The 112435-nt window shown below is 60.5% G+C and carries 101 protein-coding genes and 7 pseudogenes; 73 read left to right on the top strand and 35 right to left on the bottom strand.

Annotated features, from left to right (window positions below; all coding sequences use genetic code 11):
- Positions 1-232 (top strand): type IV secretory system conjugative DNA transfer family protein (locus AC0L2H_RS17120; protein WP_473591283.1); only part of this gene is annotated, 232 nt, incomplete at its 5' end.
- Between the two features lie 60 nt (positions 233-292).
- Entirely contained in the window at positions 293-3487 is a 3195-nt protein-coding gene (locus AC0L2H_RS17115; protein ID WP_394811860.1) for a Ulp1 family isopeptidase, read from the top strand.
- A gap of 37 nt (positions 3488-3524) precedes the next feature.
- Here the strand turns inward: AC0L2H_RS17115 and AC0L2H_RS17110 are convergent.
- Both AC0L2H_RS17110 and virG read right to left on the bottom strand, forming a co-directional pair.
- Positions 3525-4093, bottom strand: a pseudogene (locus tag AC0L2H_RS17110) (ISKra4 family transposase); the annotation flags it as partial.
- Positions 4094-4120: 27 nt separating this feature from the next.
- Entirely contained in the window at positions 4121-4840 is a 720-nt protein-coding gene (gene virG, locus AC0L2H_RS17105) for a two-component system response regulator VirG (protein WP_019856516.1), read from the bottom strand.
- Positions 4841-5618: 778 nt separating this feature from the next.
- On the opposite strand from virG, the gene AC0L2H_RS17100 reads away from it, so the two are divergent.
- The 12 genes from AC0L2H_RS17100 (at position 5619) to virB11 (ending at position 15326) form a co-directional block, all read left to right on the top strand.
- Positions 5619-5816 carry a hypothetical protein gene (locus AC0L2H_RS17100; protein WP_019856517.1) on the top strand — a complete coding sequence of 66 codons (198 nt, stop codon included), beginning with the start codon at positions 5619-5621 and terminating at the stop codon, positions 5814-5816.
- An 87-nt stretch (positions 5817-5903) separates the two neighbouring features.
- On the top strand, positions 5904-6680 hold the full coding sequence (locus tag AC0L2H_RS17095) for a type IV secretion system lytic transglycosylase VirB1 (protein WP_019856518.1): 777 nt from the start codon (positions 5904-5906) through the stop codon (positions 6678-6680).
- Positions 6681-6755: 75 nt separating this feature from the next.
- Positions 6756-7061, top strand: coding sequence for a pilin major subunit VirB2 (gene virB2, locus AC0L2H_RS17090; RefSeq protein ID WP_019856519.1), 306 nt, complete (start codon positions 6756-6758; stop codon positions 7059-7061).
- Entirely contained in the window at positions 7061-7387 is a 327-nt protein-coding gene (locus AC0L2H_RS17085; protein WP_019856520.1) for a type IV secretion system protein VirB3, read from the top strand. Before virB2 ends, AC0L2H_RS17085 begins: the two co-directional genes overlap by 1 nt.
- A complete protein-coding gene (gene virB4 / locus AC0L2H_RS17080) occupies positions 7387-9756 on the top strand; it encodes a type IV secretion/conjugal transfer ATPase VirB4 (RefSeq protein WP_019856521.1) in 2370 nt (789 codons plus the stop codon). Before AC0L2H_RS17085 ends, virB4 begins: the two co-directional genes overlap by 1 nt.
- A gap of 13 nt (positions 9757-9769) precedes the next feature.
- Positions 9770-10450 carry a TrbJ/VirB5 family protein gene (locus AC0L2H_RS17075; protein ID WP_019856522.1) on the top strand — a complete coding sequence of 227 codons (681 nt, stop codon included), beginning with the start codon at positions 9770-9772 and terminating at the stop codon, positions 10448-10450.
- A 58-nt stretch (positions 10451-10508) separates the two neighbouring features.
- Positions 10509-11393: a type IV secretion system protein gene (locus AC0L2H_RS17070; RefSeq protein ID WP_019856523.1), complete on the top strand. Its 885-nt coding sequence runs from the start codon at positions 10509-10511 to the stop codon at positions 11391-11393.
- 26 nt (positions 11394-11419) lie between these two features.
- Complete coding sequence (locus AC0L2H_RS17065) at positions 11420-11578, top strand: type IV secretion system lipoprotein VirB7 (RefSeq protein WP_019856524.1); 159 nt, start codon at positions 11420-11422, stop codon at positions 11576-11578.
- Positions 11575-12288 carry a type IV secretion system protein VirB8 gene (locus tag AC0L2H_RS17060; RefSeq protein WP_019856525.1) on the top strand — a complete coding sequence of 238 codons (714 nt, stop codon included), beginning with the start codon at positions 11575-11577 and terminating at the stop codon, positions 12286-12288. Before AC0L2H_RS17065 ends, AC0L2H_RS17060 begins: the two co-directional genes overlap by 4 nt.
- Entirely contained in the window at positions 12285-13166 is an 882-nt protein-coding gene (locus AC0L2H_RS17055; protein WP_027046530.1) for a P-type conjugative transfer protein VirB9, read from the top strand. The genes AC0L2H_RS17060 and AC0L2H_RS17055 overlap by 4 nt, the downstream gene beginning before the upstream one ends.
- Positions 13163-14302 carry a type IV secretion system protein VirB10 gene (virB10, locus tag AC0L2H_RS17050; RefSeq protein ID WP_027046531.1) on the top strand — a complete coding sequence of 380 codons (1140 nt, stop codon included), beginning with the start codon at positions 13163-13165 and terminating at the stop codon, positions 14300-14302. Before AC0L2H_RS17055 ends, virB10 begins: the two co-directional genes overlap by 4 nt.
- Positions 14286-15326, top strand: coding sequence for a P-type DNA transfer ATPase VirB11 (gene virB11 / locus AC0L2H_RS17045; RefSeq protein ID WP_019856528.1), 1041 nt, complete (start codon positions 14286-14288; stop codon positions 15324-15326). Before virB10 ends, virB11 begins: the two co-directional genes overlap by 17 nt.
- Before the next feature lie 113 nt (positions 15327-15439).
- On the opposite strand, the gene AC0L2H_RS17040 is transcribed toward virB11, so the two are convergent.
- From AC0L2H_RS17040 to AC0L2H_RS17010, 7 genes and pseudogenes are all read right to left on the bottom strand, one after another.
- Complete coding sequence (locus tag AC0L2H_RS17040; RefSeq protein ID WP_019856529.1) at positions 15440-17980, bottom strand: two-component system VirA-like sensor kinase; 2541 nt, start codon at positions 17978-17980, stop codon at positions 15440-15442.
- Positions 17981-18952: 972 nt separating this feature from the next.
- Positions 18953-19550 (bottom strand): annotated as a pseudogene (locus tag AC0L2H_RS17035) (ISKra4 family transposase); the annotation flags it as partial.
- Positions 19551-19564: 14 nt separating this feature from the next.
- Positions 19565-19692: pseudogene (locus AC0L2H_RS17030) on the bottom strand (IS630 family transposase); the annotation flags it as partial.
- Between the two features lie 112 nt (positions 19693-19804).
- A complete protein-coding gene (locus tag AC0L2H_RS17025; RefSeq protein WP_027046532.1) occupies positions 19805-20692 on the bottom strand; it encodes a dihydrodipicolinate synthase family protein in 888 nt (295 codons plus the stop codon).
- A gap of 18 nt (positions 20693-20710) precedes the next feature.
- Entirely contained in the window at positions 20711-21349 is a 639-nt protein-coding gene (locus tag AC0L2H_RS17020; protein WP_019856533.1) for a LysE family translocator, read from the bottom strand.
- Between the two features lie 84 nt (positions 21350-21433).
- Positions 21434-22123: a B3/B4 domain-containing protein gene (locus tag AC0L2H_RS17015; RefSeq protein WP_019856534.1), complete on the bottom strand. Its 690-nt coding sequence runs from the start codon at positions 22121-22123 to the stop codon at positions 21434-21436.
- Positions 22124-22487: 364 nt separating this feature from the next.
- A complete protein-coding gene (locus tag AC0L2H_RS17010) occupies positions 22488-23252 on the bottom strand; it encodes a carbonic anhydrase (RefSeq protein WP_019856535.1) in 765 nt (254 codons plus the stop codon).
- Between the two features lie 666 nt (positions 23253-23918).
- Between AC0L2H_RS17010 and AC0L2H_RS17005 the strand changes: the two genes are divergently transcribed.
- Both AC0L2H_RS17005 and glmS read left to right on the top strand, forming a co-directional pair.
- Positions 23919-24563: an acyl-homoserine-lactone synthase gene (locus AC0L2H_RS17005; RefSeq protein WP_019856536.1), complete on the top strand. Its 645-nt coding sequence runs from the start codon at positions 23919-23921 to the stop codon at positions 24561-24563.
- Between the two features lie 454 nt (positions 24564-25017).
- Entirely contained in the window at positions 25018-26841 is a 1824-nt protein-coding gene (gene glmS / locus AC0L2H_RS17000; RefSeq protein ID WP_019856537.1) for a glutamine--fructose-6-phosphate transaminase (isomerizing), read from the top strand.
- Between the two features lie 212 nt (positions 26842-27053).
- Here the strand turns inward: glmS and AC0L2H_RS16995 are convergent.
- Positions 27054-27335, bottom strand: a pseudogene (locus tag AC0L2H_RS16995) (coproporphyrinogen III oxidase); the annotation flags it as partial.
- 240 nt (positions 27336-27575) lie between these two features.
- Positions 27576-28739, bottom strand: a complete 1164-nt coding sequence (locus AC0L2H_RS16990; protein ID WP_027046533.1) for a porin — start codon at positions 28737-28739, stop codon at positions 27576-27578.
- Positions 28740-30089: 1350 nt separating this feature from the next.
- Here AC0L2H_RS16990 and hemN point away from each other — a divergent pair.
- Positions 30090-31415, top strand: a complete 1326-nt coding sequence (gene hemN / locus AC0L2H_RS16985; RefSeq protein WP_019856540.1) for an oxygen-independent coproporphyrinogen III oxidase — start codon at positions 30090-30092, stop codon at positions 31413-31415.
- A gap of 1 nt (position 31416) precedes the next feature.
- On the opposite strand, the gene AC0L2H_RS16980 is transcribed toward hemN, so the two are convergent.
- Complete coding sequence (locus tag AC0L2H_RS16980) at positions 31417-31728, bottom strand: ZinT/AdcA family metal-binding protein (protein ID WP_223217945.1); 312 nt, start codon at positions 31726-31728, stop codon at positions 31417-31419.
- Positions 31729-32010: 282 nt separating this feature from the next.
- Here AC0L2H_RS16980 and AC0L2H_RS16975 point away from each other — a divergent pair, with 282 nt between their 5' ends.
- The 14 genes from AC0L2H_RS16975 (at position 32011) to AC0L2H_RS16910 (ending at position 45328) form a co-directional block, all read left to right on the top strand.
- Positions 32011-32409 (top strand): hypothetical protein, encoded by a 399-nt coding sequence (locus tag AC0L2H_RS16975; protein ID WP_155249078.1) that lies wholly within the window; start codon positions 32011-32013, stop codon positions 32407-32409.
- Positions 32400-32789 carry a hypothetical protein gene (locus AC0L2H_RS16970; RefSeq protein ID WP_027046536.1) on the top strand — a complete coding sequence of 130 codons (390 nt, stop codon included), beginning with the start codon at positions 32400-32402 and terminating at the stop codon, positions 32787-32789. The genes AC0L2H_RS16975 and AC0L2H_RS16970 overlap by 10 nt, the downstream gene beginning before the upstream one ends.
- A gap of 664 nt (positions 32790-33453) precedes the next feature.
- Positions 33454-35484 carry a conjugal transfer protein TraG gene (locus AC0L2H_RS16965; RefSeq protein ID WP_027046537.1) on the top strand — a complete coding sequence of 677 codons (2031 nt, stop codon included), beginning with the start codon at positions 33454-33456 and terminating at the stop codon, positions 35482-35484.
- Positions 35485-35602: 118 nt separating this feature from the next.
- Complete coding sequence (locus AC0L2H_RS16960; RefSeq protein ID WP_019856544.1) at positions 35603-36016, top strand: CopG family transcriptional regulator; 414 nt, start codon at positions 35603-35605, stop codon at positions 36014-36016.
- A complete protein-coding gene (trbB, locus tag AC0L2H_RS16955; RefSeq protein ID WP_019856545.1) occupies positions 36013-36981 on the top strand; it encodes a P-type conjugative transfer ATPase TrbB in 969 nt (322 codons plus the stop codon). The genes AC0L2H_RS16960 and trbB overlap by 4 nt, the downstream gene beginning before the upstream one ends.
- Before the next feature lie 11 nt (positions 36982-36992).
- Entirely contained in the window at positions 36993-37301 is a 309-nt protein-coding gene (locus AC0L2H_RS16950) for a TrbC/VirB2 family type IV secretion system protein (protein ID WP_010914020.1), read from the top strand.
- Positions 37301-37573: a VirB3 family type IV secretion system protein gene (locus tag AC0L2H_RS16945; protein WP_019856546.1), complete on the top strand. Its 273-nt coding sequence runs from the start codon at positions 37301-37303 to the stop codon at positions 37571-37573. The genes AC0L2H_RS16950 and AC0L2H_RS16945 overlap by 1 nt, the downstream gene beginning before the upstream one ends.
- Positions 37567-40017, top strand: a complete 2451-nt coding sequence (gene trbE / locus AC0L2H_RS16940; protein WP_019856547.1) for a conjugal transfer protein TrbE — start codon at positions 37567-37569, stop codon at positions 40015-40017. Before AC0L2H_RS16945 ends, trbE begins: the two co-directional genes overlap by 7 nt.
- Positions 40014-40739, top strand: a complete 726-nt coding sequence (trbJ, locus tag AC0L2H_RS16935) for a P-type conjugative transfer protein TrbJ (protein ID WP_019856548.1) — start codon at positions 40014-40016, stop codon at positions 40737-40739. The genes trbE and trbJ overlap by 4 nt, the downstream gene beginning before the upstream one ends.
- 31 nt (positions 40740-40770) lie before the next feature.
- Positions 40771-42093: a P-type conjugative transfer protein TrbL gene (gene trbL, locus AC0L2H_RS16930; protein ID WP_019856549.1), complete on the top strand. Its 1323-nt coding sequence runs from the start codon at positions 40771-40773 to the stop codon at positions 42091-42093.
- A complete protein-coding gene (gene trbF / locus AC0L2H_RS16925; protein WP_006329228.1) occupies positions 42094-42819 on the top strand; it encodes a conjugal transfer protein TrbF in 726 nt (241 codons plus the stop codon).
- Entirely contained in the window at positions 42816-43844 is a 1029-nt protein-coding gene (gene trbG / locus AC0L2H_RS16920) for a P-type conjugative transfer protein TrbG (protein ID WP_027046538.1), read from the top strand. Before trbF ends, trbG begins: the two co-directional genes overlap by 4 nt.
- An 11-nt stretch (positions 43845-43855) precedes the next feature.
- Positions 43856-45070, top strand: coding sequence for a TraB/TrbI/VirB10 family type IV secretion system protein (locus tag AC0L2H_RS16915; RefSeq protein WP_027046539.1), 1215 nt, complete (start codon positions 43856-43858; stop codon positions 45068-45070).
- A 12-nt stretch (positions 45071-45082) separates the two neighbouring features.
- Positions 45083-45328, top strand: a complete 246-nt coding sequence (locus AC0L2H_RS16910) for a DUF2274 domain-containing protein (RefSeq protein WP_027046540.1) — start codon at positions 45083-45085, stop codon at positions 45326-45328.
- On the opposite strand, the pseudogene AC0L2H_RS16905 reads toward AC0L2H_RS16910, so the two are convergent.
- Positions 45276-45928: pseudogene (locus AC0L2H_RS16905) on the bottom strand (radical SAM protein); the annotation flags it as partial. The gene AC0L2H_RS16910 and the pseudogene AC0L2H_RS16905 overlap by 53 nt on opposite strands.
- A 144-nt stretch (positions 45929-46072) precedes the next feature.
- Here AC0L2H_RS16905 and AC0L2H_RS16900 point away from each other — a divergent pair.
- A complete protein-coding gene (locus tag AC0L2H_RS16900) occupies positions 46073-46828 on the top strand; it encodes a Crp/Fnr family transcriptional regulator (protein ID WP_019856552.1) in 756 nt (251 codons plus the stop codon).
- A 3-nt stretch (positions 46829-46831) separates the two neighbouring features.
- On the opposite strand, the gene AC0L2H_RS16895 is transcribed toward AC0L2H_RS16900, so the two are convergent.
- On the bottom strand, positions 46832-47371 hold the full coding sequence (locus AC0L2H_RS16895; protein WP_019856553.1) for a hemerythrin domain-containing protein: 540 nt from the start codon (positions 47369-47371) through the stop codon (positions 46832-46834).
- Positions 47372-47500: 129 nt separating this feature from the next.
- Here AC0L2H_RS16895 and ccoN point away from each other — a divergent pair, with 129 nt between their 5' ends.
- The 9 genes from ccoN to AC0L2H_RS16850 all read left to right on the top strand — a co-directional run bounded on the left by ccoN (position 47501) and on the right by AC0L2H_RS16850 (position 57109).
- Positions 47501-49111, top strand: coding sequence for a cytochrome-c oxidase, cbb3-type subunit I (gene ccoN, locus AC0L2H_RS16890; RefSeq protein WP_019856554.1), 1611 nt, complete (start codon positions 47501-47503; stop codon positions 49109-49111).
- 11 nt (positions 49112-49122) lie between these two features.
- Entirely contained in the window at positions 49123-49854 is a 732-nt protein-coding gene (gene ccoO, locus AC0L2H_RS16885; protein ID WP_019856555.1) for a cytochrome-c oxidase, cbb3-type subunit II, read from the top strand.
- Between the two features lie 10 nt (positions 49855-49864).
- A complete protein-coding gene (locus AC0L2H_RS16880; RefSeq protein WP_019856556.1) occupies positions 49865-50014 on the top strand; it encodes a CcoQ/FixQ family Cbb3-type cytochrome c oxidase assembly chaperone in 150 nt (49 codons plus the stop codon).
- A gap of 2 nt (positions 50015-50016) precedes the next feature.
- Complete coding sequence (ccoP, locus tag AC0L2H_RS16875; protein WP_019856557.1) at positions 50017-50880, top strand: cytochrome-c oxidase, cbb3-type subunit III; 864 nt, start codon at positions 50017-50019, stop codon at positions 50878-50880.
- Between the two features lie 199 nt (positions 50881-51079).
- Entirely contained in the window at positions 51080-52645 is a 1566-nt protein-coding gene (ccoG, locus tag AC0L2H_RS16870; protein ID WP_019856558.1) for a cytochrome c oxidase accessory protein CcoG, read from the top strand.
- On the top strand, positions 52642-53139 hold the full coding sequence (locus AC0L2H_RS16865) for a FixH family protein (RefSeq protein ID WP_019856559.1): 498 nt from the start codon (positions 52642-52644) through the stop codon (positions 53137-53139). Before ccoG ends, AC0L2H_RS16865 begins: the two co-directional genes overlap by 4 nt.
- Entirely contained in the window at positions 53136-55418 is a 2283-nt protein-coding gene (locus AC0L2H_RS16860; protein WP_019856560.1) for a cation-translocating P-type ATPase, read from the top strand. The genes AC0L2H_RS16865 and AC0L2H_RS16860 overlap by 4 nt, the downstream gene beginning before the upstream one ends.
- Entirely contained in the window at positions 55415-55570 is a 156-nt protein-coding gene (gene ccoS, locus AC0L2H_RS16855) for a cbb3-type cytochrome oxidase assembly protein CcoS (protein WP_019856561.1), read from the top strand. The genes AC0L2H_RS16860 and ccoS overlap by 4 nt, the downstream gene beginning before the upstream one ends.
- A 585-nt stretch (positions 55571-56155) precedes the next feature.
- Positions 56156-57109, top strand: a complete 954-nt coding sequence (locus tag AC0L2H_RS16850) for an NADP-dependent oxidoreductase (RefSeq protein ID WP_473591299.1) — start codon at positions 56156-56158, stop codon at positions 57107-57109.
- Positions 57110-57312: 203 nt separating this feature from the next.
- Here AC0L2H_RS16850 and AC0L2H_RS16845 read toward each other — a convergent pair whose 3' ends face one another.
- Both AC0L2H_RS16845 and AC0L2H_RS16840 read right to left on the bottom strand, forming a co-directional pair.
- Positions 57313-58398, bottom strand: a complete 1086-nt coding sequence (locus AC0L2H_RS16845) for a DMT family transporter (RefSeq protein ID WP_473591282.1) — start codon at positions 58396-58398, stop codon at positions 57313-57315.
- Between the two features lie 16 nt (positions 58399-58414).
- Positions 58415-58942: a MarR family winged helix-turn-helix transcriptional regulator gene (locus AC0L2H_RS16840; RefSeq protein ID WP_473591281.1), complete on the bottom strand. Its 528-nt coding sequence runs from the start codon at positions 58940-58942 to the stop codon at positions 58415-58417.
- 67 nt (positions 58943-59009) lie between these two features.
- Between AC0L2H_RS16840 and AC0L2H_RS16835 the strand changes: the two genes are divergently transcribed.
- Positions 59010-59903 (top strand): arginase family protein, encoded by an 894-nt coding sequence (locus AC0L2H_RS16835; RefSeq protein ID WP_473591280.1) that lies wholly within the window; start codon positions 59010-59012, stop codon positions 59901-59903.
- A gap of 127 nt (positions 59904-60030) precedes the next feature.
- Here the strand turns inward: AC0L2H_RS16835 and AC0L2H_RS16830 are convergent, their stop codons facing one another.
- The 3 genes from AC0L2H_RS16830 to AC0L2H_RS16820 form a co-directional block, all read right to left on the bottom strand.
- Positions 60031-60501: an SRPBCC family protein gene (locus AC0L2H_RS16830; RefSeq protein ID WP_473591279.1), complete on the bottom strand. Its 471-nt coding sequence runs from the start codon at positions 60499-60501 to the stop codon at positions 60031-60033.
- A 194-nt stretch (positions 60502-60695) separates the two neighbouring features.
- Complete coding sequence (locus AC0L2H_RS16825) at positions 60696-60971, bottom strand: hypothetical protein (RefSeq protein ID WP_473591278.1); 276 nt, start codon at positions 60969-60971, stop codon at positions 60696-60698.
- A 78-nt stretch (positions 60972-61049) separates the two neighbouring features.
- On the bottom strand, positions 61050-61796 hold the full coding sequence (locus AC0L2H_RS16820) for a DUF899 domain-containing protein (protein ID WP_473591277.1): 747 nt from the start codon (positions 61794-61796) through the stop codon (positions 61050-61052).
- Here AC0L2H_RS16820 and AC0L2H_RS16815 point away from each other — a divergent pair.
- From AC0L2H_RS16815 to AC0L2H_RS16790, 6 genes are all read left to right on the top strand, one after another.
- Positions 61789-62199, top strand: coding sequence for an ArsR/SmtB family transcription factor (locus tag AC0L2H_RS16815; RefSeq protein ID WP_473591276.1), 411 nt, complete (start codon positions 61789-61791; stop codon positions 62197-62199). The genes AC0L2H_RS16820 and AC0L2H_RS16815 overlap by 8 nt on opposite strands.
- Positions 62196-62645: an SRPBCC family protein gene (locus AC0L2H_RS16810; RefSeq protein ID WP_473591275.1), complete on the top strand. Its 450-nt coding sequence runs from the start codon at positions 62196-62198 to the stop codon at positions 62643-62645. The genes AC0L2H_RS16815 and AC0L2H_RS16810 overlap by 4 nt, the downstream gene beginning before the upstream one ends.
- A 2-nt stretch (positions 62646-62647) precedes the next feature.
- The gene (locus AC0L2H_RS16805) at positions 62648-63880 is read left to right on the top strand and encodes an epoxide hydrolase family protein (protein WP_473591298.1); all 1233 of its coding nucleotides are present in this window, start codon (positions 62648-62650) and stop codon (positions 63878-63880) included.
- Positions 63881-63909: 29 nt separating this feature from the next.
- Positions 63910-64137, top strand: a complete 228-nt coding sequence (locus AC0L2H_RS16800) for a hypothetical protein (protein WP_473591274.1) — start codon at positions 63910-63912, stop codon at positions 64135-64137.
- 124 nt (positions 64138-64261) lie between these two features.
- Positions 64262-64675 carry a hypothetical protein gene (locus AC0L2H_RS16795; RefSeq protein WP_473591273.1) on the top strand — a complete coding sequence of 138 codons (414 nt, stop codon included), beginning with the start codon at positions 64262-64264 and terminating at the stop codon, positions 64673-64675.
- Positions 64676-64681: 6 nt separating this feature from the next.
- The gene (locus tag AC0L2H_RS16790; protein ID WP_473591272.1) at positions 64682-65071 is read left to right on the top strand and encodes a hypothetical protein; all 390 of its coding nucleotides are present in this window, start codon (positions 64682-64684) and stop codon (positions 65069-65071) included.
- Between the two features lie 47 nt (positions 65072-65118).
- On the opposite strand, the gene AC0L2H_RS16785 is transcribed toward AC0L2H_RS16790, so the two are convergent.
- Complete coding sequence (locus AC0L2H_RS16785) at positions 65119-66012, bottom strand: LysR family transcriptional regulator (RefSeq protein WP_473591271.1); 894 nt, start codon at positions 66010-66012, stop codon at positions 65119-65121.
- A gap of 102 nt (positions 66013-66114) precedes the next feature.
- On the opposite strand from AC0L2H_RS16785, the gene AC0L2H_RS16780 reads away from it, so the two are divergent.
- Positions 66115-66930 (top strand): SDR family NAD(P)-dependent oxidoreductase, encoded by an 816-nt coding sequence (locus tag AC0L2H_RS16780; protein ID WP_473591270.1) that lies wholly within the window; start codon positions 66115-66117, stop codon positions 66928-66930.
- A 709-nt stretch (positions 66931-67639) separates the two neighbouring features.
- On the opposite strand, the gene AC0L2H_RS16775 is transcribed toward AC0L2H_RS16780, so the two are convergent.
- Together AC0L2H_RS16775 and AC0L2H_RS16770 are read right to left on the bottom strand one after the other, a co-directional pair.
- Positions 67640-69469: a hypothetical protein gene (locus AC0L2H_RS16775; protein ID WP_473591269.1), complete on the bottom strand. Its 1830-nt coding sequence runs from the start codon at positions 69467-69469 to the stop codon at positions 67640-67642.
- Positions 69470-70155: 686 nt separating this feature from the next.
- Complete coding sequence (locus tag AC0L2H_RS16770; RefSeq protein WP_473591268.1) at positions 70156-71034, bottom strand: GNAT family N-acetyltransferase; 879 nt, start codon at positions 71032-71034, stop codon at positions 70156-70158.
- Between the two features lie 234 nt (positions 71035-71268).
- Here AC0L2H_RS16770 and argE point away from each other — a divergent pair, with 234 nt between their 5' ends.
- The 5 genes from argE (at position 71269) to AC0L2H_RS16745 (ending at position 76470) form a co-directional block, all read left to right on the top strand.
- Positions 71269-72393, top strand: a complete 1125-nt coding sequence (gene argE, locus AC0L2H_RS16765; protein ID WP_473591297.1) for an acetylornithine deacetylase — start codon at positions 71269-71271, stop codon at positions 72391-72393.
- 17 nt (positions 72394-72410) lie between these two features.
- Complete coding sequence (locus AC0L2H_RS16760; protein WP_473591267.1) at positions 72411-73334, top strand: 2-hydroxyacid dehydrogenase; 924 nt, start codon at positions 72411-72413, stop codon at positions 73332-73334.
- Positions 73335-73349: 15 nt separating this feature from the next.
- Complete coding sequence (locus tag AC0L2H_RS16755; RefSeq protein ID WP_473591266.1) at positions 73350-73706, top strand: cupin domain-containing protein; 357 nt, start codon at positions 73350-73352, stop codon at positions 73704-73706.
- Between the two features lie 225 nt (positions 73707-73931).
- On the top strand, positions 73932-74975 hold the full coding sequence (locus AC0L2H_RS16750) for a tartrate dehydrogenase (protein WP_473591265.1): 1044 nt from the start codon (positions 73932-73934) through the stop codon (positions 74973-74975).
- Positions 74976-74994: 19 nt separating this feature from the next.
- Positions 74995-76470: an NAD-dependent succinate-semialdehyde dehydrogenase gene (locus AC0L2H_RS16745; RefSeq protein WP_473591264.1), complete on the top strand. Its 1476-nt coding sequence runs from the start codon at positions 74995-74997 to the stop codon at positions 76468-76470.
- Positions 76471-76627: 157 nt separating this feature from the next.
- Here AC0L2H_RS16745 and AC0L2H_RS16740 read toward each other — a convergent pair whose 3' ends face one another.
- The gene (locus AC0L2H_RS16740; protein ID WP_473591263.1) at positions 76628-77317 is read right to left on the bottom strand and encodes a haloacid dehalogenase type II; all 690 of its coding nucleotides are present in this window, start codon (positions 77315-77317) and stop codon (positions 76628-76630) included.
- Positions 77318-77638: 321 nt separating this feature from the next.
- Between AC0L2H_RS16740 and AC0L2H_RS16735 the strand changes: the two genes are divergently transcribed.
- Together AC0L2H_RS16735 and AC0L2H_RS16730 are read left to right on the top strand one after the other, a co-directional pair.
- A complete protein-coding gene (locus AC0L2H_RS16735; protein ID WP_473591262.1) occupies positions 77639-78478 on the top strand; it encodes a GNAT family N-acetyltransferase in 840 nt (279 codons plus the stop codon).
- 14 nt (positions 78479-78492) lie between these two features.
- The gene (locus AC0L2H_RS16730) at positions 78493-79869 is read left to right on the top strand and encodes an aminotransferase class III-fold pyridoxal phosphate-dependent enzyme (protein WP_473591261.1); all 1377 of its coding nucleotides are present in this window, start codon (positions 78493-78495) and stop codon (positions 79867-79869) included.
- A gap of 48 nt (positions 79870-79917) precedes the next feature.
- Here the strand turns inward: AC0L2H_RS16730 and AC0L2H_RS16725 are convergent, their stop codons facing one another.
- From AC0L2H_RS16725 to AC0L2H_RS16715, 3 genes are all read right to left on the bottom strand, one after another.
- Entirely contained in the window at positions 79918-80394 is a 477-nt protein-coding gene (locus AC0L2H_RS16725; RefSeq protein WP_473591260.1) for an Lrp/AsnC family transcriptional regulator, read from the bottom strand.
- Between the two features lie 10 nt (positions 80395-80404).
- Positions 80405-81478 carry a tartrate dehydrogenase gene (locus AC0L2H_RS16720; RefSeq protein WP_473591259.1) on the bottom strand — a complete coding sequence of 358 codons (1074 nt, stop codon included), beginning with the start codon at positions 81476-81478 and terminating at the stop codon, positions 80405-80407.
- 75 nt (positions 81479-81553) lie between these two features.
- Positions 81554-82879: an NAD(P)/FAD-dependent oxidoreductase gene (locus AC0L2H_RS16715; RefSeq protein ID WP_473591258.1), complete on the bottom strand. Its 1326-nt coding sequence runs from the start codon at positions 82877-82879 to the stop codon at positions 81554-81556.
- A gap of 675 nt (positions 82880-83554) precedes the next feature.
- Between AC0L2H_RS16715 and AC0L2H_RS16710 the strand changes: the two genes are divergently transcribed.
- The 8 genes and pseudogenes from AC0L2H_RS16710 (at position 83555) to AC0L2H_RS16675 (ending at position 92152) form a co-directional block, all read left to right on the top strand.
- Positions 83555-85219 (top strand): ABC transporter ATP-binding protein, encoded by a 1665-nt coding sequence (locus AC0L2H_RS16710; protein ID WP_473591257.1) that lies wholly within the window; start codon positions 83555-83557, stop codon positions 85217-85219.
- Between the two features lie 25 nt (positions 85220-85244).
- On the top strand, positions 85245-86915 hold the full coding sequence (locus tag AC0L2H_RS16705) for a peptide ABC transporter substrate-binding protein (protein ID WP_473591256.1): 1671 nt from the start codon (positions 85245-85247) through the stop codon (positions 86913-86915).
- A gap of 80 nt (positions 86916-86995) precedes the next feature.
- The gene (locus AC0L2H_RS16700; protein WP_473591255.1) at positions 86996-87946 is read left to right on the top strand and encodes an ABC transporter permease; all 951 of its coding nucleotides are present in this window, start codon (positions 86996-86998) and stop codon (positions 87944-87946) included.
- A gap of 32 nt (positions 87947-87978) precedes the next feature.
- Positions 87979-88857 carry an ABC transporter permease gene (locus tag AC0L2H_RS16695; protein WP_473591254.1) on the top strand — a complete coding sequence of 293 codons (879 nt, stop codon included), beginning with the start codon at positions 87979-87981 and terminating at the stop codon, positions 88855-88857.
- Positions 88858-88972: 115 nt separating this feature from the next.
- Complete coding sequence (locus tag AC0L2H_RS16690; protein ID WP_473591296.1) at positions 88973-90223, top strand: NAD(P)/FAD-dependent oxidoreductase; 1251 nt, start codon at positions 88973-88975, stop codon at positions 90221-90223.
- A 20-nt stretch (positions 90224-90243) separates the two neighbouring features.
- Positions 90244-90448 (top strand): annotated as a pseudogene (locus AC0L2H_RS16685) (IS481 family transposase); the annotation flags it as partial.
- Between the two features lie 218 nt (positions 90449-90666).
- Positions 90667-91989 (top strand): NAD(P)/FAD-dependent oxidoreductase, encoded by a 1323-nt coding sequence (locus AC0L2H_RS16680; RefSeq protein WP_473591253.1) that lies wholly within the window; start codon positions 90667-90669, stop codon positions 91987-91989.
- Positions 91925-92152, top strand: a complete 228-nt coding sequence (locus AC0L2H_RS16675; protein ID WP_473591295.1) for a hypothetical protein — start codon at positions 91925-91927, stop codon at positions 92150-92152. The genes AC0L2H_RS16680 and AC0L2H_RS16675 overlap by 65 nt, the downstream gene beginning before the upstream one ends.
- Before the next feature lie 308 nt (positions 92153-92460).
- On the opposite strand, the gene AC0L2H_RS16670 is transcribed toward AC0L2H_RS16675, so the two are convergent.
- A complete protein-coding gene (locus AC0L2H_RS16670) occupies positions 92461-93399 on the bottom strand; it encodes an ornithine cyclodeaminase family protein (protein WP_473591252.1) in 939 nt (312 codons plus the stop codon).
- Between the two features lie 299 nt (positions 93400-93698).
- Between AC0L2H_RS16670 and AC0L2H_RS16665 the strand changes: the two genes are divergently transcribed.
- The 3 genes from AC0L2H_RS16665 to AC0L2H_RS16655 all read left to right on the top strand — a co-directional run bounded on the left by AC0L2H_RS16665 (position 93699) and on the right by AC0L2H_RS16655 (position 97374).
- Positions 93699-94562 carry a GNAT family N-acetyltransferase gene (locus AC0L2H_RS16665; RefSeq protein WP_473591251.1) on the top strand — a complete coding sequence of 288 codons (864 nt, stop codon included), beginning with the start codon at positions 93699-93701 and terminating at the stop codon, positions 94560-94562.
- A gap of 11 nt (positions 94563-94573) precedes the next feature.
- Complete coding sequence (locus tag AC0L2H_RS16660) at positions 94574-95752, top strand: alanine racemase (RefSeq protein ID WP_473591250.1); 1179 nt, start codon at positions 94574-94576, stop codon at positions 95750-95752.
- A gap of 167 nt (positions 95753-95919) precedes the next feature.
- A complete protein-coding gene (locus AC0L2H_RS16655; protein WP_473591249.1) occupies positions 95920-97374 on the top strand; it encodes an aldehyde dehydrogenase family protein in 1455 nt (484 codons plus the stop codon).
- A gap of 384 nt (positions 97375-97758) precedes the next feature.
- On the opposite strand, the pseudogene AC0L2H_RS16650 reads toward AC0L2H_RS16655, so the two are convergent.
- Positions 97759-97953 (bottom strand): annotated as a pseudogene (locus AC0L2H_RS16650) (hypothetical protein); the annotation flags it as partial.
- 234 nt (positions 97954-98187) lie between these two features.
- Here AC0L2H_RS16650 and AC0L2H_RS16645 point away from each other — a divergent pair.
- On the top strand, positions 98188-98931 hold the full coding sequence (locus tag AC0L2H_RS16645) for a FadR/GntR family transcriptional regulator (RefSeq protein WP_473591248.1): 744 nt from the start codon (positions 98188-98190) through the stop codon (positions 98929-98931).
- Between the two features lie 130 nt (positions 98932-99061).
- On the opposite strand, the gene AC0L2H_RS16640 is transcribed toward AC0L2H_RS16645, so the two are convergent.
- Genes AC0L2H_RS16640 through AC0L2H_RS16630 form a run of 3 tightly spaced genes read right to left on the bottom strand, consistent with a single transcriptional unit; the run spans position 99062 to position 102995 of the window.
- Entirely contained in the window at positions 99062-99805 is a 744-nt protein-coding gene (locus tag AC0L2H_RS16640) for an SDR family NAD(P)-dependent oxidoreductase (protein WP_473591247.1), read from the bottom strand.
- Positions 99802-101073, bottom strand: a complete 1272-nt coding sequence (locus AC0L2H_RS16635; protein ID WP_473591246.1) for a D-amino acid dehydrogenase — start codon at positions 101071-101073, stop codon at positions 99802-99804. The genes AC0L2H_RS16640 and AC0L2H_RS16635 overlap by 4 nt, the downstream gene beginning before the upstream one ends.
- A 2-nt stretch (positions 101074-101075) precedes the next feature.
- The gene (locus AC0L2H_RS16630; protein WP_473591245.1) at positions 101076-102995 is read right to left on the bottom strand and encodes a D-apionate lactonase family protein; all 1920 of its coding nucleotides are present in this window, start codon (positions 102993-102995) and stop codon (positions 101076-101078) included.
- Positions 102996-103271: 276 nt separating this feature from the next.
- Between AC0L2H_RS16630 and AC0L2H_RS16625 the strand changes: the two genes are divergently transcribed.
- From AC0L2H_RS16625 to AC0L2H_RS16605, 5 genes are all read left to right on the top strand, one after another.
- On the top strand, positions 103272-104369 hold the full coding sequence (locus tag AC0L2H_RS16625; protein ID WP_473591244.1) for an alanine racemase: 1098 nt from the start codon (positions 103272-103274) through the stop codon (positions 104367-104369).
- Positions 104366-104788, top strand: coding sequence for a RidA family protein (locus AC0L2H_RS16620; protein WP_473591243.1), 423 nt, complete (start codon positions 104366-104368; stop codon positions 104786-104788). The genes AC0L2H_RS16625 and AC0L2H_RS16620 overlap by 4 nt, the downstream gene beginning before the upstream one ends.
- A complete protein-coding gene (locus AC0L2H_RS16615; RefSeq protein ID WP_473591242.1) occupies positions 104785-105570 on the top strand; it encodes a PhzF family phenazine biosynthesis protein in 786 nt (261 codons plus the stop codon). Before AC0L2H_RS16620 ends, AC0L2H_RS16615 begins: the two co-directional genes overlap by 4 nt.
- Positions 105570-106502: an aldose 1-epimerase gene (locus tag AC0L2H_RS16610; RefSeq protein WP_473591241.1), complete on the top strand. Its 933-nt coding sequence runs from the start codon at positions 105570-105572 to the stop codon at positions 106500-106502. The genes AC0L2H_RS16615 and AC0L2H_RS16610 overlap by 1 nt, the downstream gene beginning before the upstream one ends.
- A gap of 88 nt (positions 106503-106590) precedes the next feature.
- Entirely contained in the window at positions 106591-107403 is an 813-nt protein-coding gene (locus AC0L2H_RS16605; protein ID WP_473591240.1) for an FCD domain-containing protein, read from the top strand.
- On the opposite strand, the gene AC0L2H_RS16600 is transcribed toward AC0L2H_RS16605, so the two are convergent.
- From AC0L2H_RS16600 to AC0L2H_RS16585, 4 genes are all read right to left on the bottom strand, one after another.
- Complete coding sequence (locus tag AC0L2H_RS16600; RefSeq protein ID WP_473591239.1) at positions 107404-108171, bottom strand: SDR family NAD(P)-dependent oxidoreductase; 768 nt, start codon at positions 108169-108171, stop codon at positions 107404-107406.
- A gap of 78 nt (positions 108172-108249) precedes the next feature.
- Positions 108250-109266: a substrate-binding domain-containing protein gene (locus AC0L2H_RS16595; protein WP_473591238.1), complete on the bottom strand. Its 1017-nt coding sequence runs from the start codon at positions 109264-109266 to the stop codon at positions 108250-108252.
- A 66-nt stretch (positions 109267-109332) separates the two neighbouring features.
- Positions 109333-110352, bottom strand: coding sequence for an ABC transporter permease (locus tag AC0L2H_RS16590; RefSeq protein WP_473591237.1), 1020 nt, complete (start codon positions 110350-110352; stop codon positions 109333-109335).
- Positions 110349-111851, bottom strand: coding sequence for a sugar ABC transporter ATP-binding protein (locus AC0L2H_RS16585; protein ID WP_473591236.1), 1503 nt, complete (start codon positions 111849-111851; stop codon positions 110349-110351). Before AC0L2H_RS16585 ends, AC0L2H_RS16590 begins: the two co-directional genes overlap by 4 nt.
- Between the last annotated feature and the right edge of the window lie 584 nt (positions 111852-112435).

Here is a 112435-nt window from a genome sequence, read left to right as displayed (position 1 = left end):
TCGGCTGCTCGATGAAGACTACGAGATTGTTCTCATCAAAGGCCTGCCACCATTGCAATTGAGGAAGGTGCGATATTTTTCGGACCGCATCCTTAAATGCATCTTCGAAAGCCAGACAGGCGCCCTCCCGGAGCCGGCACCCTTGATGATAGCGGACGAGGGGCTCTCGGCAGAATCTCAACTCGATGACCCGCTGCGTGAATTGGCGCAGAATTTTGACGATACAGTTTGATGTGAGGCTAGTGTGGACCCGCGAAATAGTAATCCATCCCGCGTAACAGCTTTGTCGCAGGTGCAGGACTTGGAAGAGGAGCAAGCGGGCCAGGCCCGGCAAGTGGGCTTTGAGCAGCACGTGGCCGAGGCGCTCCGGCCGCTGTTCGATGATCGAGCTGACGAGCCGCCAACCAATCCAGAGGCGCTTCTGCGACTGGAACAGGGGTTCCGCGAAATGCTTCAGCGAGGGCAGGATGATCAAGCCGCCTCGTCTTTTTTCAGCGACCCCGGGATGCCCGCTGGACCGGGTGACCTCAACAGCGGCGTGGCGGACGCTTTCGCAGCGGCCGGCTCTGGGCATGCCGGAGTTGATGCCGCCGCCCCGCCAGTGTTAGCTGCCAGCCAACAGCAGATCCGGCCCTCGCCGGATGCGCTTGAACAGGGCAACCACCTGCCACCCGAGCGGGTCATCATCAACAATGAACATTCCACGGCGCTGTTGCGGACAGCGGAGAGGCAGAGGACCCTGAATACGCCGCAACCCGCCGCCATTCAGCAGCCGCTGAGCGAAATCGGCAATTCAGGCGGCCGCGTGCCGATGCAGCCCCCCATGCAGCAGTTGGGTGAATTGCCATTGGAAGGGGTACCGGTTCAAGGCACAGGGTCCGAACACATCGGAAGGCTGCATGCGGAGGCCGCGCCCTCCGCAAGGTCTGAGGCACCCCCCGCTGCGATCGAGGACTCCATCAACGTCTCATTCGCCGTCCCCAAAGGCTTCTCCCATCGGACTCAACGCGTCCCAGACGCGATGCTCTCTTTCTTGGACCCCCATGCCCCCTTGCCGGATGCGGGCCAGGCCCGGCAAGTGAGCTTTGAGCAGCACGTGGCCGAACCGCGCCGAGCCGATCCGGCTCCTGGCGCGAGTGGCGCCCGTGAAGCCCGCTATCGCCACCTGTCCGGCGAACACCGGGACGTTATTGATAAGGCGATCGCCCACGCTGCGGCCCAGCAACACCATAGCGCGGCGACGGTCCGAATATACTCGCATGCGCTTCGCCGATTGGCGAATGATCTCGGCGCTCGCGGCCAAGCGATTGATCTAAAAAATCACCAATCCCTGGTCGATCACGTCGATACTTTCTTTCCGGAAAACCACGGCATGAAGACGGCGTTGAACGTCCTGCGTGCGTATCATGAGCCGGGCTATTCAGCTGCTGCCGCGCGGCCAGCGGTGCCCTCAAAGGCAGACGCGCGTATCTTAGAACAATTGGCCAGTGACAGCAGCTTGGGCTTCGGCAGCCGTAATAACTATGGTCGGAATCTTCGCAGATTTTCTGAAGCGCTTGGGAGCTGGGGCCAGACGATCTCTGGGCTGGATCACAATTCGCGGATCAAATCCGCCGCGACGTTGTTTCCAGGCAATCGCAATCTCTTCTTCGCGTTGCAACGGGTTCGCGATGCGGAGTCCGCGTCAGACAGAAGCGTGGCCGACGCTTTCGCAGCGGCCGGCTCTGGGCACGCCGGAGTTGAGGCCGCCGCCCCGCCAGTCTTAGCTGCCAGCCAACGGCAGATCCGGCCCTGGCCGGATGCGCTTGACCAGGGCAACCACCTGGCACCCGAGCGGGTCATCATCAACAATGAACATTCCACAGCGCTGTTGTGGCCAGCGGAGCGGCAGAGGGCCCTGAATACGCCGCAAGCCGTCGCCATTCAGCAGCCGCTGAGCGAAATCGGCAATTCAGGCGGCCGCATGCCGATGCAGGCCCCCATGCAGCAGTTGGATGAATTGCTATTGGAAGGGGTACCGGTTCAATGGACAGGGTCTGAACACATCGGAAGGCTGCATGCGGAGGCCGCGCCCTCCGCATGGTCTGAGAACCCGCCCGCTGCGATCGAGAACTCCATAAACGTCTCATTCGCCGTCCCCCAAGGCTTCTCCCATGGGATTCAAGGCGTCCCAGGCGCGATGCTCTCTTCCTTGGACCATTATGGTTATGGCTTCTTGCCGGATGCGGAAAAGAAGGAGTGGAACCACGAGATTGAAGGTCGCGGCTACGCCGCCGAGAGGCCAGAAGGGCGCAACGACTTTTCGCTCGTCCATCGCGGTCCGATGAGCGAAGCTGCAGCGGCAGCAGTACCGGCAAGAGCTCCAGGACCCGTCTCGCCAGCGACCGCCAGGCTTTCAGACACCTATCGCGGTGTTCCGTTGGTCGATCTGACCACCACCTCCGATGCTCGGATCGGAGCTTTTCCGTCAGGCTCATCCAACCTCCCCGCGGGGGCGGTGCTCGGGGCCACCGAACTGCTGAGCGACGCCCATATCCAGAGGGATTACGAATTCCTCGAGCAGCAGCTGCAGCAGGCGGATCCAGCGCTCGCCGCTCGAACGCGGCTGGTGGATCCGTCGGTATCCCATCTGCTGCGCCACATGGAGCAGCCAGACGCGCTAGGCACATTGCAGTCGATTTATAATCGAAACGCCGACCCACCCGACTTCCTGTTCGTGCCAGTGAACGATGGCACTCCTAGCAACCGAGGCACCCATTGGTCGCTGCTGCTCGTAGATCGCCGCGACCCGCAAAGAACGGTCGCCTATCACTACGACTCCGTCCAGCAAAACGACTCCGTCCAGCAAAATCGACGGGGATACAATGACGCGCCTGCCCGAGAGCTCGCAACAAGACTGGACGCGACCACCCTGGTGACACCCGAGACGGCGCAGCAGAACAACCTTGTTGATTGCGGCGTGTTCGTGGTGGACGGCACGCGCGAGCTGGTTCTTCGATTGGCGAACCAAGAGCGGCCAGAACGGCAGCTGCCACTGGACCTCAACTACCTCGTCGCCGATCGGCAGGCGCTGCAAAACCGACTGAGGCAGGGCCGCTTGCCGCACGAGCTTGCCGCAATCCCCGCGGATGCTTTTGCAGCAGCCGGGTCGCAGGTGCAACATGCCGTCTTGCAAGAGCAGCAAGCCCGACAAGTGGCGCCAGCACCGTTTGAACCGCACTTGGGCAGGACTCGCGAGAGCCAGGACGAGCTGACGGGTACACTTGACAACCGCGTGAACAGAGAGGGCGTCATCATAAACACTGAACGTTACACAGTGCTGTTGAGACCGGCGAAGATGCAGAGGACTGACAATCCGCAATCCTTCGCCACGGGGCGGCAAGCGAGCGAAGCAAATACGTCGTCCATCAGGCAAGACTCCGATCAAACCCGAGCAGACCTCATGGCTTCCTCCAGAAGCAGAGAGCGCTTCGACGCCGGACGTTGAGCTCCACGGCTGGGGCGAAGCAGAACAGCTCTTTTGAGACAGAGGCGCTGATGCGATATCCGGACCGGTAGCTCTTGTCGAAGTTTACCAGGCTGGCACCGTTGAAGGCGATGTAGGCTTGGAACCCGCCGACGGCGGTCAGGAACTTGCGCATATTCGGCTAGCCTGTTTCGAGACCTTCCGGGTCGAACTGCAGGTCGGCGATTTCGTCACGGGCACAATAGAGGTTACGATGCCAGAGATGCCATTTGATCCTGCGCAAGCTTTCAAGCAGGTCCTGTCCGATCTGCTCGTCGGTGGTTTTCGAGCCCTTGCACGAACTGGCGAAGGAGCGTGATGCGCGTGGTGTATGAAGCCAGTCGAGGACATGCTCGCTCGCCGTGCGATCATTTCCGCGACCGGGCGGACTTCTTCCCACCATCGTTGATGAAGGTAACATCCTGATTGGCCTGGACGCCCTGCTGCTTGAGATGGTCGAGAACGTGCCATTGCAGCTCGCGATCATAGCCGTGGACGAAACCGATGTAGCGCGGAGCGCCGTCTTCAGGCCGCGAGTGGCCTGCGATCAGCTCGATTTTTCTTCCAGTCGTCGCGGTGGCGGATGTACTCGGGAAACTCCAGAATACCTCCCGGTCAAGCTGCCGAGATCCCTCCGTAGCTGACATCTACGTCAGCGTTGAAGAAGTACCCTGCACCACGGGACGTTTTGACCAGGCAAGGATTGGCCGCATCAACCTCCAGCTTTCGGCGCAGGCGCATAATCAGGACATCGACACTTCGATCACAGACCTCTTCTCCACGCACACGGCTCGCGAGCAGAAGCCGTTCTCTGGATAACACGTTGCGTGGGTTCTCCAAGAACGCGATCAAGAGATTGAACTCACCTGCGGTAAGCTTGACCTCACCACGCTCCTCAAAGATCAGTCGCCGCTGCTTGACGCTGAGCTTCCAGGCCCCAAAGCGAAATGAGCGCTGATCTCTGGTTCGAGGAATGCGCTCTCGTAACGCTACTCGAATGCGGGCCAAGAATTCGCGCATCCCGAAAGGCTTGGCAATGAAATCGGTTGCGCCGAGCTCCAGTGCAACCACTTTTTCCGCCTCATCAAGCCGGTCGCCGCTGATCACTATGATCGGAACATGCGATTTTGTCGCCAGATTGCGGACGATCGCAAGTCCATCCTCCCGGCCTAGGTTAAGGTCAACAACCACGAGATCGACTGGCTCATGTGAAAGAACATAGTCAAACTGCTTGCTATCGTGGACTGCGGTTACCTTCAAGGCATGCATCGTGAGGTACTCGGCGATGAGGTGCCGCATTGGGGCATCATCATCGATGACAAGAACATGTTTCAACGGCTCACCTTCAATCTCGAATCGCTTTGTCTAAGCTGTTGCCGAGCAACCCTAGGGCACCGATGTAGAACAGCTGCCCCATGATCCACCCGCCGCTGCGGCGGCCAGGTAAGGAGGCGTTGCTCGTCCAGAATCGGTAGAAAGCAGGGCCTTATCGCGGACTGGCGGCATGCATTTAGCCGTGCACCAGACAGGTTCAAGCGCCGACTCGCTTTTCCGGATCGTGATTCTCCGCTTTGTCAGTTTGATGCTGGCCCGCTCACACTATTCGGGTTCGACGGCATGGATGCCGAGTTGCCTGCAATGTGTTTGCTTCCTCGTCACGTTATCCGGCGCTTGTGGCCTGGATCATCTCGACATCGTCCGACTCGTGGGAGTCCGACGTGGTTAAGCAGCGCCGCGTTTGAGTCCCTGAAAGGTCGTCGGCGAAAGGACCAACGTGATTCGCTACAGCGGTTTGTGCCAAATAGCATGTCTCCTGCCAAGCCGGGTTCTTCCGAGAAGGCCGGCGGCATCGCATCTTGTTATGGTCGAGGGCGGTTACCGTCCGACCTAACATTTCTCAGATTAAGCGAGACCTCCACATTGATCCTGTCACGTCACGGGCAGCACCTCAAACTCGACAGCGCCAAATCGAATATCGTGATTGTGCCCGGCGATAGCCCGTCGGATTCCGTCAATGGCGTGCGGTTTTCTGCCGATGGGTATGATCAACTGATCCAGTGCGCGGCCGAACAGCTAAACCAGGTTCGCGAGCGTCAGCTGTCCGGGCTTCGGCATGGACGGCCTTTATGTCCACCTCGGCTCGGATTTCTCCGCCGCGCCGAAACACGTTCGCGGCTCCTTCCAGAAGCTGCTTACTTCAATCCGTGATCTAGTTCGCATGCACATCATGCTGCTGCGTCAGCTCAGCCAGCGTCCTTTCCGCCTGAACAAATGTCTTTTGTTTCAGTTGAAACCGAAAAGCTGGACTTGAACATCACGCAGTAACAAACCTCCCCGATAAGCGCGTGCCGGACAGGGCCAGAACCGGTCCGGACGCTTGGAAAGGTAGGGGATAGGAATGTTTATTGCAGCTTGGCCGCTGGCCATCGCCCTGTTGACATCCATGTCATTCCCAGCCGAGCCCGCGCCACTTTCGCCCCGTGAATTCCACCGCCTGTCGCGCAAATGCGCTCCCTGGGTTGCGCCGTCCACCCTCGCCGCGATTGCCAAAATTGAAAGTGGCTTTGAAACGCTGGTGGCTCATGACAACACCACAGGTGAGCAGCTTCGCTGGATAGACCGCCTGGAAGCGACGCGGGGCATCAAGAACCGCCTCGAAGCACAACATTCTGTCGATGTCGGATTGATGCAGATAAACAGCAAGAACTTTTCCTTCCTCAATCTCACGCCGGAAAAGGCTTTCGAGCCCTGCGCCTCGCTATCGGCCGCCGCCCACTTGCTTGAAAGCCGGTATGCCGGCGGCACGACTGCTCCGGCGCAGCAACTGGCGCTTCGCCGTGCCATCTCGGCCTACAACACGGGCGACGTCACGCGTGGCTTCACCAACGGTTATGTACGCAAGGTCGAGTTGGCCGCAAAGGACATCTCGAGTCACCCCGCGCCAACCCTGGAGCCGACCGCTCAAGATGCGCCACACCTTGAGGCACCCGGTCGGAAAGCCGTGCCGCCTCTGCTCCAACAGAGCCAACAGGCCAATGGAAAGCAGCCCAACCAAAATTCTTGGGACATCTGGGGCTCGTATGAGTCAAACCGCTCCGGGGCCGATCCCTCCGGTCCGACAGGCAGCCAGGCTGCGGAAGAACCCTCGAACCCGAACAAACTCGTATTCGATTGAACCCATGGAGATACAATGATGACGCCACTCAACATACTTCGTGCGCTTAAAGCGCGTGTTCCTTCGCCTTTTTCCATGCTGCGCACGGCGGCTGAATATGTACCGGCCGCTGCTGCAGGCGCGGCGTGGACGGTCTTCTCCATCGGGCCAGCCTCGGCTCAGGTGACCGGAGGGACGGATCCCGCCAAGATGGTCCAGAATATCTGCACCTTCGTACTTGGCCCCTTCGGACAATCACTGGCCGTGCTCGGACTCGTGGCCATCGGCATCTCTTGGATGTTCGGTCGTGCTTCACTTGGCCTGGTTGCGGGTGTCGTTGGAGGGATCGTCATCATGTTCGGCGCCAGCTTCCTGGGCAAGGCGCTCATAGGCGGTGGCTGATGAGCGACCGGTTGGAAGTGAGCACCCTCTATGTGGCGGCGACACGTCCCGCACTGTTTCTGGGGGTGCCGCTGACGCTGGCCGGATTGCTGATGATGTTGGCTGGTCTCGTCATCATTGTCCTTCAAAACCCACTTTATGAAATCGTGCTCGTGCCACTCTGGTTTGGCGCCCGGCTGGTTGTTGAGCGTGACTATAACGCCGCAAGCGTCGCGCTCCTCTATTTGCAGACGGCCGGCAGAAGCGTGGACGGGCCGGTCTGGGGCGGCGCGAGCGTCAGCGCCAATCCGATCAGAGTGCCGAAACGCGGAAGAGGAATGGTGTAATGTTTGGCGCCAGTGGCCGGACCGAGAGGTCTGGCGAGATCTACCTTCCGTATGTTGGTCACATAAGCGATCAGGTCGTCCTTCTGGAAGACGGATCGATCATGGCCATGGCACACGTGAACGGCCTGCCCTTTGATTTGGAAGACCCTGAGATGCGCAACTCGCGCTGCCGCGCGTTCAACACTCTGTTGCGCAACATCGCCGATGACAATGTCTCGATATACGCTCATCTTGTGCGAAACAACGATGTGCCGGAGCCGGCACTGCGCCAGTTTCAAAGTGCATTTGCTGGCAGTCTGAGCGAGGCCTACGAGAGCCGTGTGCTGTCGGGAAAGCTTTTTCGCAACGACCACTTCCTCACTGTGGTCGTGTTCCCCCGCACCGCAATCGGCAAGATCGTCTTGCGCATTGCCAAGTCCCTCAGACGGAATGACAACGATCTAGCCACCCAAATTCGAATCCTGGAAGACCTCTGGCAGATCATTGCTGGCTCACTCGGCGGTTACGGTCTGCGCCGGTTGGGTATTCGCGAGAAAGGCAACGTGCTCTTCACGGAAATTGGTGAGGCGCTTCGGCTGATAATGACTTGCCGGTTTCTTCCGGTTCCGATGGTTACCGGCTCACTCGGCGCCTCGATCTACACTGACCAGGTCATCTGCGGGAAGCGGGCGCTTGAGATTCGAAGACCCGGAGGTAGCTCCGTGGGATCATTGTTTTCGTTCCGCGAATATCCGGCGACGACGCGGCCAGGCATGCTGAATCCCTTGCTGTCCGCGAACTTCCCGCTTGTCCTGAGCCAGAGCTTTTCCTTCCTCACTCGGCCACAAGCTCATGCGAAGCTTAGCCTCAAGTCCAGCCAGATGACGAGCGCTGGCGACAAGGCTCTCACCCAGATCAATGAACTTGCCGAGGCAGAGGATGCACTGGCTAGCAACGAGTTCGTGATGGGGTCGCATCATTGGAGCCTGTGCGTCCATGCCGACAGCCTCAATAGCCTTGCAGATCGTGGAGCAAATGCGCGCGCAAGGCTGGCAGACGCGGGCGCCGTTATCGTCCAAGAGGGTATCGGCATGGAGGCCGCATACTGGTCCCAACTGCCGGGGAACAACAGGTGGCGCACGCGCCCCGGGGCGATCACCTCCTACAATTTTGCCGGGCTTGTCTCATTTGAGAACTTCCCAAGCGGTTCCAGTTCCGGCCACTGGGGCAAGGCTGTTGCGCGCTTTCGCACAAACGGGGGAACTTCTTTCGACTACATCCCCCATGAGAATGACGTCGGCATGACGGCGATATTCGGGCCTGTCGGCAAAGGCAAGACGACGCTGATGACCTTTATCCTGGCGATGCTTGAGCAAAGCCTGGTCAATCGCGATGGTGCGATCGTCTTTTTCGATAAGGACCGGGGCGGTGAACTGCTGGTGCGAGCCACGGGAGGGACATATCTTGCGTTGCGCAGAGGCGCTCCAAGCGGCTTGGCCCCCCTGCGTGGACTGGACAACACCTCCGCCTCGTTGGACTTTCTGCGCGAATGGTTGATGGCCCTGATCGAGAGTGACGGCCGCGGTCCGATCTCGCCGGAGGAAAGCCGTCGACTGGAACGTGGCATTGTTCGTCAACTTTCGTTTGAACCCGTCATGCGCTCAATTGCGGGCCTGCGCGAATTCCTGCTGCATGGCCCCTCCGAGGGCGCAGGAGCACGGCTGCAGCGGTGGTGTAGAGGGAATGCGCTTGGATGGGCGTTTGACGGCGATGTGGACGAAGTAAGGCTGGATGCCTCGATTACAGGCTTTGACATGACGCAGCTCCTGGAATTTGAGGAGGTCTGTGCGCCGGCCGCCGCCTATCTTTTGCATCGCGTGGGCGCTGTTGTCGATGGCCGTCGGTTCGTCATGAGCTGCGACGAGTTTCGCTTCTATCTGCTCAACCCCCAGTTCTCGGCTGTTATCGACAAGTTCTTGCTCACCGTCCGCAAGAACAATGGCATGTTGATACTCGCAACGCAGCAGCCTGAACACGTGCTGGAATCGCCTCTCGGAGCTAGTCTCGTTGCACAATGTATGACGAAAATTTTCTACCCATCTCCGACAGCCGACCGATCCGCGTATGTCGATGGCTTGAAGTGCACCACGCAGGAGTTCGAGGCAATCCGCCAGGGAATGGCAATTGGCAGCCGCAAGTTTTTGCTCAAGCGCGACAGCGGGAGTGTTGTTTGCGAATTCGATCTTGGCCAGATGCGCGAGTACGTAGCCGTACTCTCGGGGCGGGCCAACACCGTGCGCCTTGCCGACCAGCTTCGTGACCAGCACGGAGATGCCCCAAGTGGATGGCTCGACAAGTTCATGGCTCGTTACCACGAAGTTCAAGACTGATGGAGGAATACTGATGAGATTGGCCAAGCTTGCAGTAATAACGCTTGCTTCCTTTCCGCTTAGCACACAGGCCCGTGCGCAATGGGTCGTCAGCGACCCGGTAACAGAAACACAATCGGTCTTAACAGCGGCTTCCGCCGCGGCGATCCTTATAAAGTCAGCCGAGACGCTCGCTGCCACGATCGAAGTGGTGGAAATGCTGAAGTCGTCATTTGCTGTCACGGGACTGCTGGGCGCAATGAACCAAGGAAATCACTACCCGTCGAGCAATAAGCTGGAGGGGCAGATGTTTGATGCTCGGGCGCCAGTTTCGACCATGGCGCGTAACATTGCGCAGGACCCAACTCGGATAGTCACCGGCTCCGATGCAGAAGGGAAACTGTTACAGGGGCAAATCGCTGGTGCCGCCAATGCCGCAGCTCTTGCAGCCGACACTCTGGACGTAATGGACAAGCGCGTTAAGGCTAACGACAGCACGCTTGGTCAGCTTTCCAGCTCGAGAAATATTGTGCAGGCCACCGTGACCAACGGGCTGGTCCTCAAGCAGATTCACGATGCGATCATCCAAAATGTCCAGGCCACGAGTTTGCTGACGATGGCCACTGCACAAGGGAGCCTTCACACCGCGGAGGAGTCCGTCACGCAGCGTCGCGAACGCCAAGACACCGCCAAGATCTTTAGCCCATGGCAGTGAAGCACGCAGAGTTCATCCGGCTCAGCTGCACTGATCAGGGACAAATCAGGCTCACGCCATGACTTTCAAAATTCCCACGCCGTTCACGACTATACACGAGATCTTTAATATGGCCTTTACGTTGGAGCTGCATAAAGTGCTTGGAAAGATCCAAGAGGCGGTCAGTGCGCCTCTGGTTGCGTGTGTCACGCTTTGGATAATAATCCAAGGCTGTCTGGTCATGCGTGGGCAAGTCGATACGCGCGGGGGTATCTCGCGCGTAATCATGGTGTCGATTGTCGTTGGGCTTATCTTAGGGCAGGCCAACTACCAGCAGTACATTGAATTGTTCTTCGACGACACGATTCCGAGGTTTGCTCACCACATCAGTGGCAGCGACTTCCCCTTCATCGAGATCCCCAAGAAGCTCGATTTCATGTTTGATTCAAGTCAGTATGCCTTTCAGGTAATTGCTTCCGAAATTGGCCCTATGAACGGCCAGGACATACTTGCTTTCGAGGGAGCGCAGTGGATTTTCTACGGCGCGCTGTGGACAACGTTCGAGATCTACGATGCCGTTGGAATTCTGACGAAGGTGCTGTTGACTATCGGCCCCCTGGTCCTTGTAGCCTACCTTTTTGATCATACTCGAGATATGGCCACCAAATGGATCGGCCAACTGCTCTCGTACGGGCTGCTGCTTCTCCTCTTCAACATCGTTGGAACGATAGTTATCGCCGCCGAAGCAGCCTCGCTGGTGCTTATGCTGACGGTGATCAAATTCTCGGGCACGACAGCAGCCAAGATCATCGGGCTTTACGAGCTCGACATGTTTTTCCTAGCTGGTGACGCTCTGATCGTCGCGCTTCCGACGATCGCCAGCAGCATCGCCGGCGGCTCTTGGGCAGGGGCGAACCCACCTCTTAACCTCAATCGCCACTTTGTCAAAACGGCGCGTGGCTAATCAATCTACGAACGCGGTGCCAATACATGAAATATTACCTGCTTTTCTCCATCCTCGCTTTGGCCGCCTGCAAGACAACCGATCGGCTTGCGACCTGTACGGGTGCGCCATTCCAGCTGAACGTGGGACAATGGGAAACCACCCCTGAGGATCTTCAGGTCGAATGTGCGGAAGAGCCTAAGTGAAGTTTCCTGATCATGCCCTTCTGGTGGAGAGAGAAACGCTAGCCGCCCACTACAAGAAGGTGGAAGCGTTTCAAACTTCACGAGCGAAGTCTGCGCGGCGCCTGTCAAAGGCCCTGATAGCTTTTGCCGCAGCGGCGGTCCTCGGAAATGTTGCCCAGGCATTTACCATCGCTGCCATGGTCCCGTTGGCCAAGCTCGTACCTGTGTTCCTCTGGGTACGGCCTGATGGGACCGTTGACAGCGAAGTGTCAATCTCGCGACTGCCGGCAACCCAAGATCGAGCCGTCATAAATGCTTCACTGTGGGAATATGTACGCCTGCGCGAGGGCTACACAGCAGATACAGCCCAATACGCCTATGACCTCGTATCCAGTTTCAGCGCACCGGCTGTGCAACAGCAATATCAAGATTTCTTCAACTATCCGAATCCCACCTCGCCCCAAGTCACGGTTGGCAAGCGCGGCAAGCTCGAGGTCGCGCATATTTCCTCGAACGACCTCAGTCCGGACGTTCAACAGATCCGCTACAAACGTACCCTTATTGTCGATGGGCAGATGCCGATAGTGACCACCTGGACAGCTACCATCCGCTACGAGCGCTTGATGGGTCTGTCTGGGCAATCGAGGCTCACCAATCCAGGAGGTCTACTCGTCACATCCTATCAAGCCTCGGAAGATACCGTATCGAACCTGGGCTTCGTGCAGCCATGACAAAAAGAGCATTTCTGGCGCTGGCCTGTTCACTGTTCCTAACGATGGAAGCGTGGGCGGAAGACACGCCCCTTGCTGGCAAGCATGATGCCCGGATGCGCTACCTGGCTTACCGTCCCGACGAAGTGGTGCGCCTATCGACCGCAGTGGGGGCAACGCTGGTTGTCACATTCGCGGCCAACGAGACCGTCGCAGCCGTGGCCGTTTCCAATAGCAAAGACCTGGCTGCGCTTCCGCGCGCCAATTATCTCTTCTTTAAGGCTAGTCGCATCCTGCCGCCCCAGCCGGTCATCGTGCTTGCCGAGAGCGAGTCCGGTACACGCAGATACGTCTTCAGCATTTCCACGAGGGCGATGCCCAAACTCGATGAGCAGCAACCAGACCTATACTACAGTGTGCAGTTCACCTATCCTGCCGATGAGGCTGCTGCTCAGAGAAAGGAAGCAGAAAGGCGCTCGATTCTTGGCCAGGCCCGGGCGAAAGTGCTGCAAGACGAGAGAGTTCAGGATTTGTTGAATCGGCCCGCCGCAACTGCCAGTCCGGACGAAAACAATTTTCACTATGTCGCAAAGGGCGATCGATCGCTGGCGCCGCTGGAAGTTTTTGATAATGGCTTTACCACGGTATTTGGCTTCCCAAGCAATTCCCGCATACCCTCCCTCTACGTTATCAATCCAGACGGCAAGGAAGCCGCTGCCAATTACGCAGTAAAAGGCGACTATGTTGAAGTATCCGCAGTCGCCCGGGAATGGCGTCTGAGAGATGGCAACACGGTCTTGTCCATTTTCAACAGGGCCTATGATCCTATGGGACGAGCGCCAGGGACCGGTACAGTGACACCCGACGTGTGGCGCGTTTTGAAAGGCTCGGGCCGATGAATGAAACTGGCCCACAGTCGGGACATGATGTACATGCATCCGGATCGATGGTCTCGGAGCCGGCCCGCCGGCAGGTTTCGGGATCGCAGAAGTTGGCCGTCGCTGCTCTTGTTCTCATCTCATCTCTATCGCTCATCTGGCTCGGAGGTCGCCCCAGCACACAAGACGAACCATCTCAGCCAAAACCGCCAATTGTCGCCAGCGCCGAGCCATTCCGCCCCGTGCCGATTGAGATTGCTCCCGAACCTCCAGCACCGGTGCAGGCGGCGCAGGCGGCAGATCCTGCGCCATCCACGCCGCCCCCACCGGCGCCAGCTGATCCGCCGCCCGAGGAAACACCAATTTTCGCCTACAGTGGCAGCGGTCAAATGGCCAATGACGATCGGCGGAGCGAAGACAACCATAAGGATGCTCCGGCGACCGCGGATGAGATTTCAATCGGTGGCGATCTGTCAGGCCGATTGAAGCCAGATATACAGGAGCCGAGCCGGGCCACACTTTTGCCGCACCCTGATCTCGTGATTACTCAAGGAACGATCATTCCCTGTATTTTGCAAACGGCAGTCGACACAAATTTGCCCGGCCATGTGAAGTGCGTCTTACCTAAAGACGTCCGCGGCGCCACCAACAATGTCGTGCTCTTGGATCGCGGGACGACCGTGATTGGCGAGATCCAGCGTGGTCTCCAGCAGGGGGATGCGCGTGTCTTCGTGCTGTGGACGCGCATCGAAACACCTGACCATGCTCTGGTTTCGATAGCATCGCCGGGCGCTGACGAGCTCGGCCGCTCCGGAATGCCTGGCACGGTGGACAATCACTTCCGGGAACGCTTTGGCGGAGCGATACTCATGAGCGTCATCCAAGGGGCGTTTCAGGCGGCCGGTCAATACGCGGCCAGCTCTGGCGGAGGAAGCGGCATCAACAGCTTCCAGAGCAACGGTGGACAAGCCGTCGAGACGACACTGAGAGCGACGATCAACGTTCCGCCAACCCTGAAGAAAAACCAGGGAGATGCCGTATCCATCTTTGTGGCTCGGGACCTCGATTTCTCAGATGTATACGATCTTAGAGCGACTGCCGTGGCGCCAGCCCAACATCGCGAACGCCGGAGAGACAAAAATGCAATCGGAGGCTGATCCTCAATTGCGTTTGCTCCTCGAGCCCGTTCTGAAATGGCTTGAGGAGCCAAGCACCGAAGAGGTCGCTATCAACCGGCCTGGGGAAGCCTTTGTCCGACAAGCCGGCCTTTTCACGAAACATCCGCTGCCGCTGTCTTATGATGATCTGGAGGACATCGCGATCCTGGCGGGAGCGCTGCGCAAGCAAGACGTCGGACCGCAAAGCCCCCTCTGTGCGACTGAGTTGCCGAACGGAGAGCGGTTGCAGATCTGTTTGCCGCCCGCTGTACCCTCACGAACAATAAGCCTGACGATACGGCGTCCCTCAAGTCGTGTGACCGAACTCAAGGAAGTTTCAACTCGCTACGAATACTCGCGCTGGAATCAGTGGCGATCGCGAAAAGAGCGCCAAGAGCGGCAGGACGAAACAATTCTTCAGCACTACGACCATGGTGACTTGGAGCAATTTTTGCGTGCCTGCGTCTGCGGGCGGCTCACGATGCTGCTTTGCGGAGCTAGTGGAAGCGGCAAAACGACAATGAGCAAGACTTTGATCAACGCTATACCCCCGCAAGAGAGGTTGATCAGCATCGAGGACACGCTCGAACTTGCAATCCCGCACGAGAACCATGTCCGCTTACTCTATCCGAAGGACCGAGCAGGCGCAGGTGCGATGACGGCCGAGCAACTGTTGCAAGCCAGCTTGCGCATGCGCCCCGATCGAATATTGCTTGGCGAGATGCGCGATGATGCCGCTTGGGCCTACCTTAGCGAAGTCGTCTCCGGCCATGCGGGATCGATATCAACGATTCATGGGGCTGATCCGGTCCAAGGTTTCAAAAAGCTCTTTTCACTCGTCAAGAGCAGCGCGCAAGGAGCCGCTGTGGAAGACCGCACGCTTCTGGACATGCTGTCGGCTGCCATTGACGTCATCGTACCGTTCCGTACCCAAGGCGACGTGTATGAGGTGGGAGAGGTATGGCTCGCCGCCGATGCCCGTCGACGGGGAGAGACAGTAGCCGACCTTCTCAACACGCACTAAGGAACAACGTCTCGGGATCGATAAGCCGGTGATGTGACGCGTCGTTGTTCTGCTTCAATGCCCTTTTGACGGTCTTCTCGGATTTCTTAGGTAGCCCGATCGAGTCGGCGGCATCATGCCATCATCATTGTACGAACCGCATGCTGCATTGTCCGGGACGAAACCGGCTTCGCTAGCCAAAGGACGAAGGCCTGATTGGTAGATGTGACCGGCACGGGGTCGATTTCGCCGACGACTATGACAGGCACCATCATGAGGGTGGCGCCCACGGATTCGGCCTGTCCTCGCTCCAGGAAAGGCATTTTACCTAAGATCAGCAGGTCTGCTGCCTTCCCGCTCTCGGTCCAGCCGCAAAGACTTTCGAAGGTCGCGAAGCCGACGGGCTTATAACCCAGCGCGGCGATCTTGTCCTTGTAGATCTCCAACTCAGCTGGATCGGGCTCCACGACTGCAACGATTTCTCCGTTGCCAAGTGATCCGTCGTATGGGCCAAAAGCGATGTCAGCGCTGACTGGCTCCTCCTTGGAGGCCGGTAAGTAGATATCAAAGCGCGTCCCTCGGCCAACAGCCGAGGTGACGTCAAGGCATCCTGCGAGCGCGCTCACGTGTCTGTCAACCGCAGCAAGACCCAGCCCGGTCCCGCCGACGAGAGAGCGCGTGGTAAAAAAGGGCTCAAAGACATGCGGAAGTATCGAACTTGCGATTCCGGGGCCATCGTCGCTGATGGAGAGGAGAACGTAATCTCCAGGTCTCAAGGTGCCCTGAGCCAGCGGTTTGGTTTGGCACACCTGGGCGCGAGAAACGCTAACCTCGACGCGGCCCTCGTTCAAGACAGCCTCCGACGCGTTCTTGCACAGATTCATGAGGATCTGCTGCATCTCGGTTGGGCTGCCCTCGACCACCGTTTGCCACTCGTTGATCTTGAAGTTCAACTGAACACCCGCACGAACTGTAACCCGCAGCAATGGCGCAAGATCCATGACAATTTCGGAGACGTTGAAAGGCACTGCAACGCGCTTGCGGTTTCGGCTGAGTGACAAGATCTGGTCAACGATCAGCTTGGCGCGGTGTCCAGCTAAGATGATTTGATCGATGTGCTTCCGTATTCTGGAGGGGCGACGCACCAGACCTTGGGCAATTTCTGAATATCCGATTATTGCGCCTAAAATATTGTTGAACTCATGTGTGGCGCCGCTTGCGATCGTGCCGACGGTCCTCAGCCTTTCCAAATGCTCCCATCGACTCGCCAGAAGGTCGCGTTCGGCATTTACACGTTGCATTTCAAGATGGTTGCTCAAACGCACAATGGCACTGGCAAGAACCCGCAGGTCGCCTGCTGAAGGGAGTGAACGATCTCGTTCAAAAACAAGGATGCACACCACAGCCTGCTGATCGGAGGCCCTGCAAGCAACAATTTGACAAACACCGGAAGTGTCTGGGGCGGTGCGAACCATTTCCGCCGCCGGAACGACGCGAAATACTGGCCGTCCGGCGCGGGCAAGTGAAACGACTTCATCAAGAAGCGCGACGTTCCAGACACGCATGCACGTGTTCGTCGCAAAACACCCGGTATGCCTGCTGAGACTCGGATCCACCAGAGCAAGCGCGCATTGATCCGCGTCGAAGGCGCGTTGAACAAGTCTAAGCGCTGCTTCGGTTGAAAAGCGCGGCGACGCGTTCTTTGCTTTACTTTCATTGAAACGAGCTTCGATCTCACGCATTGCCTCTTCAAGCTCCAGCCGCCTTTCCAACCGGTTCGTCCGCACATGCAGCCTGAAGGCCCGAATGATCGCAAACAAGCAGAGGCATATGGACACCGAGCCAAAGAAAAGTCGTGTGCGCTGCGCTTGCGCGCTGGCCAAGCTGTAGTCTTTCAGATATTCGCCCTCCAGTTCGGCGGCCTTGGCGAACGTGTTAAAGGATGCGATCCGATCGGCTGCGCGGTCCACTCTCGACAACGCGGACAGGATAGCGCGGCCGTTGCGGACAACATCGTGGGTGGCTTGGTCCTGGCTCGGAGGAAGTCGGCTTAGAGATTGATCGATCTGTGATGCGAGGCTGAATCCCGGTCTGGCCGAAAACTGAAGGATCAGATTGGAGAGTTCAAGCCTGTTGGACGGCGCCCCCTCAAGGCGATTGACCGAGCGAGCAAACCGTACGAGACTGCTTTGCAGAAGCTCATTTTGCGCAGCCGCTGCCGAGATGGTAGCCTCTGTGTTTTCGACGGACTTTTTGAGCTGTGCAAGCAACCTGGAGTGCGCTCCGGAGCTCTCATCGGGCGAAATCTCGGCAAGGCGTTGCAAGTTTGTAACGTTCCTTTGCAATGCTTGGAGGGTAGAATCAACGGTGCGGAAGTCCAATACCATGTCGGTTCGAGCGCGGGCGACATCGCGCTGGAGCAATGCGTAGTTGATCTGAATCGTTCGCAGTTCACTTAGGACCGCCTCGTCGACCTGTGGATCCTGCCTCTGTATCCCGACCAAGAGCGCAAACGAGGCCGCCAGGGCGATTACAAAAACGTTGTCGGTACTGAGCCTTTTTTCACAACGAAACGGCGTTTGATGCGCGGTGCGCGCCTTGCGAAAGTCCGATCTGAATTCTTGCTCCTCATTGCTTCGGTATGCGGCCGGATGCTGCTGGAACAGGAAAACCATGTGTACCTCTCCCCTCACAAAGACGGCTTAGACACCGTCGCACTTTGCCCCCGTTGCCCCGCTGACCCTCCGTTGAATTTCGCGGCGATTAGACTTCGACCGTTCTTTTCCGAACTCTGGCCACTCGTGAGCTCGACGCGAACGTGGAAACTGAAGGCACGGCGTTACGGCACGTGAGAACGATAACTGGGCTATCCGTGAAATGCTGATTTGATAGTTGTTGAGAAGGGAAGGCACCAATGCCAGGCTGACACCGCGTGACGGATTCAATCGAGATTTGCCTGTTTTCGCGTGGCGAGTCGAACCACGCCGATGTTGAAGGTACCGTTGAGTCTCGTCATAATGACGGCAGGAACCGAATACTCGTGAGCCTTCGTTGCGTCAGTCCGCTCAAGCCATCACGCACGCGGCAGAGCTAACTTCCGGCAAGAGTTTCATAGCTGGGCCAACAAATTGCGCTCTATGCCTGACCAGAGTAAGCAGGACGGACGTACGATCGGCATGATCCCCGAGGAGCATTCGCACTTCATCTCTTATCCGGCGAAGGATAGCCCATTGAGCAGCTCACCATCGGTTATGAGATCGAGGCGACACACAAGGCGGGCGACCGGTCGCAGTATTCGAGATCATGGAGGGACAGACAAGCCGCACGCTGCAGCAGCCTGGGGATGACACCGGTCGGCCAGCCATTATGCCGCTAACCCGCTTGCGAACTCTGTGCATTGTATCTCCTGCGTGCAGCCCCTGCATTAAGCCAGCGTCGACGACCAGAGCCCATGTTCCACCAAACAAGGGTTAGCTTTCAAGAAGCTGATTGAACAAATTGATTGTTTGGATCGCACGCATCCGAACAATGGATGCAGCTAAATGCAGCGGCGGTTTTCGTTAGATGCGAGCGAGCGTCTCTTGGCAAGAACCACCGCGGGGCGCGGGCGAGGTGAGGGGCTGCACGCCAAGCGCGTCGGGATGGTCATCGAGGATCTGCGTGCGGGTTTGCAGCAGAAGATGTGCGCCGATCCTGCTCCACTGCATCTGCCGTTTGTTGGCGACCCGCTTGGAACGGCGTTGACGGTGACCTTGACGAGGGCCGAAGAGATGCGATCTCCGGACCGCTAACGCTCGCCGTAATTAATCGGGCTGGCACTGTTGGAGGAGATGTAGGCCTGGTGAACTCGCCGATGGCGGTCAGGAACTTGCGCATGTTCGTCTCGCCTGTTTCGAGACCTTCCGCGTCGAATTGAAGGTCGGCGATTTCGTGACGGGCCCGATAGACGTCAACATGCCAGAGATGCCATTTGATCCTGCGCAGAGTTTCGAGCAGGTCCTGTCCGGTCTGCTCGTCCTGGTTTTCGAGCCCTTGCACGAACTGCCGAAGGACCCTGATGCGCACGGTGATATGGAACCAGTCGACGATTCTTCCCCACCGTCGATGATGAAGGTGATATCCTGATTGGCTTGCTTCTTGGTCGAGAATGCGCCGTTGCGGCTCGCGATCATAGCCATAGATGAAACCGATGTAGCGCGGAGCACCCTCTTCAGGCAGCGAGCGGCCTACGATCAGCTCGAAATTCTACTTCCGGTCGTTTGGTCGCGGATGAAAGTTCGATGCGGCTGCAGAACGCTTTTGCGATGGCCGCCCATCTTCCCGGCGCTACCGGAGCACGATAACGTTGCGACCATTTCACCACCGAAGAGACCGCAAAGCCAAAGCGCGACCAACCCGATCCAATTCTGCGCCGCCCAACTTCCATCTCGAACGGTGCGCGGAACGCCCGAGCGCCGGGTGCCTAACTAGCAGTTGCACTGGGCATGCCCTGTGCTCGGCTATTTGAGCTTCTCCAATGCCTGCCTAATGTCATCTCCGGCGTCCTCCGGCAACGGCAAAATAGGGCGCGGTGGCTGGACGTGCGCCAGACCGAGGTAGTCGGCGATGACGAACATAACGCGGAAGCTGCCGTAGTGTTTGAACAAGGTCCAGAGCGGCCCGAAAGCGCGGTTCAACCGAGTGGACTCCACCGCGTCGCCGGACTGCGCTGCACGCGTCAGCGCAAGCGCCGGGACCGCCAGCAGACCTGCCGCAACGCTGTACCAGGTGTCACATCCGGCAAGCAGGGCATCCGCCGCGCCCCAATCGCCGCTGTATCCGATTGTGAACGTGTCAGGCGTCATCGACCGCAAACGTGCCAGTTCCCCCGCGTAATCGTCATTCGCCGCCAGAGGCATTTTCACCGCGACGATATTGGACACCTCTGACAGCCGGGCGATCAATGCATCGCTGAATGTGAAGCGCGTGGTGCTTGGATTGTTATATATGCACAAAGGCAATTCCCCCGCCTCGGCCACCGCGACGAAGTGCTGGAAGACTTCGTCCTCGTTCAGGGGAACGTAGGACATCGGTGCCAAGAGCAGGCCGTCAGCGCCAGCGGATTTGGCATCGCGCGCCAGAGCCTGAGCTTCATCGGTACGCAATGCACCCACACCCACGACAAGAGGCGTTTTGCCGCCGATGCATTCCACGGCAGCCTGAACGGCACGCTTGCGTTCTTCCCTGGTGAGGTAAGCATAACCGCCCGTGCTCCCCAGAAGGCCGATGGAGTCCGCTCCCGCGCGTTGAATATGCTCGAGAAAACGAGCCAGACCCTCGGTGTCGACATGCCCTTCGGCATCGGTTGGCGTAAGGGGGAACGCCGACAGGCCGCGAAACAAAGTCATCATCCATTCCTTTCGAAACTACATACGGGAAAGCAGCATACGCAGCCCGGCGAACGCGAAGAACATCGCCAACAGACTTTCGATCCAGCGGCGGCAGCGGCGATACAGAGCCACCATAGGCGGTGTGGAGAAGACAATGGCGTAGCCGCAGAATATCGTGACACTTAGGATGGCGCAGCCACCCAGTATCGCCGCGATGCTCTGCCACGATGAATTCGGGCCGATCCCCAGCGTGACGAGCGCGATCCATGCCAGCACGGATTTTGGGTTCGCCAAATGCATCAATAGGCCCTTCCTATAGAGCTCACCCCGCGAAAGAGCGACTTGGTCGGTCGATGCGCGCACCGCCAGCTTCTCGTTCGACGCAAGCGCCGACCGTCCCGCCCTGAAGGCGAGGAATAGCAGGTAAAGCCCCCCGAAAACCTGCAGAACGAGCAGTGCCTGGGCGTACCTGGCCAACAGGGCGGAGATGCCGGTGGAGGCCATAAACCCCCAAAAGATCGAGCCGCTGACGACGCCGGAGGCGAGCATGAGCGCAGCACCTCTGCCGCGCGCCATCGCAACCCCCATAATGCGCATGTTGCTCGGGCCGGGGCTCCCCGCGGCAATGACATATGCAGCAAAGACGATGAGCAACTGATGGAGATCGACATTCATTCTCTCAGCCCTTGATAATTTCGATCGGATCGATCGCGCCGGATGCCCCAGGCGGCCATGTATCCGCTCGCTCGACCGGAAACCTCATACGGCGATGGCAATTTCTTGGCTCGCGATTTTGCAGCCAGGCATCAAGGCATTCAGCCCTCCGACCATGGCATCCGTCGCCTCTGCCAATGCATCGTCCGGCATGGTCTCCAACGCCTCCAGTACGAACCACATCCGGCCTGTTAGGGTCTTCAGGCGGGTTCGAGTGCCCTGTCGCCAGTTCCAGCGTCGGCAGGTGACGCCAATGTCGTCGCGCCAGATGACCTCACCGGGCAAGGGAGGATCGTTGACCGCCTCTCCATTCATCATGGTGTCGAACGTCTCACTCCCGTCAGCGATCGTCAGGTGGGGTCTTCCGACATAGGCGTCAAAATTCTCTCCACCCACCGGGACTGCGTATTTCAGGCTGATGGCGTTGTAGAGATCGACGATCGGGTTGATCGTCGAAAGAGTGCCGTCTTTCAGAACCCGCTTTCTGAGGGCCTGGGCTGAGCACGGCGTACGGTTAGGCTTCGCGCCAAAGACGACGTAGGCGTCGGACCAACTCGCCAGATGAGCTTCTGCCCAAGTCGGGCCATCCGCCAACACGCAATCGCAGGCCTCAGCAAGCAATCTGGGATCGAAACGTCCTTCTCCAGCTGAAGTGGCATCGACGTAGACGCTCACGGCTCTAAATCCCGATGCAATATTCTTAATTCGACCGTCGATGATGAGACCCTCAAACATCCAGGCAACTCCATCAATTCGAGCGCAAGCAATCCATGAGCGGCGCGACCAGTCACAATCGCTTCCCTGACTGCAAGCCCAACATTGCAGTTCACTGGTCCAAACTAAACTGCCACTTTTGGAGATTTTCATTGGTCCAGTCGAAGGAGGGTTCTCGCAGGACGGGAGCGACGCGTCGATTATCAATCCCTGCTCAAGCAGATCCAGGCCGGAGTGTAGGAACGCTGACGCCACCCAGTTCTCCGCAAGCTACCGGCCCACAAGCTCTCATGCTGTTGTGATCCTGGGCATTATGGTCGATGCCAGCGCCACCGGGCTGGCGTCGTACTGTTCGAAACCGTCCGATTGTTACCGCGGTTTTGCTTTACGCGCACGATGTCCTGAGGCCTAGGATGAAGCGCCGATTGGAGGGACGGATCGGCCGCGCGTTAGAGGGGTAAAGCGTCGTAAACCGCTTGACGTCCGCGGCGTCGACCTCGACCGGTTCCATAGCAACTATCCACTCCACGTTTTCGGTGCAGGGCGGAGTCGTTAATGATCCCTCATAGGTCCAGTAGCCGAGCGAGGCCGGCAAAAGCCCGTTGGGATCGAACTCGTCAACTGCCATCTCCTCGCCGGGCCGAGCTGGAAAGACCTTGGCGAGACCGGCAAAGCTGGTATTTGTCGCGCCAAGCGTAAGAAGGGCGCTCAGCACACCCAGAGTATCGCTCTTTGTGTCTTTATGGACAAAATGTGCTTCCATCGGGAAGCTGATGCCCGCCAGGTGATGCTCGCTCGGCGCGTGGAAATGCAACTGCACCAGTTGGTAGACGCGATCCCCGCGGGTCAAGGTGCTGCCTTCCGGCATGTTGACTTGAATAGTGTGGCCGTTGTTCACCATCCTGCCGCCGCCCTTGAGCCAACTGATGGCGATGCACGGTATATCCGCCTTGACCGCGCCGGCGATGTCGATGGGTGACTGCTGCCCGCCCGCCGAACAGGCGAAATTTCTCGTGTCCAGGTCGGCCCAATGCTCCGGCCCGACCGAGCCGCCATATCCCCAATGGGCGCTGGCCGCGCGCGCGGTCTGGGCGCAGATCGGGCACACGCCCAGCGCGATGAATCCTCTAATCAGGTTACGACGATGCATATTGCCTCGCTCCTTGATGCGAACCTTATGTCCTTGCTTCCAATTGGTGCAGTCAAGGCACAGCCGCAAGGGCGGGCGTAGGTTGAGCCGCGCCACCAGCGTACACGCCAGCCAGTCCTCGTCGATCTGGCAAACTGGAAGAAGCGTCGCCGCGGGCGATCGTTGGAGGCTACGCTCGCCGGTCCGTTGAAATGGCTGGCGACGTGGCTCAGATTCACCGTGCTGCCGCTGATCAGGCCAACAACCAGCACAGCCGGCGTCGCCGGTCCGGCTGTTACTCGACGGTATGTGGCGCGTAACGTTGAAGCGGGAGTGTCGGGCGGGCAGTGCATTGCAAAGGATCCCCTCTTTGGCGAGACGAATTCCTCCATTCCAACTGATTCCCGACCTCTCGGCCACCCACTGTGTAGCCTGCCCGCCACGCTCTCCAAGATAAAACTCGCGAATACGCCTTGGAAAGCAGGTCTCAAAGGCCAAGGGGACCTTCCATCTGGAAAATGCCAAGCAAAGCTCGCGGGCGGACGATCCATGCGGTTGCCAGGCTGGCTGCCTCCGGTCAGGCGAGATCCGGATCCTTCCGCGAAGATAGCTGTAAACGTCTACAGGCTGCATTGCTGTGCGCTTTGCCCTTCGATGGCGGGAACACAACCCGCATGGAGGCGACGAATGATTCAGCTGATCACACCTAGCCTCTACAGCGAATTCGCAGGCGAGCTCAAAGAGATGCACGGGCTCAGATATCGGGTTTTCAAGGAGAGGCTCGATTGGGAAGTTCAGACCGGAGGTGAAATGGAAACAGACATCTATGACGACTTGAAGCCTGTCTATCTGCTGCTCAAGGGATCCGATTGGCGAATTCGTGGCTGCGTGCGCCTCTTGCCAACCACTGGACCGACCATGTTGCGCGACACATTCCCGGCGCTGCTGGGTGAGGCTGTGGCGCCTGCGAGTGCCGACATATGGGAAAGCAGCCGTTTCGCGCTCGATTTGCCCCCGTCCACGCCCAAGGCGGCAGGCGGCCTTGCCCAAGCAACCTACGAGCTCTTCGCCGGCATGATCGAATTCGGCTTGGCCAACAATCTCACCCGGATCGTGACGGTGACCGATACGCGTATGGAACGGATCCTTCGCCTCGCAACGTGGCCATTGTCGCGCATCGGACAGCCGCAGCCCGTCGGCAAAACGCAGGCGGTGGCCGGCTTTCTCGAGATCTCTCACGCCAGCCTGTTGCGCATCCGCTGGAGGGGACGTCTGAACGGGCCGGTACTGTGGCAACCGATTCTCGGCCTGTCGCACGGCCCATGCGGATAGCCAAGACGTGGTGCGTGGCCTCAGGGATCGGAAGAGGGTTTGCTTCTCGTCGCCGAAACGAGTCATTGCGGCCGGCCTGGAGAAGCAAACCGAGGAATGATGCATGAAGCAGCGTCCGCACAATTGAACGGCGAGATCAAAGAGTGCGCTGGGCTGCACATCGCACCTGGGCCGAGTATTCTCCGTCTCCTCCGGCCGGCTTGCATGCTATTAACGCAGGTGAGGGCGCCGGCCATGATATGCGCAGCCCGTTGAAGGCGGAAGCGTCCGCCCCGGTTCACATCACCCGCATTGGACTGAGGTTTAGTTCATCCATGGCGTGGATGGTGGCTATCCCAACAATCAATTTTACCGAACTTACTGGATTCCATTAGAAGACTCTAACTGAGCGCATGCCGGGCGGCATCCCTCGTCTGCGTCGGCTAAGGCTGCCGGGAAGAATTCGGAGAAGAACATGTGCGGAATTGTTGGCATCGTTGGGCAACAGCCGGTGTCGGAACGCCTGGTCGACGCATTGAAGCGTCTGGAATACCGCGGCTATGACTCGGCCGGCCTTGCGACGATCTCCGAGGGCACCTTGCACCGCCGGCGCGCCGAGGGCAAGCTCGTCAATCTCGAGACGAAACTGAAGGAAGAGCCGCTGGGTGGCACCATCGGCATCGCCCACACCCGCTGGGCAACCCATGGGCCACCGACGGAACGCAATGCACACCCGCACTTCACGGACGGTGTGGCCGTCGTCCATAACGGCATCATCGAGAATTTCGCCGAGCTGAAGGACGAATTGGCGGCGACGGGAGCCGAGTTCCAGACCGACACCGACACCGAGGTCCTTGCGCATCTCTTGGCAAGACACCTCCGAAGGGGCATGCCGCGGGGTGAGGCGGTGCACGCCATGCTGAAAAGCGTCAGGGGTGCCTACGCGCTTGCCATCCTCTTTGAGGATGATCCGTCGACCATCATTGCGGCGCGCAATGGACCACCGCTGGCGATCGGTCACGGCGACGGCGAGATGTTCCTGGGCTCCGACGCGATCGCGCTTGCTCCCTTCACGAATGAAATTACCTATCTCATCGATGGCGACTGGGCCGTTATCGGCAGGACGGGCGCCGATATCTTTGATTGCGACGGCCACCCCGTCGCGCGTCCGCGCCAGACCTCCATGGCCGCGGCCACTCTGGCCAACAAGGGCAACCATCGCCACTTCATGGAGAAGGAAATCGTCGAGCAGCCCGAGGTCATCGCCGATGCGCTCGGTCATTATATCAGCTTCATAGACAATGGCGCCGATGCGGTTTTTGGCATCGACTTCGCCAGGATCCCGAGCTTGGCGATCTCTGCCTGCGGCACCGCCTATCTCGCCGGACTGATCGGAAAATACTGGTTCGAGCGCTATGCGCGCCTGCCGGTCGAAATAGATGTTGCATCCGAATTCCGCTATCGCGAGATCCCGTTGTCGCCGCAGTCTGCGGCTCTTTTCATATCACAGTCGGGCGAAACCGCCGATACGCTGGCATCGCTGAGGTACTGCAAGCAGCTTGGGCTGAAAATTGGCGCCGTCGTCAATGCGCGCGAATCGACCATCGCTCGAGAGGCCGATGCGGTCTTCCCGATCCTTGCCGGCCCGGAGATCGGCGTCGCCTCAACCAAGGCCTTCACCTGCCAGCTTGCCGTTCTTGCCGCACTCGCCATCCACGCAGCCAAGGCCCGCGGAACCGTGACCGAAGATGAGGCGCAGGCGCTCGTCGAGAGCCTCACCGAAATGCCGCGCCTGATGAGGCAGGTACTGGGCAGCATCCAGCCGCAGATCGAGCTTCTGTCGCGCGAGCTGTCAAAGTGTGATCATGTCCTGTATCTCGGCCGTGGCACAAATTTCCCGCTGGCGATGGAAGGTGCGCTGAAGCTGAAGGAGATTTCCTACATCCACGCCGAGGGCTATGCGGCAGGTGAATTGAAGCACGGTCCTATCGCATTGATAGACGAGAACATGCCAGTGATCGTCATCGCGCCGCATGATCGCTTTTTCGACAAGACCTTCTCCAACATGCAGGAAGTGGCCGCCCGCGGAGGGCGCATTATCCTCATCACCGATGGAAAAGGGGCAGCCGCATCGAAACTCGATACGATGCACACAATCGTGCTGCCGGCCACCGACGAGATTATCGCGCCGATGATCTTCTCGCTGCCGATACAGCTTCTTGCGTACCACACGGCGCTCTTCATGGGCACAGATCTCGACCAGCCACGCAACCTGGCAAAATCAGTCACCGTCGAATGATGTGAGCCTTCATTAGTCGCAACGCTCGCCCATTCGGAAAAAACTCCAAGCACTTCAACCGGCGCTCAAGCGCGCCGCTACCGCCTTGCCGTTATTTGCTGGAGCATGCCGTTTAGCGACGATTGGTTGTCCCTTTGGCCTCCCCTCACACTGCTTGGCTGTGCCTACGGGCAAACCCGGTCGAGAAAAGCATCGAATACGCAGCAATAGCGCTAACTAACCACAAAGCGATCCTCCTGCCGCATGCGGATAAGCTCTTCGACTAACCGGTCCTCGGCCAGGATCGCCAGGCGTTCAGCTGAACCAAGAAAACGGATCGGATCAAATCCATGGGCCGCACAGATTGCCGGTACATCCGCCGCCCGATGATTGCAGCTCGCGGGCGGCCGTCGTCGGTGAGACGGCAGCCCTCTGACTTTGCCAGGCGGCAGCTGCGATGCGCCGGCTGTAGGAGTCCGTGTAACCTCGTTCTGGACGTAACGCTCGCCGATACGCCGGCCAGTCGCAAGAGAATCGGGCGATGATCGGACACTTCCAGGAACCGCTCGATGGTTCGATCGAGCGGGACGATCATGAAATCGCAGCCCAGCGGCACGAGATTGGGCGAAATGAAGACATGGTCGATCAGCGACATCCGATTGTGAATGTGTCAGGGCTCATCTGCAGGCGTGCCAGTTCCCCCGCATAATCGTCATTCGCCGCCTGAGGCCACCGAGATGAAGCTCTTCCTCCCGTTAGAATGAACGTTCGAAACGGAGGATGCCGCCGACACTGCTCTTTTTGTTGGCATTAGCCCAGCTAATGGAAGGGTCGACCTTGCCGACGGCGAAGTCGCCGTAGCGGTCATAGTCGAGTTCGGCTGTAATTGTGAAATCTGCAAAAAACGCATAGGCAACGTTTGCAGCGACACCATAGTTCCTGAGCTGATCACCCGAGAGCTGAAGATTCAACGAAGTTGTCCCATTGAGCTTGTAAGTGGCGCCCGCCCAGAAAGCCCAGTTACCGCCCCAACTTTTGTAGAACCCGCGGCCATGAGCGTCGATTGCGTTAGTGACATCATCGTCGAGCTTGCCGCTGGAGCCGTAGCCGAACATTCCGAATAGCGAGAGTTGGTCGGTAACATCGACGTCGATGCGGACCTTGCCGGCGACCGATTCGTAGTTGCTATCATAAGCGACAACGCCGGTGATCGCGCCCCAGTGTTGTGTGTATTTCACTCCGCCGACTAGGTGCGGAACGTAGCTGTCGATGGTGCCGACCAGGCCCGAGCCTTCTTCGAGTGAAACCACAGCCGAAAAGCCGTTACCGGCGTCAAAGTAGTACTGAACCACATTAGTATCGAAGGCGCCGTACGGGATAAGCATCGGATTGAGCACGTCACCCGCGTAGCCAATAAACACGTCGAAGGCGGACCAGTCCTTGCCAACTCGGAGGCCACCAAGCTGAACCCAGGCGAAAGTCAACGTGATGCCTTGGCTGAATGCATAGTATCGAGCACTATCCGAACCGGAATAGGGGGTGTGCTTGCCGCAATTCATGCGAGTCTCGATGTAGGTCTGCAATGTACCGAGTTCGGTCTCTTGCCCGATCCAAGTTTTGAATGTGAAGCGCGTGTGGTTTTGCCATATGCCCTGGGCCTCGCCAGTCTTCACATCCGTGGTTCTAGCTTGGTCATACGATACGACATCGCCGAGGCCGATGTCGTAACGGACATAGCCGCCGATGCGCAGGCAGGTCTCGGTGCCGGGGATGTAGTAGTAACCAGCGCCGTAAACGTCGCAGATCTTGACGTATTCAACGGGCTCAGGCTCGGCCAGGACGATGGCGTCGGCGGCTCGGGCACAGGAAACAGCGATCAGGGCCGCAGCTGAGCCGAGCAGGAGGCTCCTGATGTTCATTCTTGATCTCCGTTCAAATATTGAAGAAGGGGACGTCAACGAACGAGCCAGCCCTTCCTGTCCCCACAATCGAAAACCATGCACATCGCGCTGCGCCTATCGCAGTGTGACAAACGGATCGTAATAACTATTCAACAACAGGGGCGATGAAGCTGAATCATAATTTCACACGATAAGTTGTTTGTTCTCATATCACCTGATTGAAATGCCCGGGGAGGAATCAAACACTTCCGAGTCGATCGCCATGATTATCTCCGATAGCTGCGGGCATACCGTCACAACGGCTTCGAAAATCACCCCGCAAGTGACGTGCCAACTTCACGACCAAGCTACGATTGACACTCAAGTTTGCCGTCGGACCTTGGTTGCGTTTCCTTTTTTGCTCTGAGGGTCAAGCTGAGCACGAAAAGCAAACGTTTCGGACATGGCTCGCCTGTTCGCTTCGCGACAGTATCGTTCAATGGCGATAGCTTTTGTTTGTTTTGAGCCTCGACATTGTTGACATCATGCGAGTGTACCGCTCGGTACGTCAGCCGAGATGCCCCACTGATGCCGACATGCCTAGGCGTAAGCGTCCTCGTTAGGGCGAAGGGCCACACTTCGGCGGTGGCGAGGTGCACCAGCTTTCCAGCTAGTCCGGACAAAGTGGTTCCGAAAGGCGGGCAGGTCGAGACGAGCCGTTGTAAGCCCCTCTCTGAATCGGAAGCCGTGCATGGGCCATTTTTGTTTTTACGGAAGCACATGCGAATTCGCTCGATCGTCAGTTGCGAGCGATGCTTGAGTTGCGCTTCACTCCGGCGCTTTGCCGGGCCACAGGAGCGCGATTTGTCGGTAATCATGCGCCTGGCGTAGCGCTACTTTCTAAATTGGTTCATCAGGCTTGCAGCCTTGGCAGGGGCGGACCTGGACGGTCTCCTCGAGCACAATTCCCGCTCTGACAGACGGTGCGCCACAGCCAAAGCCTCGTTTCCGGCAATTAATACGACGAACTCATCGAGATGCCAGGTATCGCTACGTGACGCCGTCTTACGCACCAGCCGGCGAGCAAAAGTCTGGTCCCGGCGCCGAATCGACTGGTCGGATGGAGCATGCTGCGTTCCATTGGACGCTGAAGGGAGTAGGAATAGGATAGGATAGTAGGATAGTAGACGGTGTGCGGGAAAGTCTCGACGGGAAACCCATGGCGGTTGTCGCTGACCAGCGCGTGCTCATACCATCGCTGTCCAGCCAAGGCTGAATGGGGCTATCGCTGCGAAATAATCGGACCCAAGCGGACCGGACTGATATAGCGCAAAGACACAGGAGAGCGCAGTGGTAAGGATGGAAGGCAACAACATGGGACGGTAACTGTTGCAGACCACAAAACATCGCGAAGCCCGCCTACCTTGGTACACCATCTATCCGACTGTCGCGGAGTTCTCTGGGGCGGTCGGCGCCGACGCTTATAAGGAATGGCTCAGGAACCTACCGGCTAACGATCCGGCGTCACTCTACTTGCACGTTCCGTTCTGCCGATCAAAGTGCTGGTATTGCGGCTTCCCCACCACCATCACCCGCCATGATGCGCCGATCGTTAATTATCTGGCGGCGCTGCGTGACGAGATACGTTTGATCTCGGAGCACGCGCCGCAGGCGCTGCCCGTGAGTGATGTGCATTTCGGCGGCGGAACGCCAACTCTCATGGGGCCAATTGAGTTCCTTGCCCTGACGGAATTCCTGCGCCGCCACTTTGCGCTTGCGGAAACAGCTACGATCGCCATCGAGATCGATCCACGGACGTTCACGGCCGATATGGCCGAAGCCTTGCAAGCAGCCGGCGTGAACCGCGCGAGCCTCGGCGTGCAGAGCTTCGATCCCATTGTTCAAAAAGCGATCAACCGGGTCCAGAGTGAGGCGCAGACGGCGGCTGCCGTCGAAATGCTGCGTCGGCATGGAGTGACAAGCATCAACTTCGACCTCATCTTTGGTCTCCCGCATCAAACGGTGCAGTCTTGCGTCGAGACCACGAGGGCGGCGGTCGCCATGCGCCCCAACCGGCTTGCGGTGTTCGGCTACTCGCACATTCCGTCCTTTATTAAGAATCAGCGCCTCATCGAGGAGGCATCGCTTCCGGGCAGCGCTGCCCGCGCCGAACAGGATGCGGCCATTGCCGTGACACTGATTGCCGCCGGCTACCGAGAGATCGGGCTCGACCATTTCGCCTTGCCGGACGACGATCTCGCGCTGGCACAGAAAACCGGTCGACTGCGGCGCAACTCGCTGGGCTACTCGGCCGACACCTGCAAAACCCTGATCGGTTTCGGCGCGTCGGCTATCGGGCGTGTCGGCGAGGGCTACGTCCAGAACGAGGTTACACGGGATTCCTACTGCCGGCACATCGCAGCTGGCCGTCTGGCGACGTCAAAGGGCTACCGTCTCACCGACGAAGACCGCGCGCGAGCCGCAATCATCGAGCGACTAATGTGCGATCTCGAGGCCGATGTGCCGGCAATCTGTGCCGCCCACGGATCTGATCCGATCCATTTTCTCGATTCAGCTGAACGCTTGGCGATGCTTGCCAAGGACGGGATTGTGGACATCGAAAAGGGTTTTGTCCGCGTACGGCGGCAGCATCGCTTTGCGATGCGCGTTGTCGCTGCCGCATTCGACGCTTTTCTCGACCGGGTTGCCCGCTGAGTCAGCCAACCAAGTGTGAGGAGGCCAACACGACGCCGAAGCGAAATTTGACGTCCATGCGGTTTCCTTTCTTCGAGGTCAGCATTTCACAGCCGTCGCCGGCGTAGCAGGCCTCAAGCGGCTTCCCGCCCTCGAAGAAAGCCACGGTGTCGCCATCGATCGTGATCCGCTCGAATTGGTGCGATAGCCGATCTCGTAGTAGGCGTGTACTCATCTGCGCTCTGGTCGCCGCTCTCCACCTTGTAAGCCATGACTGGATCGAGCGTTCCATCGTCAGGAAGGGATAGACCAACTGCCAATCCCGGACCCAAATTCGACAGGGCGCGCTTGCTTGATCTGGTCGTCCTCAAATGTAGATCGGCTGGACCGCGGGATCGTGGCTATATGCGTGATCTTTCTCAGCTGCTTGATCGTGGATGTTGCCGCTCCCTCCGACGGCCACGACGTGGAAGGGCTTGCCCTCCACGGCGATCTCGCCGCTCCTGGTGAACGATCCCGCCGTCACGATATAGGGCTTGAGGGCCGGTCACGACGATGTTGTCCCCTGCCGCGGCGATGCACGGCCGTGCCCGTCCATCGAATAGAGGTGGTGAGCTTGAGCGAGTTGGCGATCTTGCCAGCCACGAAGCTTGGCGTTCTGGTTACGCTCAACAAGGCGACCGCGGCAATGGAACGTGCTGCCAGAGAAGCCGAACCCGTTGAGGCGGGCGGCAAGCTGCGGCCGCGCGTGCAAATCTGTAGGGTCAGGGAACTGTTGAAGGGCAGAAAGCCCACGCTTCCACCTGTCTATGACATTATCTCTGCCGCTGCCGCCCGGCAGGTGGCCGCCGCGGTTGCCAACGCGACAGGAAATACGGGACCCGCCGTCCTTCAAATATTCCATCGCCGGCAGCGGACAGAAAACCACGAACGATCAGTCGCCGACACCTGTGAGCAAGCCGTGTGCGACATTGCAATCATCCATTTATTGGCTCAACTGCCCACATGGCCGTGAATGAACTGGATTTGTTGGTTTTCCAGATGGCAGTGGAAAGCGTCCGCTCACTCTGCTTGAGCTTCAATGACAAAGCGGCGGAAATAGCTGCGAGGAGCCGCGGCAACCTGCTTTTCGACGTGCGGAACGATGATGACGCCGAGGTTCAACGGCTCGCAGCCATCCGATATCGAGGCGGCCAGATTGGTGTGCTGGCGTTGGACAGACAAGGCCTTATTAGCCGCTACTGCGTCGTCGACGGTACCTTCTCCCGCTTCATTGCACCGTTGGAGAATTGGACCAGCATGCCGGTGTCAATGCAGGCCAAAATCGATGTCACTCACCATGCCGGCCTCTTCCTAGGCGCAATGCGAAATGCCGGTCATATGCTTGGCGACTAGCGCTGGCGGAACGCATCTGTGGATCTTTGCATCTGCCTGGGCGTTTGAGCCGGCGGCTCATCGAGGTTTTGCAGCGCGCGGATGTGCCACGGCCGGGGTGATAGCCGCCTCTGCCCAACAGATCGCTGGCGAGGGCTTGTCGGACAATGAATGTCGTCAATTCACCGTCCGAGAAATGGTGTCTGGCTCACAAAAAGCACAGCGAATTGAGACTGAAACGCAGTCCAGCTGGGAACCCAGCGCGAAGGCCGGAAGGTAACTTATCTGCGATAGAGGCAACGGGAAGGCGCCTTCCACTTATAAGGCAGTGCCCAATATGTCGGTGCTTGCCTGAGGAATTCCCATGGCGGGCAGGGCTACCTCGCGATCCGATCTCGATAGGCTTGTTGTACCTCAGACCGGACTCGATGTTCAGAATTTCCTCAGCGGCTTGCCTGCACGCCACCGCCAGCTCCCCGACCACGTGCTCACGATAGGCACGACCGATATGAGTCCCCTCCGAAATAGCATTCCTCGGGAATGCGCGAATATTGATACACCTCGAAGGAGAGCAACGGCGCGCCAAACAGCCTCTCATCGCACCAAGTCGTACATAGGGCGCATTCCTGTTCCGGCCGTCCCGGGCGATGCTCGATCCATCTCTCCAGAACAGCGGAGCAAGCCAGTGACGCCCACGAAGCTTCTGATTGGGCAGATCGCCATTGTGTTCGCCATCGTTCTCCTCGGCGTGTGGGCTGCCACGCAATGGTGCGCTCATATGCTAGCCTTTCAGGAACAACTCGGCGCGCCATGGTTTGTCGCGGCTGGATGGCCGATCTACGAGCCGTGGAAACTGTTGGAATGGTGGTTCCAATTCGATGCCTATGCGCCCGAGGTATTCGACAAGGCGGGCATGCTTGCGGGCGCCAGTGGATTCATGGGCTGTGCCGCTGCGATCGCTGGTTCCCTCTGGCGCGCGCGCCAGCGCGGCTTGGTCACCACCTATGGCTCCTCTCGATGGGCGGTGACGCGGGAGATCGAGAAAGCAGGGCTGTTTCAGCCGGCAGGCGTCTTCCTCGGCAAACTGAAGGACCGGTATCTGCGTCATGACGGGCCTGAGCACGTCATGGCCTTTGCGCCGACACGTTCCGGCAAGGGCGTCGGACTGGTTGTCCCAACCCTTCTCTCCTGGTCCGGCTCGGCCGTCATTCACGACATTAAAGGCGAGAACTGGCAGCTGAGCTCCGGCTGGCGGTCGAGGTTCTCGCATTGCCTTTTGTTCAATCCGACTGATCCGCGATCGGCCCGCTACAACCCGCTGCTGGAGGTACGCAAAGGTTCGGACGAGATTCGCGATGTCCAAAACATCGCTGACATTCTAGTCGATCCGGAAGGCGCGCTGGAAAGGCGGAATCATTGGGAGAAGACCAGTCATTCACTTCTGGTCGGCGCTATCTTGCACGTGCTCTACGCCGAAGAGGAAAAGACTCTTGCCCGCGTCGCCACCTTTCTGTCGGACCCGCAACGCTCGTTTGCCGCGACTTTGCGGCGAATGATGACGACCAACCATCTCGGCGCGGCCAATAAGCCTCAGGTCCATCCCGTCGTGGCCTCGGCGGCACGAGAGGTGTTGAACAAATCGGAGAACGAACGTTCAGGCGTCCTCTCGACCGCCATGTCTTTTCTCGGCCTCTACCGTGATCCGACCGTGGCGGCGGTAACATCGGACTGCGACTGGCGCATTGCCGATCTGATGGATGCGGAGTGGCCGATGTCGCTCTATCTGGTCGTGCCGCCATCGGACATCTCGCGCACCAAGCCCTTGGTGCGACTGATCCTGAACCAGATCGGCAGGCGGCTGACGGAGCGCCTCGAGGGTGACCCAAAGAAGAGCCGCAAGCATCAACTGCTCATGATGCTGGATGAGTTTCCGGCGCTCGGTCGCCTCGACTTCTTTGAGACCGCGCTCGCATTTATGGCCGGTTACGGAATTCGTGCCTACTTGATCGCGCAATCGTTGAACCAGATCTCCAAAGCGTATGGCGACAACAACGCCATTCTGGACAACTGCCATTTGCGAATTGCCTTTTCCTCCAATGATGAGCGCACGGCCAAGCGAATCTCGGACGCGCTTGGCACGGCCACGGAACTCAGATCCATGCGCAACTATGCGGGCCACCGGCTGGCACCTTGGCTCTCGCATGTCATGGTCAGCCGCCAGGAAACCGCCCGCCCGCTGCTGACACCGGGCGAGGTGATGCAATTGCCGCCCGCGGACGAACTGGTGCTGGTTTCGGGATTGCCCCCCATCCGGGCCAAAAAGCTGCGATACTATGAGGACCACAATTTCACCGAGCGGGTGCTGCCTTCGCCGGTGTTGCGCGACGGACCCTACGCGGACTGCCCGATGTCGCGGCCGGACGATTGGACTGGGCAAGTACGCGGCGTCGACCGTCGTCTTGCGTCTGACGATGAAAGCGCTGGCGCCGCGCTTGCGGACGAGGGAGGTGTTCAGCAGCAGCGCCATCCTGGCCTACCCGAAGAACATACCGCCGTCACCCAGGAACCGGACCAGGACGATCTGTCCAGACCCGCAGACGATGATAGCGAGGCGATGGCGGACAAACGCGTCATGGACCGGATCTCCACCGTCGCAGGTGCCTATGGCGTCAACGAGGGAAGGGGTGATGACAAGGATATCGTCCCCGGCTTCTGAACGCTTTCCGCAGCTCGGGCGTATCTCAGCGTAGATAACGGCCGTAAGCAATTTTGGGCATCTCGATAATGCTTGTTCCGCCGCCGGCCCGCCAGCGCCGGCCAGTTGGAACAAGCGCATGAAGCCCCACCGCATTCGTCACCAGTTTCTGCTCGAACCGGAATTGAGCGAGAAGCTGGACAACCTCAGCCGCGATCCCTCGACCACAAAATCCGCGGTCGTCGCGAAGGCCGTAGAAGCTTTCATCGAGCGGCGTGGCGAGAATGAACTCGATCGGCGCTATGGCATGAGGCTGGACCGTCTTTCCCGCGACCTCACTCACGTCAGGCGCGATGTCGAGATGACATTGGAAAGCTTGGCGCTCTTCATCCGCTTTTCGATCACGCTTCATGCCCACACGCCTGTTCCGGACAAGGCAACGCAAGCGATTGCTCAGGAGCGTTTCGACAAATTCGTCGAGCAGGTCGGTCGCCAGATCGCATCGGGGAAACGCTCGCTTGGCAAAGACAATGGCGGAGGAGGGGAAGGATGAGCGCTCATCCAGAGGCCGACCACCGACGCCGCGCCATGCTGCGCACCGCCATGGGTCCGACGATCACTGAGGCGCTGGCCGATCCATTGGTCATCGAGGTGATGGTCAATCCCGATGGTGCGCTGCGGCTCGACCGGCTGGGAGAAGGCCGAATCGATACGGCCGTGCATATGCATCCTTCCGAGGCGGAACGCATCATCCGCCTGGTCGCTTCCCACGTGCGTGCCGAGGCGCATGCGGACAATCCGATTGTCAGCGCCGAGTTGCCATCGGGCGAACGCTTCGAGGGACTGCTGCCGCCTGTCGTGCTGGCGCCTTGCTTTGCCATCCGCAAACCAGCCGCAATGCTCTACACGCTGGCCAACTATGTTGCGGATCGCATCATGTTGCCGCTGCAGGCCGATGCGTTGATAAAGGCAGTCCGAGAACGGCGCAACATCCTTGTCGCCGGAGGCACGTCGTCGGGTAAGACGACGCTTGCCAATGCGCTGCTGGCCGAAGTCGCCGAATGCGACGAGCGAGTGATCCTCATCGAGGACACCCGCGAACTGCAATGCGCAGCAAAGGACTGCGTTGCCCTGAGAACCAGGCGGGGCTCGGTCACACTCGCCGATCTCGTGCGCTCGACGCTCAGGCTCCGCCCCGACCGCATCATCGTCGGTGAAGTCAGGGGCGCGGAAGCGCTGGACATGCTCAAGGCATGGAACACCGGGCACCCCGGCGGCATCGCCACGGTTCATGCCAATTCGGCGCGCTCTGCCCTCTATCGCATCGAGCAGCTTGCACAGGAAGCTGTCGTCACCGTGCCGCGCCGCCTCATCGCCGATGCCATCGATCTCATCGTCTTCATCGCGGGGCGCGGCTCGTCGCGCCGCATCGATGCAATCGCTGAGGTCACAGGTCTCGACGGCAGCGGCGACTACGCCGTCACCCCACTCACGCCTCCGCAACTCCAGCAACTTTGAAAGGCCCCCTTATGCGTAAGAAGCTCCGCTTTCTTTCGTTTGCCGCGCTCGCGTTTCTTCTCACAGTTCCGGCGCACGCTGCCGGCTCCGGCATGCCTTGGGAACAGCCGCTGCAGCAGATCCTGGAATCGGTGCAGGGACCGGTCGCCAAAATCGTCGCGGTGATCATCATCATCACCACCGGCCTGACCCTTGCCTTCGGCGATACTGCAGGCGGTTTCCGCCGGCTGATTCAGATCGTCTTCGGCCTGTCGATCGCCTTCGCCGCATCGAGCTTCTTCCTCTCGTTCTTCTCCTTCGGCGGCGGGGCGCTCGTCTGATGGCCGCCGGAGTGCAACATATCGAGGGCTTCGAGGTTCCCGTTCACCAGGCATTGACTGAACCGATCCTGCTGGGCGGCGCGCCGCGGGCGGTGGCGATCCTCAACGGCACGGTGGCTGCGGCCATCGGACTAGGCTTGCAGCAATGGATTGCCGGGCTAGTGCTCTGGCTTGGCGGCCACTCGCTCGCGGTCTTTGCCGCAAGGCGCGATCCCGACTTTGCCAGCGTGCTTGTCCGTCACCTTCGCCTGAGCGGATGGCTCGCATGCTGAACCTTTCGGAATATCGCGGCAAGGCCGACCGGCTTGCCGACCACCTGCCCTGGGCAGCACTGGTGGCGCCCGGCATCGTGCTCAACAAGGACGGCAGCGTTCAGCGGACTCTTCGGTTTCGCGGGCCCGATCTGGAAAGCGCGACCGAAGCCGAACTCATCGGCATCTGCGCCCGGGCCAACAATGCGCTTAGACGCCTTGGCTCCGGCTGGACATTGTTTTTCGAGGCCGAGCGTATCGAAGCGCTGGGCTATCCGTCCTCGCGTTTCCCGGACGCGGCGTCATGGCTGGTTGATGAAGAACGGCGTGCTGCTTTCGAGGGCAAGGTCGCGCATTTCGAGAGCCGCTATCACCTGACCTTGCTGTCCATGCCGCCACCGGACGCCCAGGCGCGGGCGGAAAGCGCGCTCGTCGACTCGCATCATTCAGAAGGCGAAAGAGACTGGCGCCAGGAGATAGCGCGGTTCCGTGACGAGACCGACCGTGTGCTGGATCTTCTGTCGGGCTTCATGCCCGAAGTGCGTCTGCTCGATGACGCCGAGACGCTGACATACCTGCACGACACGATCTCGACCCGCCGCCATCCGGTCGCCGTGCCGGAAACGCCGATGTATCTGGACGGCATCCTGGTCGATGTGCCGCTTACCGGCGGCTTGGAGCCGATGCTGGGTGAGCAACATCTTCGCACACTTACCATCCTCGGCTTTCCGAACCTCACCCGGCCCGGAATCCTCGATGCCCTCAATCATCAGGATTTCGCCTATCGCTGGATGACGCGCTTCATTCCGCTCGGCAAGACCGAGGCCACCAAGACGCTGACCCGCTTGCGCCGGCAATGGTTTGCCAAGCGCAAATCGATGGTCGCAATCCTGCGCGAGGTTGTAAGCAACGAACCCGTTCCGCTCGTCGACAGCGACGCCGACAATAAGGCGCTCGACGCCGATGAAGCACTTCAGGCGTTGGGCGGCGATCATATCGGCTTCGGGTATCTCACTGCAACGGTGACGGTATGGGACGAGGATCGCCAAGCCGCCGCTGAGAAACTTCGCGCGGTCGAGCGCATCATCAATGGGCTCGGGTTCACCACCATCCGCGAAAGCGTCAATGCGGTCGAAGCCTGGCTCGGCTCGCTGCCGGGTCATGTCTATGCCAACGTTCGTCAGCCGCTCGTTCACACGCTGAACCTTGCCCATCTCATGCCGCTTTCCTCGGTGTGGGCCGGTCCTGCGGCGAACGAGCATCTGGCTGAAATCACTGGACGAGAGGCCCCGCCGCTCCTGATCGCCGAAACCAGCGGGTCGACTCCGTTCCGGCTTTCTTCCCATGTCGAAGATGTAGGCCACATGCTGATCGTTGGACCGACCGGCGCCGGAAAATCGGTGCTGCTTGCCCTGATCGCCCTGCAGTTTCGTCGCTATGCCGGCGCGCAGGTCTATGTCTTCGACAAAGGCAATTCGGCGCGCGCGGCAACGCTCGCCATGGGTGGAGAGCATCATGTCTTGGGTTCGGACGGTGCGCTTGCCTTCCAGCCTCTGCGCAATATCGGTGATCAGGGTCGGCGCAGCTGGGCAGCTGAATGGATCGCCGGCCTGATTGCCCATGAGAACGTCGCCCTCACGCCGGAGGTGAAGGAGGCGATCTGGTCGGCGCTCAACAGCCTCGCCACCGCGCCGGCGCAGGAGCGCACGCTGACCGGTCTGTCGGTCCTGCTTCAGTCCAATGCACTGAAGTCCGCCTTAATGCCCTACACGCTCGACGGTCCCTTCGGCCGATTGCTCGATGCCGACGACGATCGGCTGGCCTTGTCGGATGTGCAGTGCTTCGAGACCGAGGAGCTGATGCATAGCCAAAGCGCTGTGCTGCCTGTGCTCACCTATCTCTTCCATCGCCTTGAGGAGCGGTTCGACGGGCGACCGACGCTGCTCATGCTCGATGAGGCCTGGGTCGATCTCGACAATCCGCTTTTTGCTGCCCGCATCCGCGAATGGCTGAAGGTGCTGCGAAAGAAGAACGTATCGGTGATCTTCGCCACGCAGTCGCTTGCCGACATCGCCGGCTCTGCAATAGCGCCGGCGATCATCGAGAGCTGCCCACAGCGCATTTTTCTCCCCAATGATCGTGCCGTGGAACCGCAGGCACGGACTGCCTATGAGCGCTTCGGTCTCAACAACCGGCAGATTGAACTGATCGCCCGGGCCACGCCGAAGCGGCACTACTATTTGCAGTCGCGCTGCGGCAACCGTCGCTTCGAGCTCGGGCTCGGCCCCATCGCGCTTGCACTTTGCGGCGCCTCGGGTCCAGCCGCGCAAAGCCTGATCGACAGGGTCCTGTCCGAGCACGGGCAGGACAGCTTTGTCTTTCGCTTCCTCGGCGCCTGCGGCCTGGATTGGGCGGCCGAGCTTCTCCAGCAATTCCCTCAACCAACCAAGGAGCAATCGTCATGATGCGGCGCCGCTTTCTCTCGGGCCTGATCACCCTTTCGTTGATCGCCAAGCCGATGGCCGACTACGTGCAGCCGGCCTACGCGCTCATCGTGTTCGATCCGTCGAACTACGCACAGAACGTGCTCACGGCGGCGCGCTCGCTGGAGCAGATCAACAACCAGATCCAGTCGCTCCAGAACCAGGCGACCGTGCTGCAGAACATGGCACGCAATCTTCAGAGTCTGGATTTTTCTTCCGTGGGTCAGCTTACCGGCTCGCTCCAACGGATCGACGGTCTGATGGACCAGGCAAGTGGCCTGAGCTTTGATCTCAACAAGCTTCAGGACCAGTGGCGTAATCAATATCCGGAAAGCTACGACGCCACGATCAAGGTCAGCGATGTAGCGAGCGCCGCACGTGACCGCTGGCAAAACGCCATGCAGGCATTCCGTCAGACCATGGGTGTTCAGTCGCAGATCGTCGAGAATGTTCGCGGTGATGGTGACCTGCTTGCCGATCTCGTCAACCGCAGCCAAGGCGCGGCCGGTGCGCTTCAGGCAAGTCAGGCCACTAACCAGCTCCTTGCGCTTTCGACCAAGCAGCAGATGCAGATCCAGACGCTGCTCGCAACGCAGTTCCGCGCTGAGGCCGAGGATGCGGCGCGCAAGGCGCAGTCCGAGGAGGCCGCGCGCGAGACGACAAAGCGCTTCCTCGGCACAGGCACGGCCTATCCCGGCAACTGATCACCAATCTCTTGACGACGAGGAAGGCGGCATGAACGACCTTGGGGTCATTGATCGCTTCATGGAGACCTTCATCCGCTACATCGATAGCGGGTTCGGTCTGCTCTCGGGCGATGTCGCCTTCCTTACCACGAACCTGATCGGCATCGACGTCACACTTGCCGGCCTCGCCTGGGCATTCGGAGGCGAACCCAACATATTCGGCCGGCTCATCCGCAAAGTGCTCTATGTCGGCGTCTTTGCCTTCATCTTGAATAACTTCAAGAACCTCGCCGACATCATTTATCGGTCTTTTGCCGGTCTCGGCATCAATGCGTCATCCGGCAACCTATCTGCCGACAATCTCCTGCATCCGGGCCGCATTGCCGCAACCGGTTTCGAGGGCGCCTGGCCGCTTCTCGATCAGGCAAGCCAGCTTCTCGGCTTCCCAGAAATCTTCGGCAACGCGCTCACCATCTTCGTGCTGCTCGTGGCCTGGTTCCTGGTCATCATCGCCTTCTTCATCCTCTCCATCCAACTCTTCATCACCATCCTCGAATTCAAACTCACCACTCTGGCCGGATTCATTCTTGTGCCCTTCGCGCTTTGGAACCGGTCAGCGTTTCTCGCCGAGCGCGTGCTCGGCAATGTCATCTCGTCGGGCATCAAGGTGATGGTGTTGGCCGTCATCATCGGCATCGGCTCCACGCTCTTTGGCGAGTTCGCTTCCGCGCTGCAAGGCAAGGAGCCGGATCTGGCCGCCGCCATGTCACAGGTCCTGGGCGCCTTGGCGCTCCTTGGTCTCGGCATTTTCGGACCTGGGATAGCCTCCGGTCTTGTCTCGGGCGCGCCGCAGCTTGGCGCGGGCGCCGCACTTGGAACCACGGCAGCCGCAGCCGGTGCATCGCTCGTTGCCGCAGGCGCAGCATTTGCCGGCGCGCGCATGGCAACCGGCAGCGGTCTCACCGCACTCCGTGCCGGCACGACCATGGGGTCAGCGGCTTCTACGGCCTGGCAGATGGGGCGCGCAACATCGCTCGAGTCCGGCCTGCCCGGTGTAGCTGCTGGAATGCATGGTGTGACCAGCGCCGCCGGCGGCGCCGCAATGGGGGCGGCACGATCTGCCGCAGGAGGCTTCGGGCGCAGCGTTGATGCCGGGCGCGAAGCTGCCTGGTCCGCGACCGGTGGTGCGCCGACCGCATCCATGACAGGAAGCCCTACTGGTCCGGTCGCTGATGCCGCGCCCGGCTGGGCCAGGCGCCTGCGTTCCGAACAGACAGCCCGTGCCCACCGTCACGCCGCCATGCAGGCCGTCCGAGAAGGCGACAGGCCGGGAGGCAGCGCCAATCCCTCTCTCAACGACAAGGACGACTAAATGCTATTCAAGCGACCCATTCAACGTTACGGCAAGACGCCCGAGCCGGTCACGCCGTATCAGAAGGCCGCGCAGCTCTGGGACGAGCGCATAGGCTCATCTCGAGTGCAGGCCCGCAACTGGCGGTTCATGGCTCTTGGCTGTCTGACCTTGGCGGCCGGACTTTCCGGCGGACTCGTGTGGCAGTCGATGCAGAGCCGCGTCGTGCCTTACGTCGTCGAGGTCGACGGCTTCGGCGAGGCACGCGCCGTTGCGCCGGCAATCCGGGACTACGAGCCCTCCGATGCCCAGATCGCGTGGCATCTCGGCCGCTTCATTCAGAATGTCCGTTCCGTTTCCACCGATCCGGTGCTGGTGCGGCAGAACTGGCTTTCGGCCTATGACTTCGCCACCGACCGCGCGGCGCTCTTTCTCAACGAGTACGCCAAGGCGAACGATCCTTTCGGTCAGATCGGCACACGCAGCGTGTCGGTGCAAGTGACCAGCGTGGTCAGGGCTTCGGACAGCTCGTTCCAGGTCAAATGGGCCGAGCAGGTTTTTGAGCGCGGCAGCCTTGCCAGCACGACGCGCTGGATCGCGATCCTCACCATCGTGATCCGCCCGCCAAGCAATACTGACCAACTGCGCAACAACCCGCTCGGCGTCTTCATCAACGCCATCGATTGGTCGCGCGAGCTCGACAGTGCTGCGCCGACGTCCGTTTCCCCAAAAGGAGTCCACCAATGAAGAATAGAATGTCGTCGGTCCGTGCCGTGCTGATCCTGTCGGCCTCTACAGCGGTCCTCTCCGCCTGCGCGTCAAAGCCGGTACCGCCGCCTGCGATTTCCTATGATGCTGCCGATTTCAAACCAGCCGCAATCGAGAAGCCGCCGGAGAAGCCGGTCAAGATAGTCGAGGTGCCAAAGCCGCTGCCGCTACCCGGTCAGTTACAGCCCAATCCGGGCAGGGTGGCCGAAGACAAGCGCTCTCCTGAAGAACGGGTCTCCGATGCCAATAAAGCAGCGACGCAGCAACCTACCAGGTATGGGTACATGAATGCGGTTCAGGTTTATCCATTCGCCGACGGCGCGCTCTATCAGCTCTATGCCGCGCCGGAGCGCGTCACCGATATCGCACTCCAGCCGGGCGAGAAACTAACAGCCGTGTCGGCCGGCGACACGGTGCGTTGGGTGATCGGCGATACCGTCAGCGGCACCGGTGACAATCAGCGCACCCATGTGCTGGTAAAACCCTTCGCGCCGGGACTTACCACCAATCTGGTGATCACCACGGAACGACGCACCTACCATTTGCAGCTTCAAAGCACCGAGAAGACCTCAATGGCGGCGATCTCCTGGACCTATAGCGAGGACCAGATCATCGCGCTACGCCAGCGCAACGCTCAAGCCGAGGCTGCCACGCCGGAGGCGTCGAATGTGGCGCTCGAGAATATCCGCTTTCGGTATTCAATCACCGGCGACACACCACCCTGGAGGCCGACGCGCGCTTTCGACGATGGCAGCAAGGTCTATATCGAATTCCCCCGTCGCATTGATCAGGGTGAAGCGCCTCCTCTCTTCATCGTCGGCGCCGATGGCAATGACCAGCTCGTCAACTTCCGTATGCGCGGCAACTATTACATCGTCGATCGCCTCTTTGCTGCCGCCGAACTGCGCCTCGGCGCCAAACAGCAGCAAGTGGTGCGCATCACGAGAACTGACGGCCGGCAACCGACGCGGCGCATACCACTTTTTGGCCGTTCCAGCAGGTGAGGGAAGCGCTCATGACCGATACGTCCCGACCCGATGCACCGTCGAAACTCGATCCCGAGCAGCTGCAATTGCGAGCCTCGCCCCGCCGCGCTGTCCGATTCAGGCGCGGTGTGATCGTCGCCATCGCTGCAGTCGGATCCGGTGCCATTCTGGGCGTCACGATGATGGCGCTTCAAGGACCGGCATGGCGTATCAAGCACCAGGCAGAGGACCGCTATAACACCGAGCGCAAGCCACCCGCCGAGGGACTAGAAGCGCTTCCCAAGGACTATACCGGGATCATGCCGAAGGCCCCTGTGCTCGGACCGCCACTGCCCGGTGACCTCGGTCGCCCCATCCTTGAACGCCAACGTCAGCTCGGCATCGCGCCAGGGCAGGATATCTCCGCCGAGGAGCAGCGCCTTGCCCAGCAAGCAATTGAGGCGCGCGAGTCGCAAGTCTTGTTCCGGATCGACAATCGACCCAGACAGACAGATGTCGCCGGCGGCGGGCCGAGTGCGCAGCAGCCGTCTGAGGCGCTTCCGCAATCCGGAGCGACGCGCGCGTCAGCTTCCGTTGCCCCAGCCGAGGGTGACCAGAACAACCAACAGCGCAAGCTCGATTTTATCAGTCAGCGAAACACAAGCGGGATCTACAATCAGCACGCGCTGCAGACGCCGGCCTCACCCTACCAACTGATGGCCGGCAGCGTGATTGCGGCCAGTCTCGTCACCGGCATAAATTCCGGCTTGCCTGGCCTTGTCGTCGCGCAGGTCACCGAGAATGTGCACGACACAGTCACCGGCAGCATTGTGCTCATTCCGCAAGGCTCACGCCTCATCGGCACTTATGACAGCGTCGTGGCTTTTGGGCAGAGGCGCGCATTGCTGGTCTGGCAGCGAATAATCCTGCCCGACGGTTCCTCGATCGAAATCGACAATCTGCCAGCGACGGATACTGCCGGCTATGCCGGGCTTGAGGACAAGGTCGATTTTCACACCTGGCAGCTGATCAAGGGAGTTGCTCTAGCGACGCTACTGGGCGTTGGTACCGAGTTGAGCTTTGGGGAAAACGAAAGCGACCTAGTTAAGGCGATCCGGGAATCCACTCAGCAAAACATCAGTCAAGCCGGCCAGCGCATCACCGAAAAGAACCTGAATATTCAACCCACCATTGTCGTCCGCCCCGGTTGGCCCCTACGCGTGATTGTACACAAGGATCTTGTGCTGCGCCCATACCCGACTTGAACAGGAGTAATCATGGCAGATCTGAAACTTGGAAAGCTTCCAGACCGGACACCTTCGAAGATGACCATCACCGTTAGCGCGGACCTGAACCAAGCACTCAAGGACTATGCGGCGCTTTACCGCCAGACCTATGGCGAGTCTGAAACGGTAGCGGAACTCATACCTTTCATGCTGGCGGGGTTTCTGGAAGGTGACAGAGCGTTTGCCAAGGCCAGAAAGGAAAGCGTGCCTGCCGCCGGCATGTCAGAGAAATCGTGACGCGTGTCAGGTTCAGATTCCGAGTAATCGAAGCATAAAGTTGGAGATTCACGGATCCACGCCGCGAGAGCGAAGGCGGTTGATCGCCTTTTGCACTTTCGGATGGAAATGCTGCGCGCCTAGGCTTGCCCGCGCCATGCCGATCTCGGCAAGTGTATCAAGGCGGGCTTCGTCTATGTCGTTGGGTTCGATTTCGACGCTGATCTTCGCATCGGTAAATCGAAGCTATCCCGCAGGGCAGTTCCCTGGACTATCATATCCCCGGGCTTCAGCGTGGTCGGCGAGCCGCCGCCGAAATGCACGGCTCGGACATGGGCCTTGCCGCTGACAAGAGCGGCGACAGTCGCGATCTCCGCGTCAAGCGAGGGGAGATCCGCAGCCACCGGCTCGGAGTGGCGGGTCTGCTTTGTATGGCACGCACAGAACCAGCAGAGCCGGTCGCATGTACAGGTAGAGCGAGGCTTCGCCACCGTTTTCGAGAGCCTTAAACCAGCTTCGATAGACATCAGCGGCGACGCCCGGATGGAAATGCGGCGCGGTCGGGCAACTCGTATAACGCGGCACTTCCTCGCCAAGCCTACCAACTAATTCCGGTATCATGTCGTGTTTGCCTCGCCGGCAGTCTGGACGCGTCAAGAGCCAAAGCTCTGATTTCGGTCGCCTCCAGCACGGACAAACTGCCGCAAGGATTTCTCTGCCATCGCTTGCTATCCTGCCGGAACTTGGGATTGGTAGCGCGAGCGAATGACAGTACGGCAGGACATTCACAGTTCCGGCATTCCCGTTCTTTGCCTGTCTTGCGAAGCACGGCATCGCGGCGTCTGCGGTGCGCTCGATCCGGACCATTTGGTTGGGCTCGCCAAGACCTCGTCGCGGCACAAAATCGAGCCGGGCGTCGAACTGGTCGCCGACGCCGAGGCCGTCGACAGCTATTCAAACATGCTTTCAGGCGTTGTGAAGCTGACGAAGTGCCTTTCGGACGGCCGCCAGCAGATTGTCGGTCTTCGGTTCGCACCGGATTTTTTGGGACGGCCCTTCAAGGTGAAAAGCACGATCAATGTGGAAGCGGCAACCTCCGTCTCGCTGTGCTCGTTTCCGAAGGCGGCCGTTGAACGGATAATGAAGGAATCATCGGGACTCGAGCATCGCCTGCTCAAGCAGACGCTGGACGAACTCGACGAGGCACTTGAATGGATGGTGACTCTCGGGCGCAAGACCGCACCGGAGAAGGTGGCGAGCTTTCTCCTCATGATCGCCCGGAATATGGATTCCAGTATCGACCCGGCGGCTGGGTCGGCATGCTTCGATCTGCCGCTGACACGTGCCGACATCTCTGATTTCCTTGGACTGACGAACGAGACCGTGAGCCGCCAGCTTACGCGATTGCGGGCTGACGGCGTGATCCGGATCGAGAGCAAACGCCATGTAACGGTCGACAGCATGAGCCGGCTGGAGCAGCGCTGCGGCGGCCGAGGCGCGCGGCAACCGGCCTTTGAATGAGACCTAAGCGTCGGGGCCTTCGTCGCTTATTACGATCCGCGGCAGGACATGCTCGCGTTCGAAAGCGATGTGTCGCCGCAAGCCTTCGAAGAAGCCGCGTAGCATGAATCCGACAGCTTCCGCGCTCTCTATCGGATCACCATGACCGATCGCTAGGAGCGTTTCGGCCACCTCGCCAGCGAAGCATTGATCCTCAAGGTGCTCGATGCGCAACCGGCTGGTGGAGGCAAGTTTGGCCTCGGCCGGAGTCAAGTGCGCCTCATACGCAGGGAAAATCACCCTCTCCTCAAACCCATGAATGTCACGGAGCAGCGGAACGATCTTCTTGGCCGTTCCAAGACATTTGAGGCGGTCGACGTTCGGCAGTGCATCGGCAATGCTTTCCAGCGAGAAGCAGAGCTCCAGCTTTTCCCGATGGGCAAGCTTCATGACCTCGCCCGGAATCGCCTCTGTGCCGACCTGGCGCGAGAAAGCCGCACTTGTCCATGAGCGGGTTGGCCCGTGCTGCGTTTCCTTGTTCAAATCGCCACCTTCTGATTGCACCGAACTCGATGCTGCCCGAAGCAAAATCGTGCGGCTCTGACATGGATCAGGGCGAGCAGGCGGCAACTACGGAATTAATGCACCGCGGATTTGGCGTCCGCGCATTGGAATCCTGGTCGGGGACATGTCATGAAATTCGGCACGGAGATCGTCGTTCTAAGCCTGTTTGCTTTTGCGGCCCTGGTGGCTGCCGGCTTCGGCGTAGAAGGACCTTTTCGCCAGCATATGGGGGTTTTGTTCTTCGCCGTGGCTGGCTTTACCGCGATCCTGCTGCGCAACACAGATTTCAAGCCGGCGGCTCCGATCGACACCTCCGCCTACATGGATGGCCCGATCCGCTACGGAGCCATTGCAACGGTATTCTGGGGCATCGTCGGCATGCTCGTCGGTGTGATCATTGCCCTGCAGCTGGCATACCCTCACCTCAACATCCAACGCTGGTTCAATTTCGGCCGGCTGCGGCCGCTGCACACATCCGGCGTCGTCTTCGCCTTCGGCGGCAACGCTTTGCTTTGCACGTCTCTCTATGTCGTGCAGCGCACGTGCCGCGCCCGGCTGTTTGGCGGCAAACTGGCCTGGTTTGTGTTCTGGGGTTACCAGCTGTTCATCGTCATGGCCGCGACCGGCTACCTGCTCGGCATCACCGAAGCCCGCGAATACGCCGAACCCGAATGGTATGTGGATCTCTGGCTGACCATCGTCTGGGTCGCCTATCTCATCCTGTTCCTCGGCACGATCCTGAAGCGCAAGGAACCGCATATCTACGTCGCCAACTGGTTCTACCTGTCCTTCATCGTGACAATCGCGATGCTGCATGTGGTCAACAATCTGTCGATGCCGGCGTCGTTCCTGGGCTCGAAGAGCTACTCCGCCTTCTCCGGCGTCCAGGACGCCTTGACGCAATGGTGGTATGGCCACAACGCCGTCGGTTTCTTCCTCACCGCCGGGTTCCTCGGCATGATGTATTATTTCGTGCCCAAGCAGGCGAACCGGCCGGTCTATTCCTACCGCCTGTCGATCGTCCACTTCTGGGCGATCATCTTTCTCTACATCTGGGCCGGCCCGCACCACCTGCATTACACCGCCTTACCCGACTGGGCGCAGACGCTCGGCATGGCGTTCTCGATCATGCTCTGGATGCCGTCATGGGGCGGTATGATCAATGGCCTGATGACGCTGTCTGGCGCCTGGGACAAGCTGCGCACCGATCCCATAATCCGCATGATGGTGATGGCCATCGCCTTCTACGGCATGTCGACCTTCGAAGGCCCGATGATGTCGATCAAGGCGGTCAACTCGCTGTCGCACTATACTGACTGGACCATCGGACACGTGCATTCCGGCGCGCTCGGCTGGGTTGGCATGATCTCGTTCGGCGCGATCTACTACATGGTGCCGAAGCTTTGGAACCGCGACCGGCTCTATTCGATGCGCCTCGTCACCTGGCATTTCTGGCTGGCGACGCTGGGCATCGTCGTCTACGCCGCGGTGATGTGGGTGTCCGGCATCATGCAGGGCCTGATGTGGCGCGAATACGATGAGCAGGGTTTCCTCGTCTACTCCTTCGCCGAAACCGTCGCCGCCATGCATCCCTTCTACGTCATGCGCGCCATCGGCGGTGCGATGTACCTCACCGGCGCCCTGCTCATGGCCTGGAACATCACCATGACCATCCTCGGCCACCAGCGTGAGGAGCAACCGATGCCAGACTCCGTTCCCGCCCTTCAGCCTGCCGAATAAGGAGCCAGAACATGGGCTTGATGGATAGACATGCACTAATCGAGAAGAACGCCACGCTTCTTCTCGTAGGCTCCCTTCTTGTGGTGACCGTCGGCGGCATCGTCGAGATCGCACCCCTCTTCTACCTCGATAACACGATCGAGAAAGTCGAAGGCATGCGGCCCTACTCGCCACTGGAACTCGCCGGACGCAACATCTATGTGCGCGAGGGCTGCTACCTCTGCCACAGCCAGATGATCAGGCCTTTCCGGGACGAGGTCGAGCGCTACGGCCACTACAGCCTGGCCGCCGAGTCCATGTACGACCACCCCTTCCAGTGGGGCTCGAAGCGCACCGGCCCTGACCTTGCACGAGTCGGCAACCGCTATTCCAACGAATGGCACGTTCAGCACCTTATGGATCCACGTTCGGTGGTGCCGGAATCTATCATGCCTCGCTATGCCTTCCTGAAGGACGCTCCGATCGAGGTGAAGGACTTCTCGACGCATCTGGTTGCGAACGCGCGTGTTGGCGTCCCGTACTCCGATGACATGATCGCGCACGCCAATGCCGATCTGATGGCCCAGGCCGACCCGAATGCCGATGCCTCCGGCGTCGAGAAACGCTATCCGAAAGCCAAAGTCGGTGATCTGGACGGCAATCCGCAGCAGGTGACCGAGATGGATGCCCTCGTCGCCTATCTGCAAATGCTGGGAACACTGGTCGATTTCAAGACCTATGATGATGCAGCCGGCTACCGCTGAGGGGGACGCAATGAGCTATAATTTGATGCGGGAATTCGCGGACAGCTGGGGTCTGCTTGCCATGGCGTTCTTCTACGTCGGCTGCATTGCCTTTGCCTTGCGTCCCGGCGGCAAAACACAGGCCGATCAAGCCGCCCAGATTCCGCTCAAGGACGACTGATCATGAGCAGCGAGCATATCGATGAAGTCTCGGGCATCTCAACGACCGGTCATGAATGGGACGGGATAAGGGAACTCAACAACCCATTGCCCCGATGGTGGGTGATAACCTTCTACATCACCGTCGCTTGGGCGGTGGCTTATACAATTGCGTATCCGGCTTGGCCGATGCTGTCTTCCGCGACCAAGGGTGTGCTTGGCTATTCAAGCCGCAACGCTGTCAAGATTGAGCTGGCGGCTGCCGAAGCCGCCAAGGGCAAATATGTCGCGGCCATCCAGCAGAAGACCGTATCCGAGATTGCAGCCGACGACGCGCTGCGTGAATTCGCGGTAGCGGCCGGCGGAGCTACCTTCAAGGTCAATTGCGTGCAATGCCACGGCTCGGGCGCCCAAGGGTCGAAGGGCTTTCCAAACCTGAACGACGATGACTGGCTGTGGGGCGGCACGACCGAGCAGATCCAGCAAACGATCGCGCACGGCATCCGTTTCGCATCCGACCCGGATACTCGGCAGTCGGAAATGCCCCCCTTCGGTGACATCATCACGCCCGAACAGATCGCACAGGTCGGCGCCTATGTCGCCAGCCTCTCGGGCAAGGTCCAGGATGCAAGTCTTATCGAGCCCGGCGCCAAGGTATTCGCGGAAAACTGCGTCGCCTGTCATGGCGATAATGCGAAAGGCAACAAAGAGCTTGGCGCGCCCAATCTGACCGATGCGATCTGGCTCTACGCACCCGGCGAGACAGCCATCGCCGTCCAAGTCCGCGCGCCGAAGCACGGTGTCATGCCGGCCTGGATCGGGCGTCTCGGCGAGACCAAGGTTAAGGAACTTGCGGTTTATGTCCATTCGCTTGGCGGCGGAGAATAGGAACAGAAGCCTATTCTCGGCCCTCCCCGCCAAGCGACGGGGCCCGGCACGAGTCGGGCCCCGACACCATTCCGGCATGCGGCGATTGACCCGCAGCAAGGCGGCGCGGCCCACACGGCGAAGCGGGCTCACTGCAGACCGGACGTCTGTCGAAGCAGACCGTCGCACAACGATGTCATAGGTCCGCGCGCGAGTGGAGATGCACGTGCTGGATAAAACGCAGATGGAGCGGCTCGAGGCAAAAGCGGTCAACTCCGCCAAGACACGACAGCCGCTCTATGCTCCGCGCAAGAAAATCTTCCCTAAACGCGCCTCGGGCAGCTTTCGCCGCTTCAAATGGCTGGTGATGGCGATCACGCTGGGCATCTATTATCTGATGCCCTGGTTGCGCTGGGATCGAGGTCCGTTTGCTCCTGATCAGGCCGTGCTGATCGATCTTGCCAACCGCCGTCTCTACGTCTTCTTCATCGAGATATGGCCGCAGGAATTCTACTATGTCGCCGGCCTTCTGATGATGGCCGGCATCGGCCTCTTCCTGATCACGTCCACCGTCGGCCGCGCCTGGTGCGGCTATACCTGCCCGCAGACGGTATGGGTCGATCTTTTCCTAGTCGTGGAGCGGGCGATCGAAGGCGATCGCAACGCTCGCATGAAGCTCGACGCCGGCCGCTGGACCGCGCGCAAACTGGTGCTGCGTGTGTCGAAACACGCCATCTGGCTGGTCATAGGTGCGGCGACCGGCGGCGCCTGGATCTTCTATTTCGCCGATGCGCCGACGCTGGTTGGCGAACTTTTCACCGGCACCGCGGCACCGGTCGCTTACATCACCGTCGCCGTGCTGACAGCGACGACCAATACGTTCGGCGGGCTGATGCGCGAGCAGGTCTGCACCTACATGTGCCCATGGCCGCGCATCCAGGCAGCCATGCTCGACGAAAGTTCGCTCACTGTCACCTACAATGACTGGCGCGGCGAACCGCGCTCGCGTCACGCCAAGAAGGCGCTAGCAGCAGGGCAGCCCGTAGGCGACTGCGTCGACTGCAATGCCTGTGTCGCAGTCTGCCCGATGGGGATCGACATTCGCGACGGCCAACAACTCGAATGCATCACTTGCGCGCTGTGCCTTGATGCCTGCGACGGCGTCATGAACAAGCTCGGCAAGGAGCGCGGGCTGATCTCCTATGCGACGCTGTCCGACTACAACGCCAACATGGCGGTGGCGACCGCAGGCGGCTCCGGTCCCGTGAACCCTTCACTCGTCAGAACGGCCGACAGCACATTCTCCGCCAGGTTGGCGCATTTCCATATTCGCAAGATCTTCCGGCCGAGGACCTTCTTCTACATGGGCGCGTGGACGGCGGTCGGGCTTGCCTTGATCTATTCGCTGCTGACGCGCGACCGACTCGAGATCAACGTCCTGCACGACCGCAATCCGCAATTCGTGACCCTGTCCGACGGCTCGATCCGCAACGGTTACACCGTCAAGCTGCTTAACATGATCCCCGAGCCAAGGACGATCGTCGTCACGATGCAGGGCTTGCAGGGAGCCGAAATGAGCGTCGTCGGCAGTGATCTGCCGGCAGCTCGCTTCTTCGCCATCGCGGTCGAACCCGACCGGCTGAACATGCTGAAGGTCTTCGTGCGCCAGCCAGCGGGTGAGGTTCGGCACGCTGCACAAACCTTCAAGTTCCGCGTCGAGGACAGAGCGAGCTTCGAATCGGACGAATACACCGCCACCTTCAACGCACGGGAGATCGCCAGATGAGCACCAATACGCAAAAGACGCGTGAGTTCACCGGCAGGCACATGCTGCTCACCATTCTCGGCTTTTTCGGCGTGGTCATCGCGGTCAACTTGACAATGGCGACGCTCGCCAATACGAGCTGGACCGGCCTCGTCGTCGAGAATACCTATGTGGCCAGCCAGCAATTCAACAAAAAGGCCGAGGAAAGGCGCGCGCAGGCGGCACTCGGCTGGACCGGCAACCTGACGATCGCTCGAAGTGAGGTCCGCTACAGCTTGAGCGATGCCACTGGCAAGCCGGTCCCCTTGCATGGCGTGAAGATACTGTTTCGTCACCCCGCCTACGAGGCCGAGGACAAGCCCGTCACTCTTGCCCTTGCTTCGGCTCAGGAGTTTGCAGCACGGGACGTGCCCAGGGATGGCGTCTGGATTGTCGAAGTCGACGCCGATGCTGGTCTCGCGGAACCCTATCGCGACGTCCGTAGAATCATGATTTCCCATGGAGCGCTGCAATGAGCTGCTGTGCACCCGGCGCGGAACAGGCAATGGATCTGACCGGTACCACATCGGTCCTGCCATCTGGCCAGGAGATCAGGCTGGCGAGCCGCTTGGTTGGCGATGGTCTTCGCCAGACCGACCTTTCAGTACCGACGGTTCATTGCGCAGCCTGCATCCAGGCGATCGAGACAGCGCTGGCAAAGCTCGACAATGTCGAAGACGCGCGTGTCAACTTGTCGACCAAGCGCGTCGCGATCCGGTGGCGTGGGGACGAGGTGCCGCCCTTCGTCGCTGCGCTGAGACGACTGGGCTACGAGGCGCATCTGTTCGCCGCCGAGATCGATGAAAAAGACAAGACGCTTGCCGAGCTGATCCGCGCCGTCGCTGTCGCCGGCTTTGCCGCCGGCAACATCATGCTGCTTTCGGTCTCGGTCTGGTCCGGCGCCGAAGGTGCTACCCGCGACCTGTTTCACTGGGTCTCTGCATTGATCGCCATCCCGGCGCTCACCTTTGCCGGCGGCATCTTCTTCCGCTCGGCCTGGAATGCACTGCGCCACGGCCGCATGAACATGGACGTGCCGATCGCGGTCGGCGTGTCGCTCGCTTACGCCATGAGCCTCTTTGAGACGATCAACCATGGCGACCGCGCCTATTTCGACGCCTCGGTGTCACTGCTGTTTTTCCTGTTGATCGGTCGCACGTTGGATCACATCATGCGCGAGCGGGCCCGGACCGCCGTGAAAGGCCTGTCCCAGTTGGCCGCACGTGGCTCCACGGTGCTGCGCGGCGACGGCGCACGCGACTATCTGCCGGTTGGCGAGATCGAACCGGGGATGAAGCTGCTGATCGCGGCCGGTGAAAGGATCCCCGTCGACGGCAAGATCATTCAGGGATCATCTGATCTCGACTGCTCCCTGGTCTCCGGCGAAAGCACGCCCAGAAACGTGGCGCCAGGCGTACCCGTGCAGGCTGGCGTGCTCAACCTTACCGGCTCGCTGACGATCGAGACGACAGCCGCCGCGAAGGACTCGTTCCTGGCGGAAATGGTTCGGCTGATGGAGGCGGCGGAGGGGGGCCGCTCGCCCTATCGACGCATCGCCGATCGTGTCTCCGTCCTCTATGCGCCGGTGGTCCATCTCACAGCCTTAATAACGTTCATCGGTTGGATGGTTGCGGTCGGCGACTGGCACCTAGCAATGACGATTGCAATCGCCGTTCTCATCATCACGTGCCCATGTGCGCTTGGCCTCGCTGTGCCGATCGTGCAGGTGGTCGCGGCGCGGCGTCTGTTCGAAAGCGGTGTCATGGTCAAGGACGGTTCGGCCATGGAGCGCCTGGCGACGATGAGTACGGCGGTGTTCGACAAGACCGGAACGCTGACACTCGGACAGCCCCGGCTCGTCAATGCGTCGTCGATCGATCCGGCCGTGCTGGCAATCGCCGCCGACATGGCCGCGCATTCGCGTCATCCGTTTTCAAAGGCCATAGCCGGTTTTGCCGCTGCTGGCGGGCAGCACAAGTTCGATGCCGTCATCGAGCATCCGGGGTTTGGAATCGAAGCCACTGTCGCCGCAAGTATCTGGCGGCTGGGCCGGCGCCGATGGGCTGGATGGAAGGCCCGAGCCGATGGCGAAAGCGGGCATGGCGGAACAGTCCTGACGAAAGACGGGGGCATTGTCGCATCCTTCGTTTTCGAGGATGCGTTGCGGGCCGATGCCGGAGCCGCCTTGGCGCAGTTGAACGATGCCGGGATCTCGGTCGAAATGCTATCGGGCGATACCGCGGACGCCTGTGGCGATGTCGCAAGAATATTGGGCATCGACCGTTTTGTTTCGGCGCTGCTGCCGTCCGGGAAGGCTGAGCGGATCGAAGTGCTGACCAAGGCCGGCCACAAAGTCCTGATGGTGGGCGACGGGCTCAACGACACGCCAGCGCTGGGCGCGGCGCACGTCTCGATCGCTCCAGCCACCGCCGCCGATATCGGCCGCAACGCCGCCGATTTCGTGTTCCTGCGTGAAAGCCTTTCGGCAGTACCCCTTGCGCTGGACGTCTCGCGGAAGGCAGGGCGGCTGATCCGCCAGAACATAGCCATCGCGATCATCTACAACGCTGTTGCCGTGCCGATCGCCATTCTGGGGCATGTCACGCCGTTGATCGCCGCGATCGCGATGTCGGCCTCATCACTGCTTGTCATTGGCAATGCATCGAGGCTGCAAGGTTTTGTGCCAGACGAGCCAAGGAGAACTGCTCCGCCAGACAGGCGCTCCCACACTGGCACATTGGCGCAACCCTCATGACAATCCTGGTCTATCTCATACCTGTTGCTCTGTTGGCGGGCGGGCTTGGACTGTCTGGCTTCCTGTGGGCCTTGAGGAGTGGTCAATACGAGGATCTCGAGGGAGCTGCCGAGCGTATCCTCATTGACCGGGACGAGAGGCCGGAATGCTGATCCAAGCCGCCGGCGTGTGGACCATGGCCGTCGCGTCCGATTCGTGACATCTTGCGAACTGAGCCGGCTGGGCTACGCACAACATCAGCGATAAATGATGCAGTCAAAAGTGTGAATGCCGCACGAGCGACTACATTGTTGTAGCCTTTTCAACAGCGTAGAAATCCGACGGTATTTTTGGCGGTATCTTGGAAAAAGTCAACCAACTTTACCCAGGAAAATCAACGAGGTGGCATTCCAATTGATGATCGAGTGGGAATGACCCGGCGTCCTTCAGGGCGTTTCGCGATCAATCGGAACGCAGGATGCCGCATCTAGCGGTATAAGTCGTTCTTTGCTCATGCCGGCCGAGAAGCAGACTGTCACTCTTCGCGGCCTGCAGGCTGCACGGGATGGTTGCCTGCCCGGCTTCGAACACCAATTGGTCAATCCATATCGAGTACCTGTTTTGATTGGCCCAAAGACGTTATGAAAAATATGTACTCGGCACATAATAAGCACGGCGATCAGGCTCCTAAGTCCGAAAACTTGACCGCTTTACGTCGAGGCGGGGCTGTCCTGGTGAGTAGAGCGACGAGCAGATCCATCAGAGCAGTGCAATTCAACAGATTTGGTGGCCCTGAGGTCCTGGAAATTGTTGATCTCCCCGCACCAGTACCAGGCCCCAGACAAGTCCGCATCTCCGTGCGCGCGGCTGGCGTGAACGCGAGCGACTGGAAAAAGCGGCAGGGTCTGGTGGACCAAATTCTTCCCCAAACGCTGGGCTATGAGGCGGCAGGGATCGTCGATCTGGTGGGCACTGGTGTCACCGATATTGCAGTCGGCGATCGCGCCTTTGGCTTTTGCGCTGATGGCGCCGCACAGGCAGAAGAAGCTGTGTTGAGCTATTATGCATCAATTCCGCCATCCCTGGATTTCGAGATCGCTGCCGCATTGCCCAGTGCGCTGGAGACCGCCGCCCGCGCCTTGAGGCAGCTTGGCGTTACCAAGGGGGCGACGCTGCTGGTCAACGGAGCTTCCGGAAATATTGGCTCGGCTGCGGTTCAATTGGCGGTCGCACATGGCGCGCGGGTGATCGGTACGGCCAGCCCGGGAAAGCACGACTTCCTGCGCTCTCTCGGGGCGGAGCCGATCGCCTACGGCAAAGCCATGGCTGATCGCATCAGGGCTGCGGCTCCGGGTGGCGTCGACTTGGCGCTTGATGTCGCCGGAAACGGGATACTACCCGAGCTTGTTGACCTTACCGGAAGCGCTGAGCACGTTGTCACGATTGCCGATCCTGCCGGAGCCAAGGCGAACAACGTGCACTTCAGTCGGGGGGAAGACGGGAGAGCATTGCAAGTGCTGACCGAGATTGGTGATCTGGTCAGTTCAGGCCGCTTCAAACTGCCGGACGTACAGGTGTTTCCCCTGACAGATGTCGCTGAGGCGCACCGCATTGGCGAGACCGGGCGCGCGACCGGAAAGCTCGTTCTTGTCGTAAAGAGCGGTGGCGCGGTGACAGAGTCAGGTCGAAACGGCGGCCCCGGTGTAGTCTGATAGGCAAGTAAAGGGCGGCATCAATGGTCGGTGCTCGTTGCGCTCAGCCTTGCCCGACTCATGGGAGTACTGGACAATGCGAACGCGACGCTAGCCGAATTGATCATTCGGCCTATTTCCAACGGCGCCCGCCGTTCAAGCCGAAGTCGCAGACCGAGCACGAGAGATCCGATGATCGAGGCGAGGCCATGGCAGACGCCAGGTCAGCGTCGTCGGGCCGCAACGTCCAGGATCAGAAACCCAGAGACGATCGCGACGCCGAGTGCGGTTAGCCACGACCGTGCATAGGCGGGTGAGAAGCCCTCGATCCCAAGGGTAAGGATCGGCTGTACCGCCATCGTCACCATGACTGTGTAGGGATCGCAACGGCCGACCCCGATCTGAAGCAGGTAGAGGGGCGCCAGCACGCCCACGACAGACACGACCAGAAGCATTGCGAGGCTTGCGGGCCGAAGGAGGCGAACCCGGTTCCTCGTAAGGCGGCCAGCGCCAGCACCACGCATCCCAACAGAATTCCCAAACATATTGTGACTTGAAGGAGGGCAGGGCGCACGCCGGTGGTCGCCAGCGTGATTAGGACCACGATGATCGGTGGCACTTCTTGCGATCACGATTTCGGCGCTCAACCTTCTGTCCGTTGTCACGTCTTTGTCTCCGCTCTTGCACAAAATCGGCGATGAGTTTGGATTTGGCGCCAGCATGATCGGCGGCTTCGGCATGCTTCCCCCTGCCTGCCTAGCTTTATTTGGAACCCTCACGCTCAGCACCGCATAGAGCGCGCCGATCGCCGCCGAGGCGAGCACCAGCAGGTCGCCATCACGCGGGCGGCCGGCGCTGGCCAGGTCCGGCCCGGTGACCAGCAGCAGGCCGGCCACGATCACGGCGAGCACGATGAAGAACTGCTTTTTAATGCGTTCGCGAAGCAGCAACGCGGCCAACAGCGCAATCAACACGGGCTCGGCCGAGGCGATGATCGACGCATTGCCGGCAGTCGTTCGCGCCATGCCGAATGCAAACACTGTATAAGAAACGGCATACTCGATGGCCCCGGACGGTATGCTGCGTTTCATCACAGCGCCGATGGGCCATCGACCAAGCACCGCGCTGATTCCACCGAGCAGTGCGACGGAGGCGGCGAGCTGGATCAGGGCCAGTGTGAAGACATCGAGTCCCGCGTCCAATGCCGCGCGCGAGGTAACAATGCCGAAGCCCCAACCCGCCGCCGACAGGACTCCCAAAACCGTAGGCCACAACGGCATGCGTGCGATGTTGGTGAGGGACATGAGCATGGGCGGCACCAGATCCTCACCGGTCCTTCTCGCGCGCCGCCTGCTCAACCGGACAGACGTTTGGCGGGCAGTTGTCGAGATCGCAGAGCCGGCAGGTATGGTCGCAGGTCTCCCGGTCCGAAGTCATGGCCGTCAGCATGCGCTCGAGCAACTGTTCCAATGAGCTCCGCTCCTGAGATTCGAGCTGCGACAGAGCCCGGTCGAGCACGTCACGCCGCGCAGCAAGAATGGCGACCACGCGGGCTCGGCCGGCTTCGGTTGCGCTCAGCCTTCGCTCACGCCGATCAGCGTCACTGATCTCGCGCGTGACCAGTCCTTCGCGCACGAGACGATCGACCAATCGTGTCGTCCCCGCCGCCGACAGGCGCAGGGTGCGCGACAGCGAGTCGATGGTCTCGTTCGGCCAGGTGGCGATCTCGACGAGCGCGGCCGCTTCCGTCGGACCTCCGCTGGCTCGCTTGCGGATGGCCAGATAGAACTCGTCGGTGATCGCGAGCGCGAGCGCGCCGAGAAGGTTAGCGGTTCGATTATTTGTTTGCATCATGCAAGGAACTCCTGCCGGCGCTCAACGTTCCACCTGGGGACACCTCATGCAACAGCCGGAGGCACCGATGTCGACTTATTCATATGCAATCCTCGAAGCGCCTTCCGCTCTGGGGCTATCGACCGAGGGGGTGGAGCGCTTGCCTGAGCAGCTCCTGAAACTAGGCCTCGCGGATCGGATCAATGCTCGCCACGCCGGGCGGCTGGCGGTGCCGCCCAGGCAATCGACGCCCGATCCGGAAACCGGCGTCCTGAACGCCAAGGCTATCGCAAGCTGGTCGCCCAAGCTTGCTGATGCGATGGAGACGCTGCTCGACGCGGGCGAGTTTCCCATTGTGCTCGGCGGCGACTGCACGATCCTGCTGGGATCGATGCTCGCCCTCAAACGGCGCGGCCGCTACGGTTTGCTCTTTATCGATGGCAATGCCGATTTCTTCCAGCCCGAGGCCGAACCCAAGGGCGAGGGCGCGTCAATGGATCTTGCTTGGGCCACTGGCCATGGGCCGCCGCTTCTGACCGACCTTGAGGGCCGCGCCCCATTGGTCCGTCCTGAAGATGCTGTCGCGTTCGCGTATCGTGATCACAAGGATCAGAAGGAGTATGGAAGTCAGCCGCTGCCCAAGGAGCTAAAGGCGCTTGATCTTCCTGCCGTGAGGGAGGTGGGAATCGAGAAAGCGGCACGCGAAGCGGTAGATCACCTGACGCGCGCGGAACTGGACGGCTTCTTCATCCATCTCGATGCCGATTGCCTCGAAGACGCTATCATGCCGGCAGTAGATTTCCGTGTGCCGGGCGGGCTGTCGTGGGACGAGCTGGGGGCTGTACTCCAGGTCGCTCTGGCGAGCGGCAAGGCGGTCGGGATCGAGGTCACCATCTACAATCCGCGCCTCGACAAGGAGGGCAGTGCTGGGCGTGGTCTGGCTGACGTGCTGGTCGCAGCGCTCGAAACTGCAGCACGATGACCTAGAATCGTCGGACGCTTGAAATTGTCTCGACTGGTCGAACCCGCTGCAAAGCGGCGGGCTCCATAGGATGCCGTCACGTTGATCCTCCGGGGATGCAACCGTCGTTGACGGCTGCACGGCTCGATCACAGAGACTTCGCGACCTTTTCGAGCTGATCAGTGGTCTGTCCCCAACCCTCGTGAAAGCCCATCTCTTCATGCTGGGCACGCGCTTCGGTCGTCCAGTGGCGTACCCGTGCGGTGTAACGCGTCTTTTCGCCTTCATCCTCGAAGGTGAGGATGAGGAGCATGAACGGCTGTCCCTCCTTGGGCGCCCAGGCGCTCTCGAACGCATCGGTCGTGACGAGCTTTTCGTTCTCTATTACCTCAAGATAGATGCCGCCATTGGGCATCTTGCCGCCCTCGGGGCTTTGCATGACGATCAGGTTCGCCCCGCCGGGGCGGACATCGAGAGTTGCCTCGGCCGTAGTCCAGGGCTCAGGCGCGAACCATTGCTTGAGCAGGGTGGGATCGGTCCAGCAGCGGTAGACCGCCGAGCGTGGGGCGTCGATGAGGCGGCTCAGGACCAACTCGCGGTCGGCTGGGAAATCAGACATGCAATATTCTCCGAGGTTATGGCTGGACGATGTCGGTGCAGCGTCTCAGCGCGTCAAGGCAGTGGCCGTTTACGACCATTGTGCGAAGAATCAGCTTTTCGATCGCTCGACCAGCGATCGCACATAGTCTTGCAGCGTCGTGGAGCCGCGAACCGGCTCCTCCGGTTTGGCGGTATCGTTCACCACTGTGCGTGTCATGCAAGCATATGATTTCGCGGCCCGTTGAGCAGCCCGATCACCGTCGGTGAGGAAAACACCGCAACGTCGATGCGGCCGGCGCGCAGTGCCGCGATGTTGGTCTCGATATCGGGGAACTGGAGGATGCGGTCCTCCGGCACGCCCTCGGTGATGGCGTTCTTGATGACATTGCTACCTCGGCCGCCGCCTATGATCGCGTCGGATTTCTTGGCAAGGTCCGCGTAGCTATGGATCGCCTTCGAAGGGGCCCCATCAGTGCCTTCTGGGACCACCAGCCAACACTCCTTCGATGTCGTAGTACTGGTTGACCGGTCCCGTTTTGACGTAACCGCTTTTCGTTTGATTGACGCTCATGACTGTGACCTCGCTTTAGCAACGTCTCCGTAGGCATCGTGCAGCCGCCACCATGTATACGGCTCGCCCTGTGGGCGATCGATTGGCGCGTCCTGCCAATCCTCCTGTCGTCCAAGCGGGGTGATATCAAGGAAGGACCAGACCGGGCCGATCTCTTCCACGCCGCGGCCGTTCATGAAGTAGGAGCGGAATATACGGTCGCCTTGCCGGATGAAGACGTTGAGGCCGAACATCTCCTCAACGCCGAAATCCTTCGAGAAGCTGTCATCCGAGAGCGAAAAGAATGTAAGATGTTCCCAGCCCATGCGCTGGCGCAGGGTCTTGATCCTATCGATAGGGGCGGCGGTGACGAAGACGAGTGTCGTGTCGCGGGCGGCCAGATGCGCGGGATGACCGACCATGTCAGTGAACATGGAACAGCCACTGCATGCTCCATCCGGCCAGTTCTCGACGTCCGGCGCGTAGAAGAAGCGGTAGACGACCAGTTGCGTCCGCCCTTCGAACAGGCCGAGCAGGTCCGTTTCGCCGTCCACGCCTATGAAACGGTAGTCGGTCGAAACCTCCATCACAGGCAACCGCCGGCGCTTCGCGGCGAGTGCGTCCCTGGCTTTCATCAATGCCTTTTCCTCGACGAGAAGCTGGTTGCGGGATAGCTGCCAATCTTTCTGCGAAACCACGTTCAGACCGCCGATACTGTCGACCATCGACGGCGCCGGAATGCCGGGACCTTCCTGCTTGGCCATTTCTCTTTCTCCTAAAAATCTTGATGCTCAAGGAACAAATAACCGATCGGTTAGTTCCCATGAAATGAGCCTGAGCCATCTTTCGTCGAACCTCGACAAAGCGTTCGCATCGCTCGCGGACCCAACTCGCCGCGCCATTCTGGAGCGCTTGACCCACGAGCGGGAGGTCGCCGTCGGGGACCTGGCAGAACGGTTCCCGACGTCGCTGACAGCCGTCATCAAGCACATCGACGTGTTGTGTGACGCTGGGCTGGTACAACGTATTCGGCGCGGCCGTAACGTTTGCTGCAGTCTTGTGCCCGACCCGATGGCTGAGGCCAAAGCGTGGCTGGAGCGAAATCTTGCTTTCTGGAATGCCAGCTTCGATCGGCTCGGCGAGATTGTGGACGGAGAAAAGGAATGAAGGGGGCCAAGCTTCAAATCATTCGCCGCTTCCGGGCATCGCCCGAGAAGGTCTTTGCAGCATGCACCGATCCCTCGACAATGGCCCGATGGTTCGGGCCCAAGGATTTCCGGGTGACCGAACTGGAAGCCGACGTCCGTGAAGGCGGCACATTCGCCTTCCGCATGGTCGGACCACCCGGGGAAATGGCGGCCGGTGGAACCTACGAAGTCGTCGAGCCACCAACCCGGCTGGTCCACACCTGGCAGTGGACGGATGGGCCTGCGGAGTTCCCCCCGGATGGGGTTACGTCCCGCATCACCTACGACTTCTCCGCCGACGGCACCGGAACGCGACTGACCTTCACCCAGGAGGGCCTGCCCAATCAGGAAGAGGCAGACAGTCACACGCAAGGTTGGAGCGAGGCACTCGACAAGCTCGAAGCCATTCTGGGAGGATCGCTGTGACAATGTCGGCCATGCCTTTCTCCCGTCGTTCCCTATTGAAAGGCGCGGCCGTTTCGCTGGCTATCAGTGCGCTACCCGCGACCGCGAAAGCAGCCGACCCATTCGAGCCGTTCACCTATCACGCACCCGACGAGGCGTTGGCAGACCTTCAGAGACGGCTCAAGGCGGTCCGGTGGCCAGAAGCGGCAACCGAGCCCAGCTTTGTGCAAGGGCCGCCGCTTGAAAAGCTGCAGGCGCTGATCGGCTATTGGCATGATCGCTACGACTGGCGGCGGACCGAATCCCGGCTGAACGGTTGGCCACAATTCAAGACCGAGATCGACGGGCTTGGCATCCATTTCCTGCACGTGCGCTCAAAACATGCAAACGCGCTGCCAATCATTCTCACCCACGGCTGGCCAAGCACGATCCTGCTGTTTCAGAGGGTCATCGCGCCGTTGACCGATCCGACCGCGCATGGTGGGAGGGCCGAAGACGCCCTTCACCTCGTTATCCCGTCACTGCCCGGCTACGGCTTCTCCGACAAGCCGAGGGAGCCGGGCTGGAACGCCGAGCGAACAGCGCGGGCGTGGGCAGAGTTGATGCGCCGCCTGGGTTACGGCCGCTATGTCGCGCAGGGCGGCGACTGGGGGGCCTTCGTCACGACGGCGCTGGCGCAGCAGAAACCGCAGGGGTTGAAGGCGATCCACCTCAACTTCGCCCAGACCATACCTGACAAAATCCCGGAAAAGCTGGAGCCCGACCAGAAGAAGGCCGTCGAAGCGTTCAGGAAATTCCAGGAAACCGGCTTCGCCTACGGTATGCTGCAGGCAACGAAGCCACAATTGGCAGGCTACCTCCTGTCGGACTCGCCGATGGCGCAGGCTGCCTGGCTATACGACATCTTCGACGGCGGAACAGGCGCGACCGGCAAGCCCGAGGATTTTCTGCCGCTCGACGACATGCTGGATGAGATCACGCTCTACTGGCTCAGCAGCTCCGCCGCGTCCTCTGCGCGGTTCTATCGGGAGCAGGCAGCGGTCTTGAAAGGACACAACAATCCCGGCGTGGTCGAACTGCCGGTCGGCGTTACGGCCTTTCCGCACGATCTGCCGCCCGCGAAAAGCTGGGCACCCCTCGTCTATCCAAACCTGTTCTACTGGAATGAACCGGCCCGCGGCGGACACTTCGCGCAGCTAGAAGTGCCCGAGCTGTTCGTCGCCGAACTGCGAAACTGCTTCAGCACATTCAGATGAGGAGACAGCCATGCCGGACCGCTCGTGCCGTGGGGAATGCGCTTCAAGCCTATGTCGACAAGGATCGCGACGCGATCGAGGCTGTTATCGGCGACCCGTACAGCTTCACCAGTCCAATCGACAATGCGCTGAGCCGGGAAACCTACTTCGAGCGCTGCTATTGGCATACCGGCCAATTCTTCCTCATTCAGGACGAGAAAGCCCGTCCTGGCGGCGAGGTGTTCGATACGCTGAGTGTCGTGGGCGTCCATCCCTAAACTGGCCGATACTTCTGCCGCAGCTTCGAAAACCACCCCTTCAGTCGCGACTACGATGTGTCGGTAGCTGGAGATACCTGGACGTTTTCCGGTCCAACCGAACGGGCGACGATCACCGTCGGTGATGGCGATCGACGCCAGAATATCGTGTGGGAATGGCGCAACAACCCCAGCGGAGTTTGGTTGCCGCTGTGCGACCGCGTTGCCCGTCGCAAGGGTTGACGCTGGCGTCACCTGTGCGGCCGGGCCGCACGGCACCCTTCAGGAGTTGGACCAGGGGCTTTTCACGGTCTCCGCCGAAATAACGATGCCCCTGGGCAATTTTCCGAGGCGAATGACCGTTGTCGGTCTTCGCAGCAAGCGCACCGCGATCTGGAGCGCGGTGCCCTTGCGCGAGTCTGAAATGAAGAAGATTGAAGCGTTGGGCGAGCCTTCGTTCCTCATCGTGCCAGGCATTGGGCATAGGCTGGATGTCAAACCCTGGAAGCTACCCCAAGGCGAGGGTGGTCTGCGCGCCTGGTGTTCGCAAATCCGTTGAGGAGCGATGCCGGTCGATGCGACCACCGATGTTCTCGACGACGACAGCGTCGATCTCGAAACGGTACCCGGCGTTGGCAAGATGCAGTCGGCCCTGCTCGTTCGGCGCAAGGGTGGCACGACGCTAATCGTCAACGACATCCTCGCCAACGTACGTCACCCGCATGGGATCGGGGCCCACATCATGGCGCGGCTGCTTGGATTTGGCGTGACGCGGCCGATGATGCCAAGGGTAGGAAAATGGATGTTCGTGGACCACCGCAAAGCGCTTGCTGGTGGGTTTCGCAAATGGGCGAAGGAACAAGAACTGGCCCGGATCGTGGTTCGTCATGGCGACGTCATAGATAAGGACCCGCGCGTCGTGCTGGAACGAATCGCAGCGGAGCCTGGTGGCTAGTAGCGTCTGAGAACCTGTTTTTGACAGAAGTGTTGATCAGCCAAGCTTCACACGGCCCTGTGTGCTCGAAGCGCCTCCTTGAAAAGTTCGAAGGCCGTCGTGCCTCGCCGGTCAGGGTAGTAGAGGTGGTAGCCGGCGAACGGCTCGCACCACGGTTCCAGCAGGCGAGTGAGACGGCGATCGGCAATCGACGCCGCCACCAGATCCTCCAGGATGTAGAGAATTCCGAAACCTTCAAGGACAGCGGCCACCAGCAGGTCTCCATCGTTGAACACCGGCCCGCGGCCCGGCGTGACCGTCACCGCATGGCCGTCGCGCTTGAACGACCAGGGAGACAGATCGCCGTGCACATCGCCGTAGGCGATACATCGGTGCCCCGTTAGATCGGCGGGCTCCATCGGCGACGGATGGTCTTTCAGATAGCTGGGGGCCGCCACCACCGCCACGCGGAGCGGAGGGCCGATCGCCAGCGCGATCATGTCCTTCTCCAAACGTTCGCCGAGCCGGATGCCCGCGTCGTAGCGGCCCGCTACGACGTCGGTCATTCCGCCCTCCACGCACACCTCTATCTCAATGCCAGGGTGGCGGCGCATGAAGGAGGGTAGCATCGGCCACAGTAATGTGTCCGCTGCGTGTTTGCCCGTCGTGATCCGGACGGTGCCGATCGCTGCCCCACGTGCCTGTGACAGCGCCTCGATCTCGTTATCCAACCCGGCCAGTGCCGGCGACAGGGTGGCGAGCAGGCGCTCGCCGGCGGCGGTTGGGGCGACGCTGCGCGTCGTGCGGGAGAGCAGGCGGAAACCGAGTTGGCCCTCCAGCCGCTTCATGGTCTGGCTCAACGCCGACTGCGTGACGCCGAGCCGCCGCGCAGCGCGCGTGAAGCTGCGGTCGGAGGCGATCGCCGCGAAGACCGCGAGGTCGCCGAGCTGATCCGGACGCATTGATAATCCCGGCTACTAGGGCCCATTAGTGATTAGGCGGTTATCTCAATCCATTAGCATGACTACTTAGCTAGCAACAGTGCAAGCGACGAGGAGAAGGCGATGAGTAAGGTTTGGCTGGTGACGGGCGCAAGTCGGGGGCTTGGGCGCGAGATCGCGCGCGCGGCGCTCGATGCGGGCAAAACGGTTGTGGCAACGGCGCGGTCTGCCGACGCGGCGCGTGACGCCTGCGGGGGCGAACAAGATCGCCTGCACGCACTCGCGCTCGACATCACCGACGCCGAAGCCGCGAACTCGGTCGCCGCCGACATCATCGACCGGTTCGGTGCAATCGACGTGCTGGTCAACAATGCCGGCTATGCCGAATTGGGTTTCTTTGAGACCTTCACCGATGCCGCGGTGCGCCGTCAATTCGAGGTCAACCTGTTCGGCACAATGAACGTCGCACGCGCGGTCGCCCCCCACATGCGTGAGCGTCGCTCAGGTCTCATCGTCACCATCTCGTCGGTCAGCGGACTGGTCTCCAACGGCGGCGGGGCGGTCTACTCGGCGTCGAAGTTTGCGGTCGAGGGATGGATGGAAGGCTTCGCGCAGGAGCTGGCACCGTTGGGCGTCCGCTCGCTCCTGGTCGAGCCGGGGATGCTGCGCACGGACTTCATGGACCGAAAGTCGGCGCGCTTCGGCAGGATCGACATTCCAGACTATGCAGAAGCGACTGCGCAGTATCGATCGTTCGTGGACGAATCCAACGGCAACCAGCCGGGCGATCCGAAGCTGCTCGCCGCGCGGATCGTGGCGCTTGCTTCGCAGGGCGAGGCGCCATCGCGGCTCATCTTCGGCGACGACGCCCGTCAGTGGGCCCGCGCAAAGGTCGACCAATTGCGGCAGGAGATCGCCCAGTCAAGCGATCGCGGTTGACGCGACATGCGGCCGACAGCCCTGGGGGGACTCACACTTCCCAGAACGAGGATCGAACGATGGGACGATTTGAAGGTAAGACCGTGCTGATCACGGAAGCGTCGCGAGGCCAGCATCCTCGCTCGCGCGCGGGTTCGCAAGGGATGATCCCTTGCGGCCGAGTGGGCGCGAATTCCGGGCCTGAATACGTCAGGAGTTCCAGATCGCCGGCGCCACTTTGTCGGCGGTTCTCTGCTCGCCCGCGCCGGTAAGAGCGATGAGCTTCTGACGGTGTAAACGGCATCTTCGACGTATCGAATGCAAGTCGTTATCAGGTCCCGACTTGTTCGGGACGAGCGGTGTTTACCTAAAACGGAACATTTCGACCGTCGCAGCACGCCGCGAAACGCGAATTCGAAACATCATCAAGGTTCTGCTCGGTGCGCCTTGACGTCCAGGTCCGATTATAGAAGGGATCGGAGCCGGCTGGCCGAGACTACTTCTTGCAGACTCGGTTCACGTCAGCCCCGACCCGCCTGAATGTGGGTGACGTCCCACCCTCGCAAGCGCCCATTGGAAGGTTACAAACGGCAGGGAAGCGCGGAAAGAGAGTTCCCCTTTTGCCTCTGACGCGCGTCATCGTGGCCTCGGTTCGGCGAATAGGCGTTCTGGATCACGCTGGGACGCAACTTGATCCTTAGGTAGCCGATCCCAGCAGCGAGAAGATGTGTCAGTAGGTGCAGTCCGGCTTGCGCTTGGCGCGCGAAACTGCCACGTCGAATTGCTTGCGCTCTGCTTTGGGGTCGGCCGCTATTACACGCTGCCAGATGGACTCCGGCTCGCCGCCGATCGCGACCAGTGTGTTGACGGCGAGTTCGCCATAGCTGCCATTCACCGGCATCAGGCCGCGCTCAAGGCGGTCATACAGCGGCACAAGCGCCGGGGCGCCCTCCGACCCCATTTTACAGACGCCGATCAATCCGGCGAGATAGGGATGCTGCCAGTCGTTGCCGTAGTTCTTACGGAACCGCTCGGCGTCATCGATCAGATACAGGAAAGTCGGTAGGGCGTCGGCGCCGAAATCAGCCAAACGAATCAGGGATTGCCACGCTGGCACGCGCAGCTCTTGCCGATGCGCGATGCGCTCCAGAGCCGCGCGATGTGCCGCAATCGCTGCAGCCGGCAGATACCGGATCGCCGTGCTCAGCGCGGACGCCTGATCGTTCCACCCGGACCGCTCGGCGCGCCCCACCGGCCGGTCGAGCATTAGGAGGCGCGTGAAGAGCACATCGGCCGTTCGTTGCTGAATTGCGGGGGGCATGGCAGCTGCCTGCTCGGACAGGACATGAACCCCTCGCGGTACGGGAAGGCGATAATCGGCGAGGATGCGCAGTCCCTGCTCGGCCTGCGCCTGCGTCATCTTGCGGTGGAAGATGAAGCTCTGAAAAAAGTCCTCGGCGATCTGCGGGGCTACAGGGTCGAGCTCACCAGGAGCATCAAGGCGCTGATTCAGGGCGGCGGTGCGCAACTCATCGACGCGGGCATCGAGCGTCAGAGCCAGCCCGAGCGTCTCGGTGAAAAACAGGGTGCGGTCCGGCGCTTCGTAGAACTTGTCAGAGATGTTGATCCGGTCGGCGAGGCGCACAAAGCCATTGGCGATCTCCAGTCCGTAGCCGGTCACATAGCTCGGCGCGAGCACTGGCAGCAGTTTGTAGGTCTCGACGCCAGTCCAGCGGTACCGCTCCTCGAAGCCGCCGCTCCCTTTCTGCCAATAGGAGATCCGGTCTGCGCGCACCGTATCGGCGAACAGGTCCAGACCGGCGCTATAGGGCGTATGGCCCTTTTTCACGCGGCCGATTCGCACCACGCCGTCGGCGTCGCCAACGCGCGCTTGGTCCTCGATGAGACAATTGCCGGAGGCGATCTCCAGCCGCATGACCTCGGCAGGATCGGCAGGCCGCTCCTGCAAAGTGGTGCGCTCGATGTCCAGTTTCTGCACTGAAGACTGCAGGTTGACAGGGGGGCAGAAGGATCGCCGCTCCATGCGAAACGCGGCGGCGCTCGCCGTGGCATTCAGCGGTCCGGTCTGCTCCTTCTCCGCGGCGACGAGCACGCGATCGAGCGTACCGGACAGCAGCGCTCGGAGACAGAAATCGTCGCACGGCGTTTGATCCCGGTTGAACGGGTGCCCGGCACTCAGCACGGCGAGGCTGCGCGGCGCGAAGGGTTTTGCGATTGCGTTGTGGTCGCCTGCAGCCAAATCGCTGGCCGTCCCATCGAGCCGCTGGTTGATGAGCCATGGCACGGCCGTGAAGATCGCCGCGGCGACGACCCCGGCCGCCATCCACCCGCCGCGGAAGGGCAAAACGACCATAACCAGACGAACTGTAAGCAGGAAGAAGAACAGCGGCGGCGTGACCGCCATCAGCAGGGTGATGGGCAGGCCGATGATCGTCATTGCGGCCACGAGTGCGAACGCGGGCGCGATCATGCAGAACAGAGCCGCTAGCCCGAGAATGACGAGCACGCCATCAAAACCACGCCTTGCCATGAAACGCATGATCACCCCGCAGTGCAGGCAACCAGCATCGCCTGGTAAAGATTCCGTGGCGTTAAGGGCGGGGGCGCGATAGGGCTCATTCAATCCGCAAGGTAATCAGAGTGTTACGCCGGAGACCGCCATGACGTTCGGATGCGCTGGCTCGCCGGGATCGAATAAGCGGCGAAATAGGAGTTCGCCATAGCGGTACGCCGAGACGCGCCAGAGCCGCTTCAGATGCGAAAGCGTGATCGGGATCGCGCAGAAGCACTATGCCGCGCGGCGGCAGCCATCACTCCAGAATCGCGCCGTTGCTCTAGCGCAAGAGCTCGGCGAGGCGCGGACCCGCGACCTCACCGAGATCGACATCCCACGTTGCTATCTGTTCCAATGTGCGAAGAGGGACTGCTCGTGAACGTCGGTTTCAGACGCTATGGGGCCGCTGTTGTAAAGGCGGTCTGATCTTCAGGCCCCGCCGAGTTCGCCATAGGATCACGGCGGTTTGATGATATCGCCAGTCCGATCTCCGCAGAGGACGTTGATCGGATGTAACTGCCGAGCGGGGGGCTGCTCGTCAGGCATTTAACGGCGAACCCTAACCTTTCCGGTCGTCGGGGACCGCACTGAAATTCTTGCCAGCATCATTTCACCGGATCGGCAGGAATGTAAGCGGCGCTATGATTGGCCGAAGCGTGTTTGCATCCAAGTCAGCTCAAGGCGTGGCCGGCTAATCCATAAACCCACGGTCCGTTCTCTTCCCGGTTCAGGAAACGCCGCCCTTTGGACATGGTCGTAACGGTCTCGGCAACGCCAAGGCCGCACTGTTCGAGAAACTCGGCAAACATGCCATCCTTCTCCCGGGTATCGACTCGGGCGAACCGTCCTGCAAGATTTCTCAGATGGACGGCTGTGAGATGAACCGCGTCCAGATCGCTGCGCGCGACCATTGGGCCGATCACATAACCACGCCCGAACTCGCGACACATGGAATAGCCGACAAGCTCGCCGCCACGGCTCAAAGTGCAGATTGAGGCATTCGCTGAAAGCAATGTGAGCAGGGTCTCGCGGTCTGTCCCAAACGCGCGTGTATCCAGCTCGATGATCTCCTTCAACCTGTCGCTGGGCAGCGCCTGCAATTCACCGTCCAAGGCCGGCATGGCGGGGAGTGCCGGCGGAGCCTCCCCCTGGCGCATGAACACGATTCCCTCGGTCGTGAAACCAAGCGAGACATAGAGGGGATAGGCGGCATGGGTGGCATTGAGCGCCAAATTGCGATCGCCACACTGCTCGAGCACCTGGTCCATGAGCCATCGGCCGCCGCCCTGCGCTTGTGTGCGAGGCGTTGTGATCACCACGCCGATGGTGGCGAAATCGTCCCCTTGCGGAAACCACATCGCGCTGCCGAAAACCCGGCCAATGCCGTCTACGGCAACGATGCCGCGGCCCGCCCGGCGCAGAGTGTCCCAGTCCTTCGGCCGATGCGGCCAGCGGACTGAGATCGAGAGCGCGTGGAGCAGATCGACTTCGACTTCGTCGATGTCCCGCGCGACCAGTTCGAAAGACTTCAGGCGCACTGATCTCTGCATTTCAGTCGACCTGCTCCTTTGTCGAAATCCCGGGCTCGCGCCCACGTCCTGACACCGCCGACGGTTCCGCAGCCGTCTTTTGCCCTATGATTGCACCCGAAAGCCAGCAGGTTTCGCTGGTTACGGACCGATATTCGAAATCTTCGGCCAAAGCATAGCTTCATTCGGCACGGAATGCTCTCGCCTGCTGCCACACTTGTTGCATCCAGCCAACTGCGAGTGGAGCGGCGACCGGTGAATGTCGAAGAAATTCTTGCGAGGCTGATCGCGTTCCCCTCGGTCGTGGGCTCGCCCAATGGCGCGATCGTCGACTGGGTGCGTGAATATTGCGAGGCGGCCGGCGCAGAAGTGACCGTCCTTCGCGGCCCCGAAGGCGATCGGTCCAACCTGTTTATCACAATCGGACCTCGGCGCATCCGCGGCTACATCTTGTCGGGTCACATGGATGTGGTGCCGGCCGGGGAACGGGAATGGAATTCGGATCCCTTCGTGCTGCGCCAAGATGGCGTCAGGCTCCATGGTCGGGGCACCTCCGACATGAAGGGCTTTCTCGCCTGCGTGCTGGCGGCGCTGCCGCGGCTTGCCGCGTTGAACTTGCAGCGGCCCATTCATCTCGCATTTTCCTATGACGAGGAAGCAGGTGCCCGTGGCGTGCCGGATCTCATCGCCGCCCTGCCAAGCCTGTGCGAGAAGCCGCTTGGCGCGATTATCGGTGAGCCGAGCCGGATGGAAGCCGTGCGGGGGCACAAAGGCAAGGCGGCTGCGCGGCTCGAGGTGATCGGACGGTCCGGCCATTCTTCACGGCCTGAGCTCGGGCTGAATGCCGTGCATGCAATGGCAGGTCTTGTCACGCAGATCGTGACCTATGGCCAGACCCTCGAAAACGGGCCTTTCAACACGGATTTCGCGCCTCCATACTCATCATTGCAGGTTGGTGTCATCGCCGGCGGTCAAGCCGTCAACATCATCCCCGATCGCTGCACCGCCGACATCGAGGTCCGTGCCGTGCCGGGCGTTTCCCCATCATCCCTGCTCGAGCCGGTAAAGGCCCAACTGGCGGCTCTATGCGACAGCGGCTTTGAGGTGGCGTGGCATGAGTTGAGCGCGTATCCCGGCCTTTCGCTCCCGCAGAAGAGTGAACTGACAACCCTTCTGGCCGAGTTGACGGGGCAAGAGCCGCTGCCTGCGGTAAGTTACGGCACGGAGGCTGGCCTCTATCAGCAGGCTGGCATCGACGCGATCATCTGCGGTCCCGGCGATATCAGCCGGGCTCATCGTGCCAACGAATATATCGAGATCGGCGAACTTGCTGCCTGCCAGGGCATGATCGAGCGTCTCGGCACGCGCCTTGCCGCGTAGCGGGAGAGGGCGGGTTCATGGCTTTTGTTTTCAATTCCGACCCGGCGCGCGCAGCGGTCTTCCGCAAGGTTTTCGCACGCGAGCTCCCGGACGTCGAACTGTTCCACAGCAGCGACTGTGTCGACCCGGACAAGGTGCACTACCTCCTGACCTGGACGGCGCCAGATGACATCGCGCGCTACCGCAATCTCGAAGTGCTGTTTTCGCTTGGCGCCGGCGTCGACCAGTTCAAGCGTGAAAGCCTGCCTCAGCAGGTGAAACTGGTGCGCATGGTCGAGGACGGCATCATTCGCATGATGCAGGAATATGTCGTTCTCGGCGTGCTGAGCCTCCACCGGGATATGATGGCGTATCGTGAACAGCAGAAGCGCCAAGCGTGGCTCGGTCTTGACGCTCCGCAAGCCGCCGAGCGCCGCGTGGGCTTTCTGGGCCTTGGCATGCTGGCGCAGGCGGCTATCGAGCGACTGCTGCCGTTTCGCTTTCCTCTCGCTGCCTGGAGCCGGAGCAGGAAGGAGATCGACGGCGTCACCTGCTTTCATGGCGCGGATCAGCTTGCCGGTTTCCTCGCGCGCACGGACATTCTCGTTTGCCTGCTGCCGCTGACGGAAGAAACCCGCGGCATTCTCGATGCGGAACTCTTCTCACGCCTGCCAGCCGGAGCGAGGCTGCTGCATGTCGGCCGCGGGCCGCAGTTAAATCAAACCGCCCTCCTTCAGGCTCTCGACAGCGGGCACCTCGCCGCTGCAATGCTTGATGTCACCGATCCCGAGCCGCTGCCGGACGACCATCCGCTCTGGCGGCACCCGAAGGTGGCGATCACGCCGCACATCGCTTCCGTAACGCAAGCAGATTCCGCGGCGCAATCCGTCGTGGACAATATCCGGCGTCACCGCGCCGGCGAAGAACTGATCGGCCTCGTCGATCGGACACTCGGCTACTAACCAGGGAAACATGACATGTCACTTCTGATCACGATCGACACAGATCCGACCTTCGCGCCGAAGGAGGCATTGCCAACTCCAGAGCGGCTCATTTCGGGCAATCCATCCTTCAAGACTTGGGCGCAGGATGCCTCGAAAGGCGATAAGGTTCTGACCGGCGTCTGGGAGGCGACGCCCGGCGAGACGCATTCGATCAAGGGCACTACCTGCGAGTTCTGCCACATCGTTTCGGGCCTCGTCGAACTCGAGGAGACGGGCGGTGAAACCAAGACTTACCGCACAGGCGACAGTTTCGTGATGAAGCCCGGCTTTGTCGGCGTCTGGCGCACGATCGAAACCGTGCGCAAGATCTACGTCAGCGTTTACGACTGAGTTCAACGCCCAAGGCCGGCCGAATAGCGCGCGGCGGTTCAGAACAATCGACTTTCCAAGTCACGCCCGGCGCGATTCGACGCGGTCGGGCGGCTCGTCCTCGGCGGAAAATGCGGCGGGCTGTCGCCTATTGTTCCGACGAAACCCGGTACGAGATGCCGAATGTCGCCGCCGTGTTGAGCAAGCTGCGACCTTCGGTGCCCATCGGTCTCCAGGAGAACCTCAATGAAGGCTTACACGATAGCGCTCATTCCCGGCGACGGCATCGGCAAGGATGTGACCGAGGCGGGATGGCAGGTGCTGCAGGCGGCGGCAAAGCGAGGCGGTTTCGCCCTCGAGGATACAAGGTTCCCATGGTCGTGCGCCTACTATCTGGAAACCGGTGCGATGATGCCGCCTGACGGCGTCGAGACGCTGCGGAAGTTCGATGCGATCTATCTCGGCGCTGTGGGATGGCCAGCGAAGGTGGCCGACTCCGTATCGCTTCACGGACTGCTCCTGCCGATCCGCAAAGGATTCATGCAGTATGCCAACATACGGCCGCACAGGCTGTTGCCAGGCGTTCAGGGCCCGCTTCGTCGTGAGGGTTTCGATATACTGTGCATCCGCGAGAACACGGAAGGTGAATATTGCGGTGCCGGTGGTCGCATTCATTCCGGCACGGCCAATGAAGTCGCGATCGAGACGGCAATCTTCACGCGTGTGGGTGTCGAAAGAATCCTTCGTTTCGGTTTCGAACAGGCGCGGACGCGCCGCAAGCAGCTCGCATCCGTCACCAAATCCAACGCGCAGAAGCATTCCATGGTTTTCTGGGATGAGGTCACGCGCGAGGTGGCGAAGGACTATTCCGATGTGGAAGTCTCGCACTACCACGTCGACGCCATTGCCGCCCGCATGGTCCTGGCGCCTGAAAGCCTCGACGTGATCGTCGCCTCCAACCTTTTTGGCGACATCCTCACGGATATTGGAGCGGCCATTCAGGGCGGGCTGGGCTACGCCGCCTCCGCCAATATCAATCCCGATCGCAGTGCGCCCTCCATGTTCGAGCCTGTCCATGGTTCGGCACCCGATATCGCGCATCTCGGCGTCGCCAATCCGATCGCCGCGATTTGGTCCGCTGCAATGATGCTCGGGCATCTGGGCGAGGGACAGGTCGCGGCCGAAGTGATGTCGGCAATCGAGTCCGCAACCGCACGCGGGATAGGCACGATTGCAGGCAAGGACAGGACTGAAGCAATCACGCAGGCCGTGCTGGCAGGATTAAGCTGAAAGAGCAGAGGAAAAGACCATGAACGCAATTACGAAGATTGGTTTCCTGAAGGATGCGGACCTGTTTCGCCAGCGGGGACTTATTGGCGATGTCTGGCAGCAGGCACACAGCAACGCGACTGTCGATGTGACCGATCCGGCCAGTCTGGAGGTGCTTGGAGCCGTGCCCGACATGGGCCGGGATGAGACAAGGGCTGCAATAGATGCAGCGCAGGCGGCATTCAAGGACTGGAAGGCCAGGACCCATGCCGAACGCGCAGCGCTTCTGGAGCGCTGGCACAGCCTTATACTGGAAAATGAAGAGGACCTGGCGTTGCTGCTGACGCTGGAACAAGGCAAGCCTCTAACGGAGGCACGCGGTGAAATCCGCTATGGCGCCTCCTTTGTGAAGTGGTTCGCCGAAGAAGCACGCCGGATCGGTGGCTCGACCATTCCGTCGCCAACGCCCGACCGCCGCATTCTGGTGCTGAAGGAGGCCGTCGGCGTCTGCGCCATCATCACGCCATGGAATTTCCCCAACGCGATGATCACGCGCAAGGTGGCGCCGGCGCTGGCCGCGGGTTGTACGGTTGTCATCAAGCCGTCGGAATTCACACCATTCTCGGCACTGGCGCTCGGCGTTCTGGCGGAACGGGCAGGCATCCCTGCTGGCGTGATCAACATTGTGACCGGCATGCCCATCGAAATCGGCAACGAACTGATGGCCGACGAGACTGTGCGCAAAATCTCGTTCACCGGCTCGACCCGCGTCGGAGCGCTGCTCATGCGAGGTGCTGCCGATAGCATCAAGCGGCTCAGCCTCGAGCTCGGCGGCAATGCGCCCTTTATCGTCTTTGACGACGCCGATCTGGGAAATGCAGTCGAGGGGGTGATCGCATCCAAGTTCCGCAATGGCGGTCAAACCTGCGTTTGCGCGAACCGGATTCTCGTGCAGGCGGGCGTTTACGACGCTTTCGCAGAAAAGTTGAGCCAGCGCGTAGCGCGGATGAAGGTTGGGGCAGGGACCGACGACGGCACTGAGATTGGCCCGATGATCAATGCGGCCGCCATCGACAAGATCGAGCGTCACATCGCGGATGCACAGGCGAAAGGCGCGCGGATCATCGCCCAGAGCGAGACGGTTCCGGACGGCAAGCAATATGCACGGCCGATCGTGCTGGGAGGAGCTACGACCGAGATGGTCCTGGCATCGGAAGAAACGTTCGGCCCGGTGGCGCCGCTGTTTCGCTTCGAGACGGAGGAAGAGGCCATCGCGATCGCGAACGGTACGCCCTTCGGCCTTGCCGCCTACTTCTACACCGATAACCTCAAGCGGTCATGGCGTGTTGCCGAAGCGCTGGAGTTCGGCATGGTCGGGCTCAACACAGGCATGATCTCGACCGAGGTTGCGCCTTTCGGTGGTGTCAAGCAGTCAGGGGTGGGGCGCGAAGGATCGCAGCTCGGCATCGAGGAATATCTCGAGGTCAAGACCCTTCATGTTGGCGGGCTTAACTAGTTGTCTTGCAAGCAGGTGGAGACACCTGCTGCTTCCAAAGCGTTGGAACAACAAGGAAGGGGCGGTGAAAACCGCCCCCTCCTCTGTATTGCGACCAGTGATCATTAACGTGGCGGGGAGCGCCTCAGCCTGGCACGACAGCACCAGCAACAGACGTTCAGGCGAATTCGCGAACGGGCTCCAGCCCGACGGCGCCGGCCAGACCGCCGATGTCCTTGATCTCGGTGTATTCGTAGAAGGGGTTGGCGGGCTCGTGGCCGCGATTCACCCAGACCTTGCTCTTGATGCCAAGATCATAGGCGGTCATGAGATCGTAGCGGAATGAGGACGACACATGCATGATGTCTTCCGGGCCGCAGCCGAGCTTGTCGAACATGTACTCGAAGCCCTTCATATGCGGCTTGTAGGCGCCGGTCTCCTCGGCCGTGATGATCATGTGGAAGGGTGCGCCGAGTTTCTCTACGTTCGACATGATCAGGCTCTTCATGGAGTTCGACAGGATCACCAGTGGGATTTCCTTAGCGACCTTGGCCAGCCCCGCCGGGACATCCGGGTGCGGACCCCATGACGGTATTTCCGAATAAATGCGCTGGGCATCCTCAGGCCGGAACGTCACATTGTTGCGCTTGCAGGCGCGCTCCACGGAACTGTGCACGACCTCGCTATAAGGCTTCCAAGCGCCAAGAACCTCATCGAGGCGATAGGCCGAGAAATCCTTGATGAACTGCGCCATTACGGCTGGGGAGAGCTCCGCACCGTAAACTCGCCTTGCCGCGCCGGCCATATCGAAGTTGGTCAGCGTACCGTAGCAATCGAAGGTGATGTATTTCGGTCTGAACTGGTTCATGCGCGTCGATCCTTCCAATCGTGGCGGCACTGCGTGCCTTTAACAGCGAGGATCATAGTGAGAGCCGAACAAGACGAGTCGCCGCAATCGACGCGCCCCGAAGCAGATTGTTTCGTATCGCGGTAGAGCCTTGGCAGAGAGTTGCGCCCGAGACCGTTCGGTCTGCCAGGGGAGCGCGGTCTGCCCGCTGTCCGTCCGCATAACATGCGGCGACGGCGGCAAAGGAAAGTCAAAACACCTATCGCTCAGCTCTTGGTCGGAAGGAACTGCTGTCTGCGGCAGCCTACCTTGAACTCAGAGAATTCAGGCCCGGACTGAACCATGACAACGCAGCAGATTACGCTGGAAACGATGACATTGGCGCATCTGAGGGGTGCTGTCGAACTGTCGCGGCAAGTCGGCTGGCCGCATCGCCGCGAGGATTGGGAGCTGGCCCAGTCGGTGAGCCAGGGAATAGTCGCACTGAAGGAAGAACTGGTCGTAACGACCTTCATGATGACGCCCTATGGCGACGATGCCGCCACCGTCAACATGGTCATCGTCGATGCCGCAATGCGCGGTCGCGGGCTCGGGCGCAAGCTGATGGAGGAGGCGCTTGCCAGGGTAGGCGAGCGCACCTGCTATTTGGTGGCGACGCTGGAAGGGCTCCCGCTCTACGAGAAGCTGGGATTTGTCGCGGCCGGCAAGATCGTGCAGCACCAGGGCCTGGTGCCGTCTGTAGACGCACCGGCACATGTGTCCTGGGGCGAGGACGGCGACCATCCGCGCCTTGTTGCTCTGGATTGCGCCGCGTTTGGTCACGACCAGCCGGCACTCATGCACTCGTTGTGCGGGCGGGCGAAGTTCGCCGTCGTTCGCGATCAAGGCGATGTTCAGGCGTTTGCCGCAATTCGTCGTTTTGGTCGAGGGCTGGTGATTGGGCCGGTGGTGGCGAGGAAGCTTCACGAAGCGAGATGCCTGATCGACTTCCTGCTGGCAGACAGTGCGGGCGAGTTTGTCCGTAGCGATACCGACGAATCCACGGGTCTCGGCGAGTGGCTCACCCGTCGCGGGCTGGCCCGCGTCGGTGGTGGCATCACCATGCGACGAACCGCAGAAGAGCCAAAGGTCGAAATCAGGTCACACCAAACTTATGCGCTCGTTAGTCAGGCGCTAGGCTGAAATCGGAGGAAGAAATGCTTGCAAACTCCCTGATCGAACTCGATCGCACACATCTGGTTCATCCGTTTTCATCCTATCGCAGCCACGAAGAGACGGGCGTGCGTGTGCTCAAATCCGCCAAGGGCGCGACAGTGACCGAGGCAAGCGGGAAAACCTTGCTGGACGGATTCGCGGGTCTATGGTGTGTCAACATTGGATACGGGCAGGAAAGCGTCGTCGAGGCAGCGGCCAAGCAGCTAAGAGAGCTCCCCTATGCGACGGGATACTTCGGGCTGGGGTCTGAGCCGGCCATTCGTCTTGCCGCCCGGCTTGCCGAACTGGCGCCTGGCGATCTGAACCATGTCTATTTCACGCTGGGCGGTTCCGACGCGATAGACAGCACGATCCGTTTCGTTCGCTACTATTACCACGCCAAGGGTGCGCCGCGAAAAGACCAGTTTATCTCGGTCGAGTATGGCTACCATGGATCCTCGACGGTAGGGGCAGGTCTGACCGCGCTGCCGGCTTTCCATGCGGGCTTTGGCGTGCCTTACGACTGGCAGCACAGGATCCCCTCGCACTACGCCTATCGCAATCCGGTCGGTTCCGACCCGCAGGCGATCATCGATGCATCGGTCGCGGCGCTACGGGCCAAGATCGCTGAACTGGGCGCCGATCGCGTCGCGGCCTTCTACGCTGAACCTATCCAGGGTTCGGGTGGTGTCCTGGTTCCACCGGCGGGCTGGCTAAAGGCCCTGCACGCCGTGTGCAAGGAACACGAGATTCTGTTCGTTGCCGACGAAGTCATCACCGCGTTTGGCCGCACGGGCCCCCTTTTCGCTTGTGAGGAGGACGAGGTCGTGCCGGATCTGATGACCACAGCGAAAGGACTGACGTCGGGCTACGTGCCGATGGGCGCCGTCTTCATGACCGACCGTGTCTACAATACGATCGCGGACGGAGCCGGCAAAGCGGCTGTCGGCCACGGCTATACCTACTCAGCCCATCCGGTGAGCGCGGCAGTCGGGCTCGAATGCCTGCGTCTCTATGAAGATGGCTTGCTCGAGAACGGGCGCAAGGCCGGGAAGCGCCTGATGGACGGCCTTCAATCGCTCGCCGATCACCCGCTGGTTGGCGATATTCGCGGTCGCGGCATGCTGGCCGCGATCGAGTTGGTCACGGACAAGGAGCGCAAAACACCACTGCCGGCGGCGGCCGATCCGGGGCGCCGCATCTTCGACCGCGCGTGGGAGAACGGCCTTGTCATTCGCGCCTTCAACAGTGGCATCCTGGGCTTTGCGCCGCCGCTCTGCTGCACGGACGACGATATCGATGGTATCCTCGAACGCACCCGGATGACGCTGGATCAAACCCTCGAAGACAAGGATGTGCGGGAAGCGATGAAGGGATGATCGTCGGTGGCGCCCGCTCTCCAGTTCCAGACTGCGGGGCGGCCTTTTTCATTTGTCGAAAATGATGTCGAGAGGCAGATGGGATTTTACGATCGGTGACTTCAGCACGACGAAGCTGAAATATTTATCGATGCCGATATCCAATTCGAGCATGCGCTCCATGATCGTCTGATACTCGCTTATGCCCGCCGTGACGAACTTCACAAGGTAATCATAGCCGCCCGAAATCAGATGGCATTCGATAACAGAATCGACTTTCTGAATGGCGGTGAGAAATCTCGCGAAGTCGTTCTGTTGATGGTGCTTGAGCGTCACCTCGGTGAAGATCGTTAGAGTCTGTCCGAGCTTGGACACGTCGATCTGGGCGGAGTAGCCGGTAATGAAGCCTTCCGCCTGAAGCTTTTTCACCCGCATCAGGCAAGGGCTGGGCGATAGATTGACCAGGTCGGCAAGCTCGACGTTGGTGACCCGCCCGTTCTTTTGGAGTTGGGATAAGATCTTGATGTCGATCTTGTCGAGCTTCATCGCAAACCTGTCACACGTTCGAACCGCGGATCGTCCGGCAGACGGCGTCCGTCACGTCCTGCGTGGTCGCTGTCCCGCCAACGTCCGGCGTCAGCACGCCTTCACTCGTAACCGCTTCCACAGCGCTCATCAACCGGAGGGCGGCTGCGCTCTCGCCCAGATGTTCGAGCATCTGGGCGGCGGTCCAGAAGGTCGCGACCGGGTTGGCGATACCCTTGCCGGCGATGTCGAAAGCCGATCCGTGAATTGGCTCGAACATCGAGGGATAGCGCCGCTCGGGATCAATGTTGGCGGTCGGTGCAACGCCGAGACTGCCCGCCAGCGCGCCTGCAAGGTCCGACAAAATATCGGCATGAAGATTGGTGGCGACGATCGTATCGAGGCTGCGAGGTTTGAGTGTCATGCGCACCGTCATAGCATCAACCAGCATCTTGTCCCACGCGACGTCGGGGAACTCCCGAGCCACTTCGGCTGCGATTTCATCCCACATCACCATGCCGTGACGCTGCGCGTTGGATTTCGTAACAACAGTCAGTAGCTTTTGCGGCCGTGACCGCGCCAGCCGGAATGCATAGCGCATGATGCGGGTGACGCCGACGCGCGTGAAGATCGCGACTTCGGTTCCGACCTCCTCGGGGAGACCGCGATGGGCACGGCCGCCATGGCCCGAATACTCGCCCTCTGAATTCTCCCTCACGATCACCCAATCCAGATCGCCGGGGCCAACGCCCGCCAGCGGCGAGACGATTCCGGGCAGTATCCTGGTCGGCCGCACATTTGCGTACTGATCAAAGCCTTGGCAAATCGGCAGCCGGAGACCCCAGAGCGTGATGTCGTCGGGCACATCGGGGGAGCCTACCGCGCCAAAGAAGATGGCATCGAAGCGCTTCAGTTGCGCCACTCCATCTTCGGGCATCATCCGGCCATTGGCCTTGTAGTAGTCCGAGCCCCAGTCGAAGTGCTGGACGCGCAGCTTGAAGTCGGCGCAGCGCTGCTGCAGCGCCTCAAGCGCCTGGAGACCGGCGGCGATCACCTCTGGGCCGATCCCGTCGGCAGGAATGGCGGCAATCTCGTATTCGCGCATCGTCACTTCCCTGTTTTGAGCACTCGCGGCCTCAATCTCGTGTGCGACTGATTGTACCTTGGCAAGTTGATCTTTTCAGAATTCAGCGACCTTGCCCCACGCAGCGGTCTTCAGGCGTTCGGGCCCATAAGGACGCGGATCGACAATAGGTTCGCTGCCTGTGACGATGTCGGCGATCATATGCCCCGCGCCGGGGCCAATCCCGAAGCCGTGACCACTGAATCCCGCCGCCAGGATGAAGCCCGGAATTCCCTCCACTTCGCCGATCGCTGGAATGCCGTCGGGTGTGCTGTCGATATAACCCGCCCAGACATCGGCGATCGCGATGCGTTGGAATTCGGGGATCAATTCGCAGGCTCTTCGATATGTCAGCCGAATCTGTCCCATGTCGGGCTTTGGGTCGAGAATCCGGTTCCGTTCCATTGGCGTAATATCGTCAAGGGCCCATTTGCGCAGACTTTCATGGCCCTGACGGCAGCCCTCGAAGGCGCCCGGGGCGAGACTGCGCCAGCGACGGGCGAACATCGGTATAAACTCGCGGCTGAACCTGAGCTGCTGTGGCGTTGGATCGACGCGAGCCCGCCCGCTGATCGCCAGCGTGTATCCACCGTTGCTGCGCCGCGTCAGCGAGACGCTCGCGGTATGCAGGGCATCGGGCAGGCCGCTTGCGCCTGGCGCCACGGCTAGAATGGACTGACGCACGGCAGCTTGCGGGAAGCGCATACCAAGCTGGTTACAGAAGGAAGAAGCCCATGCGCCTCCGGCCATGACCACGGTCTTCGTACGGATGGTTCCCGCTTCCGTCACGACGCCGCTGACCCTGCCGGCCCTCAACTCCAGTCCACGCGCCGCGCAATGCTGATGCACGGTACCGCCCGCCGCCACGATGCCGCGCGCGGCAACCGGCACTGCCTTGGAGGGATCCGCCGTTCCGTCAGTCGGTGAGAAAACGCCGCCCTTCCATCTGCGCCCGGTCGCGTTGCCCTTCTCGGTGGCTTCCTCCGCGCTCAGAACATGCGTCGTAACGCCCACCGTCCTGGCGAAGTCACGCCATTTCGCCCAGCCCGCCAGCTCATTTTCATCCTGTGAGAGATAGAGGAGCCCGCAACGGCGAAATCCAGTATCCTCGCCAGTCTCGTGTGCCATCTTCTCCCAGAGATCGAGGCTCTTGGTTGCCATAGGCAGCTCGCGCGCATCGCGGTTCTGCTGGCGGCACCAGCCCCAGTTTCGGCTGGACTGCTCGGCGGCGACGCGCCCTTTCTCGACCAGGGCGACCATGAGGCCGCGGCGCGCGAGATAATACGCCGTGAACACGCCCACCACGCCGCCGCCGATGACGACGACGTCCGCCTCGCGAGGCAGTGATGGGCTGGATTCGATATGCATGAGTGGTGCAGGCATGGGCAGGAAACCTGTGTCTGGCCCAGCCTAGTGCATGGGCTTCAGCCATAACCCGCGAAATTTGTAGGCGGGCGAAATATCCTGCCGTTTGAGGCGTGGGGGACGGACATTTGTTGCGACTGGAGACCGGTTGCGTCCTCACCTCCGGAACCGGGGCATATCCTCACCTCTTCGAATCGGCCCTGGATGACCATGAGGTGACGCTGCAATGAAGTTTGCTTCCTGCTGTTACAATACTTCGGTATCATTGGCGGAGCGATGGTCCCCCGGTTTCGGGAGATTCGGCCGTTGCGGCAAGCCACGGCTCCTTCCCACGGTAGGCACATACTGTTGTCTGAAGGATGCACTTGCCTGACCTGTTCCCAGGGCGCCGGACCAGGCACAGAGTGAAATGCCAATTTCGACCTCCTTTGCAGAAGTTCCTGCTGCCTGAGAGCTAAGTTTCGGCGACTCTCCCGGCCAGAATGGGTCACACTCATTGTCGATTAAGGTCCGTTGCTCCCCGGACATCCGCAACAAGGGCAGGCTCCGCAGGGCCCCGATGGCAGGGAGGTTTAAAGTGAGCCGGAGAGTTCACGATAGGGAACAGTTTCACCGATTGATCGCCCGGGGGCGGAGATCGAAAACGCAATCCGCAGCGGGCTAAAGAACGCGGCTGAAAAGGGAGAGGTCTCGATGATCGCCAGCATCCAAGCTGTAGCTCCTCATGAAGTGGCGCTTTCGGTGCGTGACCTGACCGTAAGCCTGCCGGCCGGGATGGAGCGGGTCCATGCGGTCGAGAACATCTCGTTCGATCTGAAACGCGGCCAGATCCTCTGCATCATCGGCGAGTCCGGATCGGGCAAGTCGGTCACGGCAAACGCGATCATGGGTCTTCTGCCAAAGGTGATCCGCGTCTCATCGGGTGTCATCCAGCTGGAAGGAATGAACATCATCGGCATGTCGCCCGACAAGCTGCGCAACCTGCGCGGCCGGGTCGTGTCGATGATCTTCCAGGACCCGCTCTCGGCGCTCAACCCCCTGATGACCGTGGGCGCGCAGATTGACGAAGTGATGGCAGCGCATGGATACGGGACACCACAAGCCTGTCGAAACCGCGCCATCGAGCTGCTTAACGAAGTCGGCCTGCCAGATCCCGAACTCATGTATCACCAGTACCCTTTCCGGCTTTCGGGCGGGCAGCGGCAACGCGTCATGATTGCAATGGCCCTGGCGCTTGAGCCGACGGTGCTGATCGCCGATGAGCCAACCACCGCGCTCGACGTGACCACCCAGGCCCAGATCCTGCAACTGATCCGTGACATTCAGCGCCGCAAAGGCATGACTGTGATGTTCATCACCCACGATTTCGGTGTGGTGGCCGAGATCGCCGACAGCGTCGTGGTGATGGAAAAAGGCCACATCGTCGAACAGGGCAGCGCCGAGCAGGTGTTGAAGTCGCCCAAGCATCCTTATACGCAGCGCCTGATCGCGGCCGTACCGCATTTGACCGGCGAAGATCGCCCTCGTGCGGAAGCCGCCAGCAAGGAGCCGATCCTGAAAGTCGAGGGTCTGGTGAAGACCTATCGTGGCGGCGGGGCGCTGTTCGGCGCGCAGCGAATAGTGAAAGCGGTGAACGAGGTATCATTCGAATTGGCGCCCGGCCGCACGCTGGGGGTGGTGGGCGAGAGCGGTTCGGGAAAATCCTCGTTGGGCCGGCTCCTGATCAAGCTGCTGGACAGCGACGGCGGCGAGATTTTGTTCGAGGGATCTGACATAGCCAAGCTTTCCGAGGCGAAGTTCCGCCCGCTAAGGCCGCGGATCCAGATGATCTTCCAGGATCCCTTCGCGTCTCTGAACCCGCGCTCAACCGTCGGCCACATTTTGACAGTAGGTCCGGTGGCTCACGGGATGCCCTATGCCCAGGCGCGCGAGCAAGCGCGTGCGCTTCTGGCCCATGTCGGTCTCGATGCCGGCGCCTTCGGCCGCTACCCGCACGAGTTCTCGGGTGGACAACGCCAGCGCATCGGCATCGCTCGTGCGCTGATGTTCAAACCGAAGCTATTGATCGCCGACGAGGCGGTCTCCGCGCTTGACGTGTCGATCCAGGCGCAGATCCTGCAGCTTCTGGACCAGGTCCAGCGCGAGACCGGCGTGTCGATGGTCTTCATCACGCACGACCTGCGCGTCGCAAGTCAGATCTGTGACGAAATTGCCGTGATGCAGAAGGGCTGGATCGTCGAGCGCGGACCGCCCTCGCAGATATTCCTGAACCCGCAACAGGCCTACACGCGCCAACTCGTGGCGGCAATTCCAGGGGAACGACCGGGCAATGCCCGTCCCATTGCAGCAAACGCATGAAGAATAACAAGAGAGAGGAACTACCATGACCAAAGATTCAACGACTACCTCCAACTATTCGAGACGCCAGGCGCTGCGACTGATGGGGTTAGGTGGGGCCGCCGGCCTCATCGCGCCCAATCTGCTCGGCAAGCCCGCCTTCGCGAAGAGCCCCGCTGCGGGTCCGGCCGGTCGCGTCGTCGTCGGCCTTTCACAAGAGCCGACCGTGTTCAATCCGTTGATGGCGCATATCGAAGTCGATGACGCGGTCCATTTCTCTGTTTTTGATGCGTTGGTCAGAATGGACGCAAAAGGCGTTCTCCAGCCGAATCTCGCAGCCGAGGTGCCAAGCCAGAAGAACGGCGGCATTTCGCAGGACGGCCTCAACTGGCGCATCCGGTTGCGCGACAATGTCCGCTGGCACGACGGCGAGCCCTTCACGGCCGAGGACGTGAAATTCACCCTTGAGCTCATCACGAACCCCAAATTTCGCGCTTGGCGGACGAGCGGTCACTCGCTCGTCCAAGATATCAAAGTCGTTTCGCCTACCGAGATCACCTGGCGCATGAAGGAGGCTTTTTCGCCCTATCTGTCGTTCCTGGCCGAAACCTTCATGGTGCCCAAGCACATTCTGGGGAAAGAGGCCGATCCGAATACAGCGGCGTTCAACCAGGCGCCGATCGGCACCGGCGCTTTCAAGTGGAGCCAGCGGGTAGCGGGCGACCACATCGAGCTCGCCGCCAACCCGGAGTATGCCGGCGAGGGCCCCTATGTCGAGCAGCTCATCTTCAAATACATTCCCGACATGACGGTGCTCTATACGCAGTTCAAGAGCGGCGACGTCGACCTGGTCGATCAATCCTACATTACGGCCGACCATTATGCTGAAGCCCGCGAATTGCCAGACCGCGTGGTGACATTGGAGACCGGCGCATCCGTGGAGTCGATCTACCTCAATCTGGGCCGCCCGCAGTTCAAGGATCTAGCAGTGCGCCAGGCGCTCTACACCGCGATGGACAGGAAAGCGATTGTCGACACGATCTATTACGGCGTCGGCACACTCACTGAGACCTTCATGCCGCAGGAGTCCTTCTACTACAATCCGAACCTGCCCGTGCAGGAGTTCAATCTGGACCGTGCGCGCCAGATTCTTGATGAGGCCGGCTGGGCGCCGGGGCCGGATGGAATCCGCGCCAAGGATGGAGTGCGACTGGCCTTCTCCAACTCGACAACTTCAGGCAACAACCTGCGCGAGCAGACGCAGCAGTTCCTGCAGCAGACGTTTGCCGAGATCGGCGTCGAGATGACGATCTCGAACTTGCCGGCTGCAGTCATGTGGGGCGAATTCTGGCTGAAGTCGCAGTTCGACACAGCTATGGTGGGCGTTACCTATCTGATTGCCGCTGACCCAGACGCCACAAACCGCCTGCACACGAAGGCAATCGCCGCCCAGGGCGGACGCGGTTCGAACACCGGGCAATACTCCAACCCCGAGGTCGATGCCCTGCTCGAAAAGGGTACTCGCAGCTTCGATCCGGAAGAGCGGCGCGGGATCTACAATCGCGTGCAGGAAGTGGTGCGCCATGATCTGCCCTTCCTGCCGCTGTTAGCGATCACAAACGTGCTCGGACGCAAGGCAGGGTTGGACGGTTTCAAGCCCAATGCCAACACGCGCACCGCGTCGTGGCATGCCGCAGACTGGCGCTGGAAGGCCTGATCCATCCTATTGCCGTCGCCGGATTTCATCCTGGCGGCGGCAACAAACAAAAATCGCCAACCCACAACGGAGGACTCAGAATGCGCGGCTTCCTGCTCAATCGCCTCTCGCAGAGCCTGGTGCTGCTGGTGATCGTTTCGATCATCGGCTTCGGCATTCTGAACCTTCTCCCGGGCGGCCCGCTGGCGCAATTCGGGCTCGATCCCGGAATGACCCAGCAGGATATCGAGCGGCTCAAGGGGCTGCTGGGCCTTGATCGCCCTATATGGGTCCAATATCTGGACTGGGCATGGCGGCTGCTGCAGGGCGACTGGGGTCATTCCTTCCGCGACGGCGCGCCGGTGTTGGAGGTGATCGGCAGGCATCTGTTCGCCACGCTGCTGCTGATGGGATCCTCAACCGTGATTGCGATCTCCATTGGCGCCTGGATTGGAATCCGGGGCGCCACACGCCGCTATTCGCTATTCGACTATCTAGCGACTGTCGGTGCCATGATCGCTTTGTCGGTCCCTACCTTCTGGTTCGGCCTCGTCGGCATCTACATCTTTTCCCTGAAGCTGGGCTGGCTGCCGGCGGGCAATATGTCCGAGATCGGCGACACCTCGATCCTGGGCTACCTCCACCATCTGATCCTGCCAAGCATCGTGCTGTCGCTGGTCCATGTAGCGATCTGGAGCCGCTACATGCGGACGGCGACCCTCGATGCCATCAGCCAGGACTTCGTCAAGACGGCTCGGGCCAAGGGCTTGAGTGAGCGCCGGATTCTGATGAAGCATGTCGTCGGCAATGCGCTTTTGCCGATGATTACCTTGGCCGGGATGCAGCTTCCCAGCGTCCTGACCGGTGCGCTGGTGACCGAAACTGTCTTTACCTGGCCAGGAATGGGACGTTTGTTCCTCGATAGCCTTGGTTACAGCGACTATCCGGTTGTGATGGGGCTGCTGATGTTCTCCGCTATCCTCGTTCTGCTTGGAAACCTGATCGCCGACATTGTCGTCGCTATCGTCGATCCACGCATTCGTTTGGCTTGAGCGCGCAACTTCCCCGACAGGAGACAGCCAACATGACCGCTCTCACCGCAAATGCAGCGCCAAGCCGATGGACAAACAACCGCGCGGCACTTCGTTTCATGCGCCATCGCCTGGCGCTGCTCGGCTTGGCGATGATCATCCTCCTCAGCCTCGCTTGCGTCGTCGGCCCCCATCTCCTGCCCTATGACTCATTGTATATCGATCTGCGGGCCCGCTTTGCTCCCCCGCTCACGGGCCACCATTTCCTGGGCACTGATCCGCTCGGTCGCGACCTGGCGGCAAGGCTCTTGATGGCGGGACGAATCTCGTTGCTTGTGGGCTTCTTCGCCATGCTGTTGTCGACGCTGATCGGCACGCTCGTTGGAGTAATTGCTGGATACCGCGGCGGCTGGATAGGAGCCTCGCTGATGCGCATGGTAGACGGCTTTCTGGCCTTCCCGTCCATCTTCCTTGTTCTGGCCCTTGCCGCAGCCCTGAAGCCCAGCCCGATAATGATCACCGTCGTCATCGCTGCGACCAGCTGGATGGAAGTAGCCCGAATTGTAGAGGCCGAGGTCCGCTCGCTTCGCGAGCGCGAATTCGTCCAGGCCGGGCGAATGCTGGGACTGACCGGCACCCATATCATGTTCCGCGAGATACTGCCCAACGCCATCGGGCCAATCATCGTTGCTTCCACTTTGACCGTCGCGCGCGCCATTCTCATGGAAGCCTACATCAGCTTCCTCGGCTACGGGATCCAGCCGCCACTGCCCAGCTGGGGCAACATGCTCAATGGCGCCCAGCAATATCTGGGCAGCGCACCTTGGCTGGCGATCATCCCCGGAGCTGCCATCACCATCGCGGTGACCAGTTTCAATTTCATCGGCGACGGACTGCGTGACGCTCTGGATGTGCGAGATGACCATATCTGAATACCGCGACCCGTCACATCCCTAAACCCTGGAACGTCAAGAAGAAGTCAGTCACGTGCAAGAGCCCAAAGTCGCCGAAAAGAACACGCCCTACTGGTGGGAAGCGGCGCCCGTCATGCCGCTGCCGCCGCGGCCCGTTGCAAAGACACTTGACGTGGCAATTGTCGGCGCCGGTTATGCCGGGCTTTCGGCCGGGCTGGTGCTGGCGCGCGAGGGACGCTCGGTCGCCGCTTTCGATGCCATGAATCCGGGCGAGGGTGCTTCCACGCGCAACGGCGGGATTACGAGCGGGAGCATACGGCCCGACCATGCCACGATCGCCCGGCGCTTCGGTGAACAGAAGGCCATGGCGATCGAAGCCGAGGGCAAGATCGCGCGCGAATTCCTCTATGACTTCATCAGGGCCGAAGGGCTCGACTGCGACTTCCGGCTGGTTGGCCAGTTCAAAGGCGCTTTCGGGTATCAACAGTATGGGAAAATGGCGCGCGGCGCCGAGACACTGGCGAAGAAACTGCGGATCGAGTCTTACGCCGTTCCGCATGCCGAGCAGCGCAATTATATCGGCACCGATTTCTACCGCGGCGGGACCGTCCGGAGGGACATTGGCGGGCTACACCCGGCCAAATTCCATGCTGAACTTCTGCGGGTCGCGCTCGCATCCGGGTTGACGGTCCATTCGAATACGGTGGTCAAGTCGATCGAGAGGAATGGTTCGGGGTTCCGCGTCGTGACTTCCGCAGGGACGGTGGATGCACGGCAGGTTCTGGTCTGTACCAATGGATATACCGACGGCGCCGCCCCCTTTCTGCGTCGACGGCTGGTCCCGGTCCGCAGCCGGATCATCGTCACCGAGGAACTTGCGCCCGACGTCATGGCGCGACTGATGCCGAAGCTGATGACGATCACCGAAAACCGGCAGCTCGGTTTCTATTATCGTCCCTCGCCTGACGGAAAACGCATTCTGCTGGGAGGCCGCGACAGTTCTCGCGTCGGCGATCCGGCGGCGCCGCAACTTCTCCTACGCAAGGGCCTGGTGAACCTCTTCCCGGAGTTGGAGAACGTGCGCCTTTCGCATTGCTGGTTCGGCAACGTGGCGATGAACCGCGACATGCTGCCCCGCATCTTCGAGAAGGATGGTGTGGTCTATGCCACCGGCTTCTGTGGTTCGGGTGTGGTGTGGGCACCGTGGGTCGGTATGCGTGCGGCCCACAAGCTGATGGGGCATGGCGAGCAGGCGCGCACCGCATTCGACTTTCGACCGCCTTCCGCCATTCCGCTCTATCGCGGCAATCCGTGGTTCATGCCGGCGGTTATCCAGGGCTATCGGTTGCAGGACCGTATCGCGTTCTGGCGCGCCAGCCGCTGACGGGCAAAGGCGACGGGGCGCATGTCTTCGAATATGCCTGCGCCACGACGACATCGAGCACCGTACGATTAAGGCCAAGCATCATTGGACCAATGGACAGGTCGAGAAGATGTACCGCACGATCAAGGACGCCACGGTCAACGCTTCTGCTACGAGAGCCACGATCAGCTCGGGTAACAGCTCCGACTTAGTTGCCGCCTACAATTCGCACGCAGGCTCAAGACCTCAAGCGCGATCCAACGGACTCGCGAGCAGGTTACGCCGCCCTGCGCCGAACTGGAACTCGGTCGGGCTTGAGCAGTTCGTATCGATCAGGGGATCAAAAACCCGTACATCTGGCGAGGTCCTAGATCATTTCGGCACATTCTTTCGAGCGCACGATGCGATGAAGGGTTGATCGGAACTTTGCTTCCGCATTCTTGGCAGCCGAGGTTGGTTGGAACATGTCGCCCCGAGTCGAACGCATTCACAGCGATGAGCGTCTCCCGGCCGAAGTCGACGTCGTCATCGTCGGCGGCGGCATCCTCGGTTCTACGGCCGCCTATTTCCTGGCGAAGCGTGGCCTCTCAGTGGCTCTGCTCGAGAAGGGCCACGTCGCCTGTGAACAATCGAGCCGAAACTGGGGTTGGTGCCGCCAGCAGAACCGCGACCGGCGCGAACTGCCGCTCTCGGTGATCTCCATGCGACTGTGGGACGAGCTGACGCGCGATATCAATCGGGACCTTGGATTTCGACGCTGCGGTCTCGTCTATGCGACTCACGACGAGGCTGTGCTCGCCGGCTGGGAAAGGTGGCGGGAGGTCGCCAGGGAGTACGAGGTCGACACCCGCATGCTGAGCCGGGCGGAGGTGGCCGATCGCGTCCCCGAAGCGCGCGACAAATGGGTCGGCGGGACCTATTCGGACCGGGATGGTAAGGCCGAACCTGCGCTCGCCGCGCCGGCTATCGCCGATGGGGCCAGAGCTCTGGGCGCCACCATCCATCAGGAATGCGCCGCGCGGGCGCTCGACTTGGCCAATGGCAAGATTGCGGGCGTGCACACGGAGAAGGGCTACATCAGAACCAGCGCGGTGCTGTGCGCCGCCGGCGCCTGGTCCTCGCGCTTCCTTAGGCCGCTCGGGATCAGTTTCCCCCAAGCGAGCATCCGGCAGACCGCGCTGCGTTCCACCCCGACAATCAACATAGGCGAGGCGGTCTCCACACCCTACTGCACCATCACGCGCCGACTGGACGGCAGCTATACGCTTGCGATCAGCGGCAAGGCGAACCTCGAAATCACGCCCCAGGCTATCCGGTATAGCCGGGAATTCATGCCGCAATTCTTGCGTCGCTTAAAGAACGTCAGGCTCGGCATCGGCCGATCGTTTCTTTCGGGGCCGGACTCAATGCCGGCGCTGCTGACCAGCGACGATCGGATCTTCGAACAGAACCGCGTGCTGGATCCTCCACCCTTAAAATGGCTGGTAAGCCAAGTGGTGGAGAGTGTCCGGAAAACCTTCCCTCAACTCGGCGATATAGAGATCGATAGTGCCTGGGGCGGCTTCGTGGATTGCACGCCGGACGCAGTGCCTGTGGTGTCGCAGGTAGACGGGGTGAAAGGTCTCGTCCTCGCGGCGGGCTGCTCGGGTCACGGCTTCGGTTTGGGCCCGGGGCTTGGTCATCTGGCCGCAGAGCTTGTCGTAAACGACACGCCTTGCATCGATCCTACACCGTTTCGCCTGTCGCGTCTGGTCGACGGCTCGAAGCTGGACATCGCCGCTATCTGAAGATCAGCCGGAGACCATCAGGGAGGCTTTGGGCCGCGAGCCAAGTCGTCCAAAACGGTTCGATGGAATAGAAGACTTGCCGAGACGATTTAAGGTCCTTCCCGCCGATATGCACATCGTAAAGACCTACATCGCCGAAATCGTGCCGGGTACGGCCTGCTGAAGAATTGCTTGAGCAATCGGAGGCCGTTATTTGTTCGGGCAAGGTGGTGATGGACTGGTAGGCGGCGGTCGGGACTAGCCTCAAGTGCGCGATCTACGGCACGAACGTTCATGGCAGAATTCCGATGGCGAGGATGACGCTGGTTTCTCACTCAGGACTATCGAATCTGGGACTTGGTTGCCATGTGGTCGTTGGCGGTGGACCGGAGTCTTGAGCTCATGCGGTGCCATGAAGCACGGCTCGGTTGTAAAGGTCTTTATTGCAGTGGAAAAATCCTTCGGGGCTGAGACCTGTGGGTGCGAAGCCGGTCAGTGGTGGGACGCTTTCGCGCGGATCAGCGCGTTGGCCATGTAGAGATCCTGGAGAGAGATACCGGAACTGTCGAAGACAGTGATTTCATTGTCGAAGCGGCGTCCGCGGGCACGCTTTTCAATGACATCGCCGATTGGCGTTGCCGCAAGCAGGCCGGCGTCGATCTCGTCGCGCACATGTTGGAACTCGCCGATCTGGATGGACTGGGAAATCAGATCACAAAACAGACGTGCCCTGGTAAACAATTCGCTCGGTAATTCGCGCTTGCCCGGAGCATCTGATCCCATGCTGACGACATGAGTTCCGGGTCCCACCCAAGCGGCATCGAACAGCGGTTCGCGGGAAGGTGTTGCCGTCACCACGATGTCGGCCGCGCGCACGGCTTCTTCGGGCAGGGCGGCAAGCGCCTCCAGGCCCATTGTCCCGATCCGATCGATAAGAGCGTCGCGCCGCTGTGAAGGCCGGGCGACGACCAGCACGGTTTCGATTGGGCGAATGCGTGCCAGCGCCTGCACTTCGAAGCCCGCCTGGTTGCCGGCGCCGAATATCGCAAGAACCTTGGCTTGCCTGCGCGCAAGGAAATCGGCCGCAACCGCATCGGCGGCAGCCGTCCTGTAGGCGTTGACCTTCCCGGCCTCGATAACGGCGCGGAGCCGACCTGTATGCCGATCGAGCAGCACGATGGTGGAGTTGTGGCGCGGAAGGCCACGTGCCGGGTTGCCTGACCAAAAGGAGCCGATTTTCACTCCGGTCAGGTCGTCCGACGACCCGGATTTGATGGAGAAGGTATTGCTCGCCTCCTGTGTGCGCCCGAGAACAGCGGGAAAGACCCAGCTCTGCCCCGATGCTGCTGCCACGAGCGCCTCCCGCGCCGCCTCGAAGGCAAGTTCATGCGTGACAAGGGCGGCCGACTCTTCTTCGCTGATGTAGATCATCCAGAATTCCTCGTGAGCATCAGGCGTTTCATCGCTGGGGAGTATTGCGGCCATCTCGTTGCAGAGCTGAGATCACACCTGAAAAGGTGCAGATGTCCACCGATCGCGGGGCAACCACGACGGAGCGATTCAAGGTCCAGATATTCCTCGCCTGATTTGCGCGGTTTGGGATGCCGAGGAACTGCTCAAAAAGGAATAATCCCGCTGAATTGAAAGGGCAAAACAGCAGCGAAATCTGTCCGCCGGACGCCACTCTAAGGTGCGACTTCAATCCTGGATAAAATGACAGCGTTGCACTTATGGCCATTGAGCATGACACAGACATCGTCAGAAACCCGATGGAGCTGATGAAATTGGAAGCCCGCCATTTGCCGGGTGCGCTGAAGCTGTCGCAGGAGATGGGCTGGCCCTATCGCCTGGAAGATTGGGAATTTGCCGCAATGGTCGGAAATGGTCTGGTCCTGGAGCGGGCAGGACAGGTGATCGGCACGGCCATGTCCTGGAGCTACGGACCGACCTATGCTTCCGCCGGAATGATCATCGTCACGGGCGCCGCGCAAGGCGGTGGCAACGGCTCGCGGCTCTTTGATGGATTGCTTGCGACTACACACGGACGCCACCTGCTGCTCAATTCGACTGATGAGGGGCTCGCGCTCTATAAGCGACGCGGCTTTGCGGCCTGGGGCACTGTACTTCAGCACCATGGCCCGCTGACTGTTGCCGTAACGCAGACGACCCCTGACATCCGTCAAGCGACGGCCTTAGACCTCGCGGCCATCCAGGCCTTCGACGAACGGGCCACGGGCATGCCCCGGTCGGCGATGGTGGCTGCGCTCGCCGATGCGGGCAAGGTCCTCGTTATCGAGCGCGGGGAGCGGGTTGCCGGCTACGCCATCGCCAGGAAGTTCGGGCGCGGCTATGTCGTCGGTCCTTGTGCGGCCGAAAGCGTCGAGGATGCGCGGCTTCTGATCCTGGCGCAGCTTTCGAAGCTTCACGATCAATTCGTTCGCATTGACGTCTATGCCGAAGATGGATTGGGCGACTGGCTTGCGAGCCTCGGACTCAAGCGAGCCGGCAGTGCCACCGCAATGGTCAAAGGGCAACGGCCCGTCTCCGACGGCCCGGCACATATGTATGCGTTGGCAAACCAGTCGTTCCTTTAGGAAGCAAGATCATGAACACTACCGTGGCAAATCTATCAGGGAGCGCGACGGCGAAGAGTATCGCCGCCCTTGTGACGCCGACCCTGCTGCTGGACCGCGGACGGCTCGGACGCAACATTCAGCGCCTGGCAGCGCGTGCCAAGAAGCTTGGCGTGGTGCTGCGCCCGCATATGAAGACGGCCAAAAGCATCGACGTCGCCCGGAACGCGTTCCCTCGCGAACTCGGTCCGATCACGGTCTCGACGATCGCCGAGGCGGAGTATTTCGCGCACCACGGCTTTCGCGACATCGCCTATGCGGTCGGCCTCTCGCCGGCTTCGGCAAGGCGGGCCATGGAGCTTTGTCGCCGCAGCGGCGCCGATGTGAAGCTGTTGCTTGATTCCGTGGACCAGGCCGACGCCCTGGCCGGGGTGCGCGAAGCCACCGGCGTGACGCCATCGGTCTTCATCGAACTGGACTGCGATGACCATCGCGGCGGCTTGAAGCCGGACGATCCCAGGCTGCTCGAGGTAGCCAACAGGGTTGTCGCAGCGGAGGCCAACCTCGCCGGCGTCCTCGCGCATGCTGGCGAGTCCTATAGCTTGAGTGCGCCTGACGCGCTGATGAAGGCGGCGGAAAACGAGCGTTCGGCCACCGTGCGCGCCGCTGAAATCCTGCGCGCCCATGGCCATGGCTGCCCTGTCGTCAGCGTCGGCTCGACGCCGACAGCGCATTTCGCCCAAACTCTCGAGGGTGTCACGGAGCTGCGCGCCGGCGTCTACATGTTCTTCGATCTCGTCCAGCACGGGGTTGGGGTCTGCGGCCGCGACGATATCGCGATTTCCGTATTAGCCACCGTTATCGGCTCCAAGCCGGAAAAGGGGTGGGTGCTGATTGACGCGGGTTGGATGGCGCTTTCGCGCGACCGGGGAACCGCAAGCCAACAGGTCGACCAGGGTTACGGCATGGTCTGCGACGAGAAGGGGCGCGTGCTTGAAGATGTGATCGTGGTCCAGACCAGCCAGGAACACGGTATCCTCGCCATTCGTGCCGGTTCTGGCAAGTCCATGCCCGACTTGCCGCTCGGGTCTCGGGTCCGGATTCTGCCCAACCATGCGTGTGCGATGGCCGCCCAGCATGATTTCTACAGCGTCGTCAACGGGGACAGCCCCGAGATTGAAGGGCGTTGGGAGCGAATGCGCGGCTGGTAGGCGCTCGCAACTGCCTCGGATATCGCCCCAATCAAATCGGCACTGGCGGTAAAAGAAAATGATCAATCCTGGGAAGGATTTCGACTGGCTGGCGATTCCCGGCGATTTCGGGCGTCCACGGTTCCTGCCGGTTCTGGTGCCTGTTACCGTATGAAGGATCTTTTCGCGTGATCACGCCCCTCGAACATCTGTCGCGCAACGGCCATCTCGATAAGTTTTTTATCGATGGCCAATGGGTTGAGCCGAGCGGCACCACGACGAGTGTTGTCGTCAATCCGGCGACGGAAGAGGCTGTGAGCCAGTTTCCGCTTGGCAATGGAGAGGACGTGGACGCAGCCGTTTCAGCAGCTCGCAGGGCACTCGCCGCCTGGAGCCGGACCACGCCCGAATATCGTGCCGGTCTGCTCGAGCGCCTGCAGGCGCTGCTCGATGCGCGCGGTGAACTTTTTGCGCAATGTCTCACCCTCGAAATGGGTGCGGCGATCAGCTATGCGCGCAGCGCGCAGGTGCCGCTGGCGATCGCCCATGTCAAGGTCGCTCGCGATGTGGTGACGGCCTTTCCCTTCGTCAAGCAGCGGGGGCAAACCGCCGTCACGCACGAACCGATCGGTGTCTGCGCACTGATTACGCCGTGGAACTGGCCGCTTTATCAGATCACCGCCAAGGTCTCGCCGGCGCTCGCGGCGGGCTGCACGGTCGTGCTGAAGCCGAGCGAGCTTTCTCCCCTGGACGCCCTGCTGTTCGCCGAGGCGATCGAGGAAGCCGGCTTCCCGGCCGGGGTATTCAACCTCGTGCAAGGTGATGGTCCGTGCGTGGGTGCTGGTCTCGCATCCCATCCGGATGTCGATATGATCTCCATTACCGGGTCCACCCGGGCGGGCATTGCGGTGGCGCAGGCGGCAGCGCCGACGGTCAAGCGTGTCGCGCAGGAACTCGGCGGCAAGTCGCCCAACGTGATCCTGCCGGACGCCGATCTCGACCGCGCCGTTTCTCTGGGCATAGCCGCCGCCTTCCGCAATCTCGGCCAGTCATGCAGCGCCCCGACGCGCATGATCGTGCCACGTCAGCGGCTCACCGAAATCGAGGAAATCGCCAAAGGGGCCGCTGCCCAGATCGTTGTTGGCGAGCCTCTTCGCGAAGCCTCAACTCATGGTGCAATCGCCAACCGTGCCCAATTCGATCGCATCCAAACCATGATCGGCGTCGGCATCTCGGAAGGCGCGAAACTCCTGACCGGCGGCAAGGGTCGACCCGGCGGTCTGAATGTCGGATTCTATGTAAAGCCGACCATCTTTTCGGACGTGCGCACGCATATGAGGATCGCGCAGGAAGAGATCTTCGGGCCGGTTCTCTGCATCATCCCCTACGACACAGTCGACGAGGCCGTCACCATTGCCAACGATACGGTGTACGGCCTGGGGGCCCATGTGCAGGGCGAGGACTTAGATGCCGTAAGGGACGTCGCGTCGCGGATCCGCTCTGGCCAGGTTCATCTCAACTACCCGGCCTGGGATCCACACGCCCCGTTTGGCGGTTTCAAGCAGTCCGGAAACGGGCGCGAATATGGCGTCGAGGGCATGCTGGAATATCTCGAGGTCAAATCCATCCTCGGCTATTTCTAGGCGACAACTTTGCCCGGCGCAGAGGCGCGCCGGCGGCGCCATTCATGCCAGTAGGCCGTCTTCAATGGGCATCCCCGCATTCAGGCACTATCTTCGCATTATTCCGTCGGCAGTGGTGTCGCTAAGAGCGATCCTGGCCCGAATTGCATTTGGCCTGAAGCGATTGCCCACGGCGCGTCAAGACAACCCGCCGGCCTCAAGGTGATTCGAGCGATTTGCTGCCGCGCATCTGATTGCCCGCGGTCGCGGGGCCGAGCCCCCCCGATCCCAGCCTGCTCGCGTCCGCGGTGGCTGTGGGCCGCGACGTCGAGGCCGAACACAGCGCGCTTGCACAAGCCGCGCTCGGCAGGGACGCTGAGAAGGCCTCCGCGCTCTGGCTCGGCACTACCTTATAACGATAGAGGATCTGGCTGGAGTTGTTTCGGCCAGATAGTGGATGTGCGGTCCCCCGTGGTACGGGCTCGTCTCGACGCGGGCCTCCACTCGGAACACGTCACGCAGCAAAGCCTCTGTAATTACCGATCCGGCCGCACCGCATGCGACGATGCGGCCTTCGTTCATCACCACCAACTGATCACAGGTTCCTCCCATTACGCGGAATCGCGATGTCCAGGGCGCGGTGACCCGCTCTCCCAAGAAGGCACACGAAACCTCTCTTTGCCGCCGGCATCACCGAGCAGCAAACCAGCGGCTTCGCTGTCTCCTAGCTTCATTAATAACCATGTCACTTAGTTGCCTGACAAGTAGAATCTGCTATCCTGAGCCAGAATTTGTTGTTTCGTTCCGACGCCGGCTTGCACGGGTCTGCCATCCATGGTCGGAAAGATTGATTTGGAGAATGCCATAGTGGTCGACGATAGGGTCAGACGTGCGCCATCCCTGGTGGACGTCGTCGCGGGTCGTATCCGCGAGGACATTACGTCAGGAATGTATGTCATCGGCGACAAGCTGCCGACCGAACGCGACCTATCGGAAAAGTACGGTGTGAGCCGGCCTATCGTGCGCGAGGCCATAGGCACTTTGAAACGCGACGGGATGGTGGCGACGCGCCAGGGTCTCGGCGCGTTTGTCATCGAAACCAAGGAAATTGCGTTCCGGTTGACCACCGTCGATTTGACGGATGCACTCGACATTCAAAATGTCATCGAGTTGCTGATGGCGGTGGAGTCAGCAGCCACGGCGTTGGCCGCCGAGCGGCGTTCAGCCGAGCAACTTGCCGCGATCGAGAAACAGCTCCATTCGATACAACAGGCCTTTGATGCCGGTGAAGCGGGAATCGAGGAAGATCTGGCCTTTCACCGCCAGATCGTCGATGCGTCTGGCAATCCGCATTTCCGCGAGATGTCCGATTTTCTCGAATCCCATGTCCGCAACTTCATTCGCAAGGCGCGCGCCAGTTCGCTGCGCAATGCTTTGCTGGCCGACGTCCAGCGCGAACATGTCGCTATCTTTCAGGCGATCGCGGACAGCAACCCGCAAGAGGCGCGACGGGCAGCGGAGGAGCATCTAAGCGGTGCCGCAAAACGACTAGCGCTGCACCTGAGCGTCGGCAACTAAGCGCAGGAGCGCGGCGTTCGCTCGGCCGTCAGCGCGTCGCCGACCTGTTGGTTCATCTATGGTCCTTGCGCACGAGTTACATATTCTTTCACTGATTATTACGCGTCGTCTTTGGAAACTATCCAGCCCACTACGCGACGTCGAGAACCTGCCCACCATCGATGGGTATGATTGCGCCTGTCACCCATGCTGCATCCTGGCCCAGCAGGATGCATATCCAGCGCGCGGCCTCGTCGGCCGAGCCGATCCTGCCCATGGGAACTTGAGCCCGCAGCCAGTCGTACGCCGCATTAAGGTCCTGCGCCCAGGTCTGATGGATCGGCGTATCAACTGGCCCGTATGCGATGGCATTGAAGCGCACGCCGCGACTGGCGAACTCGCCGGCATAGGAACGGGTTAGATATTCGACCGCCGCCTTGGTCATGCCATAGAGCGACTGCCCGGGCCTCACCAGGGTTCCCGATGACGAGGAGATGTTCACCACCGCGCCCTTGGCTGCAATGAGATGCGGAAGAGCGGCATGGGTGAGCAGCATGGGCGCCCTTACGTTCGTTGCCCAATGGTCATCGATCACGGGGAGCGTATAGTCCTCGAGCGGCATAGTACGTATCGTGGCGGCGTTATTGACCAACCCCGCAACGCCGCCGAACCGCTTCACCGCTTGATCAACAATGCGATCCGGAGCAAGCGGATCGGCAAGCTCCTCTGCGATACTCAGAGCCGCGCCGCCGGCGGCTTTGACCTCATCGGCAGTGGTCTTCAATCGATCGAGATTGCGCCCGACCAGCACGACGTTCCTGCCGGCAGCTCCAAGTTGCACCGCTGCCCGCGCACCAATGCCGGAGCTTGCGCCGGTGACGATGATCGAACTCATGCTGCAATCTCGGGTCGAAACCGTTTCACCGAATCGGCTTTCAAGCCGGCAGTGCCTCCACCTACCAGGTCGGCGAGTAGCCGACCCGACCCGGCAGCCAAGGTCCATCCGAGATGGCCGTGACCGGCATTGATCCACACTCCTGGTAGGGCTGATGGCCCAATAAGCGGCGTGCCTGCAGGCGTGACTGGCCGCAAACCCGCCCACACCCTCGCAACGGCGGAATCATAGTGGGTCCGGAGGGTGGGGAACGTGAAACAGGTGTTCTCAAGCACCGCGTCGGCCCTGGAAGAGGTCGGGACCGCGTCGTAGCCGGCGATCTCGGCCGAGCCTGACACGCGTAGCCGGTCGCCGACCGGCACGAAGCCGAACAGTTTGCTGTCGTCGATGACCGGTATCGACGGCGCGCTTGCCCAGTCTCCGCGCGGCATGGTGATCGAAATGCCTTTCACCGGATAGATCGGGACGCGAATGCCAAGCGCCCTGAAGAATGGCGCTGTCCAGGAACCGAGCGCCACCACGACCATGTCGGCTGGTATGAAACCCTGTGACGTCCGGATGCCAGCGAGCTTGCTACCCTCGCGCTTCAATCCTTCGACATGAGCATTGAAGCGGAATGCGACCCCTTTCTTCTGTAGCTCGGCTGCAAGTCCGGTGTTGAACTTGTTGCAGTCGACGACCTCGTCGCGCTCGAAATGCAGCGCGCCGACGAGCGTTGGGGCAGTGTCCTTGAGCGCAGGCTCCAACTCCAACGCGTGTGCGACGTCCACGCGCTGGTAGGATAGCCCGTGTTCCGAAAAGTGTCCGCAGCTCCAATCGGCGGCGTTCAGCGATGACGCATCTCGGAATATCTTCAGAACGCCCTTGGCCGAGCGGTCGCATTCGATGCCGGTTTCGACGATGATTTCCTGTACCGATTTCAAAGACAGTAGAGCCAGATCGAGATTGGCGAGCGCATTGGCGTGGAACTTCTCCTTGGTGCAATTGCGCGCGAATTGGAGCCCCCAGCGCCACATGCGCGGGATGGCGCCGTAGCGCAGCAAAAGCGGCGCATTTTCCTTGCCCAACCACGACACGATTTTCCGCGGCATACCAGGCTGCGACCACGGCTCCGCCTCGGATGCATGCAGCACGCAGCCATTTCCCCAACTGGTCTCCAAAGCAGGAGCCGGCTGGCGGTCGATGACTGTGACCTCGTGCCCTTGTTGCGCGAGATACCAGGCGCTGCAGGTACCGACGGCTCCGGCGCCCAGAACGGCGATCCTCATGCTCAACCCTCCAACTGAGCCACGCTGTATGCGGGCAGCGTGATCGTCGAACCATCCGCAGCCACGTCAGCGAAATCGCGCGCACCGCCCGAAAGCAGCGAGACCCTTGCAATCGGCCATCCCGCCACAGTCGCCTTGACTGCATCCCGCGATACGTTGGAGACGATCGCGCGCCGTCGTCCATCGCAGTCGAATGCCGCGACCAACAGCTTCTGTGGCAGGGATGTCGCGGCTTGAAGAACCACACCGCCGCTCATTTCGGCGAAGGCTCGTATGACAGCCGCAGTGGGGATCGCATCGTCGCCGTCGAACAGCCCGAAATCACCCGCCGGCGCGTTGAAGGTGACGGAAGCCGCGCCGCCCTGGGTCGCGCGGGCGAGATAGCCTGCCGCGAAAGCCGCGCCGAACTGCGCGCCATGTCTTGGATCGCGCCGCGCCATGGTCACTCGTTGCATGGCGGGATTGGGCGACGTGCTTTCTCCATAGGGATTGATCGGCATGGCAATGTTGACGGGGCCGATCCGCAAGGGAACTAGCCCGCCGATAGCTCGCGCCGAGGCAATCTGATGGGAAATTGTCTGAAGCGTTTCCATGACCGAGAGGTCGTCCGCGGCATGGTTGATGGAAGCCGTGCCCCATTGCAGCAAATCGATCGTACCCGGCAACGGCCGCCTGCGATTGAGCTCGGTGAAGAACGCGAATGACCCTCCTCCCACCGGCACGCCGGGGAAGGCCGCCCGGCCCGCAGCATAGATAGATGCCAGCGACGGCCCGGCCGGGCGGTCGCTGGACGGCGGGTAGCTCACCAGGTCCTGCGCGGGGGACAGAGACACATGTTGAGGTTTCAGTCCGGCCAACCCTGCCGCTACCGCGACAAGCTCTATCTCATCCGCCACGGGAAGGCCACGCTCGGCAACGATGATCTCAAGCACAATGGGACATGCAGCCTTGCGCTGAAACTGAACGGCGCGGGCCAACTGCCCTGGCAGGTCGCGCCCGTCCGTCGACACCCGCACAGTCAGATGGCGCACGCTAAGCGACCGGACCTGGTGTGCCACCGCCATGGTCGCTTCCATGGCCTGGGGATCCCAGAACAGCCCAATATCCGGAGCCCGCTGGCCGGTGGCGTCGCCAAGCACGACGACAGGCACGACGTTTTTGTCAGCCGAGGCCGGGGCGGCGCCATGTATTGTCAGTTCGACGGCCTGGCGGATCGTCTCACCAGCGGGAATGCTGTAAGGCCAGGGCAGCGACAACGCCCGGAAGTAAGTCTTGTAGGAGGCGTCCATCCAGTTTCTCTGATCTTCCGTCTCCCAGGCTCCGCCTTCCATCCTGCATGTCACGACAACCCCTGGCAGCGGGCTGTGAGACAAGGCCGCCACATCGAAAAAACACTGCAGCGGATCGATCAGCAGGGGAAAATGGGTCCCATCGGCGGTCCCGTCGGAATGGGTTACGGTCACCGGGCATCCAGCCGCCTTTTCGAGTGGATGGAGGATGACGAAGCCTGTACGGCAGGTCAGGAAATCTTCAGCCGACGCGTCTGTCGCGACCTCCATCCGCAGCCCACCGCTCGACCCCATGATGCGGCCGGTCCAGGATATGGACTGCCCATCGCTCCCCGTCCTGCCGCAGGCGCGGTAGGTCAGCACGAAGCGGCCGTCCTCTTTGTCAATCTCAACATCCGAAAGGCCGGGGACGAGGGTTGACCAGTTCCTGTCGCGCACCAGAAAATAGATGCCGCGTATGACCTCGACCCCTGCAAAGCGGATGTCGCGCAGGCCGCCGGCCGAGAAGCAGGCGGACAGCGGCCCTGCTTCGAGCAGAACGAGATCCGCCTCGGCTTGCGCCGTGCCATACATGAGCTTCGGATCGAATTTCATACTCCGCCCGCCGTCGCCTGTCAGATCGATCGCGGGCATTTTGTCCTCCCGGTGCCTCACCGCCAGTGTCCCGACCTCAATCGTGACTTGCGCCGACGATGCGCGGGTGACTCCGGAATTCGCCATACAAACCGCGTCGATCACCACCGATATATCAGGCAACTTATGCCGCCCTCTTCATCTGATTGTCAGTCCAACAAAAAGTCAATAGCTATAATAGGTATTCACTTTATCGCGGAATTGATGCATGCTATCTACCATTGGACAATTGGCTCACCGCTCACGAGCTAGCGTAAGGAAGCATGAGGCGCACGCATGACCGAGGCGATATTCTCGCCGGCTCTTGTCCTTGACCTCGATGCGCTTGACGCCAATGTTGCTACTGCCTTTTCTATGGCGCGCGCCGCTGGCCTCAGCCTGAGGCCCCATGCCAAGTCGCATAAATGCGTTGCCATCGCCCGCCAATTGTCGGAAGCCGGCAGTGTTGGCGCCTGCGTTGCGACCCTTTGGGAGGCAGAGGCGCTCGTCTCGGGCGGGGTCCGCGGCATTCTGGTCACCGCGCCGCAGGGCACAGCCGATCAGTTCGCACGCATTGCTGCCCTGGCGGCGGCGGCGAGCGACATAATGGTCGTCGTGGATGAGCCGTCGACGCTTCCCGCACTTGCCCGCGCGGTCGACTCTCGTGGCGCGACACTGCGGGTTCTCATCGATTGCGATGTCGGACAAGGCCGCACGGGGGTGGCCGATGCACAACAAGCGGTCGCGCTCGCCTCTGCGATTGGAGCCCAAGCGGCGCTCGAATATAAGGGGGTACAGGGTTATTGGGGCCATCTTCAGCAGGTGTCTCGCTTCGAGGAGCGCCGCTCAAGAGTTGACGAGCAGGCTGGCAGGCTTCGCGACATCGTCGAAGGACTTGCTGTGGCGGGACTCCCCCCCGCGATCATCACCGGCGGCGGAACTGGAACGCTAGCGATAGACCTTGAGCTAGGCCTGTTCACCGAGCTTCAACCTGGCTCCTTCCTTTTCCTGGACAGTTGCTACGGGCCACTGCCGATAAAGGCCGACGAAAATCCGTTCCGTCATGCTCTGTATTTATGGGCGCACGTCGTGTCAGCCGTGACGCCGCAGCGCATCATAATCAATGCCGGGCTGAAGGCGTTCGCCACCGACTCCGGTCATCCGGTCGTCGTCGAGGGGGCGCCCGCCGGGACCGTGTACCGTTTTATGGGCGATGAGCACGGGTGTCTCGACGTTCCAGGCGGAGGCAGCCTGCCCGTCGGCGCCAAGGTCGCTCTCTACCCTTCGCATTGCGATCCGACCGTCAATCTATACGACCGGTACCACCTTGTCAGAGACGGCAAACCCTGCGGCAGTTGGCCGATCATAGGGCGCGGCTACGGAGAGAGTCCATGAAGACAGCCTGGCCCGCCCATCCGGAAGTCCCGATCTCGCAGGCAGTGCGTGCCGGGGATTTCATTTTTACCTCCGCCTACGGTCCTTGGACCTTCGATCCGGCCGATGTGGTCTTCGATGCAGAGGGCAGACCTGTCAGCGATGGCAGCGGGCTGGAGAACATGGTTTTCGACGAGCAGGTTCATCGCACATTCGAAGCCCTAAAATCGGCGCTGGCAAGAGCCGGAGCGGGTCTTGACGACGTAGTGGACTGCCAGTGCTGGCTATCGGACCCACGCGACTTCGCCGCCTTCAATGCGGTCTACAAAACCTATTTCCTCGCCGATCCTCCCACGCGCTCGGTCTTTCCCGCAAACTTCATGTTCTGCTGCAAGGTGGAAATGAAAGTGATTGCCTACAGACCGGGAGCGACGACGTGAAAAACGGCCTGTTCCGCATCATCACCTTTGCCAGCGATGTCCAACATGGCAACCCGGCATGGGTCCTTGTGCCGGACAGCGATGTGCCGCCAGAGGACGGTGCCTCGATCTCCCGCAGCCATGACGGCGAAATGGTGACGGTTCTTCGGCCGGGCGACAACGGCGAGCACGCGATTTCCTTCTACCTTCCTGACGGCCCTCATCCGGGGGCGGGTCATGGCGTGCACGCGGCAGCCCATCACGCGCTTGCGGCCGATGGAACCGCCATGTTTCGCCGGCCCGACGGCTCCCTTTTGCCGATCCGACGTACTGGAGCTCGCGTGGCCGCCGACTGGCCAGTACTCGGATACACCAGCACGGAGCGCGGTGCCGATCTGAGTCGGGCGCTAATGGCAAAACCGCTCGAAACCTACGTCGCCGATTTTGGCTACGTCGCTGTCTTCGGTGACGAGGTGGATGTCGCAAAGCTGTCGCCCGATCTCAGGCTCGTCTCCGACCTTGACCGTGGAGCGCTCATCTGCACGGCCCCGGGAACTGGAAGCGACATCGTTATCCGTGTCTTCGCCCCAAAACTCAACCTTCCGGAAGACCCGGTATGTGGGACCGCGCACCGGATCATCGTTCCGTTTTGGGTGGGGCGGCTGGGAAAGACGCAGGTACATTCCAAGCATCTGTCTTCTCGGGGCGGCGATCTTCATTGCGAACTGGCCGACGGCATCGTCACCATAGCCGGCGACGCGGTCACCGTCGTCGAGGAGAGCCTGCAGGTGGGAAGGGTCTGATGCCACCGATCCGCAAGCACCGAACCGGCCCTCTCGTGACGCTCGACCATGGCGATTGGCACCTTGTGCTGGCCCCGGAATTTGGCGGCAGGATCGTTAGCCTGCGCCACAGCACCCGCGACGTCATGCGACCGGCCAATTCGATTGCCATGGAACAGGCGCTTCCCTATGGCTTTGCCGGTTTTCCATTGGTCCCGCTCAGCGGGCCGAGTTTCGGCAAGGGCTTTTTTTGGGGGGATCGTTTCGTTTCCTTAGCGCGCAATGTGGCGGAGGAACCGACCTATACCCATGGCGATGGCTGGGTTCATGGCTGGGACACGATCGCGGCGAATGAGAACGAGATCCAGCTCCAACACCGACACTTGCCTCATGAGGGCGAATGGCCGTGGCGATATCGTGCCGAGCTTGGGTACAGGCTCACCGGCAGTGGGCTGCAAATCTCGCTGGCAATCGAGAATGCCGATAGCACGCCGATGCCGGCAGGGTTGGGCTTCCATCCCTACTTCCCTCGACCGCCGGGAACCACCTTGGCCTTTCGTGCTGTCTCCGTGTGGCCGCCGGACGCTCCCGATGCGCTCCACCAACCCCCGGGGTCACTCGGTGCGCTCGACTTCAGTTCAGGTCTCGATATTTGCGAGACAAGGGTGGATCGGTGCTTTGAAGAGTGGGATAGAAGCGCGGAACTGTGCTGGCCCGACGGTACGAAACTGGTCATGACTGCGAGCGAGAGTTTTCCGCGGTTGCAGCTCTATTCGCCCATCGACTACGACTTTGCGTGCGTCGAGCCTGTCAGCAACGCCAATGATGCATTGAACCGCATGGCGGCGGATCCGACTGCTCCTCACGGCATCAAGGTGCTGATGCCGGGCGAGCGTATGGACGGCTGGATATTTCTGGAACTCGACAGGTCGGCACAACAGGGTCAAAGCTGATTGAACTATTGTCATATTGGTTCGAACGGTTATTGATAGCGACGTTGAATCAACAGCTATGAGCCCGTTAATGCAGCCACTACCCCGCTTGTCCATCGGCAAGCGCACACGCGCCGATGACGTGGCCGACCATCTGGCGGCTTTGATCGACAAGAGTGAGTTTCCCATTGGGAGCCAGCTACCGTCTGAAAAGGACCTTGCCGATCGATTCGGCGTGGGCAGACCGGCGGTGCGCCAGGCATTGTTCTACCTTCAGCAGCAAGGACTGGTGAAAATTGCCAGCGGCAAGCGCGCGGAAGTGGCGCGACCCGGCTACGATTTCATGAATGAACAGGCAGCCACGCTCGTTCGCCGCATCGCGTCAACCCCCGACGGTCAGACACACATGGAAGAGGCGAGGTTGCTCTTCGAGCCAGGCATTTCCCTGCAAGCGGCGATGCGGGCGACGCCACACCAGATATCGGCCCTGAAGGACAAGCTTGAGGCAAACATAGCAGCAGCGGGCAAGCCGTCGGAATTCGTTCGCACCGACGTGGCCTTCCACTACGAGATCACCCTGATCACCGAAAATCCGGTGTTCATCGCCCTTCACGACATCATGCAGGAATGGTTGGTCGACCAGCGCACCAACACGATTCACATGCAGGGCGCGGATGAATTGTCGATCCGCGATCACACCGCTATTTTCGAGGCCATTGCGGCGAAGGAACCAATGCGCGCCTTCCAGGCGATGGCCGCGCATCTGAAATTGATCTCGGCGCTCTACCACGAAGCGAAAAAGATATCCGATACCGTTTTCCGGAAGATGGTCACCGAAGTGACCAATCGGGTGGAAGCCGAAATGAACCAGATGTGGGCACAGGGTAACTCATCCAAGGATACTGACCTTGGACCGAAGTGATCAGATCTCCGCGTTGACGATAAAGCCTGCGTCGACCAGCAGAGCCGCGGATGTGATGTAGCTCGCCTCGTCCGACAGAAGAAAGGCAATCGCTGCTGCAAGCTCTTCCGGCTTGCCGACGCGATGGAGTGCGATCCGGTCGTTATAGAATTTCATGGCCTCAGCGTTGTGGAACAGGGAGGCGCTCATTGGCGTCGAGACAGCGCCAGGCTCCACCACGTTGACGCGAATTGCGTGCTCACCAAGCACGGCGCCGAGCGCCTTGCCCAGCATCGAGATGGCGCTCTTGGTGCCGCAGTAGGCCACCTGCCCAGGTGCGGCGACGTGAGCCGAAATGGAACTGACAAGTACGATGGCGCCGCCACGACCCTGTGACCGCATGACTTTTGCACCTTCGGTGCAAACGACCCATGCACCACGCACATTCGTTTCGAAGAGCTCGTCGAAATTCTCGAATGTCGTACGATCCCACGGCAAGTCGGGATTGATCGCCGCGTTCGAAACGATGTAGTCAAGCCGCCCAGCGCGATCCCTCATGTCGGACACCATGGCTTTGACCGCATGTGGATCACGCATGTCGGCAGGGAGCATCACGGCTTTTCCATTGGCCGCAGCGATCATGTCGAGCGTCTCGTCCGCAGACGTTCCGGGCAGATGGTTTACGCCGACCGTTGCGCCTTCGACCGCCAGTCGCACGGCGGTCGCCTGTCCGATGCCTGTGGCTGCTCCAGTCACGAGAGCTGCCTTTCCCTCAAAACGCGCCGCCATTTCCGCTTATCCTCCCCTTAAGACTCAGGGCCCGGCGGTCGACCGCCGGGCCACGTCGTTTCCTATTGCGGTCAGCGGCTACTTCCCGACGATCTGGTCGACATTCTCCGAAGTAACGAAGATAAGCCCCGAATCCGCTGAGGACGGCAGCGGATTGCCAGTCTTGGGGTCGAGCCCGAAAGTCCGGATCATGTCGTTGTGATAGGCGTACAGCATGACCACGGCAAAGAAGTTCATGGTCTCGTACTTCTCCATGGAAATCGCCTTGACCGTCCCGTCCTTGATCGTCTGGAAGAAATCCTTGCCCGCTTCGTTGGCGGTGACAATGAGGTCGGCGCGTCCAGATTCCGCAACGGCGCGCACGATCCCTGGCCCGGCCTCGGAATCGAATCCGACCATGCCAGTCAGGTCCGGATTGCCCTGGATGATAGCGGCAGAGTTCGCCGCCACCTGTTCGACATTGGTGCCGGAGTCCTCGTCTGCAATCACCTTGATTCCGGGGCAGCCTGCTGCGAGGGCATCACGCAGGCCTTGACGGGCCTTGATGAAGTTGTTGGCCGCGAGGATGGAGATGGTCCCAATCTTGCCTTCGGTCCGCCCGGCTTCCTTGTGAAACCGGCACTGGTTTTCACCGTGTTTGTAACCCATCTGATACCAGTCGGTGCCGACATAAGTGAGACGCTTCGACATAGGCAAGTCGCCGTCGGTGACAATGGTCGGCACACCCTGGTCGACACATTTGTCGACTTCCGAGGCCAGCGCATCATCCCAGCCGCCCACGACGATCATGCCGGCCGGCTTCTTTGTGCATTCAGCTTCGACGGTGGCTATGAAGGCGACAAGGTCCACGGACGTCGGGCCGGCTACCCGCACTTTCACGTTCAATGCCTTCGCCGCCGCTTGCAGACCCGGATAGACCTTCTCGACGAAGATCGGCAGGTTGGACGCGTTGGAGATCCAGACATATTCCTGGCTAGAGCGGTCTGGCGAGCCGAAGGGCTTGTCGAGACCGGTTTCACCGCCGGCCCAAGCCGGTACGGCCAGCGCGATGACGGTGGCCGTGGTAACTGATGCTATGGTTGTTGCGATATCCATGGTTCGACCCTCTCTTTTGGTTGACTTATCAGGTTCCATTCAGCTGTTCTCGTTCCTAGTCTCTCGTTATGCCCGCGCGTTGCCGCGGGCGAACTGGTCCAGCCCCACGCTGAGGAGCAGGACCACACCCACGAAGACGAGTTGGTAGAGCGGGTTGATGCCGGCGATGATCATCGCATTCTGCAGGAGCGCCATGAACAGAACGCCCAAAAAAGCGCCGAACACGGTGCCGGAACCTCCGGCAAGACTTGCGCCGCCCAGAACTGTTGCGGTGATGACCTTGAGTTCGATGCCGTTGCCGGCCATGACCACGGCCGTATTAAGCCGCGAGGCCAGAAGCGCACCGGCGAGCCCTGCCAGAAAACCCATGATCATAAAGAAGATGAACTGGGTTCGCTCGACATTGATGCCTGATAGCTGAGCTGCACGGGCATTGCCGCCGATATAGTAGGCCTGCCGGAAAAAGCGTGTCCGGGCGACCAGGACAGCCATGATGACGACGATCACGGCCATGATCCAGAAAGGCGAATAGACCCCGAGGATCTTTGTCTGACCCAGCGCGTTGTAGCCGTTGCCGATGTTTGTCACCCCCGAGGGGGAAACAAGCTGAAGGATGCCCCGAAAAATAGAGAGCGTTGCCAGTGTCGCAATCAGCGCGTTGATCCGGAATCGGGTGACGAGGACGCCGTTGAGCACACCGAGCGCCGTGCCGAACAGGCACCCGATCATGAAGGCTGCAGCGGGAGGAAACCCCCAGAACTTTGCCGCCATGGCTGCAACGATGCCGGAGAAGGCCAGATTGCCGCCAATCGAGAGGTCGAAGGCACCCGAGATCATCAGCAGCATCATACCGCAAGCCAAGATCGCAGTCTGGGAAGTGTCGAGCAGGACGACGGCGAAGTTGTTTGGATTCAGAAATGTCGCAGGCTCGAATACCGCCATGACCGCAAGAAGAATGGCAATCATCAGCGCGAGCAGCTTTGGACGATCGGTCGCCATGAGATAAACCAGCTTTTTCAGCTGGGTCTGCGCGGATGCACGACTCGCCTTCGCGGGATCGAGGCTCTTTGGGATTTCGGTCGTCATGCAGTTGCAGCCCTGGTCTTAGGAGAAATCGGAGAGGCAAGTTCGAGAATGGTGTGTTCGGTGGCTTCGGCACCGTCCATTTCAGCCACGCTGCAACCGTCCGCCATCACAACAACGCGATGGGCGAGCGCCAGCACTTCCGGCAGATCGGACGAGACGACGAGGATCGCCATGCCGCGCTCGGCAAGACTGCGCAAGATTCGATAGATATCGGCCTTGGAACCCACATCCACCCCGCGCGTCGGCTCATCGACGATGAGGATGCGCGGGCTACGGACTAGCCACTTTGCGAGCAGCACCTTTTGCTGGTTGCCGCCAGACAGATTCATGACCGCCCGATCGACGTCTGGCGTGGCGACGCGCAGCTCGGCAACGCGCTGCTTGCTCTCCGCCCTAATGGCGGCTCCGTCCAGAAAGCCCCATTTCGCAAAAGCCGCAAGGTTTGCGGCCGCGATGTTGCCCCATATGGGAAAGTCCAGAAAGAGGCCGCCTTCCTTGCGGTCCTCTGGCGCCATGGAGATGCCGACCTTCATCGCGGCCATGGGGCTTTTGGGATGGAAGTCCGCACCGTCGACCTTTAGGGTGCCTCCAGTAATCTCTCGAACACCGAAGATTGCTTCACACGTTTCGGTACGACCGGCACCGAGCAGGCCCGCCAAGCAAACCATCTCGCCATAACGCAGTGCGAAGGTGACATCGACCACCGAGGGCGCGGCCTTGAGGTTTCTGAGTTCGAGTGCGACCGGAGCGTCGGGGGGGACGCGTCGGGTCTCCGGTTCGAAGCTCAGTTCGCGCCCTACCATTAAAGCGATCAGTTCGCCTGATGAGACCTCCGATGTCTTTCTCGTCCCGGCCAGCTTGCCATCTTTGAGAACGGTCAGCCGGTCCGACAGTTCGAAGATCTCGTTCATGCGGTGCGACACATAGATGATGGCGATATCCTGGGCTGCGAGTTGCCGCAGCACCTCGAACAGCTGGCGACTTTCCTTGATCGTGAGCGAGGAGGTCGGCTCGTCGAGGATGATCACCTTCAAATCGTGTGAGAGGCCCTTGGCGATCTCTACCATCTGCTGCTGGCCGGGCGACAGCGTCTCCACGCGAGCCCTTGGATCTATATCGACACCTAGATGGTCGAGGATTCGCCGAGCCTCTTTCTCCATCTGGCCACGCCTGATGTAGCCTATGGCGTTGGCCGGCTGCCGCCCGGCAAAGATGTTCTCGGCGACAGACAAGACACCCACCAGGGACCGCTCCTGAAAGACCATTGCGACGCCCGCCTCCGCCGATGCGCGCTCATCTCCCCCTAGCAGGGAGACGCCATCAAGCAGGATGTCGCCTGAATCAGGCTGATAGACGCCCGCAACCATCTGCACGAGGGTGGATTTCCCGGCCCCGTTCTCACCCATCAGCGCGTGGATTTCGCCGGGCCAGACGTCGAACGAAATACCGTCGTTTGCGCGCACCCCGGGGAAGGACTTGACCAGATTGCGCAGGGACAAGCGGGGAACGTTTCCACCCTTATCATGCATGCGATGCATTCCTTTTCCGCCACGGGCCGTCCCAGTAGTCATAGGTCAAACCTTCGGTAAAAAGATTCAAAGTGTCAATAGGTATTTTACCTATTGACCCATATCCTCATTCGACGCACTTGGGGCGCCGGAGCCAGGATACGCCGGCGTGGAGTGAGCCGAATGGGATGTCGCCAGCCCGCGCTGCGTCACGTGAGGGCCGATCGGGCAATTGATACGCTATCGGTATTGGAGCGCTAGATTGGGTCGATTACGACATCCGAGCGGGACGCTAACGGCAGCGGGCTTGACAGATGGAACAACACACCGAACGGCGTGGTGTGGCCAATGACCGGGTATTCCATCGCTTTGTCGATCACTCGCTTGTGGCCCTTGAACGGTCATGCCGGCAGCTTTTGCTCATCAGTCAGCAGAAGTGTCTACGGGCCACAGCGCACTCTACGTCCAGGCTGCGGAGTGGAAGGTATTCGCCGCCCTGCTCCTCCATGATTGTCCGATAGCAGCGCAAAATTGACAGATCGGCGGCGGCCGGCACAAGTTACCGCGCATATGTT

The sequence above is a fragment of the Mesorhizobium sp. WSM4871 genome, assembly GCF_055811295.1.
This window is presented reverse-complemented; position numbering and strand designations above follow the sequence as displayed.

What these genes read in the sequence shown, in the direction of transcription:
- AC0L2H_RS16845 (WP_473591282.1), bottom strand. Translation starts at nt 58,398, where the DNA reads ATGCTCATGTCCCTCACCAACATCGCACGCATGCCGTTGTGGCCTACG.
- AC0L2H_RS16970 (WP_027046536.1), top strand. Translation starts at nt 32,400, where the DNA reads ATGGCCGTGAATGAACTGGATTTGTTGGTTTTCCAGATGGCAGTGGAA.
- AC0L2H_RS16795 (WP_473591273.1), top strand. Translation starts at nt 64,262, where the DNA reads ATGGCGATCGACGCCAGAATATCGTGTGGGAATGGCGCAACAACCCCA.
- AC0L2H_RS16735 (WP_473591262.1), top strand. Translation starts at nt 77,639, where the DNA reads ATGACAACGCAGCAGATTACGCTGGAAACGATGACATTGGCGCATCTG.
- AC0L2H_RS16590 (WP_473591237.1), bottom strand. Translation starts at nt 110,352, where the DNA reads ATGACGACCGAAATCCCAAAGAGCCTCGATCCCGCGAAGGCGAGTCGT.
- AC0L2H_RS17055 (WP_027046530.1), top strand. Translation starts at nt 12,285, where the DNA reads ATGACAAAAAGAGCATTTCTGGCGCTGGCCTGTTCACTGTTCCTAACG.
- ccoN (WP_019856554.1), top strand. Translation starts at nt 47,501, where the DNA reads ATGAAATTCGGCACGGAGATCGTCGTTCTAAGCCTGTTTGCTTTTGCG.
- AC0L2H_RS16630 (WP_473591245.1), bottom strand. Translation starts at nt 102,995, where the DNA reads ATGCCCGCGATCGATCTGACAGGCGACGGCGGGCGGAGTATGAAATTC.
- AC0L2H_RS16780 (WP_473591270.1), top strand. Translation starts at nt 66,115, where the DNA reads ATGAGTAAGGTTTGGCTGGTGACGGGCGCAAGTCGGGGGCTTGGGCGC.
- AC0L2H_RS16950 (WP_010914020.1), top strand. Translation starts at nt 36,993, where the DNA reads ATGCGTAAGAAGCTCCGCTTTCTTTCGTTTGCCGCGCTCGCGTTTCTT.
- AC0L2H_RS17085 (WP_019856520.1), top strand. Translation starts at nt 7,061, where the DNA reads ATGAGCGACCGGTTGGAAGTGAGCACCCTCTATGTGGCGGCGACACGT.
- AC0L2H_RS16595 (WP_473591238.1), bottom strand. Translation starts at nt 109,266, where the DNA reads ATGGATATCGCAACAACCATAGCATCAGTTACCACGGCCACCGTCATC.
- AC0L2H_RS17100 (WP_019856517.1), top strand. Translation starts at nt 5,619, where the DNA reads ATGGACGGCCTTTATGTCCACCTCGGCTCGGATTTCTCCGCCGCGCCG.
- virB10 (WP_027046531.1), top strand. Translation starts at nt 13,163, where the DNA reads ATGAATGAAACTGGCCCACAGTCGGGACATGATGTACATGCATCCGGA.
- AC0L2H_RS17070 (WP_019856523.1), top strand. Translation starts at nt 10,509, where the DNA reads ATGACTTTCAAAATTCCCACGCCGTTCACGACTATACACGAGATCTTT.
- AC0L2H_RS17075 (WP_019856522.1), top strand. Translation starts at nt 9,770, where the DNA reads ATGAGATTGGCCAAGCTTGCAGTAATAACGCTTGCTTCCTTTCCGCTT.
- trbB (WP_019856545.1), top strand. Translation starts at nt 36,013, where the DNA reads ATGAGCGCTCATCCAGAGGCCGACCACCGACGCCGCGCCATGCTGCGC.
- glmS (WP_019856537.1), top strand. Translation starts at nt 25,018, where the DNA reads ATGTGCGGAATTGTTGGCATCGTTGGGCAACAGCCGGTGTCGGAACGC.
- AC0L2H_RS17040 (WP_019856529.1), bottom strand. Translation starts at nt 17,980, where the DNA reads ATGGTTTTCCTGTTCCAGCAGCATCCGGCCGCATACCGAAGCAATGAG.
- AC0L2H_RS17025 (WP_027046532.1), bottom strand. Translation starts at nt 20,692, where the DNA reads ATGACTTTGTTTCGCGGCCTGTCGGCGTTCCCCCTTACGCCAACCGAT.
- virB11 (WP_019856528.1), top strand. Translation starts at nt 14,286, where the DNA reads ATGCAATCGGAGGCTGATCCTCAATTGCGTTTGCTCCTCGAGCCCGTT.
- AC0L2H_RS16785 (WP_473591271.1), bottom strand. Translation starts at nt 66,012, where the DNA reads ATGCGTCCGGATCAGCTCGGCGACCTCGCGGTCTTCGCGGCGATCGCC.
- AC0L2H_RS16695 (WP_473591254.1), top strand. Translation starts at nt 87,979, where the DNA reads ATGACCGCTCTCACCGCAAATGCAGCGCCAAGCCGATGGACAAACAAC.
- AC0L2H_RS16750 (WP_473591265.1), top strand. Translation starts at nt 73,932, where the DNA reads ATGAAGGCTTACACGATAGCGCTCATTCCCGGCGACGGCATCGGCAAG.
- AC0L2H_RS16705 (WP_473591256.1), top strand. Translation starts at nt 85,245, where the DNA reads ATGACCAAAGATTCAACGACTACCTCCAACTATTCGAGACGCCAGGCG.
- AC0L2H_RS16775 (WP_473591269.1), bottom strand. Translation starts at nt 69,469, where the DNA reads ATGCGTTTCATGGCAAGGCGTGGTTTTGATGGCGTGCTCGTCATTCTC.
- AC0L2H_RS16645 (WP_473591248.1), top strand. Translation starts at nt 98,188, where the DNA reads ATGGTCGGAAAGATTGATTTGGAGAATGCCATAGTGGTCGACGATAGG.
- AC0L2H_RS16760 (WP_473591267.1), top strand. Translation starts at nt 72,411, where the DNA reads ATGGCTTTTGTTTTCAATTCCGACCCGGCGCGCGCAGCGGTCTTCCGC.
- AC0L2H_RS16620 (WP_473591243.1), top strand. Translation starts at nt 104,366, where the DNA reads ATGAAGACAGCCTGGCCCGCCCATCCGGAAGTCCCGATCTCGCAGGCA.
- AC0L2H_RS16660 (WP_473591250.1), top strand. Translation starts at nt 94,574, where the DNA reads ATGAACACTACCGTGGCAAATCTATCAGGGAGCGCGACGGCGAAGAGT.
- AC0L2H_RS16990 (WP_027046533.1), bottom strand. Translation starts at nt 28,739, where the DNA reads ATGAACATCAGGAGCCTCCTGCTCGGCTCAGCTGCGGCCCTGATCGCT.
- AC0L2H_RS16710 (WP_473591257.1), top strand. Translation starts at nt 83,555, where the DNA reads ATGATCGCCAGCATCCAAGCTGTAGCTCCTCATGAAGTGGCGCTTTCG.
- trbF (WP_006329228.1), top strand. Translation starts at nt 42,094, where the DNA reads ATGCTATTCAAGCGACCCATTCAACGTTACGGCAAGACGCCCGAGCCG.
- AC0L2H_RS17005 (WP_019856536.1), top strand. Translation starts at nt 23,919, where the DNA reads ATGATTCAGCTGATCACACCTAGCCTCTACAGCGAATTCGCAGGCGAG.
- AC0L2H_RS16910 (WP_027046540.1), top strand. Translation starts at nt 45,083, where the DNA reads ATGGCAGATCTGAAACTTGGAAAGCTTCCAGACCGGACACCTTCGAAG.
- AC0L2H_RS16720 (WP_473591259.1), bottom strand. Translation starts at nt 81,478, where the DNA reads ATGCGCGAATACGAGATTGCCGCCATTCCTGCCGACGGGATCGGCCCA.
- AC0L2H_RS16945 (WP_019856546.1), top strand. Translation starts at nt 37,301, where the DNA reads ATGGCCGCCGGAGTGCAACATATCGAGGGCTTCGAGGTTCCCGTTCAC.
- AC0L2H_RS17020 (WP_019856533.1), bottom strand. Translation starts at nt 21,349, where the DNA reads ATGAATGTCGATCTCCATCAGTTGCTCATCGTCTTTGCTGCATATGTC.
- AC0L2H_RS16810 (WP_473591275.1), top strand. Translation starts at nt 62,196, where the DNA reads ATGAAGGGGGCCAAGCTTCAAATCATTCGCCGCTTCCGGGCATCGCCC.
- AC0L2H_RS16770 (WP_473591268.1), bottom strand. Translation starts at nt 71,034, where the DNA reads ATGCAGAGATCAGTGCGCCTGAAGTCTTTCGAACTGGTCGCGCGGGAC.
- AC0L2H_RS16900 (WP_019856552.1), top strand. Translation starts at nt 46,073, where the DNA reads ATGACAGTACGGCAGGACATTCACAGTTCCGGCATTCCCGTTCTTTGC.
- virB2 (WP_019856519.1), top strand. Translation starts at nt 6,756, where the DNA reads ATGCTGCGCACGGCGGCTGAATATGTACCGGCCGCTGCTGCAGGCGCG.
- AC0L2H_RS16600 (WP_473591239.1), bottom strand. Translation starts at nt 108,171, where the DNA reads ATGGCGGCGCGTTTTGAGGGAAAGGCAGCTCTCGTGACTGGAGCAGCC.
- trbL (WP_019856549.1), top strand. Translation starts at nt 40,771, where the DNA reads ATGAACGACCTTGGGGTCATTGATCGCTTCATGGAGACCTTCATCCGC.
- AC0L2H_RS16665 (WP_473591251.1), top strand. Translation starts at nt 93,699, where the DNA reads ATGGCCATTGAGCATGACACAGACATCGTCAGAAACCCGATGGAGCTG.
- AC0L2H_RS16960 (WP_019856544.1), top strand. Translation starts at nt 35,603, where the DNA reads ATGAAGCCCCACCGCATTCGTCACCAGTTTCTGCTCGAACCGGAATTG.
- AC0L2H_RS16915 (WP_027046539.1), top strand. Translation starts at nt 43,856, where the DNA reads ATGACCGATACGTCCCGACCCGATGCACCGTCGAAACTCGATCCCGAG.
- AC0L2H_RS16860 (WP_019856560.1), top strand. Translation starts at nt 53,136, where the DNA reads ATGAGCTGCTGTGCACCCGGCGCGGAACAGGCAATGGATCTGACCGGT.
- AC0L2H_RS16725 (WP_473591260.1), bottom strand. Translation starts at nt 80,394, where the DNA reads ATGAAGCTCGACAAGATCGACATCAAGATCTTATCCCAACTCCAAAAG.
- trbG (WP_027046538.1), top strand. Translation starts at nt 42,816, where the DNA reads ATGAAGAATAGAATGTCGTCGGTCCGTGCCGTGCTGATCCTGTCGGCC.
- AC0L2H_RS16755 (WP_473591266.1), top strand. Translation starts at nt 73,350, where the DNA reads ATGTCACTTCTGATCACGATCGACACAGATCCGACCTTCGCGCCGAAG.
- ccoS (WP_019856561.1), top strand. Translation starts at nt 55,415, where the DNA reads ATGACAATCCTGGTCTATCTCATACCTGTTGCTCTGTTGGCGGGCGGG.
- trbJ (WP_019856548.1), top strand. Translation starts at nt 40,014, where the DNA reads ATGATGCGGCGCCGCTTTCTCTCGGGCCTGATCACCCTTTCGTTGATC.
- AC0L2H_RS17095 (WP_019856518.1), top strand. Translation starts at nt 5,904, where the DNA reads ATGTTTATTGCAGCTTGGCCGCTGGCCATCGCCCTGTTGACATCCATG.
- AC0L2H_RS16865 (WP_019856559.1), top strand. Translation starts at nt 52,642, where the DNA reads ATGAGCACCAATACGCAAAAGACGCGTGAGTTCACCGGCAGGCACATG.
- AC0L2H_RS16625 (WP_473591244.1), top strand. Translation starts at nt 103,272, where the DNA reads ATGACCGAGGCGATATTCTCGCCGGCTCTTGTCCTTGACCTCGATGCG.
- AC0L2H_RS16730 (WP_473591261.1), top strand. Translation starts at nt 78,493, where the DNA reads ATGCTTGCAAACTCCCTGATCGAACTCGATCGCACACATCTGGTTCAT.
- ccoO (WP_019856555.1), top strand. Translation starts at nt 49,123, where the DNA reads ATGGGCTTGATGGATAGACATGCACTAATCGAGAAGAACGCCACGCTT.
- AC0L2H_RS17010 (WP_019856535.1), bottom strand. Translation starts at nt 23,252, where the DNA reads ATGCATCGTCGTAACCTGATTAGAGGATTCATCGCGCTGGGCGTGTGC.
- trbE (WP_019856547.1), top strand. Translation starts at nt 37,567, where the DNA reads ATGCTGAACCTTTCGGAATATCGCGGCAAGGCCGACCGGCTTGCCGAC.
- AC0L2H_RS16830 (WP_473591279.1), bottom strand. Translation starts at nt 60,501, where the DNA reads ATGTCTGATTTCCCAGCCGACCGCGAGTTGGTCCTGAGCCGCCTCATC.
- virB4 (WP_019856521.1), top strand. Translation starts at nt 7,387, where the DNA reads ATGTTTGGCGCCAGTGGCCGGACCGAGAGGTCTGGCGAGATCTACCTT.
- AC0L2H_RS16610 (WP_473591241.1), top strand. Translation starts at nt 105,570, where the DNA reads ATGCCACCGATCCGCAAGCACCGAACCGGCCCTCTCGTGACGCTCGAC.
- ccoG (WP_019856558.1), top strand. Translation starts at nt 51,080, where the DNA reads ATGCACGTGCTGGATAAAACGCAGATGGAGCGGCTCGAGGCAAAAGCG.
- AC0L2H_RS16805 (WP_473591298.1), top strand. Translation starts at nt 62,648, where the DNA reads ATGTCGGCCATGCCTTTCTCCCGTCGTTCCCTATTGAAAGGCGCGGCC.
- AC0L2H_RS16640 (WP_473591247.1), bottom strand. Translation starts at nt 99,805, where the DNA reads ATGAGTTCGATCATCGTCACCGGCGCAAGCTCCGGCATTGGTGCGCGG.
- AC0L2H_RS16635 (WP_473591246.1), bottom strand. Translation starts at nt 101,073, where the DNA reads ATGAGGATCGCCGTTCTGGGCGCCGGAGCCGTCGGTACCTGCAGCGCC.
- AC0L2H_RS16700 (WP_473591255.1), top strand. Translation starts at nt 86,996, where the DNA reads ATGCGCGGCTTCCTGCTCAATCGCCTCTCGCAGAGCCTGGTGCTGCTG.
- AC0L2H_RS16740 (WP_473591263.1), bottom strand. Translation starts at nt 77,317, where the DNA reads ATGAACCAGTTCAGACCGAAATACATCACCTTCGATTGCTACGGTACG.
- AC0L2H_RS16715 (WP_473591258.1), bottom strand. Translation starts at nt 82,879, where the DNA reads ATGCCTGCACCACTCATGCATATCGAATCCAGCCCATCACTGCCTCGC.
- AC0L2H_RS16690 (WP_473591296.1), top strand. Translation starts at nt 88,973, where the DNA reads ATGCCGCTGCCGCCGCGGCCCGTTGCAAAGACACTTGACGTGGCAATT.
- AC0L2H_RS16880 (WP_019856556.1), top strand. Translation starts at nt 49,865, where the DNA reads ATGAGCTATAATTTGATGCGGGAATTCGCGGACAGCTGGGGTCTGCTT.
- AC0L2H_RS16670 (WP_473591252.1), bottom strand. Translation starts at nt 93,399, where the DNA reads ATGATCTACATCAGCGAAGAAGAGTCGGCCGCCCTTGTCACGCATGAA.
- AC0L2H_RS17065 (WP_019856524.1), top strand. Translation starts at nt 11,420, where the DNA reads ATGAAATATTACCTGCTTTTCTCCATCCTCGCTTTGGCCGCCTGCAAG.
- AC0L2H_RS16790 (WP_473591272.1), top strand. Translation starts at nt 64,682, where the DNA reads ATGCCGGTCGATGCGACCACCGATGTTCTCGACGACGACAGCGTCGAT.
- AC0L2H_RS16840 (WP_473591281.1), bottom strand. Translation starts at nt 58,942, where the DNA reads ATGATGCAAACAAATAATCGAACCGCTAACCTTCTCGGCGCGCTCGCG.
- ccoP (WP_019856557.1), top strand. Translation starts at nt 50,017, where the DNA reads ATGAGCAGCGAGCATATCGATGAAGTCTCGGGCATCTCAACGACCGGT.
- AC0L2H_RS17015 (WP_019856534.1), bottom strand. Translation starts at nt 22,123, where the DNA reads ATGTTTGAGGGTCTCATCATCGACGGTCGAATTAAGAATATTGCATCG.
- AC0L2H_RS16835 (WP_473591280.1), top strand. Translation starts at nt 59,010, where the DNA reads ATGTCGACTTATTCATATGCAATCCTCGAAGCGCCTTCCGCTCTGGGG.
- AC0L2H_RS16820 (WP_473591277.1), bottom strand. Translation starts at nt 61,796, where the DNA reads ATGGCCAAGCAGGAAGGTCCCGGCATTCCGGCGCCGTCGATGGTCGAC.
- AC0L2H_RS16680 (WP_473591253.1), top strand. Translation starts at nt 90,667, where the DNA reads ATGTCGCCCCGAGTCGAACGCATTCACAGCGATGAGCGTCTCCCGGCC.
- AC0L2H_RS16745 (WP_473591264.1), top strand. Translation starts at nt 74,995, where the DNA reads ATGAACGCAATTACGAAGATTGGTTTCCTGAAGGATGCGGACCTGTTT.